This is a genomic window from Gordonia sihwensis NBRC 108236, from assembly GCF_000333035.1.
GTDB lineage: Bacteria > Actinomycetota > Actinomycetes > Mycobacteriales > Mycobacteriaceae > Gordonia > Gordonia sihwensis.
Map to the genome: position 1 here is coordinate 1 of NZ_BANU01000018.1, position 94,689 is coordinate 94,689.

At 68.1% G+C, this 94,689-nt stretch carries 90 protein-coding genes and 6 pseudogenes; 34 read left to right on the forward strand and 62 right to left on the reverse strand.

Annotation, left to right across the window (positions count from 1 at the left end; translation table 11 throughout):
- Positions 1-140: 140 nt before the first annotated feature.
- The 4 genes from GSI01S_RS12070 to GSI01S_RS12085 all read right to left on the reverse strand — a co-directional run bounded on the left by GSI01S_RS12070 (position 141) and on the right by GSI01S_RS12085 (position 3,723).
- Positions 141-1,160 carry a phosphotransferase family protein gene (locus GSI01S_RS12070; protein WP_006896843.1) on the reverse strand — a complete coding sequence of 340 codons (1,020 nt, stop codon included), beginning with the start codon at positions 1,158-1,160 and terminating at the stop codon, positions 141-143.
- Positions 1,157-2,365 (reverse strand): acyl-CoA dehydrogenase family protein, encoded by a 1,209-nt coding sequence (locus tag GSI01S_RS12075; RefSeq protein ID WP_039867641.1) that lies wholly within the window; start codon positions 2,363-2,365, stop codon positions 1,157-1,159. Before GSI01S_RS12075 ends, GSI01S_RS12070 begins: the two co-directional genes overlap by 4 nt.
- A 91-nt stretch (positions 2,366-2,456) precedes the next feature.
- Complete coding sequence (locus tag GSI01S_RS12080; protein ID WP_006896845.1) at positions 2,457-3,056, reverse strand: TetR/AcrR family transcriptional regulator; 600 nt, start codon at positions 3,054-3,056, stop codon at positions 2,457-2,459.
- Between the two features lie 4 nt (positions 3,057-3,060).
- Positions 3,061-3,723, reverse strand: coding sequence for a TetR/AcrR family transcriptional regulator (locus GSI01S_RS12085; protein ID WP_006896846.1), 663 nt, complete (start codon positions 3,721-3,723; stop codon positions 3,061-3,063).
- Positions 3,724-3,799: 76 nt separating this feature from the next.
- On the opposite strand from GSI01S_RS12085, the gene GSI01S_RS12090 reads away from it, so the two are divergent.
- Complete coding sequence (locus tag GSI01S_RS12090) at positions 3,800-4,663, forward strand: oxygenase MpaB family protein (protein ID WP_006896847.1); 864 nt, start codon at positions 3,800-3,802, stop codon at positions 4,661-4,663.
- Between the two features lie 18 nt (positions 4,664-4,681).
- Here GSI01S_RS12090 and GSI01S_RS12095 read toward each other — a convergent pair whose 3' ends face one another.
- The 4 genes from GSI01S_RS12095 to ku all read right to left on the reverse strand — a co-directional run bounded on the left by GSI01S_RS12095 (position 4,682) and on the right by ku (position 9,007).
- Positions 4,682-5,968 (reverse strand): alpha-hydroxy-acid oxidizing protein, encoded by a 1,287-nt coding sequence (locus tag GSI01S_RS12095; protein WP_006896848.1) that lies wholly within the window; start codon positions 5,966-5,968, stop codon positions 4,682-4,684.
- Positions 5,969-6,033: 65 nt separating this feature from the next.
- On the reverse strand, positions 6,034-6,510 hold the full coding sequence (locus tag GSI01S_RS12100; RefSeq protein WP_006896849.1) for a DUF4334 domain-containing protein: 477 nt from the start codon (positions 6,508-6,510) through the stop codon (positions 6,034-6,036).
- A gap of 50 nt (positions 6,511-6,560) precedes the next feature.
- Positions 6,561-8,027 carry a flavin-containing monooxygenase gene (locus GSI01S_RS12105; protein WP_006896850.1) on the reverse strand — a complete coding sequence of 489 codons (1,467 nt, stop codon included), beginning with the start codon at positions 8,025-8,027 and terminating at the stop codon, positions 6,561-6,563.
- A gap of 119 nt (positions 8,028-8,146) precedes the next feature.
- On the reverse strand, positions 8,147-9,007 hold the full coding sequence (gene ku, locus GSI01S_RS12110) for a non-homologous end joining protein Ku (RefSeq protein WP_006896851.1): 861 nt from the start codon (positions 9,005-9,007) through the stop codon (positions 8,147-8,149).
- A 62-nt stretch (positions 9,008-9,069) separates the two neighbouring features.
- On the opposite strand from ku, the gene ligD reads away from it, so the two are divergent.
- The gene (gene ligD, locus GSI01S_RS12115) at positions 9,070-11,034 is read left to right on the forward strand and encodes a non-homologous end-joining DNA ligase (protein ID WP_006896852.1); all 1,965 of its coding nucleotides are present in this window, start codon (positions 9,070-9,072) and stop codon (positions 11,032-11,034) included.
- A 6-nt stretch (positions 11,035-11,040) separates the two neighbouring features.
- Here the strand turns inward: ligD and GSI01S_RS12120 are convergent, their stop codons facing one another.
- Positions 11,041-11,634 carry a helix-turn-helix domain-containing protein gene (locus tag GSI01S_RS12120; RefSeq protein ID WP_006896853.1) on the reverse strand — a complete coding sequence of 198 codons (594 nt, stop codon included), beginning with the start codon at positions 11,632-11,634 and terminating at the stop codon, positions 11,041-11,043.
- Between the two features lie 18 nt (positions 11,635-11,652).
- Between GSI01S_RS12120 and GSI01S_RS12125 the strand changes: the two genes are divergently transcribed.
- Together GSI01S_RS12125 and GSI01S_RS12130 are read left to right on the forward strand one after the other, a co-directional pair.
- Entirely contained in the window at positions 11,653-12,366 is a 714-nt protein-coding gene (locus GSI01S_RS12125) for an AzlC family ABC transporter permease (protein WP_039867626.1), read from the forward strand.
- Complete coding sequence (locus GSI01S_RS12130; RefSeq protein ID WP_006896855.1) at positions 12,363-12,677, forward strand: AzlD domain-containing protein; 315 nt, start codon at positions 12,363-12,365, stop codon at positions 12,675-12,677. The genes GSI01S_RS12125 and GSI01S_RS12130 overlap by 4 nt, the downstream gene beginning before the upstream one ends.
- Positions 12,678-12,684: 7 nt before the next feature.
- Here the strand turns inward: GSI01S_RS12130 and GSI01S_RS12135 are convergent, their stop codons facing one another.
- Positions 12,685-13,107, reverse strand: a complete 423-nt coding sequence (locus GSI01S_RS12135) for a nitroreductase family deazaflavin-dependent oxidoreductase (RefSeq protein ID WP_006896856.1) — start codon at positions 13,105-13,107, stop codon at positions 12,685-12,687.
- Positions 13,108-13,243: 136 nt separating this feature from the next.
- Here GSI01S_RS12135 and GSI01S_RS12140 point away from each other — a divergent pair, with 136 nt between their 5' ends.
- From GSI01S_RS12140 to dps, 3 genes are all read left to right on the forward strand, one after another.
- On the forward strand, positions 13,244-13,831 hold the full coding sequence (locus GSI01S_RS12140; protein WP_006896857.1) for a type 1 glutamine amidotransferase domain-containing protein: 588 nt from the start codon (positions 13,244-13,246) through the stop codon (positions 13,829-13,831).
- A gap of 63 nt (positions 13,832-13,894) precedes the next feature.
- On the forward strand, positions 13,895-14,224 hold the full coding sequence (locus tag GSI01S_RS12145) for a hypothetical protein (RefSeq protein ID WP_006896858.1): 330 nt from the start codon (positions 13,895-13,897) through the stop codon (positions 14,222-14,224).
- A gap of 55 nt (positions 14,225-14,279) precedes the next feature.
- Positions 14,280-14,834, forward strand: coding sequence for a DNA starvation/stationary phase protection protein Dps (gene dps, locus GSI01S_RS12150; RefSeq protein WP_006896859.1), 555 nt, complete (start codon positions 14,280-14,282; stop codon positions 14,832-14,834).
- 146 nt (positions 14,835-14,980) lie between these two features.
- Here dps and GSI01S_RS12155 read toward each other — a convergent pair whose 3' ends face one another.
- The gene (locus GSI01S_RS12155; protein ID WP_006896860.1) at positions 14,981-15,211 is read right to left on the reverse strand and encodes a hypothetical protein; all 231 of its coding nucleotides are present in this window, start codon (positions 15,209-15,211) and stop codon (positions 14,981-14,983) included.
- A gap of 126 nt (positions 15,212-15,337) precedes the next feature.
- On the opposite strand from GSI01S_RS12155, the gene GSI01S_RS12160 reads away from it, so the two are divergent.
- A complete protein-coding gene (locus tag GSI01S_RS12160; protein ID WP_006896861.1) occupies positions 15,338-15,952 on the forward strand; it encodes a CHAP domain-containing protein in 615 nt (204 codons plus the stop codon).
- Positions 15,953-15,980: 28 nt separating this feature from the next.
- Here GSI01S_RS12160 and GSI01S_RS12165 read toward each other — a convergent pair whose 3' ends face one another.
- From GSI01S_RS12165 to GSI01S_RS12215, 11 genes are read right to left on the reverse strand one after another with little or no spacing between them, the layout of a single operon-like run.
- Positions 15,981-16,592, reverse strand: coding sequence for a hypothetical protein (locus tag GSI01S_RS12165; protein WP_006896862.1), 612 nt, complete (start codon positions 16,590-16,592; stop codon positions 15,981-15,983).
- Entirely contained in the window at positions 16,589-17,164 is a 576-nt protein-coding gene (locus GSI01S_RS12170; RefSeq protein WP_039867627.1) for an Rv1363c family protein, read from the reverse strand. Before GSI01S_RS12170 ends, GSI01S_RS12165 begins: the two co-directional genes overlap by 4 nt.
- Positions 17,137-18,549 (reverse strand): MlaD family protein, encoded by a 1,413-nt coding sequence (locus GSI01S_RS12175; RefSeq protein WP_006896864.1) that lies wholly within the window; start codon positions 18,547-18,549, stop codon positions 17,137-17,139. The genes GSI01S_RS12170 and GSI01S_RS12175 overlap by 28 nt, the downstream gene beginning before the upstream one ends.
- Entirely contained in the window at positions 18,546-19,646 is a 1,101-nt protein-coding gene (locus GSI01S_RS12180; protein WP_006896865.1) for an MCE family protein, read from the reverse strand. The genes GSI01S_RS12175 and GSI01S_RS12180 overlap by 4 nt, the downstream gene beginning before the upstream one ends.
- Positions 19,646-20,767 (reverse strand): MCE family protein, encoded by a 1,122-nt coding sequence (locus GSI01S_RS12185; protein ID WP_006896866.1) that lies wholly within the window; start codon positions 20,765-20,767, stop codon positions 19,646-19,648. Before GSI01S_RS12185 ends, GSI01S_RS12180 begins: the two co-directional genes overlap by 1 nt.
- Positions 20,764-21,756 (reverse strand): MCE family protein, encoded by a 993-nt coding sequence (locus GSI01S_RS12190; RefSeq protein ID WP_006896867.1) that lies wholly within the window; start codon positions 21,754-21,756, stop codon positions 20,764-20,766. Before GSI01S_RS12190 ends, GSI01S_RS12185 begins: the two co-directional genes overlap by 4 nt.
- On the reverse strand, positions 21,753-22,790 hold the full coding sequence (locus tag GSI01S_RS12195; RefSeq protein ID WP_006896868.1) for an MCE family protein: 1,038 nt from the start codon (positions 22,788-22,790) through the stop codon (positions 21,753-21,755). Before GSI01S_RS12195 ends, GSI01S_RS12190 begins: the two co-directional genes overlap by 4 nt.
- A complete protein-coding gene (locus tag GSI01S_RS12200) occupies positions 22,787-23,953 on the reverse strand; it encodes an MCE family protein (protein ID WP_006896869.1) in 1,167 nt (388 codons plus the stop codon). Before GSI01S_RS12200 ends, GSI01S_RS12195 begins: the two co-directional genes overlap by 4 nt.
- Positions 23,950-24,813 carry an MlaE family ABC transporter permease gene (locus tag GSI01S_RS12205; RefSeq protein ID WP_006896870.1) on the reverse strand — a complete coding sequence of 288 codons (864 nt, stop codon included), beginning with the start codon at positions 24,811-24,813 and terminating at the stop codon, positions 23,950-23,952. Before GSI01S_RS12205 ends, GSI01S_RS12200 begins: the two co-directional genes overlap by 4 nt.
- Before the next feature lie 33 nt (positions 24,814-24,846).
- Complete coding sequence (locus GSI01S_RS12210; protein ID WP_006896871.1) at positions 24,847-25,620, reverse strand: MlaE family ABC transporter permease; 774 nt, start codon at positions 25,618-25,620, stop codon at positions 24,847-24,849.
- Entirely contained in the window at positions 25,617-27,392 is a 1,776-nt protein-coding gene (locus tag GSI01S_RS12215) for a GMC oxidoreductase (protein ID WP_006896872.1), read from the reverse strand. Before GSI01S_RS12215 ends, GSI01S_RS12210 begins: the two co-directional genes overlap by 4 nt.
- 231 nt (positions 27,393-27,623) lie before the next feature.
- Between GSI01S_RS12215 and GSI01S_RS12220 the strand changes: the two genes are divergently transcribed.
- Entirely contained in the window at positions 27,624-28,238 is a 615-nt protein-coding gene (locus tag GSI01S_RS12220; RefSeq protein ID WP_006896873.1) for a TetR/AcrR family transcriptional regulator, read from the forward strand.
- Between the two features lie 114 nt (positions 28,239-28,352).
- Positions 28,353-29,666: pseudogene (locus GSI01S_RS12225) on the forward strand (HNH endonuclease signature motif containing protein); the annotation flags it as partial.
- Between the two features lie 28 nt (positions 29,667-29,694).
- On the opposite strand, the gene GSI01S_RS12230 reads toward GSI01S_RS12225, so the two are convergent.
- Positions 29,695-31,533: a flavin-containing monooxygenase gene (locus tag GSI01S_RS12230; RefSeq protein ID WP_006896875.1), complete on the reverse strand. Its 1,839-nt coding sequence runs from the start codon at positions 31,531-31,533 to the stop codon at positions 29,695-29,697.
- Between the two features lie 168 nt (positions 31,534-31,701).
- Between GSI01S_RS12230 and GSI01S_RS12235 the strand changes: the two genes are divergently transcribed.
- Together GSI01S_RS12235 and GSI01S_RS12240 are read left to right on the forward strand one after the other, a co-directional pair.
- Positions 31,702-32,934, forward strand: a complete 1,233-nt coding sequence (locus tag GSI01S_RS12235; RefSeq protein WP_006896876.1) for a helix-turn-helix domain-containing protein — start codon at positions 31,702-31,704, stop codon at positions 32,932-32,934.
- Between the two features lie 64 nt (positions 32,935-32,998).
- Positions 32,999-33,748, forward strand: a complete 750-nt coding sequence (locus tag GSI01S_RS12240; RefSeq protein WP_006896877.1) for a metallophosphoesterase family protein — start codon at positions 32,999-33,001, stop codon at positions 33,746-33,748.
- Positions 33,749-33,767: 19 nt separating this feature from the next.
- Here the strand turns inward: GSI01S_RS12240 and GSI01S_RS12245 are convergent, their stop codons facing one another.
- From GSI01S_RS12245 to nadB, 12 genes are all read right to left on the reverse strand, one after another.
- The gene (locus GSI01S_RS12245; protein WP_006896878.1) at positions 33,768-36,584 is read right to left on the reverse strand and encodes a hypothetical protein; all 2,817 of its coding nucleotides are present in this window, start codon (positions 36,582-36,584) and stop codon (positions 33,768-33,770) included.
- Entirely contained in the window at positions 36,581-38,344 is a 1,764-nt protein-coding gene (locus GSI01S_RS12250; protein WP_006896879.1) for an HSP90 family protein, read from the reverse strand. The genes GSI01S_RS12245 and GSI01S_RS12250 overlap by 4 nt, the downstream gene beginning before the upstream one ends.
- A 151-nt stretch (positions 38,345-38,495) precedes the next feature.
- Positions 38,496-39,944, reverse strand: coding sequence for a Re/Si-specific NAD(P)(+) transhydrogenase subunit beta (gene pntB / locus GSI01S_RS12255; RefSeq protein ID WP_006896880.1), 1,449 nt, complete (start codon positions 39,942-39,944; stop codon positions 38,496-38,498).
- Between the two features lie 6 nt (positions 39,945-39,950).
- Positions 39,951-41,483, reverse strand: a complete 1,533-nt coding sequence (locus tag GSI01S_RS12260; protein WP_006896881.1) for a Re/Si-specific NAD(P)(+) transhydrogenase subunit alpha — start codon at positions 41,481-41,483, stop codon at positions 39,951-39,953.
- A gap of 258 nt (positions 41,484-41,741) precedes the next feature.
- Positions 41,742-43,226, reverse strand: coding sequence for an FAD-binding protein (locus tag GSI01S_RS12265; RefSeq protein WP_006896882.1), 1,485 nt, complete (start codon positions 43,224-43,226; stop codon positions 41,742-41,744).
- Positions 43,227-43,351: 125 nt separating this feature from the next.
- A complete protein-coding gene (locus tag GSI01S_RS12270) occupies positions 43,352-43,840 on the reverse strand; it encodes a ferritin (protein WP_006896883.1) in 489 nt (162 codons plus the stop codon).
- Between the two features lie 157 nt (positions 43,841-43,997).
- The gene (locus GSI01S_RS12275; protein ID WP_006896884.1) at positions 43,998-46,259 is read right to left on the reverse strand and encodes a heavy metal translocating P-type ATPase; all 2,262 of its coding nucleotides are present in this window, start codon (positions 46,257-46,259) and stop codon (positions 43,998-44,000) included.
- Positions 46,256-46,402 (reverse strand): hypothetical protein, encoded by a 147-nt coding sequence (locus GSI01S_RS20320; protein WP_169317718.1) that lies wholly within the window; start codon positions 46,400-46,402, stop codon positions 46,256-46,258. Before GSI01S_RS20320 ends, GSI01S_RS12275 begins: the two co-directional genes overlap by 4 nt.
- Positions 46,403-46,422: 20 nt before the next feature.
- Complete coding sequence (locus GSI01S_RS12280) at positions 46,423-46,629, reverse strand: heavy-metal-associated domain-containing protein (protein WP_006896886.1); 207 nt, start codon at positions 46,627-46,629, stop codon at positions 46,423-46,425.
- Positions 46,630-46,693: 64 nt separating this feature from the next.
- Positions 46,694-47,029, reverse strand: coding sequence for a metal-sensitive transcriptional regulator (locus tag GSI01S_RS12285; protein ID WP_006896887.1), 336 nt, complete (start codon positions 47,027-47,029; stop codon positions 46,694-46,696).
- Positions 47,030-47,215: 186 nt separating this feature from the next.
- Positions 47,216-48,304 carry a hypothetical protein gene (locus tag GSI01S_RS12290; protein ID WP_006896888.1) on the reverse strand — a complete coding sequence of 363 codons (1,089 nt, stop codon included), beginning with the start codon at positions 48,302-48,304 and terminating at the stop codon, positions 47,216-47,218.
- Between the two features lie 35 nt (positions 48,305-48,339).
- Positions 48,340-49,965 carry an L-aspartate oxidase gene (gene nadB, locus GSI01S_RS12295; RefSeq protein WP_006896889.1) on the reverse strand — a complete coding sequence of 542 codons (1,626 nt, stop codon included), beginning with the start codon at positions 49,963-49,965 and terminating at the stop codon, positions 48,340-48,342.
- Positions 49,966-50,145: 180 nt separating this feature from the next.
- Between nadB and GSI01S_RS12300 the strand changes: the two genes are divergently transcribed.
- Both GSI01S_RS12300 and pgfA read left to right on the forward strand, forming a co-directional pair.
- Positions 50,146-51,534, forward strand: a complete 1,389-nt coding sequence (locus GSI01S_RS12300) for an ABC1 kinase family protein (protein WP_006896890.1) — start codon at positions 50,146-50,148, stop codon at positions 51,532-51,534.
- A gap of 42 nt (positions 51,535-51,576) precedes the next feature.
- Complete coding sequence (gene pgfA / locus GSI01S_RS12305) at positions 51,577-53,121, forward strand: cell envelope lipid trafficking protein PgfA (protein WP_006896891.1); 1,545 nt, start codon at positions 51,577-51,579, stop codon at positions 53,119-53,121.
- A 50-nt stretch (positions 53,122-53,171) separates the two neighbouring features.
- Here pgfA and GSI01S_RS12310 read toward each other — a convergent pair whose 3' ends face one another.
- Positions 53,172-54,848, reverse strand: coding sequence for an FAD-binding dehydrogenase (locus GSI01S_RS12310; RefSeq protein ID WP_006896892.1), 1,677 nt, complete (start codon positions 54,846-54,848; stop codon positions 53,172-53,174).
- A gap of 211 nt (positions 54,849-55,059) precedes the next feature.
- Between GSI01S_RS12310 and GSI01S_RS12315 the strand changes: the two genes are divergently transcribed.
- The 6 genes from GSI01S_RS12315 (at position 55,060) to GSI01S_RS12340 (ending at position 63,799) form a co-directional block, all read left to right on the forward strand.
- Positions 55,060-56,832: a long-chain-acyl-CoA synthetase gene (locus GSI01S_RS12315; protein WP_006896893.1), complete on the forward strand. Its 1,773-nt coding sequence runs from the start codon at positions 55,060-55,062 to the stop codon at positions 56,830-56,832.
- Between the two features lie 282 nt (positions 56,833-57,114).
- The gene (locus tag GSI01S_RS12320; protein ID WP_006896894.1) at positions 57,115-58,071 is read left to right on the forward strand and encodes an alpha/beta hydrolase; all 957 of its coding nucleotides are present in this window, start codon (positions 57,115-57,117) and stop codon (positions 58,069-58,071) included.
- Positions 58,072-58,167: 96 nt separating this feature from the next.
- Positions 58,168-59,175, forward strand: coding sequence for a Dyp-type peroxidase (locus GSI01S_RS12325; protein ID WP_006896895.1), 1,008 nt, complete (start codon positions 58,168-58,170; stop codon positions 59,173-59,175).
- A gap of 104 nt (positions 59,176-59,279) precedes the next feature.
- Positions 59,280-60,077, forward strand: coding sequence for a family 1 encapsulin nanocompartment shell protein (locus tag GSI01S_RS12330; RefSeq protein ID WP_006896896.1), 798 nt, complete (start codon positions 59,280-59,282; stop codon positions 60,075-60,077).
- Between the two features lie 63 nt (positions 60,078-60,140).
- Positions 60,141-61,874, forward strand: coding sequence for an ABC transporter ATP-binding protein (locus tag GSI01S_RS12335; RefSeq protein WP_006896897.1), 1,734 nt, complete (start codon positions 60,141-60,143; stop codon positions 61,872-61,874).
- A complete protein-coding gene (locus GSI01S_RS12340; protein WP_006896898.1) occupies positions 61,871-63,799 on the forward strand; it encodes an ABC transporter ATP-binding protein in 1,929 nt (642 codons plus the stop codon). Before GSI01S_RS12335 ends, GSI01S_RS12340 begins: the two co-directional genes overlap by 4 nt.
- A 56-nt stretch (positions 63,800-63,855) precedes the next feature.
- On the opposite strand, the gene rnhA is transcribed toward GSI01S_RS12340, so the two are convergent.
- Entirely contained in the window at positions 63,856-64,317 is a 462-nt protein-coding gene (rnhA, locus tag GSI01S_RS12345; protein ID WP_006896899.1) for a ribonuclease HI, read from the reverse strand.
- Between the two features lie 32 nt (positions 64,318-64,349).
- Between rnhA and GSI01S_RS12350 the strand changes: the two genes are divergently transcribed.
- The 3 genes from GSI01S_RS12350 (at position 64,350) to GSI01S_RS12360 (ending at position 66,297) form a co-directional block, all read left to right on the forward strand.
- Complete coding sequence (locus GSI01S_RS12350) at positions 64,350-64,895, forward strand: DUF1697 domain-containing protein (protein ID WP_006896900.1); 546 nt, start codon at positions 64,350-64,352, stop codon at positions 64,893-64,895.
- A 15-nt stretch (positions 64,896-64,910) separates the two neighbouring features.
- On the forward strand, positions 64,911-65,264 hold the full coding sequence (locus tag GSI01S_RS12355; RefSeq protein ID WP_006896901.1) for a YidH family protein: 354 nt from the start codon (positions 64,911-64,913) through the stop codon (positions 65,262-65,264).
- A 196-nt stretch (positions 65,265-65,460) separates the two neighbouring features.
- A complete protein-coding gene (locus tag GSI01S_RS12360) occupies positions 65,461-66,297 on the forward strand; it encodes an endonuclease domain-containing protein (protein WP_006896902.1) in 837 nt (278 codons plus the stop codon).
- Positions 66,298-66,353: 56 nt separating this feature from the next.
- On the opposite strand, the gene GSI01S_RS12365 is transcribed toward GSI01S_RS12360, so the two are convergent.
- Positions 66,354-68,363, reverse strand: coding sequence for a YhgE/Pip domain-containing protein (locus tag GSI01S_RS12365; RefSeq protein WP_006896903.1), 2,010 nt, complete (start codon positions 68,361-68,363; stop codon positions 66,354-66,356).
- The gene (locus tag GSI01S_RS12370) at positions 68,363-69,088 is read right to left on the reverse strand and encodes a hypothetical protein (RefSeq protein WP_006896904.1); all 726 of its coding nucleotides are present in this window, start codon (positions 69,086-69,088) and stop codon (positions 68,363-68,365) included. Before GSI01S_RS12370 ends, GSI01S_RS12365 begins: the two co-directional genes overlap by 1 nt.
- A 215-nt stretch (positions 69,089-69,303) precedes the next feature.
- Between GSI01S_RS12370 and GSI01S_RS12375 the strand changes: the two are divergent.
- Positions 69,304-70,786 (forward strand): annotated as a pseudogene (locus GSI01S_RS12375) (HNH endonuclease signature motif containing protein).
- 35 nt (positions 70,787-70,821) lie between these two features.
- Here the strand turns inward: GSI01S_RS12375 and GSI01S_RS12380 are convergent.
- On the reverse strand, positions 70,822-71,691 hold the full coding sequence (locus GSI01S_RS12380; RefSeq protein WP_006896907.1) for an SDR family NAD(P)-dependent oxidoreductase: 870 nt from the start codon (positions 71,689-71,691) through the stop codon (positions 70,822-70,824).
- A 402-nt stretch (positions 71,692-72,093) separates the two neighbouring features.
- Between GSI01S_RS12380 and GSI01S_RS12385 the strand changes: the two genes are divergently transcribed.
- Positions 72,094-72,984: a universal stress protein gene (locus tag GSI01S_RS12385; protein WP_006896908.1), complete on the forward strand. Its 891-nt coding sequence runs from the start codon at positions 72,094-72,096 to the stop codon at positions 72,982-72,984.
- Positions 72,985-73,008: 24 nt separating this feature from the next.
- Here the strand turns inward: GSI01S_RS12385 and GSI01S_RS12390 are convergent, their stop codons facing one another.
- The 3 genes from GSI01S_RS12390 to GSI01S_RS12400 are packed head-to-tail and all read right to left on the reverse strand — an operon-like array spanning position 73,009 to position 76,237.
- The gene (locus GSI01S_RS12390) at positions 73,009-74,226 is read right to left on the reverse strand and encodes a CoA transferase (RefSeq protein ID WP_006896909.1); all 1,218 of its coding nucleotides are present in this window, start codon (positions 74,224-74,226) and stop codon (positions 73,009-73,011) included.
- Positions 74,223-75,410, reverse strand: coding sequence for a CaiB/BaiF CoA transferase family protein (locus GSI01S_RS12395; protein ID WP_006896910.1), 1,188 nt, complete (start codon positions 75,408-75,410; stop codon positions 74,223-74,225). The genes GSI01S_RS12390 and GSI01S_RS12395 overlap by 4 nt, the downstream gene beginning before the upstream one ends.
- Entirely contained in the window at positions 75,407-76,237 is an 831-nt protein-coding gene (locus tag GSI01S_RS12400; RefSeq protein WP_006896911.1) for an enoyl-CoA hydratase/isomerase family protein, read from the reverse strand. The genes GSI01S_RS12395 and GSI01S_RS12400 overlap by 4 nt, the downstream gene beginning before the upstream one ends.
- 191 nt (positions 76,238-76,428) lie before the next feature.
- Between GSI01S_RS12400 and GSI01S_RS12405 the strand changes: the two genes are divergently transcribed.
- The 5 genes from GSI01S_RS12405 to GSI01S_RS12425 are packed head-to-tail and all read left to right on the forward strand — an operon-like array spanning position 76,429 to position 80,602.
- Positions 76,429-77,604: an acyl-CoA dehydrogenase family protein gene (locus GSI01S_RS12405; protein ID WP_006896912.1), complete on the forward strand. Its 1,176-nt coding sequence runs from the start codon at positions 76,429-76,431 to the stop codon at positions 77,602-77,604.
- Positions 77,601-78,422, forward strand: a complete 822-nt coding sequence (locus GSI01S_RS12410) for an HpcH/HpaI aldolase/citrate lyase family protein (protein ID WP_006896913.1) — start codon at positions 77,601-77,603, stop codon at positions 78,420-78,422. The genes GSI01S_RS12405 and GSI01S_RS12410 overlap by 4 nt, the downstream gene beginning before the upstream one ends.
- 55 nt (positions 78,423-78,477) lie before the next feature.
- Entirely contained in the window at positions 78,478-79,224 is a 747-nt protein-coding gene (gene fabG, locus GSI01S_RS12415; RefSeq protein WP_006896914.1) for a 3-oxoacyl-ACP reductase FabG, read from the forward strand.
- Between the two features lie 2 nt (positions 79,225-79,226).
- Positions 79,227-80,150 (forward strand): HTD2 family dehydratase, encoded by a 924-nt coding sequence (locus tag GSI01S_RS12420; protein ID WP_039867636.1) that lies wholly within the window; start codon positions 79,227-79,229, stop codon positions 80,148-80,150.
- The gene (locus GSI01S_RS12425; RefSeq protein ID WP_006896916.1) at positions 80,147-80,602 is read left to right on the forward strand and encodes a MaoC family dehydratase; all 456 of its coding nucleotides are present in this window, start codon (positions 80,147-80,149) and stop codon (positions 80,600-80,602) included. Before GSI01S_RS12420 ends, GSI01S_RS12425 begins: the two co-directional genes overlap by 4 nt.
- 243 nt (positions 80,603-80,845) lie before the next feature.
- On the opposite strand, the pseudogene GSI01S_RS12430 reads toward GSI01S_RS12425, so the two are convergent.
- From GSI01S_RS12430 to GSI01S_RS20520, 3 genes and pseudogenes are all read right to left on the reverse strand, one after another.
- Positions 80,846-82,071 (reverse strand): annotated as a pseudogene (locus tag GSI01S_RS12430) (acetyl-CoA C-acetyltransferase).
- A gap of 23 nt (positions 82,072-82,094) precedes the next feature.
- The gene (locus tag GSI01S_RS12435) at positions 82,095-83,243 is read right to left on the reverse strand and encodes an acyl-CoA dehydrogenase family protein (RefSeq protein ID WP_006896918.1); all 1,149 of its coding nucleotides are present in this window, start codon (positions 83,241-83,243) and stop codon (positions 82,095-82,097) included.
- Between the two features lie 294 nt (positions 83,244-83,537).
- Positions 83,538-83,849, reverse strand: a complete 312-nt coding sequence (locus GSI01S_RS20520; RefSeq protein ID WP_233500138.1) for a hypothetical protein — start codon at positions 83,847-83,849, stop codon at positions 83,538-83,540.
- A gap of 665 nt (positions 83,850-84,514) precedes the next feature.
- On the opposite strand from GSI01S_RS20520, the gene GSI01S_RS20525 reads away from it, so the two are divergent.
- Positions 84,515-84,781: a hypothetical protein gene (locus GSI01S_RS20525; protein WP_233500179.1), complete on the forward strand. Its 267-nt coding sequence runs from the start codon at positions 84,515-84,517 to the stop codon at positions 84,779-84,781.
- 22 nt (positions 84,782-84,803) lie between these two features.
- Here GSI01S_RS20525 and GSI01S_RS12445 read toward each other — a convergent pair.
- The 4 genes and pseudogenes from GSI01S_RS12445 to GSI01S_RS12455 all read right to left on the reverse strand — a co-directional run bounded on the left by GSI01S_RS12445 (position 84,804) and on the right by GSI01S_RS12455 (position 86,618).
- Positions 84,804-85,413: pseudogene (locus GSI01S_RS12445) on the reverse strand (nitroreductase).
- Positions 85,414-85,426: 13 nt separating this feature from the next.
- Positions 85,427-85,477, reverse strand: a pseudogene (locus GSI01S_RS20785) (hypothetical protein); the annotation flags it as partial.
- A 95-nt stretch (positions 85,478-85,572) separates the two neighbouring features.
- Positions 85,573-86,265, reverse strand: coding sequence for a GntR family transcriptional regulator (locus GSI01S_RS12450; RefSeq protein ID WP_372452473.1), 693 nt, complete (start codon positions 86,263-86,265; stop codon positions 85,573-85,575).
- Positions 86,266-86,390: 125 nt separating this feature from the next.
- Positions 86,391-86,618: a hypothetical protein gene (locus GSI01S_RS12455; protein ID WP_039867638.1), complete on the reverse strand. Its 228-nt coding sequence runs from the start codon at positions 86,616-86,618 to the stop codon at positions 86,391-86,393.
- Between the two features lie 113 nt (positions 86,619-86,731).
- Between GSI01S_RS12455 and GSI01S_RS12460 the strand changes: the two genes are divergently transcribed.
- Positions 86,732-87,928: an acyl-CoA dehydrogenase family protein gene (locus GSI01S_RS12460; protein WP_006896924.1), complete on the forward strand. Its 1,197-nt coding sequence runs from the start codon at positions 86,732-86,734 to the stop codon at positions 87,926-87,928.
- A gap of 70 nt (positions 87,929-87,998) precedes the next feature.
- On the opposite strand, the pseudogene GSI01S_RS20145 reads toward GSI01S_RS12460, so the two are convergent.
- From GSI01S_RS20145 to GSI01S_RS12515, 11 genes and pseudogenes are all read right to left on the reverse strand, one after another.
- Positions 87,999-88,286: pseudogene (locus GSI01S_RS20145) on the reverse strand (ester cyclase); the annotation flags it as partial.
- A gap of 226 nt (positions 88,287-88,512) precedes the next feature.
- Positions 88,513-88,824, reverse strand: a complete 312-nt coding sequence (locus GSI01S_RS12470) for a DMT family transporter (protein WP_006896926.1) — start codon at positions 88,822-88,824, stop codon at positions 88,513-88,515.
- A complete protein-coding gene (locus GSI01S_RS12475; RefSeq protein ID WP_006896927.1) occupies positions 88,821-89,168 on the reverse strand; it encodes a DMT family transporter in 348 nt (115 codons plus the stop codon). Before GSI01S_RS12475 ends, GSI01S_RS12470 begins: the two co-directional genes overlap by 4 nt.
- Positions 89,165-89,719, reverse strand: a complete 555-nt coding sequence (locus GSI01S_RS12480) for a TetR/AcrR family transcriptional regulator (RefSeq protein WP_006896928.1) — start codon at positions 89,717-89,719, stop codon at positions 89,165-89,167. The genes GSI01S_RS12475 and GSI01S_RS12480 overlap by 4 nt, the downstream gene beginning before the upstream one ends.
- Before the next feature lie 85 nt (positions 89,720-89,804).
- On the reverse strand, positions 89,805-90,005 hold the full coding sequence (locus tag GSI01S_RS12485) for a CsbD family protein (protein ID WP_006896929.1): 201 nt from the start codon (positions 90,003-90,005) through the stop codon (positions 89,805-89,807).
- 33 nt (positions 90,006-90,038) lie between these two features.
- Positions 90,039-90,593 (reverse strand): hypothetical protein, encoded by a 555-nt coding sequence (locus tag GSI01S_RS12490; RefSeq protein ID WP_006896930.1) that lies wholly within the window; start codon positions 90,591-90,593, stop codon positions 90,039-90,041.
- Positions 90,590-91,174: a DUF6286 domain-containing protein gene (locus GSI01S_RS12495; RefSeq protein WP_006896931.1), complete on the reverse strand. Its 585-nt coding sequence runs from the start codon at positions 91,172-91,174 to the stop codon at positions 90,590-90,592. The genes GSI01S_RS12490 and GSI01S_RS12495 overlap by 4 nt, the downstream gene beginning before the upstream one ends.
- Positions 91,171-91,656, reverse strand: a complete 486-nt coding sequence (locus GSI01S_RS12500; protein ID WP_006896932.1) for an Asp23/Gls24 family envelope stress response protein — start codon at positions 91,654-91,656, stop codon at positions 91,171-91,173. The genes GSI01S_RS12495 and GSI01S_RS12500 overlap by 4 nt, the downstream gene beginning before the upstream one ends.
- On the reverse strand, positions 91,649-91,831 hold the full coding sequence (locus tag GSI01S_RS12505) for a hypothetical protein (protein ID WP_006896933.1): 183 nt from the start codon (positions 91,829-91,831) through the stop codon (positions 91,649-91,651). The genes GSI01S_RS12500 and GSI01S_RS12505 overlap by 8 nt, the downstream gene beginning before the upstream one ends.
- On the reverse strand, positions 91,824-92,165 hold the full coding sequence (locus tag GSI01S_RS12510; RefSeq protein ID WP_006896934.1) for an Asp23/Gls24 family envelope stress response protein: 342 nt from the start codon (positions 92,163-92,165) through the stop codon (positions 91,824-91,826). Before GSI01S_RS12510 ends, GSI01S_RS12505 begins: the two co-directional genes overlap by 8 nt.
- Complete coding sequence (locus GSI01S_RS12515; RefSeq protein ID WP_006896935.1) at positions 92,165-92,659, reverse strand: Asp23/Gls24 family envelope stress response protein; 495 nt, start codon at positions 92,657-92,659, stop codon at positions 92,165-92,167. The genes GSI01S_RS12510 and GSI01S_RS12515 overlap by 1 nt, the downstream gene beginning before the upstream one ends.
- An 82-nt stretch (positions 92,660-92,741) precedes the next feature.
- Between GSI01S_RS12515 and GSI01S_RS12520 the strand changes: the two genes are divergently transcribed.
- On the forward strand, positions 92,742-93,416 hold the full coding sequence (locus GSI01S_RS12520) for an RNA polymerase sigma factor (protein WP_006896936.1): 675 nt from the start codon (positions 92,742-92,744) through the stop codon (positions 93,414-93,416).
- Complete coding sequence (locus GSI01S_RS12525; RefSeq protein ID WP_006896937.1) at positions 93,413-93,871, forward strand: hypothetical protein; 459 nt, start codon at positions 93,413-93,415, stop codon at positions 93,869-93,871. Before GSI01S_RS12520 ends, GSI01S_RS12525 begins: the two co-directional genes overlap by 4 nt.
- A 261-nt stretch (positions 93,872-94,132) precedes the next feature.
- On the opposite strand, the gene GSI01S_RS20535 is transcribed toward GSI01S_RS12525, so the two are convergent.
- The gene (locus tag GSI01S_RS20535) at positions 94,133-94,558 is read right to left on the reverse strand and encodes a Pycsar system effector family protein (protein ID WP_464367272.1); all 426 of its coding nucleotides are present in this window, start codon (positions 94,556-94,558) and stop codon (positions 94,133-94,135) included.
- Positions 94,559-94,689 lie beyond the last annotated feature (131 nt).

Genomic DNA, 94,689 nt, shown 5'->3' on the forward strand with positions numbered 1-94,689 from the left:
GCTCCCAGGCTCGTCGAGCGAGGCCCCCGCAGGCTCTTCGAGCAGCCCCCCAAAGGCTGGTTGAGCGAGCGCAGCGAGTCGAAACCACCCGACACCCCCACTACGTTCCGGACGGCTCAACCGGCAGGCAGGGCCGACCTCTACCTCAGCGCGCGCAGACCCGCGGCGATGAACTCGGCGGTGGCTTCGGCGGCGCGTTCGGCGCCCGCCGATCCGGACGAGCCTCCGGAGAGCGCTCGGTGCGTGATCCCCTCCGCGATGACGCCGAGTTTCAGATTCGCCAGGGCGAGGTAGAAGGCCCAGTCGCCCAGGTCGGCACCGGTCGCGGCGACGTAGCGCTCGGCCAGTCCGTCCGCATCGGGGTACCGGTCACTCGTCCACGCCGCATCGAATCCGAGAACCGACGAGAACACCGGCTCGCGGTACACGCACATCAGCGCGATGTCGGTGATCGGATCGCCGAGCGCGGACAGTTCCCAGTCGACGACCGCGGCGACGGTGCCCGGGTCACCGGGAGCCAGGATGGTGTTGTCGATCCGGAAGTCGCCGTGGACGATCGAGTTCCGGGTCCGCGCCGGCACCCGCTCGGAGAGCGCCGTCGCCAGGCGCTCCACGTCGTCGAGCTCACGCGTCTTGACCAGCGCCCATTGACGAGCCCACAGCTTGACCTGCCGGCCGGCGAATCCGTCCGGCCTGCCGAAATCGCCCAGGCCCACTGCTTCGTAGTCGACGGAATGCAGAGCCGCGAGTGTCCGCACCAGTGCGTCGGCGCTCGCGGTCACCTCGGCGTCGGAGAGTGTCGCGAGGTCGTCCACCGAGCGGATCACGGCGCCGTCGACGAACTCTACGACGGTGCACGGAGCACCGATGTACTCGCCGTCACGGTCGATCGCGACGGTCCGCGGCACCGGCACATCGGTCGCCGCCAGCGCCGAGGTCACGTTCCATTCACGATTCATGTCGTGCGCCGACGGTGTGAGCCCGCCCATCGGGGGCCGTCGAACAACCCAGTGACTGCCGTCGTCGCGGACGTCGAAGGTCAGGTTCGACCGTCCACCGCCGATCAAGTCGATCCGCAACTCACCCACGACATCGATACCGTTCGCCGCCAACAGCTTTCGCAGGCTCTCAGCGCCCAGACCGGGATGATCCGCCGTCACCTCGTCGCCTCACGAGCCCTGCGTGCGCGTCCGACCGCCCGCCTCGCGATGGCCCACCGGTGGACTTCGCTGGGGCCGTCGTAGATCCGGAACGGTCGTAGCTCCGCGGCGAGACGCGCCAGCGGAAGGTCTTCTGAGACTCCGAGGCCTCCGCACATCTGCACGGCCCGGTCGGCGACGCGCGAGAACGCCTCCGCACCGAAGGTCTTCGCGATCGACGTCGAGTCAGAGGCGTGCTCGTCGAGATCGAGTTCGTAGCAGGCCCGGACCAGCAGCGCCCGCGCCGCGGCGAGGTCGATCTCGTTATCGGCGATCATCTGCTGAATCATGCCGAGGTCGGCGAGTCGCCCGCCGAAGCCTTCGCGCTGCTCGACGTAGTCGACGGCGATCCGGTGCGCGCGCACCGCGGTGCCCATCCAGCGCATCACGTGAGTCATGCGCGCCGGGCCGAGCCGCACCTGCGCGTACCGGTAACCCTCGTGCGGGGCGCCGAGGACGTCCTCGTCGGGTACGAAGACATCGGTGAAACCGACCACGCAGTGCCCGCCGATCATCGACTTGTCAGTGGTGTGGATGTGCCGCTCCACCTCGATGCCCGCGGTGTGCGCGGGTGCGAGGAACATGGTCGCACCACCGCGGTCGCCCCGTTGCCCGACGGTGCGGGCCATGATGATGAAGAATCCGGCACCGTCGGCTCCAGTGATGAACTGCTTGCGGCCTTTGATCTTCCATCCGCCGGCGACCCTCTCCGCCGTCGTCGACAGGGCGTTCGGGTCGGAGCCTGCGCCGGGGGCGGGTTCGGTCATCGCGAACGCGCTGCGCACCTCGCCGGTGGCGAGCGGCGCCAGGTACTTGTCCTTCTGTTCCGACGTGGCGATGTGCGCGAGCATGTGCACGTTGCCCTCATCCGGTGCACCGATGTGCAGTGCGACGGGCCCGAACGTCGAAGCTCCCGCGGCCTCGAACACCGGTGCGCGGTCGCTCATGTTGAGGCCCAGTCCGCCGAACTCCACCGGCGCGTGCGGCGCGAAGACGCCCGCGGCCTTGGCTTTCGCGTTCAGTTCCCGGCGCAGGTCGTCGCCGCCGGCCGCGGCGACGTCGCCCGCGAAACGGTTCTCGATGGGGAGAACTTCCTCGGCGATGAACGCCGAGGTCCGTTCGACGAGGTCGCGCACCTGCGCGCTGTATGCGAGATCGACAGCCATCTGAGCCTCCGTGTTCATACCGAGCGAACGTTCGGTCAGGGCTAGGTTGTCATGCGGCCCCGCACGACGTCAAGCATTCGGCGATCGCCCCTCAGCCCGCCACATGTCCGACGATCGACCGGGCGAACACCAGGTTCTGAGCGATCAACTCGTCGGCGCTCATCGGCCCGTCGACTCGATACCACGTGGAGACACCGACGCACATCGTCGCGACCGCCCGGGCCGCACCCTTCGGCGCATCCGTCGTGAACGCGCCGGACACCACGCCGTCCTCGACCACCTCGTCGACCATCCGCTGCTGCCGGATCCGGTGACCGATGTAGACGCGGTGGTACTCGGGATCGAGACTGCGAAGCTCGGTGGATCCGACGAACGCCTGCTCACGCCGGTACATGTGGAATCGCAGGAGCGACTCCACCACGGCGTCGAAGCGCGCCAGCGGATCGTCGCCCGCGGCGGCCAGCGCCTCCTCCGACCGGCGAAGGAGGTCGGACATCGTCAATTCGAGCAGCCCCTGGAGCAGCGACTGCTTGGACGGATAGTGGTGGTAGAGCCCCGGGACCGACAACCCCGCACGCGCGGCGATGTCGCGGACCGAGGTGCCGTGATAGCCGTGCTCGACGAACGCGTCGAGCGCCGCGGCCAACGGCGCCGGAAGGTCGGGCTCGCCGTAGTCACGCCAGTTCGTCATGCACTCAACTTAGCCGGGCCCCAGACGCATCCGCGGCGCGACTCTCGGGAAGCAGCATCCGGACGCAGATGTCGACGAGCGCCGGGCGGTCGAGATCGATCAGCCCCTCCGTCCACGACGCGAGCAGCCGGCCGAGGCCGCCCACCTGGAAATGCGCCGCGGCGAGAGTCTGCTGACCTCCGCTGACGTTCGCGACCGCGGGCGCACTCTGGAAGGTGAGTTCGGTGAAGATCTTCAGCATCTCGAGGCGTTTGCGCACCAGCACCGGACTGCGCAGGGTGTCGGAGAAGATCACCCTCCCCTTCCGCGGGTCGCCCTCGATGACGTCGACGATCGCCTCGACGGCACCGACGACCTTCCCCCGCGCACTCGAGCCGGCATTGAAACCGGCCAGTGCGCGGTCGGCGATCTGCTCGATGATCATGTCGAACGCGGCGCCGACCAGCGTGTCCGCGTTCTCGAAGCTCTCGTAGAAGTAGCGCGGCGTGAGCGACGCGCGGGCACAGATGCCGCGGACGGTGACGGCTCCCGGCTCGGACTCGGAGAGCATGTGGAGTGCGGCGTCGATGAGGGCGGCACGACGGCGGGCCACCCGGGCGTCGCCGGATTCGCCGCCGTAATCGCGCAGCCCTCCCGGAGCGTCGTCGGATTCAGTCACGACACACATCTTGACACCTCGGCCACGCGGGCGTTGAATCAAAGGGGAAACAGTCGTTATCAGTTCATCCGCCCGGGAGGCGAACATGACCGCGGAAGCACTCGATCCTTCAGTCGCGGAACGTCATTCGAAGCGGAGTGAACTCGATGCGCAGACCGTCGACGACCTCGACATGCTCGGCCTGGCTCTGCTCGCGGGCCCGGCGAACGTCATCATGCAGTTGGCCGTCCCCGCGGTCGGATACGGCGTCTACGAGAGCAAGGTGGAGTCGGGCAACCTCTTCAAGGTCCCGGTGAAGCGAACCCGGACCACACTCACCTACCTCGCCGTCGCGGCGATGGGCACCGCGGACGACCGCCGTCGGTACCGGCAGGCGGTGAACAAGGCGCACGTCCAGGTGCGCTCCACCGACGACAGCCCGGTGAAGTACAACGCCTTCGATCCCGAATTGCAGCTGTGGGTGGCGGCATGTCTGTATCGCGGGTGGGAGGACACCCAGCGATTCTTCGGCGATCCGTCGAAGATCACCGAGGACGCCTACCGCCAGGGCGCGGTGATGGGAACCACCCTGCAGATGCCGCCGGAGATGTGGCCCGCCACCCGAGCCGACTTCGAGGCCTACTGGAACGAGACGGTCGAGGGCATCGAGATCGACGACACCATCCGCGACTACCTGTTGAAGATTGTGCGGATGGAGTTTCTTCCGCGTCCGGTTTCGCTGATGGCGGGCTGGTGGTCGGAGGCCATGACCCTCGGCTTCCTGCCGCCCGAGTTCCGCAAGAAGATGGGCGTGCGGATGTCGCGACGGCAGGAACTGCTCTTCAACACCCACAACGCGATCGCCCGGCGCGTCCTCCGGATCCTGCCCCGCCCGCTGACCGCCTTCCCGTTCAACCTGCTGCTCGCCGACGTCCGGTGGCGGATGCGGACCGGCCGGCCGCTGGTCTGACCCGCCGGCCGGTCCGCGTCAGCCGAGGTGCTTGAGAGCGCTGCGGTCCAGGTCGGCGACGTCCCGGTGGCCCGACAGTCCCAGCGTCAGATCGAGTTCGCCGATGATGTTCGCCACCGCGTCGCGGGCTCCGGCCGTGCCGTCGAGTGCGAGTCCGTACATGTGCGGCCGCCCGATGCACACCGCGTCCGCTCCCAGCGCCAGCCCCTTGAACACGTCCGACCCGGTGTAGAAGCCGGAGTCGACGAGGACCTTCGCGCGGCCGTCGACGGCGTCGACCACGTCCACCAGCGCGTCGGTCGAGGAGATGGAGCCGTCGACCTGCCGACCGCCGTGATTGGAGACGATGAGGCCGTCGATTCCGGAGTCGACCGCCTGGCGAGCGTCGTCCGGATGAAGGATCCCCTTGAGGACGATCGGCAGCGAGGTGCGGTCGCGCAGGGTCGCGATGTCGTCCCAGTTCAGTGACGGGCGGGAGTAGATGTCGAGGAAGGTCTGCACCGCCGCGCGCGGTTCGGGTGCGGTCAGGTTGGTGCGGAGGTCGCCGGGTACGTTGCGGGCGATCGAGAACAGGGTCTTGATAGCGCCCACCGAGATCTCCGGCTTCTCCGCGGTGGCAGCCTTGATCCGCTCGGCGACGATCTCCCAGAACGACGGATCCGAGGTGTACTGGCTGATGCCCTCGGCGCGGGCGAAGGGCAGCGAACCGAGGTTGAGGTCCTGGGGCCGCCATCCGAGCATCGTGGTGTCGAGGGTGACGACCAGAGCCGCGGCGCCCATCCGCTCGGCGCGGTCGATCAGGCTGGTGACCAGGCGGTCGTCGGTCGACCAGTACAGCTGAAACCACCGCGGCGCGCCGGGTCGCACCGATTCCATCGCTGCCGCGACGTCTTCCATCGGCGCGCAGCCCTGATTGGAGAAGATGTACGGGACACCGAGTTCAGCGGCGGCCTCGCCGATGTGCACGTCGGCGTTCGGGTGGGCGAGGGCGCCCGCGCCGACCGGGGAGAACAGGACCGGTGCGCTGAGCTTCTGCCCGAAGAGTTCGATCTCGAGGTTGCGCTGCGAGGTGTCGCGCAGCGTGCGCGGCACGATCGCCCAGCGGTCGAGCGCGTCCCGGTTGGCCTCCATCGTTCGGCCCTCGCCCGCACCTCCGGCGATGTACGCCCAGCCGCGCCGGCTCATCACGGCCTTGGCGCGACGCTCCAGTTCCGCGAAATCCGCTGGGACCGTGGGTTTCCGCCCGTGTACCCCCGCGGTGTAGATGTCGTTCTGCCGAGCCCTGCCGAAGCCGATCGAAACCATGCGGCCATTGTTCCCCACAGACGGCTCCCGCACACCGGGCAGGCCGGATCGGCGGCTGTGCGGCGTCACCCCCGGACGAGGAAGAAGTAGAAGTGCCGGTCGCGGACCAGCGACGTCTTCCCGTTCATGATCCCCATCAGCGTCCGCTCGTCGACGCGCTTGAAATGGTCGATGACCGGCTGACCGTCGTAGACCATCGAGGCCGTCGACTCGCCTCGGAAACCGACCATCCACGCGCTCGCCTCGCCCTTGCCGATCTCGGTGTCGGAGTACAGCGAGCCGTCGTCGGCCACGCACACCATCGGCTTCACGTCGTGCCACGAGTGGAAGGTCTTCCCGTGCCACCTCACCGCGGCCAACCGGCCGTCCATCGGGTGCCCCGAGGGCAGTTCCCCACCCCGCCACGAGCCGATCAGCTCGTCCACCTGCACCACCGGAAGAGCGGCCCAGATCCGGTCGAGGTCGGCCGGGTCGCTCACCTCCTGAGATTCGGCACGACGGAAGAAATCGGCGACGGCTTCGTCGCGCGTCAGCTGAGACATGACTGCACTGTACGTCTCAAACTCCTGCTACGGAACCCGTCGACCGTCGTTCAGGCGAAGGTCATCTCCTCGGTCACGTCGTACTTGCGCGCGTCGATCGCGTCCAGAACCAGGTTGTGGCGCACCTGCCAGGGTGCACGGTCGCCCGCCTTCGGCAGTCGGGCCCCGGCGCGCCGCACATAGCCCGAGTCGAGTTCGAGCAACGGGTGCGTCTGAGGCTTCGCGCCGTGCAGGGACGGCACCGCGCGGGTGTACCCGTGCCGGCGCATGTACGCCAGCAGTTCGGCGACCGCCTGACTGGTGAGGTCCACCCGCAGCGTCCACGAGGCGTTGGTGTACCCGACCGACCACGCGAGGTTGGGAACGTCGTTCAGCATGTATCCGCGGTAGGCGTACTTGTCGCCCGCCTCGAAGTGCTCGCCGTCCACCGACAGTGAGGCGCCGCCGAAGGTCACCAGGTCCAGGCCGGTCGCGGTGACGATGATGTCGGCCTCCAGATGACGGCCCGAGTCGAGGTCGATGCCGGTGGGAGTGATCTGCTTGATGGTGTCGGTGACGACGTCGGCGTCGCCGGCCTTGACGGCGCGGTACAGATCGCCGTCGGGGATCACACACAGTCGCTGGTCCCACGGCTCGTACTTGGGCCGGAAATGAGTGTCGACGTCGAATCCCTTGGGCAGCATCGACTTCGCGATCCGCCGCATGAGCCGCCGCGAGAGCTTGGGGAAGCTCCGGCAGAACAGGTACAGGCCGAGGGTGATGAAGGCGTTCCGCCACCGGATCACATCGTGCGCGAGCTGCGGCGTCAGCACCCGCTGCAGCAGCTTCGTCATCCCGTCCTCCCACGGGTACGGGAACATGTAGGTCGGCGAGCGTTGCAGCATGGTCACGCTGCCTGCGGTCGGCGCCATCGCCGGAATGAGCGTGACCGCGGTGGCTCCGGAACCGATGACGACCACCTTCTTGCCCGCGTAGTCCAGATCCTCGGGCCAGAACTGCGGATGCACGAAGGTCCCGGTGAACGTCTCCTCGCCGGGGAAGTCGGGCCGATACGGGGCGTCGTACTTGTAGTAACCGGTGCACATGTAGAGGAAGCGGGTGACGATCGTCTGCGGCACCCCGCCGATCAGCGCGTCCACGGTCCACAGGTCGGTCGAGGTGTCGAAGTCGGCGCCGGTCACGTCGACGTCGAAGGTGATGTGGTCGTAGATGCCGAAGTCGCGGGCGGTCTGCTCGAGGTAGTCGCGGATCTGGTCGCCTTCGGCGATCGTCCGCGAGCCTCGCCACGGGTTCCAGGGAAAGCTGAGGGTGAAGATGTCGGAGTCCGAACGCACGCCCGGGTACCGGAACAGATCCCAGGTGCCGCCGATCCGCGACCGACGCTCCACGATCCGGTAGTCCAGCCCCGGATTCCGATCCCGGAGCCGGTAGGCGGCATCGATTCCGGACAGTCCCGCTCCGACGATCAGCACGTCGAGCGGCTGGTCAGTCGACCCGCCACGCTGCGCATCAGCCATTTCCGCCATCCTCCATCACCCGAGCGACATCTATGATGTGCATCACTGTACAGATCGGTGTCCCGCAGAGATTTCGGCTCCCGGAACGGCCTGAGAGACCGTTCCGGGAGCCAAAGTTTTCAGGCCGACTTCTTCTTGGCGGCCTTCTTGGCCGGAGCCTTCTTCGCCGCCTTCTTCGCGGGCGGTTTCTCGTCCTCGACCTCCCGGCCGCGGCTCTTGACCGACGCCCGCAGCGCCGCGAGAAGGTCCGCGACCTCCGAGTCGTCGTCGGGCGCTTCCTCTTCGGTCTCCGAGAATGCCTGGCCACCGTCGGCTCGCGCCTCGATGAGCTTTCCGAGCTCCACCTGATAGGTGTCCTCGAACTGGCTGGGGTCGAAGTCCGAGGCCATCGTCTCGATGAGCGACGACGCCATGTCCAGTTCCTGATCGCGGATCTCGACGTCGGCGTTCAGGAAGTCGAAGTCCGGTACCCGGACCTCGTCCGGCCACAGCAGCGTCTGCAGGGTCATCACGCCGTCGATGACCCGCAGCGCTGCCAGCCGTGTCCGGTTCCGGAGCGTGAAATTCGCAATGGCGAGACGCTCGGTGGTCTCCAGCGCCTTCGCGAGCAGCACATACGCCTTCGGCGACTTGGACGCCGGCTCCAGGTAGTACGGCTTGTCGAAGTAGATCGGGTCCACCTGGTCGATCGGCACGAACTCGAGGATCGAGATCTCCGGGCTCTTGTTGACCGGCAGGGTCGCGAGGTCTTCCTTGGTCAGCACCACCTGCTCGCCGCTCTCGGACTCGTAGGCGTTGGCGATCTTGGAGAACTCGACCTCGGTATCGGTGCCCTCGCGCACCCGCCGATACCGGATCCGGGCCCCGTCGGCGGAATCGACCTGATGCGAACTGCGGTCGTGGCTCTCCGTGGCGGAGTACACCTTGACCGGCACGTTCACCAGACCAAAGCTCAGATCACCTCTCCAGATCGAGCGCATGTCCGTCATTGTGCCAGGAAAGAGAGCCGAGAGGCAGGTGTGCGCGTGGACAATGGTCTCCTATGACGCGATCGCATCTCGACGTGGACGGGCGCAGGATTGTGCTGACCAACCTCGAGAAGGTGTTGTATCCGGAGACCGGGACCCGCAAGTTCGACGTCGTCGACTACTACATCCGGATCGCTGACGCGATGGTGCCGCACATGGCCTCGCGCCCGGTGACCCGCAAACGCTGGCCGGGCGGAGTCGAGTCGGCGCCGTTCTTCGAGAAGACCCTCCCCGCAGGCGCACCCGACTGGGTGGCCCGCTTCACGATCGAGCACTCCGAGCGCCGGACGGTGTACCCGGTGGTCCGGTCGGCTGCCGATCTGGTGTGGCTGGCCCAGGTGGCCGCGCTGGAGCTCCACGTGCCGCAGTGGCGCATCGACCTGTCCGACGACGAGGAGCGCCGCACCGACCGCATCGTGCTCGACCTCGATCCCGGGCCCGGCGTGACACTGGACGACTGCGCCGCCGTGGCCCTCGACATCCGCGCCATGCTGACCGACGCCGGTCTCGAGTCGTTCCCGGTCACCAGCGGTTCCAAGGGGATTCACGTCTACGGGCGCCTCGCATCGCCCGTGCGGTCCGAATCGGCGCGCACCGTGGCCCGCCAGATCGCGACCGCCCTGGCGCAGGCGCACCCCCGCACCGTCACCGCGACCATGGCGAAAGCCGAGCGCGAGCGCCGGGTCTTCATCGACTGGAGCCAGAACACCGCCGCCAAGACGACACTCGCGCCGTACTCGCTGCGTGGACGCGAGCGGCCGTGGGTCGCGGCGCCGCGGTCGTGGGACGAACTGTCCGAGTCCGGACTCGCCCATCTGCTCTGCACCGAGGTCCTCGACCGCTACGAGAACGACGGCGATCTGCTCGCCGGACTGTCGGAGGCGAGCCCGCCGGTCCAGACGACCACCGTTCCCGGCGACGCGGTCGTCGACCTCGGCGAGTATCGGAAGAAACGGTCCTCACGCTCTCGGAGGGAGAGCGTCGCGCCGCCTCCGCGAGAGAGTGCGCCCGCCCGCGACAGCGAGGTCGACGATCCGCTGCCCGGTCTCGTCGGACTCCGCCCGATGCTCGCCACCGACGACCCGATCGAGTCCCTGACCGACGACTGGGCGTACGAGGGCAAGTGGGACGGTTTCCGGGCACTGATCAGGGTGGTGGGCGGCCGGGTCCGGTTGATCTCGAGGTCGGGCAACGACCTCACCGGCGACTTCCCGGAACTGTCCGTGTTCGGTGACCTCCTGGTCTCCGGCGGCCGACCGGTCGACGCCGTGCTCGACGGTGAGATCGTCGCGATCAACGACGCCGGGCTCACCGACTTCTCGCTGCTCGCATCGCGGAGGCGCAGAGCCGAGCCGCACGAGCTCCGGGTGCACCTCTTCGACGTCCTGTACCTGGACGGCGTCCGAGTGTGGGAGCAGCCGTGGGAGGTGCGGCGCGAGATCCTGGAGTCCCTCGACTACTTCGACGGCGAACCGCTGATCGATGTGCCGCCGCTGCTTCCCGGGCCGGCGGAGACCGCGATCCGCACCGCACGGGACCGGGGGTGGGAAGGGGTCATCGCGAAACGGCGGGCTTCGTCCTACGCGAGCGGACGCCGCAGCCCCGACTGGCGCAAACAGAAGAACTGGAACGACATCGAAGTGGTGATCGGCGGCTATCGGCCCGGTCGCGGCTCCGAGTCGAAGATCGGATCACTGCTGGTCGGCCTGCCCGCCGAGCGCGGCCTGCGCTACCTCGGCCGGGTGGGCACCGGTTTCAGCGACGCCGAACTCGACGCACTGCTCGAAGAACTCCGGCCCCTGCGGATCAGCATGTGCCCGTTCATCGACGACATCGACAAGCCCGTCGCGGGCAGCGCGACGTGGGTGCTGCCGAAGATCGTCGCGGACGTGCAGTTCATGGACTGGACGTCAACGGGGCACCTGCGCCATCCGAGTTGGCGCGGAATCCGCCGTGACAAGCTGCCGGGCGACCTGTGAGCGCTCTCAGGACTCGCTGAGCAGAACCGCGATCGTCCCCTCCTCGAGAGCGTCGAAGATGTGCTCGATGTCGCCGGGATAGTTCACGTAGTCGCCGGGCGACAGTTCCACGGGCGCCTCCGTCGGCCCCACCGACGCCCGGCCCGAGCAGAGCACGACGTGTTCGACGACTCCTCTGGCGTGCGGTTCGGAGACTCGGGGACGGCCGGGCTCGGCGCGGATCAGATAGGCGTCGCGGCGCGTGCCGTGCCGCGCCGCTGACAGCAGGGTGGCGCTGTAGTGATCGGCCTCGCCGGCGGAGATCGTCGCACCCTCGCCCAGCCGGATCACTTCGACGGTCGGACGAGGCGCGTCGACCAACGCCGAGAACTGGATTCCGAGTGCGACGCTGAGTGCCCACAGCGTCTCCACGCTGGGGTTTCCCTCCCCGGACTCCAGCTGTGACAGAGTCGACTTCCCGATTCCGGCACGGCGCGCGAGTTCGGCCAAGGAGATGCCCGCCCGCGCCCGCTCTCTCTTCAGTGCCGCCGCGACGAGTTTCTGCGGACTCACATCGTTCGACAGAGCGGACGAACGTTCATTTTGACGAACCTCTTCCATAGGTTCATCATAGTGGACATGCGTTCATCATGGAGAACACTCGTGCGGCGCGCGCCCCGCGAGATCATCGCCATCGCGTTCTCCCTCTGGATCGTCGGCGTCTCGTACGGCGCCGCCGCACACGGGATCGGCATGGCATGGTGGCAGGTCCTGCTGATGGCCTGCGTCGTACTCGCCGGATCGTCCGAGTTCGTCTTCGTGTCGGTGGTGGCCGGCGGCGGGCTGCCCGTGGTCGGCGCACTGGCCGGCCTGCTGGTGAACCTGCGCAATTTCTCGTACGGGCTCTCCGCCGGCCGATTCCTCCGGGACGACCGATCGGCATACGCCGCAGCCCACATGGTGAACGACGAGACCGCCGTCTACTCGGCCGGTCACCGCGATGTGACGGCCGCACGGTCGGCCTTCGTGATCTGCGGAACCGCGGTCGTCATCGCATGGCCACTCGGCGCGCTCACCGGTGCGATGGTCGGGCAGGTGATCGCCTCGCCCGAGACGCTCGGGCTGGACGCCGCCTTCCCCGCTCTGCTCATCGCCCTGGCGCTTCCCGCACTGCGCGACCGGGAGACGCGTTGGGCGGCCCTGTTCGGCGGGACCATCGCGCTGGCGACGGCGGGCTTCGTGGCCGCCGGACTGCCGATTGTGCTGGCGTTGTTCGGAATTCCGCTCGGGCTGATGGTGACCGGCCGCCCGCGCGTTGACCGGAGTCGCGAGCCGGAGAGCGTGCCGTCGTGACCGGCTGGGAGTTCGCCTGCGGCGTCGCGATCCTCGCCGGAGGGACCTATCTGATCCGGGTCGCCGGCGTGCGGCTGCGCAGCCGGATCACCGTCTCACCGGCGGTGGAGACCCTGCTGGAACGGTCGACGATGATCCTGTTGATCGCCGTCGGTCTCACCGGCGCCCTGTTCGCCGGCACCGAATTGAGCGATCCCGCCCGTCCGATCGGAGTCGCAGCCGGTGCGGTGGCGGCCCTGCTGCGCGCGCCGCTGGCCGTCGTGATCGTCGTCGCGGCAGCGACCACCGCGGCACTGCGACTGGTGCTGTGACGGCGGGTCACTCCAGGACGAAAACCGGAATCTGACGGTCGGTGTTCTGCTGGTACTCGCCGTACGGCGGGAATGCCTCGACCGCCAGCTTCCACCAGTGCTCGCGCTCCTCGCCGGAGACCTCGCGCGCAGTGAGGTGGAAGACCTCCGTGCCGTCCTGCACGGTGACCTCGGGGTGTGCCTTCACGTTGTAGTACCAGGACGGGTTCGACGGCGCGCCGCCCTTGGACGCCACCATCGCGTACTTGCCGTTCTCCTCGACCCGCATGAGCGGGACATACCGCTGCTTGCCGGACTTGGCGCCGAGCGTGGTGAACAGCACCACTCTCATGCCGTTGATGTCCGCGACGTCGGTCGTGCCCGCGGCCAGGATCTTCTCGGTCTGATCGCGCACCCAGTCGGTGGGGCTCAGTTCGGGGGAATCACTCATGGTCCCGATGGTAGGGCGATCGCCCGCGGCAGGGCGTCGACATCGGCAGGTTCGACCGACTCGACGTTTGAGAGCCGCATGGACGGGGTATCCCGGCACTGCATGTCCGCCGCAGCACAGCTGGAGGGAGTTCGCCATGACAGTGCACCATCACGACCCCGACCTGAGCGGACGGGCCGTCGCGTTCCTGGTCGCGCCGGAGGGCGCCGAGGAGCGCGAACTCACCGACCCGTGGCAGGCCGTGCGCGAGGCCGGTGGCACTCCGACTCTCGTGTCGACCGTCGGCGGAACGGTACAGACTTTCCGCCACCTGGACCGCGCCGCCTCATACCCGGTCGACGAGGTGGTCGAGAATCTCGACTCCACGGATTTCGATGCGCTGGTGCTTCCCGGCGGTGTCGCGAATCCGGATTATCTGCGGACCGTTCCCGGCGCTGTCGAGTTCGCGGCGCGGTTCCTGGAGTCGGGCCGCCCCGTCGCCGCGATCTGCCACGCGCCGTGGCTGCTCATCGAGACGGGTCTGATCGGGGGTCGCCGGCTCACCGCCTGGCCCAGCCTCCGAACCGACGTGCGCAACGCGGGCGCCACGTGGGAGGACGGGCCGGTGGTGGTGTGCGACTCGGGCCCGGGTCCGTTGATCACCAGCCGGGCGCCGGACGATCTGCCCGCCTTCGACGAGGCTCTGCTGCACCGGTTCTCGGTCGCGGCCACGGGCCGGCCCTGATGCCTTTCGTTCAAGGAGGTTCACATGAGACGCAGCGAATCCACGCCGGGAGGAGGCCCGCCCATGACCGGAGACCATCTGAGCGCCGCGACCGTTCGTCCACTGAAGGCGCTCGGGCTGATCGGCTACGGGCTGCTCCTGATCGCCCTGGTGCTGATCGCCGTGACCTTGACCACCGCGGCGGCCGACGACGCGCTCGCACCGTGGATCGTGGCGACGGTGGTCTGCGCTGTGGCCGCGGTCGGATGCCTCGGTTGGTCGCGGGTGAGGTTGCGGTCCCATCGCGCGCTCGACCGTCCCCAGCACGACCCGCTCATCCCGGAGACGACGGCCGAGGAGGCCGACGAGTACGAGCACCTGCATCATCCACGCGGCCGCCGCAGGAGGGCATGATCGCCGAGCGATCACCCGCCCGTGCGACGGCCGACCCGACAGACGAGGAGGCACCATGTCACTCATCAACACCCATCAGCCGGAGATCGGCGGTCTCTCGCACACCGAGTCCGATGCACTGATCTCGATCCTGCAGCACCGGCTCAGTTCCCTGATCGATCTGCATCTCACGCTCAAGCATGTTCACTGGAACGTGGTGGGCCCCAACTTCATCGGAGTCCACGAGATGCTCGACCCGCAGACCGCCACGGTCCGCGGATTCGCCGACGTGCTCGCTGAACGCATCGCGACGCTGGGCGGCTCGCCGAGCGGGACATCGGCGGGTATCACGAAGAATCGCGACTGGGACGATTACGATCTCGGCCGCGACACCGTCCAGGCGCATCTCGCGGCCCTCGACCTCGTCTACACCGGGGTCGTCAAGTCCCATCGCGACGCCATCGCCGAGGCGGGGATGATCGATCCGATCACCGAGGACGTCCTCATCGGCCAGACGCGCGAACTCGAGCAGTTCCAGTGGTTCCTGCGCGCCCATCTGGAAGACCGTTCCGGCGAACTGGCACACGCGGGGTCGCATACCGAACTCGGCGCCGCCGACGCAGCTCGCTGAGGAGGTCGCTCGCTCAGCAGCTCGGTAGAAACGAGACAGAGGCACATGAATCGGCGGCGCTGCTCGGGCAGCGCCGCCGATTTCGCTGGTTCATCTCGCTGGTTCCGGAAGCCGGACTGCGATCTGGCGAAACGCGTCCAGTGACCTCAGACGAGCCTCGCGCGCAGCAACTTCTTGCCCATCTCTGCGCCCTTGAGGCTGTCGCTCTGCGCCTTCGTGAACAACTCCACCGTCTCGTGGTCGCCGTCGCGCTCGGCGTCGGCGATGAAAGTGTCCATCCGAAGCGCGTTCGACAGGCACTTCTCCACGTACCAGATCAAGTTGTACGTCTTGTCGCGTGTTCCGGTCACTTCCCCGGACTCGGTGCTTGCAGACATGCCGCGTCCTCCCTTCACATAGTCGGTATTCGTCCGTCCGGAAGCGAACTCCGTTCCGGACATCGATCGGGTTCCCGATCGCCGAGGCCCCGAAACATGGGCCCGGGCGGCGGATACGCTGGCCGAATGTCACCCCGCCGCCGAAGGCTCACAATCTGGCTCGCAGTCGTCGTCGTGCTCCTGGGCGGCGCGACCGCCGTGGCCGTCCACGAAGGCGCAGTGGGTTTCGTCCGGACCTGGTGGAACAACCGCGACCGCGCCTATCCGGACCTGGACACCACTGCTCTCGGCCCCACGCAGAAGCGCATCGTCACCGTCACCCGCGCGGAGTTCGACGCCCAGCCGCCGGGCACCAAGTACTCCGAAGGGGTCGACGAGGAGTGGTGCGCCGACTTCGTCAGCTGGGTGATGCGCGAGTCGGGCGTGCCCTTCGAGAATCCGTTCTCCGGGCACTGGCGGATCCCGGGGGTGTACACCCTGACCGAGTACTTCCAGTCGCAGGGACGTTTCCGCGCCGCAGACTCGGGTTACCGTCCCGTTCTGGGCGACGTGATGCTCTACTCCACGAAGAGCTTCTTCCGTCAGCACACCAACATCGTGCTCGACTACTCCGACGGGGAGGTCACCACCGTCGGAGGCAATGAGTGGGGCGGACACGTGAAGGTGAACCGATTCCGGATCGGCGGATACGTCGGACTGGTCGGCTACGGCGTCCTGCCGTCGAAGCGCGCGGCCGAGTGACGGTGTCATCGACCACGCGCCTCGACGATCAGACCGGGACGAACTCGGAGATCTTCCAGGAGTCGCCGTCCTTCGTCAGGTCCACCCGGACGCGGCTGCCGTCCAGGCGCGGACCCTCCATCCCCTTGCTGGTGGTGGTCTGATTGACGAAGAGCAGGACGGTCACCGCATCGGCCTTCGCGGACACCACCGATGCTTCGACGACCTCGGCCTTGGTGACGATGTCATCGCGTTTGGCCGCCGGCTGGATGACCGAGGCGCCCAACTCGGTGTACTCGGTGAGGAACTTGCCGGTCAGCAGGGTCTTGGCCGCCTCGGGAAACGCCTGATCGATCGTGCGGTAGTCGTAGCTGAGCAGTTGCGGGACGTCGCGACGGGCCGACGCGAGCGCCGACTGGCCGGCCGCGACGTCGGCGTCGGCACTCGCCGCGGCCCACCACACGTAGCCGAGCGTCCCGGTGCCGGCGATCGTCACCGCGGCCAGGACGCCGACGACGATCCGGCGCATGCGCACCGTCAGGCCCGCGGGCCACAACAGCACGCGGTGCAGCAGTCGTCGGCGCGTACCCGTCTCGGCGACGTCCGGTTCCCGACCGGCCGGCTCGGTCGCCGCTTCGGTCGCCGCTTCAGTCGTCGTCATGACACGAACTCCACATTCCCGACTTTCCAGTCGTCGCCCTGCCGTTCGAGGTCCACCAGCATCCGGTAGACGCGTTGCTGCCCGTCGGGCGCCTCGGTGTTCTTCACCACCGAGCTGACCGCCGCCAGGACCTTCGCCGAGTCGTCGTCGGCTTCGACGATCCCGGCCTCCTTCACCGCGCCCGTGGAGCGGACCTCGCCGGACGCCAGCACCTGTTCGAAGGACGTGGCCAGCTGGCCGAACTGCTTCTGGAACGAGCCGGTCGCCACCGCTGAGATCCGGTCCAGATCGGCCTTGGACCGCTTGTAGTCCAGACTCACCAACCCCGCGACCACCTCGCGTGTCACATCGAGGACCTGGGCATCGCGGCTCTGGTCCCGTCTCGCGTGGTACAGATCGACGCCCTTGACTCCCAGCATCGTCAGCACGACCGCGGCGGCGATCACCAGCGACCACACCACGACCACCGCCGAACGCCGCGACTGAGCCCCGGGCGCCGGCTGCCCGCCATCGGACTGCCCGTCATCCTCCTCGTGGTCGGCGTCTACCACTTGATCAGCAACGACTGCCATGTCGCGTTCCCCTTTCCGGATGCTGTGCTGGTGGGCGTGCCGACGAAGTAGGTCACCCCGTCGGGTCCTCGGAATCCGCCCGTCTTCTCCGAGTAGGGAATCGGCCTGCTCGCCGCCGCGGACGTGCGCCGGCGCGGGCTCGGCGGGTCGCCTGCGCTCGCCGAATGCGGCCGCGCGAGCATCTCGGGCCACGTCGAGGGCAGCCCGCGCGGACAGTCGGCGACGAGTGCGGTCCGCACCGAGAGGTCGGTCGCACACGGCACGTTCCGGGCGCCGCGCGCCACCTTGGGGTTGGCGGCGAGGACGTCGCAGTACTGGTCCGGGACCACCGGGACCTCGCGCATATCCGACGGATCGCGGCGCTGCGTGCGGCCGTAGCCCTCCGTGCACGGCGGCGGGTTCAGCGTGTTGCCCAGCTTCACGTCGAGCGGTGCCTGCGGGCTCTCCCCCAGCGCGAAGTCCTTGACCGAGTACAGCGTTCCCGACGTGAACGCCGGGTACACGGTCAGGATGTGGCGCAGGCCCGGCACATTGACCCGCAGCACCTGTCCCACCGTCTGCAGGTTCGCGAGCAGGGTCGGCAGCGTCGGCGTGAGTTCGCCCAGGGTGGTCGACACCTCGTCGGCGGCTGCGGGGGCGTCTTCGAGCAGGGTCCGGATCCGGCCGTCGCTCATGGCGAGCTGGTCGGTGAACGAGGCCAGGTCGGCCACCGACGACCGCAGGTCGGCGGCCACCTTGTTGCCGGTGCGCAGCAGCGGATCCGCGTCGCCGATCAGCGTGGTCGTCGGCACGAGGTCGATCTGGGCGAGCCGCAGCAGTTGCTGCGACGAGTCGATCAGGCGGGCCAGCCGGTCCCCGGACTGCCCGAAGCCGTCGGAGACCGCGTCGATCGTGGTCTCCAGATTCTGCGGTGACAGCGCCGCCACCAGATTCATCGTCCGGCCCAGCACGTCCTTGGTCGGGGTCGGCGTCACATTGCCGGCGGCCGGCAGGACGTCGCCGTCCTCGAGCGACGGACCGTCTGCGGAGCGCGGAATGAGGTCGACGTACTGCTCGCCGACCGCCGACTGACTCCTGATGTGCGCGGAACTGTCGCGCGGGACCTTGCGGTCGGAGTCGATGCGCAAGGTGACCCGCACCGGAGCCGACGGGTTCGCCAGATCCAGGTCGACGCTGTCGACTCGTCCCACGGTGACGCCGCGATAGGTGACCAGTCCGCTCTCGTACACCCCGCCCGCGGCACCGAACTCGGCGACCACCCGATAGGTGCCGAGACCGGTGACCCGCCCGATGCCGATGTAGGTGATCGCTCCGTAGACCACGCTCACCACGGTGAGCAGAGCGAACACGATCAGCTGCCATTTGACCAGGCGCGTGAGTCTCATCGCCGGCCTCCCTTCGGCGCCGCGAACGGCGCACGCAGCGGGTCGGCCGCCTGTCGGGACAGCATCATCTTCTCCACATCGATCTTCGGCAGGCTGCCGATCACCTTGTCCCGGATGGCGCCGACCGACAGGTCGAGCGTGAGGAACAGATTCTGGAAGTCGCCCTTCATTCCCTTGTCGATCGTGGTGACCGGAAAGGGAATCGTCAGACCGACGAGCAGCGAACCGACCAGGTCGTCGCCGGACTGCTCGAGTCCGTTCAGGGCGGGCCGCAGTTCGGAGACGATCGCGGTCAGATCGTCATGGCTCCGGGAGAGCACCGAGGACACCTTCTCACCGAAGGTTCCGACGCGGCCCAGCATCGTCGTGAGGTTCTCCCGCTGGTCGGCGAGGACGGTGAGCGCCGGCTCGAGTCCGTCGATTCCCGCGGCGATCGTCGAGTTCTGATCGGCGAGCGAACCGCTGAGCCGACCGAGCGCGTCGATCGCCCGACCGATGTCGTCACGCTGCTCGTTGAGCCGGGTCACGAGCGTCTTGAGTCGGCCGATCGCCTCGTTCGCCGTGGCCGTCCGGCCGTCGGTAGCGGTGTTGAGTTCGGTCATGATCGACCTGAGTTGTTCGAGTCCGCTCCCGTTGAGGACGAGAGACAGCGCCGCGAGCACCGACTCGGTTGACGGGTAGGCCGACGACGAGTTCACGTCGATCGTGTCGCCGGGCAGCAGGTGGCCCGCGGCCGGCCGCTCCGGGCGAACGAATTCGAGGTACTGGGCACCGAGAACCGAGGTCTGGGCCAGCTTCACCGTGGCGTTCGAAGGGATCTCGACGCCTTCGGACAGATCGACCTCCACGGCGGCGACCGATCGGACCACCGAGATCGATCCGATCTGTCCGACCGTCACGTTGTCGTACTTCACCAGCGAGTTCGACACGAGGTTCTGCACATCGGCCAGGTGCACCGTGACGCGGTACGGGTCGCCGGTGATCGCGTCACCGGGCAGGGACAGCGAGTTCGCGCCGTCGAACCGGCAGCCGGTGAGTGCCGTCGACACCACCGCCAGGAGTGCGGCCAGCACTGCCGTGATCCGGGTGCGCCTCATCACCGGCCTCCCGTCTGGGTCGACGCGCGCGCGAGCTCAGAGGTGAGGACGCGAGTCAGTGTGGTGTTCACCTTCTGGCACTCCTTCTTGGGTGCGTCGACCGTGGTCAGCAGCGCACAGATCAGCGAGACGGGGTCCGGGAAGTCCGCGATCGCCAGCCCGGCGGTCAGCGAGTTCGAGTCCGGGTCGTAGATGTTGTAGAGATTCGACAGGGCAGTCGGCGCCGTGTGGAGGATCTGGGCCAGATCGTCCTCGCGGTCGACGAGCAACCGCGAGACCCGGGTCAGCTCCTTGACGTCGGAGCTCAGCGCGTCGCGGTTCTCCGACAGGTACTCGCGCAGATCCGGAACCATGCCGTTGAGCGCACCGACCGCGGCGTCGAGCTGGGTTCGATTGTCGTCCAGCAGTGCCGACGCGTCGTTGAGCTGTGCCGAGAAGGACACGATCTGATCGTCGGAGGCGCGCAGCGCGGTCACCACCTTCTGCAGGTTCCGCACCGTGCCGAACAGGTCCGGACCGCCGGCCGCGAGGGTGCTCGCCGCATCCGAGAGCGCATCGACCGCATGCCGGAGCGACTGTCCGTTGTCGCCGAGGACCGACGCGGAGGTGTCCACGAACCGGCTGAGCGTGCCCTTCTGATCGTCCGCGGTGGGGCCGAGCTGAGCGGCGAGATCGGTCACCTGCTTCTTGATCTCGTCGTACCCGACCGGCACCGCGGTCCGCGTGAGACCGACGACCGCGCCGTCGGCCAGCGCGGCCCCGCGCGAGGCCTCCGGATCGAGCGGTTCCGGATTGACGAACTGGACGTACCGTCCCGACACCAGGGTCGGCGAGACGATCGCCGCGCGGGCCGATGCCGAGACGAAGACCGAGTCGTCGTAGGAGACCTCGACGGTCACATCGCTCGGCGCGGGTGCCACCGATTCGACCGTCCCGATCGCCACGCCGCGCATCTTGACCGGATCGCCGGGGAACAGCCCGGTGGCGTCGGTGAAGTGCAGTGTGGCCCGCGCGGTGTGGGTGCGTTCCCAGACCACGGACACCGTCAAAGCCACCATCGCCGTCACGACGATGCCGATCACGATGAGCGCCGGGACGCCCAGCCTTCTGACTGCGTTCATCGTCCGCCTCCCGGGCTGCCCGGCTGCTGTCCGCGCAGGTTCGCCGGCGTGATGTTCTCGAGCAGTACGGCGAAGAACGGTCCGCTGCCGAGGACGTCGGTGAACTGCATGACGTACGGACGCATGCCGGCGATCGACTTGTCGAGGTTGGTGTAGTTCGCGTTCAACGTGTCGGTGACCTTCCGGAGCTCCTCGAGCATGGGCGGCGTCGAAGTGCGGTTCTCGACCGTGACCCGCTCGATCTCATCGGCGACGCCGCGCAGGCTGACGAGCACCCGGCGGATGACTGCGGCGCGGTCGTTCAGTGCCGCGAAGAGCGCATCGCCGTCGTCGATCAGCCGGGTCAGGTTTCCCTTCCGCTCGGCGAGGACGCCCGAGAGCGAATCGGTGTGCTGCAGCAGGGTGCGGATCCCCGCGTCGCGGCGCGAGACGGTCCGAGCGGCGTCGGCGACGTTCTCCAGCGAACCGCCGAGATCGTCCGGGAGCCCCTTCAGCACCTGGCTCAGGCTCTGCACCGCATCGGTCACCTGCTTCTTGTCGGTGTCGCCTACCTGCTCGGTGAGCTGGTTCAGCGAATCGGTCAGGTCGAATCCCGAGGTGGTGCGCGAACGCGGGATGCGGTCGCCGAGTTCACCGCTCCCGCCGGTCGTCAGTTCCACGTAGCGACGGCCGAGCGCGGTCTCCACCTTGATCGCGGCACGCGTCTGCGAGCCGAGATCCCGCCACCCCTGTGTGAGCCGGAGCCCGACGTCGACGTGGTCGTCCGCCAGGGAGATCGACGTGACGCTGCCTGCGGCGACGCCGGCCACGTGCACCTCGTCGTCGACGTTGAGGCCGCTGGCGTCGGCGAATTCGGCGACGACGGTGGTGGTGCCCGGCCAGAACGGCAGCGACCGATAGTTGAAGGCCAGCGCGAGGACCACCAGGATCGCCGCGGTGCCGATGATCCCGGCCCGGACGGCACGGGAGGAGTCGTCAGGTCTCATCATTTACACCTCTGAGCGGGGACTTGGATCATCGGAGTGTCCTGGTGCCCGCCGTCGAGCGTCGGGTACCGGATGGCCAGACCGCACACGAAGAAGTTGACGAAGCTGCCGTAGCCGGAGGACCGGCCGAGCAATCGGTAGGCCTCGGGCAGCTTGTTCAGGAGCATGTTGATCGTCGTGGTGTTCTTGTTGAGGTTCGCCGCCAGCCCGCGCAGGTGCGCGATGTCCGCGGTCAGATCCGGCCGGACCTGCGACAGCAGGCTGTCGAGCTGCGAGGTCGCCGAGTCGATGTGCGTGAGACCGTCCATGATGGTCGTGCGGTCCGCGGCGAGCCCCGAGACCAGTCGCTGCATCTGGCCGATCATCGAGCTGAACGCGGCCTTCCGTTCGTCGACCGTGCCGAGCACGGTGTTGAGGTCGGTCACCACCGAACCGATGGTCGCGTCGCGGTCGGCGATGGTCTTGCCGAGTTGCCCGAGCTGGGTGATGACCTCGCCGATGTCGTCGGTGCGGCCGTTGAGGACCGACACCAGGGCCGCCGAGAGGCGATTGGTCTGGTCCGGGTCCACGCCGGTGAGCAGCGGCTTGAAGCCGTTGACCAGGGCGTCCATGTCCAGGGCCGGTCGCGTGTGCGCCACCGGGATGACCGACCCCTCCGGCCGCTCCGGCGCCACGGGCGTCGACGGCGTCTTCAGCTCCACATAGCGATCGCCGATCAAGTTCTTGTACTTGATGCTCACGTCGGTCGCCTCGGTGACGGCGATGTCGGAGTCGACGTCCATGGCGATCTCGGCGCCGAGGCCCGGTCCGGTGCTCTCCTCGCGCACCACCGTCACATCGGTCACCTTGCCGACGACGACTCCCGCGAGCTTCACATCGTCTCCGGTGCGCAGTCCGGAGGCTGAGGTGAACACCGCCCGGTACGACTTCGTCGGACCGAACCGGAGGTCGCCGACGATGACGAACAGCACTCCGGTGATCAGTGCGCTGACGAGCAGGAAGATGCCCAGCTTGATCGCGGGCCCGGTCACGTTCATCGAGTCATTCCGTAGATCATGGAGGCGAACGGGTTGCCGATGACGTCCTCCGGGGTCTTCACATCGCGGTAGGCGTGACTGCCGTCGTCGAAGTCCACATGTCCCGGGGCCTTTGCTCCGGGCCCGCGCGGATACCCGTAACAACTGGGGCCCGAGGCACCGGCGTTGGTGCGCGGGGCGTCGACTCCCGGACGGTAGGGCGGATCGCCCATGATGAGCGTGCCCACGATGTCCAGGCCCGCGCGGGCCCCGCCGAAGGCGCGCTCCAAGTACTTGCGCCCGAGGTTGAGTCCGGAGAGGAAGCACGGGAGGATCGGGCCGTAATCGCCGAGGACCTGCGTCGGCGGCGCGAGCGCTTCGGCCGCCTTCACCAGCGGCGTCCCCGCACCGGTCAGGAACCGGTCGCCGGTGTTCCCGAACCGCGTGAAGCTCAGCAGGAACGCGGTCAGCTCGGTCTGCTCGTCGACGACGGTCTTCGAGGTGACGGTCAGATTCCGCACCGTCGTCATCAGGTCGGGTGTCATCGCGGCGAACGTCTCGAGATTGTCGGCGCCGAGTCGGAGGTCGCGCTGCAGGGTCGGCAGCGATCCGTTGAACGTGGCCAGGTAGCGGTTCACATCATCGATGACGGCGCCGAGTTTTCCGCCGCGGTCGACGGTACCCGTCTGCACCGCGGCCAGCGTCGCGTTCACTCGGGCCGGATCGACTCGGTTGAGGATCTTGACCAGCAGGTCGAAGGTGTCGAAGACCTCGACCGGAGTCTTCGACGTGTCGATCGTCGAGCCCTCGGTCAACCTGCCGGCAGCCGGAGCGGACGGGATCGACAGCGCGACGTACTTGCGCCCGAAGAGGGTCGTCGGCTCCATTTCGGCCAGCACGTTGGTCGGCAGCTCGCCGGTCACGCCGGAGTCGATCTCCATGCGGATCCGCGCCTTCTCGTCGGCGACGGTGACTTCGGACACTCGCCCGACGACCACGCCGTGGAGTTTCACGTCCGATCCGGGGAGCAGCAGGAGTCCGGCCCGCGGGGCATTGAGGTAGACGGTCTTGGTGTTCTGGAAGTCGCCGCGGTACGACATCAGCGCGAGGACGACGAGAGCGACGACGACGGCCGCCGCGGTGAAGGCGTACAGCAGGTGGCGGACGCGGGAGTGTTCGATCATCCGGACACCCGCACCGTCGCGTGAACGCCGCCGTAGAGCGCGATGCCGACGACGAAGTCGACGACCATGATGATGATCAGCGAGGTCCGTACGGCGTGGCCGACCGCCACCCCGACCCCGGCCGGTCCGCCGCTCGCGTTGTAGCCGTAGTAGCAGTGCACGGCCATCACCGCCACCGCCATCACGATGACCTTCAGCAGCGAGATCGCCACGTCACTGGGCTGCAGGAACAACTGGAAGTAGTGGTCGTAGGTGCCGGGCGACTGATCGGAGAGGAAGACGCTGACGAACTTGGTCGCCGCGTATCCGGTGAACAGTGCGATGGCGTAGAGCGGAATGATCGCGACCAGACCGGCGGCGATTCGCGTCGAGACCAGGTACGGCAGGGACTGGACCGACATGACCTCGAGGGCGTCGATCTCCTCGCTCACCCGCATGGCCCCGAGCTGCGCGGTGAAACCCGAGCCGACCGTGGCCGTCAACGCGACTCCGGCGATCACCGGGATCGCTTCGCGGGTGTTGAAGAAGGCCGAGATGAAGCCGGACATCGCCTCGACACCGACGCGTCCGAGTGAACTCGAGCCCTGTTGGCCCACCTCGTAGCCCGCGGCCGCGGTCAGGAAGCCGATGATGACGACGGTGCCGCCGATCACCGCGAGGGCGCCCGCGCCGAGCGAGACCTCCGCCAGCAGACGAATCGTCTCCCGGCGGTAGTGGGTGAAGGCGCGCGGTACCGCGCGCAACGACGCGCCGTAGAACGCCAGTTGACGTCCCAAGCGGTCGGCGGGCGTCAGGAGCCGCCCCGGCGCCAGCCGTTCGAACCGTGCGCGAGAGGGTTCCCGCGTTGGTGCACTCGTCATGATGATGTGGTCCTCCGATTCACCGGTGCCCGCCTAGTGCAGAGACAGGGTCGTGATGACGGCGTTCGCCAGGAACAGCAGCACGAAGCTGAGCACGACCGTTTGATTGACGGCGTCTCCGACGCCCTTGGGTCCGCCGCCCGCTTTGAAACCGAGGTGGCATGCGACGACGGCCGCGAGGAGTCCGAAGATCCCCGCCTTCAGTTCGCTGATGAGCAGATCCGAGGTGCCGGTCAGGATGGGAATGGCGGTGATGTACTGACCGGGCGTCGCCCCCTGCAGAAAGACTCCGTACAGATATCCGCCGGTCAGACCGATGGCAGTGACCAACCCGTTGAGGAACACCGCCACCACGCAGGAGGCGATGACGCGGGGCACGGCCAGACGCTGGATCGGGTCGATGCCGAGAACCCGCATGGCGTCGATCTCCTCCCGGATCGTTCGGGAGCCGAGATCGGCGCAGATGGCGGTGGCACCCGCTCCCGCGACGACCAGCACGGTCACGATCGGGCCGATCTCGCGGATGACCGCGATGCCTGCGCCCGCTCCGCTCAGATCGATGGCGCCGATCTCGTTGAGCAGCACGTTGATCTGGAAGACCACCATGACGCAGAACGGAATCGACATCAGCATCGTCGGGACGATCGAGACGCTGGCGATGAACCATGCCTGGGCGACGAGTTCGCGCCACTGGAACGGTCTGCGCGGCAGGGCCTTGAGAATCTCCCAGAAGGTGAGGAAGAAGGAACCGACCGTCTGAACGCCGTTGCGCGCCTTCCCGATTGCGGGAGCGAAAGCCGTCGTCATCGATTCACCGGACGCCCGACGGGCGTGATGGGCAGACGCAGCGCACCCGGTGCCGACTCCGGTACCGCCGGTGCGGCCGGCTGTACCGGTTCCACCCGCCGGTAGCCGAGGTACTGAGCCGGGCGGCTGTCGGTCTCGCCCTTGTTCGGCCACAGCGCCGCCGCGCGCTCGGCTTGCGCGGAGATCGTCAGCGAGGGATTGACGCCGAGGTTGGCCGAGACGGCCGAACCGTCGACCACACTGAGCGTCGGATACCCGTGCACGCGGTGATAGGGATCGATCACCCCGGTCGACGCATTCTCGCCGATCACGCAACCACCGAGGAAGTGCGCGGTCATCGGCACATTGAAAACCTCACCCCAGGTGCCGGCCGGAACGCCGCCGATCTTCTCCGCGATGCGCCGGGTGGCCTCGTTACCCGCCGGGATCCACGTCGGGTTCGGTCGGCCGTGGCCCTGGCGGCTCGACAGCCGCCGGCCGAACAGTCCGCGCCGGGTGAACGTGGTGATCGAGTTGTCGAGGTTCTGCATCACGAGCGCGATGATCGTGCGCTCGCTCCACCCCTTGACCGCGAGAATCCGGGCCGTGGCGATCGGGTGCCGCAGCATGATGCCGAGAAAACGCAGCCAGCGCGGCAGCCGCTGGTCGCCGTCGGTCATCGGCGACTGGAGCATGCCCATCGCATTCGATCCCTTTCCGTAGCGGACGGGTTCGATGTGAGTGTCCGCGGCAGGGTAGAACGACGAGGTAATCGCGACCCCGCGCGTCAGGTCGAGCGATTCGTCGACGCTGTAGCGAATGGCGCCGAGGATGGATTCGGAGTTGGTCCGGGTCAGTTCCCCCAGCCGCGACGACAACTCGGGCAGGCGCCCGGAGTCCTTCAGGTCGTGGAGCAGCCGTTGCGTGCCCCACGTGCCCGCTGCGAGGACGACGTTGCGCGCGGTGAACACCCGGCGGCGCTTGCGCATCCACGCACCGGTCCGGACGGTGTGCACCTCCCACGTACCGTCCCCGGCCAGCCGAAGGTCGGTGACGGTGGTGAGCGGATGGACCACCGCACCGATCTTCTCCGCGAGCCCCAGATAGTTCTTGAGAAGGGTGTTCTTCGCACCGTGCCGGCACCCGGTCATGCACTCACCGCACTCGATGCATCCAGTGCGGTCCGGACCGACGCCTCCGAAGTAGGGATCGGCCACGGTGCGGCCCGGCTCACCGAAGTACACGCCGACCGGTGTCTGGATGAAGGTGTCGCCGGCGCCCATATCGTCGGCCACCGACTTGACGATCGCATCGGCCGGAGTCATGTGCGGATTGGTGACCACGCCGAGCATCCGCCGCGCCTGGTCGTAGTACGGGCTGAGCTCGTCCTCCCAATCGGTGATGTGAGCCCACTGGGGATCTTCGAAGAAGGCGCCCGAGGGCTTGTAGAGAGTGTTCGCGTAGTTCAGCGAGCCACCGCCGACGCCCGCACCGGCGAGGATGACGCAGTCGCGGAGCAGGTGAATCCGCTGGATGCCGTATGCACCCAGCTTCGGCGCCCAGAGGAACCGCCGCAGATCCCAGCTCGTCTTCGCGAAGTCGGAGTCTTCGAATCGCCGTCCGGCCTCGAGCACGCCGACCCGGTAGCCCTTCTCCGACAGCCGCAGAGCGGTCACGCTTCCGCCGAAGCCGGAGCCGATGACGAGCACGTCGTATTCGGTCCGACTGGCGTGATCGGTCCGGTCGACGGCGGCGGTCGGTTCGGACTGAGCGGACTGTCGCGGTTCAGGCATGGGCGTCTCCGTCTGGGGTGATCGAAGCCGGGGCTGGCGGCCTCATCGGATGAGGTGATCTGCGCTATCGGTCATAGACACTGTGATTTGTACTGCACATTGTTTATACATGCGAGCGTCATATGTCAATCACATCGCCAGTTGTTCGATAGTTGTCAACGGCATTGGGTCATCGAGAATCGGGCCGTTCGCCCGAATCGTGGGAGGCGCGTCCGCACGTACACTGACGCCATGGGCGAGAGTCGGACCTTTCACAGCGAGGTCCGCACCCTGCTTCGGAACCGGATACTCGACACCGTCGGAGATCTCGTGATCGACCAGGGATGGTCCTCGGTCAACATGTCCCGGGTGGCGCGCGAGGTCGGGATCAGCCGGGCCGGCCTCTACAACGAGATGGGCACTCGCCGGGACCTCGCGGCGGCACTGGTCGCCCGCGAAGCCGATCGGTTCCTCACCGGCGTCACCGATGCGATCTCGGCGCACGCCCCGGACCTGGTGGAGGGGCTCGCGGCCGCCGCAGCCGCGACACTCACGACCGGCGAACAGAATCGCCTGCTGCTGTCCGTAGTCAGCGAGGGCTCCCGCGCTCGCGAGAACGAACTCCTGTCGTTGGTAGCGGTCGACTCCGAGACGGTGCTGGGGCGAGCGATGGAAGCGGTGGCGGAGCAGTCGCGGGCAGTGGCTCCCGGACTGCGCGACGAGGATCGGGCGACACTCGTCGAGGTGTACGTTCGTCTCACCGTGAGCCACCTGCTGCAGCCCCGCGGCGACCACGGCGCCGCCGTCGATCAGATCCGCTCCACCGTCTGCGGTCTGATGTCCACCTTCGATGTCAGAGGCGCCTGATACCTTTCAGACAATCAACAAAACAAGGTGTGAACAGCTGAAACACTCGGGGGAGGTGGCAGTGATGGACCACTCGCTGACGCTGCCGGATTCCCCCGCCGAACTGTTGGCCGACGCTGGGACGGCATCTCCACCGGACTGCTGGTCGAGGTCTCCGACCGCAATGCGCATCGCACCGCCGGTTACTTGAATCCGCACCAGTATCTGTCGCAGGGCCTGCGGTTGGGGACGCGGGAAGCCGGACGTCGGGTGCGCCTGACCGAGAACATCGGCAGCCTCTCGAACTTTCAGGGTGAAACGCTGCCGCCACGCAAACCCGCGACCGCCGCGGCGGTCGCCGATGGTTGCATCGGTGCCGAGCATGCCCTGGTGATCTCGGCGGTGCTGGCGAAGGTGCCGGGCTGTATCTCGCCGGAGGTCAAAGCGCGGGCTGAGGCGGAGTTGGCCGCGGCCGCCAGTGGGTTGAACCCGGATGATCTGGGGAAGGTCGGTGACCGGCTGCTGGCGCATTTGGATCCGGACGGGCAGGAGTCCGATCACGTCGACCGGCAACGCCAGCGCGGGTTGACGATCCTTCCGCAGGATCGGCAGTTGATGAGCCGGGTTCGCGGTGCGATGACTCCGGAGTTGCGGGCCAAGTTCGAAGTGATCTTGACCGCGTGGGCGGCGCCCGGGATGAACAATCCCGCCGATCCGGAGTCACCCACCGGAGCCATCGACAGCAACCACATCGACGCTGATGCTCTGGCTGGCGCACGAAGCCGGGACCTGCGCAGCGCCGCACAGCGCACCCACGATGCATTGCTGGCGTTGTGCGACTGGGTACTCGGTCACGTGGGGTTAGGTCGGCCGGACCGGATTCCGGCGGAGTTGGTCATCACCGTCACCGATCAAGAACTCGCCGCACACGCCGGGATCTCCCTGACCGCGACCGGTACCCGCGTTCCGATCGGTGAACTCGTGAGCCTCGCCGCCGACGCGGTGCCGCACCTGGCCGTGTTCCGGAATCACACCAGCGAGGTGCTCTACCAAGGCCGCGGAGCACGCTTCGCCGCCAAGGCGCAACGACTGGCCCTGTTCGCGCGTGATCGGGGCTGCACGGCGCCGGGTTGCGACCGCCCGTTCGCGCAGACTCAGGCTCATCATTCGCCGGACTGGATCACCGCGGGTGGTCGTACCGACATCGATGCTCTCGGTGCCGCGTGCGGACGCCACAATCGGGCCGTCGGCACCAGCCGCGGACAGTGGGAGACCACCGTCCTCACCGACGGACCCGACACCGGACGCATGGCCTGGCGACCGGCCACAGGCAGCGAGCCGTGGCGCCTGAACCCCACCCACCACGCCGGACAGGCACACCACCTGCACCCACCGCCCGCATCACGGGCAGCACCCGGTCGCCGCGCCCCGCCGCATCGTGCGGCCTGACCCGGAGCCGCCGGCGCCGTCGTTCCGCTCAACTCAGGTGATGCACTTCCTGCAGTCCGTACACCGGTGTGTCCAGCCCCTCGAACCGTGCCTTCAACTGCAGCGCCAGATACAACGAGTAGTGGCGCGACTGATGCAGGTTGCCTCCGTGGAACCAGAGTCCCGGCTGCTGCGTCGGCTTCCACATGTTCCGCTGCTCGCCCTCCCAAGGGCCGGGGTCCTTGGTGGTGTCCGAGCCCAGACCCCACACCTTGCCGACGCGATCGGCCACTTCCTGGCCCATCAGATCCGCCGCCCAGCCGTTCATCGAACCGTATCCGGTGGCGTAGACCACGACGTCGGCCGGAAGTTCGGTCCCATCCTCCAGAATCACCGAGTTCTCCGTGAGACCCTGCACTCCGCCCTTGGCGAGTTTGATGGTCCCGTCGGCCACCAGCTCGCACGCCCCGACGTCGATGTAGTAACCCGAACCGCGGCGCAGGTACTTCATGAACAGACCCGAGCCGTCGTCGCCGAAGTCCAGGTCGAATCCCGCGGCCTCAAGCCGCGCATAGAAGTCCTTGTCACGCTCCCGGATCTGGTCGTACAACGGGATCTGGAACTGATGCATGATCCGGTACGGCAACGATGCGAAGGTCATATCGGCCTTCTTGGTCGTCATCCCGTCGGCCACTGCCTGCTCGCTGTAGAGCGCCCCGAGACCGATCTCCATCAACGAGTCCGATTTCACGATGTGCGTCGACGACCGCTGGACCATCGTGGTGTCGACTCCCGCTTCCACGAGCGCCTTGCAGATGTCGTGGGCGGAATTGTTCGCGCCGATCACCACCACCTTCTTGCCCACATACTCATCGGGTCCCGGATGTCTGCTGGAGTGGTGCTGCTCGCCGGCGAACACGTCCTGTCCCGGGAACTCGGGGACGTTGGGCTTGCCCGACATTCCGGTCGCGAGCACCAACTGCGTCGGGTGCAGTGTCATCGGCTCACCGTCGCGGACGAGTTCGACGGTCCAGCGTCCGGCCGCCTCGTCGTAGGCGGCGGATGTGCACTCGGTCCTGCTCCAGTACGGCACCTCCATCACCTTGGTGTAGAACTCCAGCCAGTCGCCGATCTTGTCCTTGGGCGCGAACACCGGCCAGTTGGGCGGGAACGGCAGATACGGCAGGTGGTCGTACCAGACCGGATCGTGCAGGCACAGCGTCTTGTACCGGCCACGCCACTGGTCGCCGGGCCGATCGTGCTTGTCGACGACGATCGACGGAACGCCGAGCTGCCGCAACCTCGCACCGAGCGCGATTCCGCCCTGACCGCCGCCGATCACGAGGACATAGGGCTGGACGGCTCGGCCGAGTTCGGCCTCCTCGTCCTCCTTCTTCTCCGCCCACGACCGGCGGTCCGGGTCACTGCCGTGCACCGCGCCCCTCGGCCGGCGCACGCCGCTGGGCTCTTCGAAGCCCTTCAACTCCTGCAGGGTGGTGAGCAGGGTCCACGCTCGGTCGACGCCGTCGTCGTCCTGCTTGATGCGCAAGTGACCGTCACCGCGACCCACCCGGGTCTCGAACTCGATGAACGCCTCGACAACCCCGTCGGCCTCATTCGCCTCGTCCGTGCGCGCGAAGCCGCCGGCCGCTGCATCCGTTTGACGCGCGGCGAGCATCGCGACGATCTCGTCGTGTCCTTCGACCGTCTTCAGGTTCCAGGTGAACGCCACCAGATCACGCCAGAACGAGTCCGTCACGAACAACGAGGCGACCTGCTCCGGATCCCCCGAGGCCAGGGCTCTATCGAACTTCTCGAGCCAGGCGTCGATGCGTTCGGACGGGGTGCGCCGCCCGGTGTCCACCGGCCGATCCATGGTCTGCGTCATGACTGTGTCCTCTCACTGCGGTCATTCCAAGTTGTGATGCACAGCACACTCCTTCCCGTTGGGGCCGACAAGCGTTGCAGGGGGTTGCAACCGGCTTGACGACCGCGCGGGTGGGGGCGAAGCTGAATCCGTCATGTGACGACCACCACAGCGGCATGAGGGAGTCCGATGTCGAACGCGACGACCCGGCCGGTGCCGGAACCGGCGATCTCCTCCGGCGACGATCCCCGCGAGTTCGCGGCCGTGCTCCGCGCGGTGTACGACGCCGCACGATCGGGCGACAGACTGCCCGCCCGGCCGAGGTCGGTGATCGGGCAGTCGTGGGACCGGGTCACCACCGCGGGCGTCGATCCCGATCGCGGAGCCGGACACGACCCGCTCGATCCGGGTGAGGTGGAATGCCGTCGCGCCGAATCCGGACTGGCCGACGTCCTCGAATCGGTCACCGGCAACCTCGACGTCCTGATCTCCGGCGGGGAGAATCTCCTCGTGGTCGCGGACGCCTCCGGCCACGTTCTCTGGCGGTCGGGCGGGCCGCAGGTCCTGCGCCGCGCCGACCGACTCGGGTTCACCGAAGGAGCGTCGTGGTCGGAGCGGAATGTGGGGACCAACGCGATCGGAACGGCGCTGGTCTCACGCCAAGCCGTCCAGGTGTTCTCCGCCGAACACTTCGTCCGCACCCACCACACCTGGACGTGCACCGGTGCGCCGATCCGCGATCCGCGGACCGGCGACGTGATCGGCGTCGTCGACGTCAGCGGCCCTGCTCCGTCGATTCATCCCGCGACCCTCGCATTGGTCGACTCGGTGGCACGACTCGCGCAAGCGCAACTGCGTGATGCCCACCGCACCCGCCTCGACCTGCTCCGCAGCGTCGCCGCACCGATTCTGGCCCGCGCCGGAGCACCGGCCCTCGCGGTGGACCCCCACGGGTGGGTCGCCGCCGTCGACCGACTGCCTCCCCGCACCCGCGTCTGGCTTCCGCGGGACTTCAGCGCCGGGCGCGCACACGTCGGTGATCTGGGACCGTGCGACGTCGAGCCCCTTCCCGGCGGCTGGCTCCTGCGCGTAACCGATCCGGACGAAACGGCCACTACCACGCATGTCGTGCTCGTCGAAAGCACCGACGGGCCCGCGACAGTACATGTCGACTCTTCGGGTGCGGCATGGGTCCTCCATCCGTCACCGCGGCATCTTCAGATCCTCCGGCTCCTCGCCGCTCATCCCGATGGACTCAGCGCGGCCGAACTGTCGGCGCACCTGTTCGGAACCGCGGATCGAACCGTCACGGTCCGCGCCGAGATGTCCCGGTTGCGGCGCAAGCTCGGCGGGCTGCTGGTGGCCTCGCCCTACCGTTTCGCCGACATCGTGAGTGTGGAAGTGTCACCGGCGCCGACGTGATCTGACTCAGGTGCATCGGTCGTCTAGCCTGGATCAGGTATCGGCCGATGCCCAAAGGAGACGCATGTTCGTCATCGCACAGATAAGCGATCTCCACTTCGACGGCGGCCCCGACCACCGCAGGCGGGTGGCCGCGCTGATGGATTATCTCAACGGTCGCTGCGGCGGCCCTCGGAACGTGGATGCACTGCTGGTGACCGGCGATATCGCCGACGAGGGGCTCCCCGAGGAATACCGCGAGGCCCTCGACGCGCTCGTCACCGACATTCCGACTCTGATGACCCTCGGCAACCACGACGAACGCGCCGCGTACAACTCGGTGGTGACCGGGACCGAGTGCAGTGAACCGGTGAACTCGGCACTCCGTCTGTCCGGACTCCTGGTGCTCGCGCTCGACTCGTCGATCCCCGGCCGCTCCGACGGCTACATCTCCCGCGGCACCCTCGACTGGGCGCGCGCGCAGATAGCCGAAGCGGGCCCGGACACCGATGTGCTGGTGGCCTTCCACCACCCGGCGGTCCCGGTCGGGATCCCGTTCATCGACGACCGCAGACAGCTCGATCCCGGACTGCTCGCGGAGTTCGTCGGCGAGCACCCGAACATCGTCGGCTGCGTGGCGGGGCACGCGCACACACCGGCCGTGACCACCTTCGCCGGGCGGCCGCACGTCATCGCCCCCGGCGTCGCCTCGACCCTGAACCTTCCGTTCGAGGGCACCGACGTCCTCAACATCGCTCAGCGTCCCGGCGTCGCCTTCCACCTGATCGACGACGACCACCGGCTCACGACCCATTTCCGCGGAGTGCCGGTGTAGCTCGTCGGCCCACCGCGGATCACTCGTCGTTCAACTCGAACGCCAGCTGGTTGAGCCCTGGATGCTCGGGGTCGAGCCGTAGTCCTTCGAGCACCAGGTCCCACGCCCGTGCGCGCCCGTCGTCGCCGCCCGCCTCCACGGCCATGAGCGCCTGCAGATTCAGTCCGCTCAACGCCAGCGGAAGCCAGTTGGCCGCCGACGATCGCTCCACCACCGACTGCAGCAGCGCCTCGGCGCGCTCGGGGTCCGTGGACCGGAGGATGTCGGCGCGAGCGAGATCGAGCCGGGTTCGCTCGAAATCGACCGGACCGTCGACGCTCAGCTCGTCGTAGACGCGCTCGGCGCGCTCCAGCAGGCTCACGGCGGTGGCGTCGTCGCCCCCGAAGTGAGCGGCCAGAGCGGCGGATCGGAGCACCTCGCCGAGATCGTGCTGCGCGCCGAACTCGGCGAACAGCTCCGCCGCATGGTCGAAGTCGGCCATCGCCTCGGGGTGCCGTCCGAGATCCATCAGTTCGCTCGCACGCGCCTGATACAGCTGCGCGAGGTACCCGGGATGTTCGTCGCCCACCACCGTGTCGAGCACCCGGGAGAACGAGATCACCGCGTCGTCCGGGAGCCGAGCCGACGATTGCGCACGGCCGAGCACCGCGAGACCGGCAGCGACGGCATCCTCGTCGCCGCGCTCGGACATCCGGTCGATCACCGGCCGTACCGCCTCGATCACCCGCCGCGCGTCGTCGCCTCGCGAGAGCTGCATCCGGGCCAAGTCGATCAACGCGGCATCGGCTTGATGATCGAGGCCTTCCACCATCCAGACGGCGATCGCCTGCTCCTGATCGGTCACCGCACCGTCGAAGTCCTCGGCCGCCGTGATCCGGAGTTCGGCCCGCTGAGCGAGCAGAGGCGCACGCTGCGCGTACCGGGAGTTCTCGACGGCCTCGTCCAGCAGACGCAACGCCGCCTGCTCATCGCTCATCGACTGCAGTTGCGCGGCGAATCCCAGGACGCCGGCCAGCTGGGCGTGGGCTTCGAGGCGTTGGTCGGGCGTCGAGGCGGCCGCGACCATCCGGCGGGCTGAGACGAGCGCCGCGTCGATCTCGGCGTCGGGAGAGTATCCGGCGGCGGCCCGCATCGACGCCGCCATGATGTGCAGCGCCGCCGCGATCGAGTAGGCATCGGCCTCCGCCGAGCCCGGGCGCGACGCCATCTCGTCCTCCACGAGGCGGATCTCGCCCGCCAAGCCGCGTCGCAGCGTCTCGATCCCCGCGTCCACCGCACGGCCGGCTCGCTCACCGTCCACGGGTTCGCTCGCCACGGCGACGAAACGCCAGTAGTTCGCCTGAGACAGCGCGGCCCACGCCGGATCCGGGTCCGGCGCCGACAGGAGCCGCTGCGGATCGAGGACGCCCTGTGCCGCCGCCTCCACATCGGCCATGAGTTCGGCCTGCGCCGCCATGGCCGGATACTCCGCGCGCGCCGCCGCAGCGGCTTCCCGCAGTGCCGCCTCGGCGGCGTGACGATCGCTACGGCGCAGGTCGGAGGCCAGCATGATCCGGGCCCGCGCCAGGCTGCGGCCGGTGAGTTCGCCGATCCGGCCCGCGAGCGCCTCGGCGCACGCCTCGGCCCTGCGACTCGAGACCATGGAGAACACGGCCATGCCGCTCATCAACTCCTGGGCCGTCCGTTCGGCGACCGGCTTCACCCGGTCATCGGGCCGACCCGCGGCGCGGAGCGCCAGGGTCTGCTCGACCCACGTCGAGACCGCGCCGCTGCCGTTGCGGATGTCGAACCCCCGGGCGATGTCGCGCGCCACGTCGGCGAGTTCGGCCGCCAGATCGGCCGCCCGTCGGGTCCGGGCCGGACGACCCGGATCGGTGTGATGGGAGATCACAGCGTCCCCGTCCACCGCCGCGGCCGAAGCGAACGCCGCCGACAGCGCCGCGGCCAGCCGCGCCCGGTCGAGCGGCGTGAAGCAGTCGTCCAGATGGGGCAGGCGGCTCACCGCCAGATCCCGTGCCCGCCCGAGCTCACCGACGCGCAACAGCGCGGGAATGGCTTCGGCGTGGCCGGTGGAGCCCGGGAACTCACCGTAGATCCGGTCGATGTGCTCGGCCGCCAGTACGACGTCGTCGCGCCGGCCGGCCGCGGCGTAAGCACCGATCAGCGCGACATGCGTCTCGGCGGGGAAGAACCCGCATCGCTCGCCGTCGTCCACTAGATCCGGCTCCGACAACTCGAGCGCTCGCGCGTGATCGCCGCACCGGCTGTAGAGCGCCGCGACCATCGCTCGCGCACCCTCCCGGCAGGTGCCGGCCGGCGGAGCGAAGTCCCGGCACTCGTCGAGGAACCGGCGGGCCGCGTCGGGGTCGCCGCGGTGCAGTGCGATCTTCGCGCGCACCACCGCGACCAGCGCATCCGACTCGTAGCCCGTCCCGCGGGTCCGCCGGATCCAGTCGTCGAGCAGATCTCGCACTTGGTCGAGCGACAGTTCGGGGACGTCGGGCACCGATTCGAGGAAGTCGACGAGCGTGGTGTTGAGCTGTTCGAGCTGTGTCGGCTCCAAATCGAGCGTCGCCGCCTGGCGGTCGTGGGCCCGGAGCATCCACGCCAGCAGAGTCAGCACGTCGGCCGCGGTCCCGGACCACAGCGCCGCGTAGGAGGCCTCGAGCCGGACGACGAACCGCCAGTAGTCGTCGCCCAGTTCGTCGGCCCGGGCGATCAGCGCGGGAAACGCCCCGAAATCCTCGTGGCCGAACCGCGGATCCCCGTACCGCGCGTGCCAGAGGTCGTTGACGAAACTCTCCAGACGCGGATCGTGCGTCGGCTGGTCGGTCACCTGGCGCCCGCCCGAGTAGCGAGATCCGCCAGCAGCATCACGGCTTCGTCCACGTCCCTGGCCGCGTCCGACGACAACGATCGGTGCGCTCGCACCAACGCCTGGCTGTAGACCGTCCGGACCAGGGCGCCCGCCACCGTCGGATCGGTGATCGACGGCAACCGTCCCACGAGCGTGTTCGCCACGTTCAGCAGCAGCACCGGCCGGCTCGGCACCTGATGGTCGTGCGCGTCGACCGCGGCGACCGCGGCCAACCACGCGTCGGGGTCCCCGGCGACCTCCGACAGCATCTCGCGACGGTCGCCCGCGAGTTTCGCCGAGTCATCGGTCAGCAGCACACCCGAGAGTTCGCCGGGCTCGATGGCCGTCAGATCCACGTCGCAGCCGTACGGCGCCAGCGCGGTTCCCGCCAGGGCGAGGGCACCGGCGAACCGCGTCCGCACATCGTCACCGACGTCTCCCAGCGCGGTCAGCAGCATCTCCTGCGTCACGTACTCGCCGGTGATGTCGGGGTCGGCGGCGATCAACGCGCGGACCACACCTGTCTCGAAGGCGTAGCCGGCGTTGACCAGGCCGAAACCCCGGCTGCCCAGGATGTCGCCGAGGACGCGGAAGTCGTCGACGCTGCCGGTGTACCGCAGGTCGCCGAATCTCGCTCGGAAGGTCGCGAGCGGCATCGGCCCGTAATTGGTCTCGAAGACGCAGTGCCGGTCGACGAAACCCAGCAGTTCCGGCCGGTGGGCCGCGAGCGCCTTTATCCCCTGCTCGTGGACGCTGAGGAACTTCGCTCGTGTGGCGGGCCGCTGCTCGAGCCCGGCGAGCCAGGCCAGAACCTGCGCGCCGAGCGACTCGACGACGTCGTGGAACAGATCGTCGCGCACCACGCTCTCCCTCGATGCGGTCGGAGTCAGTCCGGTGGCGTCTACGACGACCCGCACGAAGAACGCCCACTCCGGGAGCAGCTCCGCGAGGTCGCCGACCAGGAGTCCCTTGACGTGGACGCGGTGCTCCGACCGTGCCACGAGGTCTCCGCCGCTGGGCGGAACGAACGCGACGCCGCGCAGACCCGCTTCGGGGATGTCGACCTGAAAGGTGTCGAGCGGAGTGAATCCGAACTCGTCCTGGCAGTAGGCGACCTGCGCGGCGACCCGGCGGCCCGCCTCGGCCGCGAAGACCTCGACCGGTGGATTGACTCGGCGTCCGTTCACCGTGACCGGGGTCGGGTGCAGGGCGGTGTATCGGGCAGCCAGCGAGGCCACGCGGTCGGGATCGAGCCACTGCTCGAATCCCGGACGTGCGCAGATCCGCACGGTGGTGCCGGTCTCGCTCCGGTCTCCCGGTCCGGTCTCGACGGTTCCGGACGCATCGCCCACCCACCGGACCGGGTCGTGTCCTTCGGCCTTCGACGAGACCTCGATCCGGTCCCCGGCCAGGAATCCGCTGAGCAGCCCGACGCCGAACTGGCCGATCGTCGCCTGCTCGGAGAATCCGAGCTCGTCCCGTTTCGAGCTGCGGCCGATGGTCCCCAGCAGCTCGGCGATCTGGTCCGCCCGCATCCCGACGCCGGTGTCGGAGATGACGAACTCGGCCCCGTCGGCCGTGATGACGATGGGTTGATCGACGCTCGGGCGCTCGGTCTGGGCGTCGATCGCGTTCTGAAGCAGCTCCCGGACGAATACGCCCGGGTTGGTGTACAGATTGTTCCCCAGTACATCGATGAGTCCGCGCAGGTCCACATCGAAGACCCCAGTTTGCTCCATGTCTGTCGATGGTAGGGGTCGCCGGTGACACTCCCGGGCCCCGGGATCGGCGAATCCAGTCGTCCGGCGAACCGAGGCCGCACCGCCCCCGGGACGACGAGCACCCCGCCGATCCGGACGGATCGACGGGGTACTCGAGTTCGGTGCCCGGTTACAGAGCAGCGATGATGTCTTCGACGCGGTCCTTCGCGTCACCGAAGAGCATCTGGGTGTTCTCGCGGAAGAACAGCGGGTTCTGGACGCCCGCGTAGCCGGCCGCCATCGAACGCTTGAAGACGATCACGTCCTTGGCGTTCCAGACCTCCAGCACCGGCATGCCCGCGATCGGCGAGCCCGGATCCTCCGCGGCAGCCGGGTTCACGGTGTCGTTGGCGCCGATGACCAGCACGACGTCGGTCTCGGGGAAATCGTCGTTGATCTCGTCGAGCTCGAGCACGATGTCGTACGGCAGCTTCGCCTCGGCCAGCAGCACATTCATATGGCCGGGGAGACGACCGGCCACCGGATGGATGCCGAACCGGACATCGATGCCCTTCGCGCGCAGCCGGGACGTCAGATCCGCGACCGGGTACTGCGCCTGGGCCACCGCCATGCCGTAGCCCGGGGTGATGATCACCGACTTGGCGCCGGACAGGAGCTCGGCGGCAGCCTCCGCGTTGATCTCGCGGTGTTCGCCGTAGTCGGTGTCGTCGGCCGGTCCGGCCTCGATGCCGAAACCGCCGGCGATGACCGAGATGAACGACCGGTTCATCGCTTTGCACATGATGTAGCTCAGGTACGCACCCGACGAGCCGACCAGCGCACCGGTGACGATCAGCAGATCGTTGCCGAGCAGGAAGCCCGAGGCCGCGGCGGCCCAACCGGAGTACGAGTTCAGCATCGAGATGACCACCGGCATGTCGCCGCCGCCGATGGAGGCGACCAGATGCCATCCGAGGAACAGCGCCAGAGCGGTGATGACCGCGAGCAGGATCATCGACGTGGTGTTGTCGTGGGTGTCGGACGCGACGTACACGCCCGTCAGAACCGCGAACACCACCAGCGAACCGACGTTGATGAAGTTCTTGCCCGGAAGCATCAGCGGCGCCGACTTCATCTTCGCCGAGAGCTTCAGGTTGGCGACGATCGAACCGGTGAGGGTGACCGCACCGATGAAGATGCCGATCGCGATCTCCGCCTCGTGGATGTTGGTCAGCGACCGAACGTTTCCGGGATCGACGCCTGTGACGTCGAAGCCTTCGATCGCCCCGTTCCAGCCGATGAGCACGGCGGCCAGACCGACGAACGAGTGCAGCAGCGCGATGAGCTCGGGCATGCCGGTCATCTCGACGATCTTGGCGCGCCACAGACCGATCAGCGCGCCGACGACCACGGCGCCGAACATCAGGACGATCGGCACCCACTTCATGTCGAGCGAGTCGAGGTCGACGATGTTCTTCAGGACCAGGACGATGGTGGCGACCAGCGCGATCGCCATGCCGACGATGCCGTAGGTCAGACCGCTCTTGGCCGACTCATGCTTCGACAGTCCGGCGAGCGAAAGGATGAACAGCAGCGATGCGATGACATACGCCGCAACGGTGATTGCAGTGATTCCCATGAGTGATCACGCCCCCTTGCTGAACATGGCGAGCATGCGACGGGTGACCGCGAAGCCACCGAAGATGTTGATCGATGCGACCAGAATCGCGATCGTCGACAGGATCTGAACGGTCACATTGTCGGACGCGATCTGCAACAGCGCACCGACCACGACGACACCGGAGATGGCGTTGGTCACCGACATCAGCGGCGTGTGCAGCGCGTGCGCCACATTGCCGATGACGTAGTAGCCGATCACGATCGCCAGCATGAGCACCGTGAAGTGCTGCGGGATCGGCGGCGGCGCAAAGGCCACCACCAGACCGAAGATCACGATCCCGACCAGCGAGAGCGCGACCTTCTTGGCGGGCGACATCGGCTCCTTGGGCGGGGCGACCTCGGCCGGTTCCGCGGCGGCGGCCTTCGGTGCCGCCGACACCTGTACCGGGGGCGGCGGCCACATGCCCTCGCCGTCGCGCGTCACCGTGATGCCGCGCTGGACGACGTCGTCCATGTCCAGCGTCAGCTCACCGTTCTTCTCCGGCGTCAGGAGCTTCAGCAGGTTGACGATGTTGGTGCCGTACAGCTGCGAGGTCTGCGCGGCCAGCCGGCCCGCGAGATCGGTGTAGCCGAGGATCGTGACACCGCCGGGGGTGACGACCTTCTCGTCGGCCACGGTGCCCTCGGCGTTGCCGCCGTTGGCCGCCGCCATGTCGACGATCACCGAACCGTTCTTCATTCCGGCGACGGTGTCGGCGCTCAGCAGTTTCGGTGCCGGACGGCCCGGGATCAGCGCGGTGGTGATGACGATGTCGGCGGCGCGGGCCTCCTCGTCGTACATCGAGGCGGTCGCGGCCTCCTGCTCGGCCGTCATCTCCTTGGCGTAGCCGTCTTCGGACTTCTCCGCCTCGAAGTCGACCTTGACGAACTCGGCGCCCATCGACTCGACCTGCTCGGCCACCTCGGGACGCACGTCGAAGGCACGCACCACGGCGCCCATCGCCGAAGCGGCACCGATCGCCGCCAGACCGGCCACGCCGGCACCGACCACGAACACACGCGCGGGCGGAATCTTGCCCGCCGCGGTCACCTGACCGGTGAACATCCGGCCGAACTCATGTGCGGCCTCGACCACTGCGCGGTAACCCGCGACATTGGCCATCGACGAGAGAACGTCCATGGACTGTGCACGCGAGATACGCGGTACCGCGTCCATCGCCAGCGCGGTGATGCCCGCACTGCGCAGCTTCTCCAGCAGTTCCGGATTACGGGCTGGAGCCATCATCGAGATGAGGACCGCACCGCGCCGCATACGGGCGATCTCGTCGTCCGTCGGGGCGTTGACCTTGACCACGACGTCAGCGGCCCACACCTCGTCGGCCGAACCCAGACGCGTGCCCGCCTCAGCGAACGCCCCGTCCGGCTGCTCGGCGCGATCACCGGCGCCGGCCTCGACGATCACCTCGTAGCCGAGCTGCTGCAGCTGCGCCACCGTCTTAGCGGTCGCGGCGACGAGAGTCTCGCCCGCCTTTGATTCCCGGGGGATACCGATCAGCATTTCACTGCCTCTCCCACACTCATATTCAGCTTCACCTTGTCTTACAGAACATGGCGCACGATGATTCGACGCCAACGCTGTAGACGACAGGCGGGAGCCCCACGGGATGTACGGGCGTCTAAGCCTGCGTCGGCCAGTGCTTCATCGAACTCGCGCGACACGCCGCAGGTGGCCACGTGACCGACCCTGCTGATGGAAAACGTGGCATGACGTTAGCACGCCCTGCCACGCGGACCAGGGGCCGGTTAGATACGTCACTTACCGGACAGTAACCCGATTTCGCACGGTCGCTGCATGTGCCGCGTGACGCCCCGCCCGGCGACCGAAGTACGAGCCCTCCCCCAGTTGGGTGCCGCTGGCGTAGCCCTTTCCGTCCTGCGCGAGGTTCGCCGCACAGGCTCCGGCGGCGTACAGTCCGTCGATCACGGAGCCCTCCTCGGTCAGCACCTGGCCGTCCAGCGAAGTGGCCATGCCGCCGACGGTGAACCCGGCGTACAGCGCCTTCCCGAGACTCATGTCGAACGCCGCCCACGGCCCGGTGTCCTGCGGCGCCAGGAACTCGGGGCTCTTGTGGAAGTCCGGATCCTCGCCCTTGGCGGCGTACTCGTTGTACCGATCGAGGGTCGCGTGCAGCGTGGCCCGATCGAGGCCGAGGCCGTCGGCCATCTCGTCGACCGTCTCCCAGCCGTCGATGAAGGGCGCCAGCGGGAACTCGGGCCGCTGCATGTGCGCCTCGTCGACGATGAGGAAGGCGGCGCGGTCGGTCTGGTCCATCACGAATCCGGACGTCCGCGAGTGATAGGAGTCCTCCGCGACGAACCGCTTGCCCTCCTTATTCACGACCAGGCCGGTGAGGAGGATCGACGGCGGGTACACCGGCGCGGTGATGAACGCCTGGTCCATGTGCTTGAGTCCGGCGCCCACCGAGGCGCCCATTCGGATTCCGAGACCGTCGTCGTAGGTGCTGCCGAGCGTGAACGGCTTCTCCGCCAACTGCGGGACGTACTCGGCGACCATGTCGGGGTTCATGACGAATCCGCCCGCGGCGATCACCACGGCGGAGGCGCGAATGAAACCGTCCTCGCCGCCGGCCTTCCAGTAGGCGCCGACCACGGCACCGGAGTCGTCGACGACGAGCCTGCGCGCCCCGACCTCGTAGCGGATCGGCACGCCCCGCTCGCCGAGACGCTTCACCAGGAGCTCGATCACCATGCCCGCGCCGCCGGTGTCGCCGGGCACGGGCACCTTGTGACCGCGCGGCGCCGGGACGGCCTGTTCGCAGAACGGCCACACCTTCTCGTTGCCGGTGTACATCAGTCCCTGGGTCTGCGGTTGGATGACCGCCTTCTCCGGGTAGTACGAACGCTCGAACTGGAAGCCGAGCGACTCGAGCCAGCCGAAGTGCTCCACGCTGTCGTCGCAGTAGGCCTTGATCTTGTCCGGCTCCGGGTCGCGCGAGACGGCGGTGATGTACTTGGCCATCTCCTCCGCGCTGTCCTGGTGTCCGGTGGCCGTCTGCACCGCGGTGCCACCGCCGAGGTAGAAGTGTCCTCCCGCCATGCAGGTGGTGCCGCCGGCCGCGGCCGATCGCTCGAGCACCAGCACCGACGCCCCGGCCTCCGCCGCTTCGAGCGCCGCGCAGCAGCCGCCGATGCCTGCGCCGATCACCAGCACGTCGACGGTGTCGCTGTACTCGGCGACGTCAGAGGCATTCACGATTTCAGGGAGGTCCAGTCCACTCATGGGAGACAGCCTAGACCAGAAATAGAACGTGTTCTAGAGACTTGGGCCGGCCGGTTCCGGGCCCCTATATAAGAGGAATGGCCCGGCACCCCGTTGGGGCGCCGGGCCATCGGCTCGTTGATCTGTCAGACGTTCGACGACGCCAGCTCCGCATCCATCCGAAGGAGGCCGGAGCCGTCCTCGTTCACCAGTTGCAGGCGACCGACGATCTCGCCGACCGTCGCCTCCTCTTCGACCTGCTCGGAGACGAACCAGTCGATGGTCGGCCGCGAGTCGATGTCGCCCTGCTCCTGTGCGAGCCGGTACAGCGCGCGGATCGCTTCCGAGACGTCGCGCTCGGCGTCGAGCGCCACCTCGAAGATCTCGGTGACCGTGTCGGCCTTGACCGACGGAATCGTGATGTCGCCGATGAGCGGGCGGTTGTCGCGGTTGGTCATGTGCTCGATGAGGCGGTCGGCGTGGCTGAGTTCTTCCGTGGAATGGCTGCGCATCCACGAGGCCATTCCGGGAAGGTCGCGCAGTTCCAACTCGATTGCCAACTGCCGGTAGAGCATCGCCGATTCGAATTCCCGGGTGATCTGCTTGCTGAACTCGACTTCGAGTTCCTCATTCATTTTCATATCCGCTCCCCTGCATATGAATTCCTCGACGAGACCTTCGCCGCGATGATTTCACAATAGGCCCGTAAACCGTCTCTGACCAGCGAGGAAAGGTTTACCGAAATGATCTGAGGTTTGGTAATCCTAAGACTTCGCCGCCATCCGCTACGGCTTACGCGGAGACGCGACGAGACCGGAATCCGCGCAGCCGCAGACTGTTGGCGACGACGAATACGGAGGAGAAGGCCATCGCCAGACCCGCCATCATCGGATTGAGCAGAGCCGCGGCGGCCAACGGCAGCGCCGCCACGTTGTAGGCGAACGCCCAGAACAGATTCCCCTTGATGGTGCTGAGTGTCTTGCGCGACAACGCGATCGCGTCGACCACGGCCCACAGGTCGCCGCTCACCAACGTGAGATCGCCCGCCTCGATAGCGACGTCGGTGCCGGTTCCCATCGCCAACCCCAAGTCGGCCGAGGCCAGTGCCGCGGCGTCGTTGACACCGTCGCCGACCATCGCGACCACGCGGCCGGACTCCTGCAGGCGGCGGACCGCGTCCACCTTCCCGTCCGGCGTCACATCGGCGATCACCTCGTCGATGCCGACCTGCGCCGCGACATGCCGCGCGGCACCGTCGTTGTCGCCGGTCAGGAGTACCGGACGCAGCCCCATCCGCTTGAGTTCGGCGATCGCCGCCGCCGACGTGGGCTTGACGGTGTCCGCCACCACGATCACGCCGGCCACCGCGTCGAGATAGGTGACCACGACGGGCGTCGCCCCCTCCGCCGAGGCCGTGGCGATCTGTTCACGCATCCGCTCACCGAGCTGAACGGGGACGTCACGGGGACCGGTCACGGTGACGCGCAGTCCGTCGATGAACGCGGTCACGCCCGCACCGGCGAGATTGCGGAAGTCCGCCGTCTCGGGAACGTCGAGCCCGAGTTCGGCGACGTGCTTGCAGACCGCGCGGCCGATCGGGTGCTCCGACCCGGACTCCACCGCCGCGGCCCGCGCCAGCAGGTCGTCCGCATCCACGCCGTCGGCGGTGATCACGTCGCGGACGGCCATCTCGCCGGTCGTCACGGTGCCGGTCTTGTCCAGCGCCACGGTATCGACTCGGCGAGTCGACTCGAGCACCTCGGGCCCCTTCAGCAGGATGCCGAGTTGGGCTCCCCGGCCGGTCCCGACCATCAGCGCGGTGGGGGTCGCGAGACCGAGCGCGCACGGGCAGGCGATGACCAGGACCGACACCGCGGCCGTCAGCGCCAGCGTCACACCGCCGCCGACACCGAGCCAGAAACCGAGCACGCCCGCCGCGATCGCGATCACGACCGGGACGAAGTACGCCGAGATCCGGTCGGCCAATCGTTGCACCTGCGCCTTTCCCGCCTGCGCGTCAGCGACCATCTTCGCCATGTGGGCGAGTGCGGTATCGGCGCCGACCGCCGACGCCTCCACTTCGAGGCGGCCGTGCGCGTTCACCGTGCCGCCGACGACCTTGTCTCCCACCGCCACCTCGACGGGGATCGACTCGCCGGTGAGCATCGACTGATCGACAGCTGAAGCTCCCGAGACCACCCGGCCGTCGGTCGCGATCTTCTCACCCGGCCGGACCACGAATCGCTCTCCGACCTGCAAGTCACCGATCGGAACCGTGACCTCCCGACCGTCGCGCAGCACGGTCACGTCCTTGGCGCCGACTTCGGCGAGCGCGCGCAGCGCGTCACCCGCGCGGAGCTTGGCGCGCTTCTCGAAATAGCGGCCCGCCAGCAGGAAGGTGGTGACTCCCGCCGCGGCCTCCAGGTAGATGTTCGACGATCCGTCGCCGCGGGAGGCGATCAAGTCGAAGCCGTGGGTCATGCCGGGCACGCCGGCGTCACCCCAGAACAGGGCGTAGATCGACCACCCGAAAGCGGCGAGGGTGCCGACCGAGACCAGGGTGTCCATGGTGGTGGTGCCGTGCCGGGCTCCGGCGAGCGCCGCCCGATGGAAGGGCAGCGCACCCCACACGACCACGGGTGCCGCGAGGGTCAGCGACAGCCACTGCCAGTAGGTGAACTGCCATGCGGGGACCATCGCCAGCGCGATCACCGGAACCGTCAGCACCGCCGATACGACCAGCCGCTGGCGCAGAGCGGTCAGCTCGGCCTCGGCCCGCGACGGCGCCGGATCCTCGTCGGCCTGCTCGGCGTCCGTGGCCACCGGACGCACCGGTTCGGCGTCGTATCCGGCTGCCCGGACCGCCTCGATGAGGTCGTCGGAGGTCACGTCGCCGTCGTATTCCACGTGCGCCTGCTCGGTGGCGTAGTTGACGGTGGCGGTGACTCCGTCGAGTTTGTTGAGTTTGCGTTCGATCCGGTTGGCACACGAGGCGCACGTCATCCCGATCAGTTCCAGATCGAGTTCCCGGTCGGCGGCGATCGGCTGCGTCATCTGTGCGTTCCCTCCTGGTCGTGCTGCATCTGGGTGCCGTGGGACGGCTGCGGCGCGGTGTCCCAGGGGCCGACGGCCCGGCCGACGCCGAACATCGCCCCGAAGACCACCGCGAGACCGGCGGCGAATGCGGCGATCCGCACGCCCGGTCTCGCCGACGCGGTCACTGGACCCGGTAGCCGGCCTCGGCGACAGCAGCGCCGACGGCGGCCGGATCGAGCGGGGCGGCGCTGGTGATGTCGACGCGACCGCTGGCCACATCGACGTCGACCTTCTCCACTCCTGCGATCTCGGAGATCTCCTCCCGGACCGAAGCTGCGCAGTGGCCGCAGGTCATGCCAGTGACGGTGACAGTGGTGGTGGTGCTCATGGATTCTCTCCTCATTCGTGTGATCTGGTTGATGTCGTCTGTCGGGAAACGGACTCGCCCGCGGTCAGGACTTGACCAGGCGGGTGATGGCCTTCATGGCCTCATCGACCTTGGCCGCGGCGGCCTCGTCGCTTTCGCGTGCGGCTTCGACCACACAGTGGTTCATGTGGTCGTGCAGCAGCCCGAGCCCCACGGACTCGAGCGCCTTGGTCATCGCCGACACCTGCGTGAGGATGTCGATGCAGTACGCCTCCTGCTCGACCATTCGCTGCAGACCTCGGGCCTGACCCTCGATCAGCTTGAGTCGACGGATGAACTTGTCCTTCTCGGGCAGGTATCCGTGACCGGTGTGCCCGCCGCCTGCATGGTCGCGGGCGGTCGCCGTCTCGTCGGTGGTCATCCCGCCTCCCTTCGATACCCCCTGTGGGTATCTCAGCCACAGTTCTACTCCGAATTTCGGCGTACGTCTACCCCCTAGGGGTATCGAATTTCAGGAGGGCGCGCGGTACACGAAAACTTTGGCTTCCGGACCGGGCTGACAGAACGGTGCGGGAGCCAAAAAATCCGGCGACGGGCCGGATTCGATTCAGCAGGAGGGTTTGAGCGCGTCCGCGAGACGGCCCAGCGATTCGGCGACATCGAGGAGCGCCGCCGACACCTCGCCGTCTTGAGCGGCCTCGGGAAGCGACCGCACGTGCGCGGCCGCGTCTTCGACGACTTCCGCCACCGACCACACGTCGGAGTCGCCCGGCAGTGGTCGGCGCGCGACCGGGATGCCCATCCGCACGGGATCCCAACTAGAGGAGATCACCTCGACCATCGGGGTGGTGAGCACCGAGGCCGCGCCGGGCCGGACCTCGAGCATGTTCGGGTCCACAGTGGCCGCACCGGCGGAGTCCTCCGCATCGTGCGCCGCCCGATGCCTGCTGCGGCCGGCCTCGGCCGGCCGAAGTGCCGGATCCGCGTCCTCACGCAGCCGCCGCCGACGCCCTCGCTTCGGTTCGGCGTCCGGCGCCTCCACCACCTCCGCATCGATCACCTGCTCCGCCGGTTCGAAGCGCGCGGGACCGGAGACCACCGCCTCCGGCGCGCGCGGACCGTCCGGACGGTGCTCGGCGACGTAGTCACCGCGCGACTGCGGCCAGGCGGGTGCGGCCGGGTGGAAACTGCTCTCGGGAAAGACCAGCAGATCCGTGGTCGGCAGATCCCGGAGGCTGGGCATCCCCGCGAAGAGATCGTCGAGCGCCGAGACGCTGAACGACTCGTCCTCGGGCGGCAGCGGCGGCGGTGATGCCGGGGCGGACCGAGGCTCCGGCACAGGCGCCGGTGCGGGCGCGCTGTCCACGACCGGCTCGGCCGGGAAGTCGCGGCCCACCGGCGCGGCGTACCGGTGCGGACCGCCGTGACCGGCGAAGAACAGACACGGCGCACCGTCGAGAGCCTGCGAGGGACACTCGAACTCCTCGGCGAGGGTCTGCGCACCGCGCGCGTAGTCGTCCCACATCAGCCAGCGACGGCGACCGGAATGGCTCTGCGCGCCGTCGGATCCGTGGGCGCCGTCATGACCGGCGGGCAGCACGCAGGCCACGAGCCAATCGTGGGAGGGCGTCAGATGCAGTGCGGAGCGCTCATCGGGAGTGGCGACGATCGACGACCAGCAACCACCACCGCGCATTGCACATCACCTTCCCGTGAGTTCCCCGATCGAGTCTACGGAGCCCCTCCGACACTGGCCATAGGCTCGGCAGATCCGGCACAGGTCACCGGCCGGAGGCGCGGGACGCTGCGCATCCGGCCTTCGACGAGGGCGAAGTACCGCGGCTGCGGCGCCTCCTCGCTCCCGGGGAAGTCCGAACGGTAGTGACAGCCGCGCGACTCCCGGCGCTCGAGCGCGGCTGCGACCACCGCACGCGCCGCCAGGGTGAGGTTGGCGTCCTCGATGTCGGCCACGGTCGCGAGGCCGCGAAGGGGTGCGGCCTCGAGCAGCGCACCGACCGACGCCAGGCCCTCGGCGTTCCGGTCGAGCGCGGCCGCCTCCGACATCGCGTCCTGCAACTCGATCCTGTCGCATGCGGGCAGGACAGGCGGCGCGCAGGCCGGCACTCGCGGCGGCTCGACCGCCGCGAGTTCGACCGCCGCCAGTGCCGCCGACCGGCCCATGACCAGCCCTTCGAGAAGGCTGTTGGACGCCAGCCGGTTGGCGCCGTGCAACCCTGTGCGCGCCACCTCCCCGGCCGCGAGCAGACCCGGCACGCTGGTACGACCGTGGCTGTCGGTCACCACACCTCCGCAGAGGTAGTGCGCGCCGGGGACCACCGGCAGCCGCCCGCCCGCGAGGTCGAGCCCCGAGGCCCGCACACCGGCCGTGACAGTCGGGAACCGGCGCTCGAAGTCCTCCACTCCCGAGATGTCGAGCCAGACGTGCGGCCGACCGGTCCGCCGCATCGCCGCGGTGACCGCCCGTGCGACAACGTCCCGCGGGGCGAGATCGCCCTGCGGGTGCACGCCGGCGGTCACCGGGGCGCCGTGGTCGTCCACCAGCACGCCGCCCTCCCCGCGCACGGCCTCGCTGACCAGCGTGCGCCTGCCCCGCGCCCCGGGCACGTACAGCATGGTGGGATGGAACTGGACGAATTCGAGGTCGGCGACCTGTGCTCCGGCCCGAAGCGCCAGCGCCACACCGTCACCGGTCGACGCAGCGGGGTTCGTGGTGGCCGAGTACACGTGACCGAGACCGCCGGTCGCGAGCAGCACCGCCGGCGCCCGGACCACCCCGCGACCGCCGGCGGTGACGAACTCCAGCCCCGCGGCGCGACCGTCGCCGGTGAGGATCGCGGTGGCCGAGGCGTGATCGATGACTCGGATCGGCGCCGCGGCGACCGCGGAGGCGAGCGCCTGCTGCACCCGCGCGCCGGTGGCGTCGCCGCCTGCGTGGATGATGCGACGGACGCTGTGGCCGCCCTCCCTGGTCCGCAGGAACCGGCCGTCGGCCCCCAAGTCGAACTCCGCGCCCCAGCCGACCAACTGGGTCACCGCCGGCCAGCCCCCGGCCAGGATCGGCTCCGTCGCCACCGGATCGGTGAGTCCGGCACCGGCGGCCAGTGTGTCGGCCAGATGCAGGGCCACCGAGTCGCCGGGGTTCCCGGGCTCCACCACCGCGATGCCGCCCTGCGCGTAGAAGGTGGACGCGGAGTGCTCCGCGCCCGGCTGCGCCCAGGTACGCCCCTTGGTCAGCACCGTCACCGTCAGCCCGCGGGCCGCAGCCGTCAGCGCAGCCGTCAGCCCCGCCACACCCGCGCCGACCACCACGAGGTCGGCGCGACTCTCCTCGACCATGCTGAGCTCCCAACGAGAGGCGATCGACAGGTTATCGACTGTCGATCGAAAACATGCGGTCGAGACTACGCCGCCGTGAGCCGGAGCACTAGTGGCCCCCCTGCCTCGACCCCGACACGACGACCGCCGCGTCGGCCCGGCGGTCGGCGCCCATTCGCCCACTACACTTGGGCAACTGTGATGACCAATCAGGAATCCCCCAGCGCGCAGGCACGCCCCGGCCTGCCCAGCGTCTCGGCGGTCACCGAGGTCACCCGCTTCACCACCACCGCCGGCCACGCCGCGGCCGGCGCCGGGCGGCTGGCGCTCGGCGCGGTGACCGGACTGCTGCGCGGGCGCCCGCCGGGCACCTCCGACGTCGCCCATGAGGTGCGCCGGACGTTCGAGCACCTCGGTCCCACCTACGTGAAGCTCGGTCAGCTGATCGCGTCCAGCCCGGGAGTGTTCGGCAACACCATGGCCGACGAATTCGAGACCCTGCTCGACCGAGTCCGACCGGCCGACCCCGCGCTGGTGCGGCAGGTCTTCGTCGAAGAACTCGGCGCCGAGCCCGAAGCGGTCTTCGCGCAGTTCGATCCGGTACCGATCGCGTCGGCCTCGATCGCCCAGGTCCACACCGCGACGCTGGCATCGGGCGAAGAGGTGGTCGTCAAGATCCAGCGACCGGGCATCGCCGACCGGCTGGCGCCCGACGTCGCGATTCTGGAACGTCTGGCCGGGCTCGTGGAGATGTCCGAGTACGGCCGTATGCTCAGCGCGCGCCACGTGGTCGAGGACTTCGCCGACGGACTCGGTTCCGAGCTCGACTTCCGCAACGAGGCCGCCACCATGGCCGAGTGGTTCGAATGTCTGCAGCCCGGTCCCTTCGGCGACCGAGTCCGGGTCCCGCGCGTGTACGGCGAGCTCACCACCGCTCGGGTGCTGACCATGGAGCGGATCCACGCCACCCGGATCGACGACGTCCGCGCCGTCCGGGCCGCGGGGCACGACGGTGTGGCACTGTGCCGCAATCTGCTCCTCTCACTTCTCGATTCGGCATTCCACGGCGGACTGTTCCACGGCGATCTGCACGCGGGGAACGTCCTCGTCGACGACCAGGGGAAGCTGGTGATGCTCGATTTCGGCATCGTCGGCCGGTTCGACGCGCGCACCCGCCGCATCCTCCGGCAACTGGTCGTCGACCTCATCGTCAAACAGGACTACGATGCCGCCGGACGCGCGATCTTCCTGTTGGGCGCGGTGCACAATCCGGGGTCGACGGCCCAGGGCGGCGCCGACATCGAGAAGGTGGCCGCACCGTTGTCTGCCACCGACATGGCCTCGATGTCGTACACCGATCTGGGGCGCCGGCTCGCCGCAGTCGCGAAAGCCCACGACGCGCGGCTTCCGCGGGAGTTGGTGCTCGTCGGCAAACAACTGTTGTATGTAGAGAAATACATGAAGCTGCTGGCTCCGCGCTGGAAGGCGATCTCCGATCGCGAGATCTACGGCTACATGGCGGGAATCATGAAGGAAGCCGAACGCGACCGACGTGGTCGCCGGCCGGCGTCCGACACGACGAAGAGCTGACCGAAGCACGCAGATCGACCGATACAGAGGAGACGACCCGATATGAAACGTGCCGCGCTGGCATTGCTTGCCTTCCTCGGCGTCGCGTGCATCGTCGCGGCCATCGCCGTCCCCACCTACCTGGTGCCGAGGCTGAAGGTGGTGCCCCTCGACCTCGACATCACGTCGGTCGCGACCACCGTTCCCACCGACGGTGACTCGGCGAACCGCTTCCCGGCCACCATCTTCGACCGTTGCTCGGTCACCAAGTCCAAGGCTGCGACTCTCGAGGCTCATCTGACGCAGCAGCGGCGGTCGGTCATCGTCGAGCCGTCGAACAAGGACCAGGCGACGGTGCAGTCCGGCCAGACGGTCCAGATCGACCGCGTCCGCGACGCCGCGGGCAAGGAGAGCGACCCGACGATGGCGTCGAGCGACGCCGACCGCAAGTGCAACGACGGCCTGCTGAACGCGACGGTCGACCGAGTGTCAGTGAATCGCAAGACATCCGCGCCCAACGGTGCAGTGAGCGAACTGCAGCTGGAGGCGGTCCCGGAGGGCGGCAACGTCGAGGAGGCCTCGGTGAAGCTGGAGGACCGCAAGGGCTTCCAGTACAAGTTCGGATTCGACGTCGGCAAGCGCGAGTACTACTACTACGACACCACCACCCGTCAGGACGCGATCGCCAAGTACGTCGGCGAGAAGACCATCGACGGCGTCAAGACCTACCATTTCGTCGCTGACGTTCCCGAGACCGACCTCTCGAATCTCCCGAATCCGCAGGGCGACGCACCGCTCGGCACCATCCTGGACATGCCTGCCAAGTGGTGGGGCATCAAGGGCAAGGGCGTCAAGCCGAACGACATCGTCACGATGCACCGCTACGCCAAGGCCACGCGCAATGTGTACGTGGAGCCCGTCACCGGCACCATCGTCTACGGCGAAGAGGACCAGGAGCAGTACTTCAAGTCGCCGGACGACAGCGACGACTCGCCGCGCGCCGTCCGCGACTTCCGCATGGATGCGCTGAAGGGCACGTTCAAGTGGAACGACGAGACGGTCTCGCACCAGGCGCAGCGGGCCCAGAGCTACCTCGACCAGCTCAAGTGGGGTGGCACGATCACGCCGATCATACTCGGTGTGCTCGGTGCGCTGTTCCTGATCGCCTGGGCCGTGCTGGTGTGGCTGGGGCGCCGACGCGGCGACGGGCCGGACGACGCCGACCAGACCCGCGGCGACGAGCCGACGCCGGATGACGGTGGTGCGGGCGAAGCCGCGAGCCCGGAGGCCCAGACCACGGTGATTCCGACGCCGCAGGGCGGGCCGTACGAGCAGTACTCCGCCGGTGAGACGACGACGGTGCTGCCGCAGACTCCGCAGGAGCCGTCCACCCAGGCCATCGGCGGCTACGGTGCGATCTCGTCACCGATGGATGAGGCCCAGACCCAGTCGTTCGGGGCCCCCGCCGACGGATTCGCCCCGATCCCGGGATCTGAGGGCGCGCAGTCCGGTTCGCCTTATCCGTTCGCCGATCCGACGCGCCCGATGCCCGACGTGGAGCGCTACCGCACCCCCGACCAGGATCAGCCGGGCCGGCACGAGCGCTGACCGACGGCCCCGTCCCGGCCGGATGCGTGATCCGGCCGGGACGGCGGCGATCAGAGGCGCGACTGTCGGGCCACCGCCCGTCCCGCGGCGCGCCCGGAGAAGATGCAGCCGCCGAGGAAGGTTCCTTCGAGCGCGTTGTAGCCGTGAACGCCGCCCCCGCCGAAGCCGGCGACCTCGCCCGCGGCGTACAGACCGTCGAAGGCGCTGCCGTCGGGACGCATCACCTGCGAGTCGAGATTGGTCTCGAGACCGCCCAGCGTCTTCCTGGTGAGGATGTTGAGGCGCACCGCGATCAGCGGGCCGTGTGCGGGATCGAGTAGACGGTGCGGCTTGGCGACGCGGACCACCTTGTCGCCCAGGTAGTTCCGCGCATTGTGCACCGCCATCATCTGCGCGTCTTTGCTGTAGGAGTTCTCTACCTGTGAATCTCGCGCGGAGATGAGCCGTTCGAGGGACTGGAGATCGACGTGGCCACCGCGGCCGATCTCGTTCATCCCGGCCACCAGATCCGAGAGATTGTCGCGGACCACGAAGTCGACTCCGTGCCGAGTGAAAGCCTCCACCGGCCCCGGCATCCCCTTGGCCAGGCGGCTCCTCGCCGCGGTCTTCAGCGACTTCTCCGTGATGTCGGGGTTCTGTTCGGATCCCGACAGCGCGAACTCCTTCTCGATGATCGACTTGGTGAGGACGAACCACGAGTAGTCGTAGCCGGTGTCCAGAATCGCCTTCATGGTGGCGTTGGTGTCGAAACCGGGGAAGTTGGGCGCGGGGAGACGATTTCCGTTCGCGTCGAGCCACAGCGACGACGGGCCGGGAATGATGCGGATGGCGTGGTCGGACCAGATCGGGTTCCAGTTCATGATGCCCTCGGTGTAATGCCACATCCGGTCGCGATTGACGATGTTTCCGCCCGCGGCCTCGGTGATCCCGAGCATGCGTCCGTCCACGTAGTCGGGAACGCCCGCGATCATGAACTCCGGCGCGGGGCCGAGCCGCTCGGTGGGCCAGTTCTCGCGGACGAGGTCGTGGTTGTGACCGATGCCGCCGGAGGTGACGATCACTGCCCCCGCCCGCAGCTCGAAGTCTTTGACCTCGGTGCGAGAGCTCGGTACGCCGCGCTCGGCGTCGGTGGGCTCGAGGACCCGCCCACGCACCCCGACCGCCGCACGGTCCTCAACGATCAGTTCATCGACCCGGTGCCGGAACGCGAAGGTGACCAGTCCCCGCTTCTCCGCCTCGAGTACCGGCTCGGCGAAGATGCGGACCACCTCGGGCCCGGTGCCCCAGGTGAGGTGGAACCGCGGCACGGAGTTGCCGTGGCCGTCGGCGAATCCGCCCCCGCGCTCGGCCCATCCGACCACCGGTGTGAAACGGAGACCGAGATCGTGCAGGTACTGCCGCTTGATCGTCGACGCGAACTCGACGTAGGCCCGCGCCCACTGCCGCGGCCAGTAGTCCTCGTCGTCGCGGTCGAAGCCGGCCGATCCCATCCAGTCCTGGAGAGCGAGGTCGGGCGAGTCCTTGATGCCGAGCCGACGCTGTTCGGGACTGTCGACGAGGAAGAGTCCACCCAGTGACCAGAACGCCTGGCCGCCGAGATTCTGTCGATTCTCCTGATCGACGACGACCACCGTGCGCCCCGCCTTGGTCAGTTCGTAGGTGGCGACCAGTCCCGCCAACCCCGCGCCCACCACAATGGCGTCCGCCGCTTGCGTCTGCTTCAACACCCGACTCGTCCTCTCCGCGAAGATGTGTGGCCCATCGCACAGGCCGTCGGGACTGACACTACCCGCGCCGGCCGGGGCCGCCGACGGGCGGAAGTCCCACGCGCACCGGGCGAGAGCGGGGACGTCCCGCGGCGACCGAACTCGCCACGCCGCGGCGCGCACGGCCCGATACTGAGACGACACGCACGATTCGTCTGACGAGGAGGCACCCGTGGCCGCACCGACCCCGACCGTTCATTCCGCGGCAGCCGATCCCGTCACCTGGGCGTCGATGGCGCGGGGCGTCCTGGGGCTGCTGCGCGACGTTCCGGTCCTGGCCCGGCAACGGCCGTCGCTCATTCATTTCGACGAACACCGGAGATGGAGTGTGGGCCGGGCCTTCGCCGCGGCGGCGGCACGCCATCCCGATCGTCCCTTCCTCCGCACCGGCGGCACCGTCCACACGTACGGCGAGTGCAACCGCCGCGCCAACCGGTGGTCGGCCGTGCTGGCCGAGCACGGGGTCCGCCGCGGCGACGTGGTCGCGGTGATGGCGCACAACAGTCCGGAATGCGTGATCGCGATGCTCGCGATCGTCAAGCTCGGCGCGGTGACGGGAATGGTGAACCACACGCAGCCGGGCGACGCCCTGGATCACAGCTTCGGTGTGCTCGACGACGCGAACCGCCGCGGCGCCCGGCTCGTCGTACTCCACGACGACGAATGCGGCGAGCAACTCGGCGCCCTCACCGGCGTCGACACCGATCCGATCGCCCTGGCCGAGATGGACGCGCGGGGCTCCGCGCTCGCGGCCCGGAATCCCGCGGTGCAAGCGGACCCGCGTGCGACCGCGGATGTGCGAGCCGACGACCCCGCGTATTACATCTTCACCTCGGGTACCACCGGCTGGCCCAAGGCCAGCGTGATGAGCCACGGGCGCTGGCAGACCGCGATGAACGGATTCTCGATGGGCCTGCGGCTGCGGTCCGACGACGTCCTGTTCGTCACGCTGCCCTTTTATCACAACAACGCGCTGACGGTCTGTGTCGCGACGGCGCTCGCGGCCGGCGCCTGCCTGGCCATCAGTCCGAAGTTCTCGGCGAGCCGCTTCTGGGACGAGGCCATCGAGAACGAGGCGACGGCCTTCTGCTACATCGGCGAACTCTGCCGCTACCTGCTGGCTCAGCCGCCCCGGCCCACCGACCGCGCGCATTCGATCCGGCTGGCCGCGGGCAACGGCCTGCGCCCGGAGATCTGGGACGAATTCGCCGACCGGTTCGGGATCGACCGGATCGTCGAGTTCTACGCCGCGAGCGAATCGAACATCGGGTTCGTCAACATCCTCGATCAGCGCAAGACCGTCGGCTTCTGTCCCCTGCCGTACATCGTGGTCGAAGCGGACGAAGCGACCGGACTGCCGGTCCGCGGCCCCGACGGCCGCGTGATCGAGGTCCCGAAGGGCACACCCGGACTGCTGCTCGGGAAGATTACCCGGCTGGCCCGGATCGACGGATACACCGATCCCGCCGCCACCGAGAAGAAGATCGTCCGCGACGCCCTCAAGGACGGCGACTCCTACTTCAACACCGGCGATCTGGTGGCCGACGTCGGGTTCCGGCACGTCGCCTTCGTCGACCGCCTCGGCGACACCTTCCGCTGGAAGGGCGAGAACGTGGCGACCACCCAGGTGGAGGCCGCACTGAACGCGGTGCCCGGCGTCGCCGAGTCGGTGGTCTACGGGGTGGCGGTGCCGGGTGCCGACGGTCGCGCCGGGATGGCCGCGGTGGTCGTCGAGGACGACTTCGACCCCCGGCTGGTCGCAGCCGAGCTGCGCGCCCGGCTACCGCACTACGCGGTGCCGCTGTACCTCCGGGTGGTGCCGGCGCTGGCCCGCACGTCGACCTTCAAGAATCAGCGCGTTGCGCTCCGCGAGGAGGGCTACGCGAATACCGGCGCGGACCCCGTGTACGAGCTCGGCGATGACGGCTACGTCCGGATGGCCTGAATCCGGCGCCGTCGCCGACAAATCCCGCGGGGTTTATCGATTTGTGACCTGACCGCCGCAAACGGGTCCCGAAACGGCTACGACCAGCACCGAATCGCCCTCTTGCCTTTGCAGCAGCGTCGGGAGTCCGTTAATCTCACCACTCGTGCGGGGGTGCTGCGGGTCGATCGACCCGCAGCGACTCGGGCCGATCGGCTCACGGATCGAGATCGGGGCACCGCTCCGGCCCCGATCCGGTGACACGACAGTCGCTCCCGCGACCGAACAGACCGAAGGATTCATATGCGAAAGAGCGTCGGCAAGCGCTTGACGATCGCGGTCGCCGCCCTGGCGACCCTCGTCGGCACCGCAGTCTCCGTCACGCCGCAGGCACAGGCCGCAGGCACCACCGAGTACGTGTACTCGAACGCGATGCACCGCAAAGTCCCGGTCCGCATCGTCGACGGCGGCGGGAGCGGCCCGAAGCCGACGCTCTACCTGCTCGACGGCCTGCGCGCCCCGAACAACACCAGCGGCTGGCTGCAGAACACCAGGGTCGACAGCTGGATGGTCGGCAAGGGCACCAACGTCGCGATCCCGTTCGGCGGCGGCGGCAGCTTCTACACCGACTGGGAGCAGCGCGACCCGAAGCTCGGCGTCAACAAGTGGGAGACCTTCCTGACGCGTGAGCTGCCCGCGTACATGAAGAAGCACCACAACAGCGACAACCGACGCAACGGCATCGCCGGCCTGTCGATGTCGGGGACCGCGGCCCTGAACCTGGCCTCGCGGCACCCCAGCTTCTACAAGGCGGTCGCGTCCTACAGCGGCTACCCGACCGTCACCATGCCCGGCTTCACCCAGGGCATCCAGGCCTCGGTGGCCGAGATGGGCGGCAACCCGACCAACATGTGGGGCTTCTACCCCGCAGGCGAGTGGTTCGCCAACGACCCGTTCCTGTCGGCGGGCAACCTGGCCGGGCACTACGTGTACGTCTCCTCCGGGACCGGCGTCGGCAGCAAGTACGACTCGAGCCTGACTCCGGGCAGCGGCAGCTTCAACCCCGTCAAGTTCGCCCAGATGGTTCCGCTGGAGGTCGCGGCGTCGACCAGCTCCCAGCTGTACATCGCCCGCGTCGCCACCGTCCCCGGCGTGCACCTCACCACGCACATCACTCCGGACGGCGCGCACTGGTGGGACTACTGGCAGGACCGCTTCAAGCAGTCGTGGGCCACCACGTTCCGCCCCGCGTTCTTCTGATCGGACACACCGCTCACGATGGCCGGCACCCGCCAGGGTGCCGGCCATCGTGAGTCTGCGCCGGAAACTGTCCGATCGCCGCGTTAGGCTGGTTCCGTGCCCACGCCTCAGACGATCCTCACCCGTAAGACCGGCGCCGCCGCCTTTCTCGTGTTCACCGTCAACGACGGCGGCGAGGCCGCGGTGCGCGACGCGCTGGCCGAGTTGCCCGGACTGTCGACGGCGGTCGGCTCCCGCGCCCCCGAGTCGGCGCTGACGGCGATCGTCGGAATCGGATCGCAGGCATGGGATCGGCTGTTCGCCGGCCCGCGCCCGAAGTCGCTGCGGCCGTTCACCGCGCTGGCCGGTTCCGTGCACTCGGCGCCCGCCACCCCGGGCGACCTATTGCTGCACGTGAAGGCCGACCGCATGGACCTGTGCTTCGAAGTGGGCCAGCGCTGGACCGAACGCCTCGGCGACGCCGTGACCACCGTCGAGGAGGTTCACGGCTTCCGCTACTTCGACATGCGCGACCTCATCGGTTTCGTCGACGGCACCGAGAACCCGGTCGGGCAGGAGGCGATCGACGCCATCACCGTCGGCGACGAGGATCCGGATTTCGCCGGCGGCAGCTACGTCGTCACGCAGCGGTACGTCACCGATTTCGAGTCGTGGAACGGTCTCCCGGTGCCCGAGCAGGAGAACGCGATCGGCCGCACCAAACTCGAGAACATCGAGATGGACGACGATGTGAAGCCGGCCAATTCGCACATCGCGCTCAACGTCGTGACCGACGACGAGGGCAACGAGATCGACGTGGTGCGCGACAACATGCCGTACGGCGACATCTCCGGAAGCGGAGAGAAGGGCACGTTCTACATCGCGTACTCGAGCGCGCCTGATGTGAGCGAGGAGATGCTCCGCCGGATGTTCATCGGCGAGCCCGAGGGCAACTACGATCGTCTGCTCGACTTCACCACCGCGGTCAGCGGAGCGCAGTTCTTCGTGCCCACCCGCGACTTCCTCGAGGAACAGCCGCCCGCCCCCGGCCCGGTCCCCGAGACCGCCCCGGAACAGCCCGACGCCCGGTCGGACGGCTCGCTCGGAATCGGCTCCCTCCGATAGCCGGCGATCACCGGCCGCTCGGGCCGGTCAGCGTTCCCAGTCACAGTTCCCACAGTCCCAGTTCCCTCCGACCACCGCACGACCACACCGAGTTAGGAAACACGATGAACAATCTGCACCGCGAACTCGCTCCCATCTCCGCCGCTGCGTGGGCCGAGATCGAGGAGGAGGCGTCCCGTTCGTTCAAGCGGAACATCGCCGGTCGTCGTCTCGTCGACGTGAAGGGTCCGCTGGGACTGGACGTCGACTCCGTCACCCGCGGGCACCGCACCAAGATCGACTCGCCGGCCGACGGGATCACCGCCTTCCTGCGCCACACTCAGCCGCTGGTGGAGTTCAAGGTGCCGTTCACTGTCACCCGGGAGGCGATCGACAACGTCGACCGCGGCGCCTCCGATTCCGATTGGGACCCCGTGGTTCGCGCCGCGCGCGAACTGGCTCTGGCCGAGGACCGCGCGATCTTCGAGGGTTACGCGGCCGCCAAGATCAACGGCATCGCCCACGAGTCCGGCGTGAACTCGATCGCGCTGCCCGACGACGTCCGCGATTACCCGGAGGCCATCAGCCAGGCGATCAGCAAGCTGCGTCTGGAGTCGGTCGACGGACCGTACTCGCTCGCGCTCTCGGCGGAGCACTACACGCAGGTGAACGAGACCTCCGATCACGGCAACCCGGTGCGCGACCACTTGCGCCGGATCCTGGTCGACGGCGAGATCGTCTGGGCGCCGGCCATCTCCAGCGGCTTCCTGCTGAGCACCCGGGGTGGCGACTTCGAACTGTCGATCGGTCAGGACGTGTCGATCGGCTACGACTCGCACGACGCCGACACGGTGAACCTCTATTTCTTCGAGTCCTTCACGTACCTGACATACACCCCGGAGGCTGCGGTCGCGCTCACGTAGCGCCGCACGGGCGGCGCGCGAATCCCGATCGCGCGTGTCACACACCGCACGTAATGTGGACCCGTGCTCATTCGCCTACTGCGGACGTATGTCCTCCGTTATCGTGGCGCGGTCGTCGCGGTGGTCTGCCTCCAGCTGGTGGCGACCGCCGCGATGCTGTATCTGCCCACCCTGAACGCCGACATCATCGACATCGGCGTCGCCAACGGCGACACCGGCTACATCCTCTCCACCGGAGGCTGGATGCTGCTGGTGTCGCTCGCGCAGATCGCGGGTTCGGTGGCCGCGATGTACTTCGGCTCGCGGGCCGCGCTCGGCGGCGGCCGCGACATCCGGCACGATCTGCTCCACCGGGTGAACGGATTCTCCACCCGAGAAGTCGGCAGGTTCGGTGCCCCCTCGCTCATCACCCGCACCACCAACGATGTGCAGCAGGTACAGCTGCTGGCGGTCATGGCGATGTCGATCCTGGTGACGGCTCCGATCATGGGCATCGGCGGCATCGTGATGGGCGTACGGGTGGCAGCGCCCATCTCATGGGTGCTGGTGGTGGCCGTCCCGGTTCTCGGGATCACGATGGGCCTCATCATCTCGCGCATGATCCCCGGGTTCCGCGCGATGCAGACGCGCATCGACAACGTCAACCGCATCATGCGCGAGCAGGTCACCGGCATTCGCGTGGTGCGTGCCTTCGTCCGTGAACAGCACGAGACCGAACGCTTCGGCAGCGCGAACGACGACCTCGCCGAGGCGTCCCTCCGCGTCGGCCGCATGATGGCGCTGATGTTCCCGTCCGTCATGCTCATCACCAACCTGACGCTGGTCGCGGTGCTCTGGTTCGGCGCGCACGCGGTCAACGACGGATCGGTGGAGATCGGCGCGCTCACCGCCATGATCAGCTACGTCATGCAGATCATGATGTCGGTGATGATGGCCTCGTTCCTCGCGATGATGGCGCCTCGGGCGGGCGTCTGCGCCGACCGCATCTGCGAGGTCCTCGACACCGAGACCACCGTGACCGCGCCGGCCGCCCCGCAACCGATCGTCGGCGATCCGGCCGTCCTGCGCCTCGACGACGTCGAATTCCGTTACCCGGGCGCCGACGAGCCCGTGCTCAGCGGGATCAGCTTCCAGACCGCGCCCGGCACCACCACCGCCGTCGTCGGATCGACGGGATCGGGCAAGACCACCTTGATCAACCTCCTGCCGCGGATGCTGGACGTGACCGGCGGATCCATCACGATCGGCGGCACCGACCTGCGCGACGCCGACCCCGACGCACTGCGCAGGCACTTCGGTCTCGTCCCCCAGCGCCCCTACCTCTTCTCCGGCACCATCGCGAGCAACCTCCGGAACGGCAAACCGGATGCCACCGAGGACGAGATGTGGGAGGCCCTGACGATCGCGCAGGCCGCCGATTTCGTCCGCGCCATGCCCGACGGTCTCGACACTCCGGTCGCACAGGGCGGTACCACGGTCTCCGGCGGTCAGCGTCAGCGGCTGGCGATCGCGCGAGCACTCATCCGGAAGCCGTCGATCTACCTGTTCGACGACTCGTTCTCGGCGCTCGATCTCACCACCGACTCGCGTCTGCGCGAGGCCCTGGTGCCCGCCACCCGCGATGCGGCGCTGGTCGTCGTCGCACAGCGCATCTCGACGATCACCGCCGCCGACCAGATCGTGGTCCTCGACCGCGGAACGATCGTCGGTCTGGGCACCCACACCGAGTTGCTGCAGTCGTGTCCCACCTACGCTGAGATCGCGGAGTCTCAGCTGTCGATCGGAGCAGGCGCATGACCCGCGGCGGACCTCCCGGAGCCGCTCCCACGCTGGAGAAGGCCAAGTCGTTCAAACCGTCGCTGAAGCGCCTCGTTCGTCGTCTCGGTGATCATCGAGGAAAGATGCTCGTGGTCCTGGGCTCCATCGTGGGATCCGTCGCATTGACCGCGTACGCCCCGCGGGTGCTCGGCGACGCCACCGACGAACTCTTCGCCGGTGTGGTGGGGGCGCGGCTGCCGTCGGGCATCTCGAAGGAGCAGGCTGTCGAAGGCCTGCGCGCCAAGGGCCAGAACACCTTCGCCGACATGGTCTCGTCGATGGACGTGATCCCCGGCCACGGAGTCGATTTCACCGCCGTCGGCCGGATTCTGGCGACCGTGCTGGCCCTGTACGCGGCCTCGGCGGTGCTCGGCTGGCTCGGTGCCTACCTTCTGAACAAGGTCGTCGTCGGAACCGTGACGAAACTGCGAGCCGAGGTGGAGAGCAAGATCCACCGACTCCCGCTGTCGTTCTACGATGCCTCGGCGCGCGGTGATCTGCTCAGCCGCGTCACCAACGACCTCGACAACCTGTCGCAGTCGTTGCAGCAGACCATCAGCCAGCTGCTCAACTCACTGCTGATGGTGGTCGCGATTCTGATCATGATGCTGACGATCTCGCCGCTGCTGTCGCTGATCGCGATCGCGACCGTTCCGGTCGCGGCGATCGCCACCGCACTGATCGCCAAGCGGTCCAAGCCGCACTTCGTGGGTCAATGGACCAGTACCGGCGCCCTCAACGCGCAGATCGAAGAGGCCTTCACCGGCCACGAACTGGTCACCGCCTTCGGCAGGCGAGCCGAGGTCGAACGCGTCTTCGACGACCGGAACGAGAAGCTCTTCGCCTCGTCGTGGCGGGCTCAGTTCATCTCCGGCATCGTCATGCCGACGATCATGTTCCTCGGGAACCTGAACTACGTGGCGGTGGCGGTGGTCGGCGGTCTGCGCGTCGCTTCCGGACAGCTCAGCCTGGGCGAGGTGCAGGCGTTCATCCAGTACTCGCGCCAGTTCACCCAGCCGCTCACCCAGATCGGCTCGATGTTCAACCTCATGCAGAGCGGCGTCGCCTCCGCCGAACGCATCTTCGACGTTCTCGACGAGGACGAGGAGCAGCCGGATCCGGCAGCGCCCAAGACGCCCGCGGTGGACGAGGGACACATCGTCTTCGACGACGTCTCGTTCCGCTACCGCGCGGACCAGCCGCTGATCGAGAACCTCTCACTCGAGGCCAAGCCGGGCGACATGATCGCGATCGTCGGACCGACCGGTGCCGGCAAGACGACCCTGGTGAACCTCATCATGCGGTTCTACGAGATAGACGGCGGAACCATCTTCGTCGACGGTGTGGACTCGTCCGAGATGACCCGCGACGACCTGCGGGAGCGCACCGGCATGGTGCTGCAGGACTCGTGGCTGTTCGGCGGCACGATCTACGACAACATCGCCTACGGCGATCCCGCCGCCAGCCGTGAGGACGTCATGGAGGCGGCCTGGATCAGCCACGTCGATCACTTCGTCCGCACCCTGCCGGACGGGTACGACACCGTGATCGACGACGAGGGCGGCGGAGTGAGCGCGGGTGAGCGTCAGCTGATCACCATCGCGCGCGCCTTCCTCGCCAAGCCGACGATCCTCATTCTCGACGAGGCCACCAGTTCGGTCGACACCCGCACCGAACTGCTCATCGGCAAGGCGATGGCGAATCTCCGCAAGGACCGCACGAGCTTCGTGATCGCGCATCGGCTCTCGACGATCCGCAACGCGGACCTGATCGTGGTGATGGAGAACGGGCGGATCGTCGAACAGGGCGACCACGAGTCGCTGCTGGAGCGTCGTGGCGCGTACTTCCGGCTGTACAACGCCCAGTTCTCGGCGCCGATCGAGGATGTGGACGCTCCCGTGTGAGCGCTCTCGTCGTTCTTCGTTCCCTCGCGTGGTGCAGTGAGGTGCGGGGTCCTGTCCTAGCCGTCCCGCAGCCTTCGGGCCGCACTCGTGGCCAGGGTGTCGGCGATCTCGTTGTACTTGTCGCCGGCGTGGCCCTTCACCCAGCGCCACTCGACGGTGTGCACGTCCTCGGCGGCGATGAGCTCCTGCCACAGGTCGGCGTTCTTGACCGGTTGTTTGCTCGCCGTCTTCCAGCCATTGCGCTGCCAGCCCGCGACCCACTTCGTGATCCCGTTCCGGACGTAGCTGGAGTCGGTGTAAAGGATCACGGTCGACGGTCGCTTCAGCGCACGGAGCGCCTCGATCGCCGCGGTCAGCTCCATCCGGTTGTTGGTGGTGTCGGCCACGCCGCCGGAGATCTCCTTCTCGATGTCGCCGTAGCGCAGGATCGCCCCCCAGCCCCCGGGGCCCGGGTTTCCGAGGCACGCACCATCAGTCGAGATCTCCACTACCTTCGAAGTGGTTCCGGCGTCGCTCATGACGTCCAACGCTACCGGGTGAGGAGATCCGAATGGCCGCTGGCCGCATCGTTCTGATCCGCGCCGTGAACGTCGGCGGCGCCAAGCTGCCGATGGCGCGCCTACGCGAGATCGCCACCGCACTCGGTGCCGACGACGTCAGCACGTACATCGCCTCCGGCAATCTCCTGTGCACACCGCCGGGAGATCCCGACGACTTCGATCGCGCCCTCGAGCAGGCGATCTCCGACGAATTCGGGTACTTCCGGGAAGTCATCGGCCGCACGCCCGACGAATTGTCCCGAGCACTGGCCGACTATCCGTTCGGCGACCCGCCGCACGGACACATCTACTTCCTCACCGGAGTACCCGATCCGGACGCCGCCGTCGAGTTCTGCGCCCGCGACTTCGGGAACGGCGAACGCCTGCGAGTGATCGGCAGGGATCTTCACATCGACTATCCGGCGCCCACCGGCGTGGGCAGATCGAAGCTGACGCCCGCGGGCATCGCCAAAGGGCTCGGAGTCACCGGCACCGGACGTAATCTTCGGACGACCGCGAAGCTCATCGCACTCGCCCGCGAGGGCTCAGCACAGTGAGGAGCCCGCAACATCATGACTGAGCACGATCCTGCATCGACCCCGCCGCCTCCGGGGGCCACCGACGCCCGCTTCACGCTCGCCGCGGAGCGGACCATGCTGGCCTGGCTTCGCACCGCCCTCGGTCTCATCGCCGCCGGCGTCGCGGTGCTCCACATCGTGGACGACTTCGGCGTCACCGGGTCCAAGACCGCTCTCGGCGTGTCCCTCGTGGTCCTCGGCGCGCTGGCCGCGCTGACCGGGGCATGGCGGTGGCAGCGGGTGAACCACGTCCTCGAGCACGGTGGCCGGATGCCCGGCCCCGCCGCGGTGTGGGCGCTCACCGTGGCGATGGTCGTGATCGCTGCGGGCTTCGTGGTCTTCGTCTGAACCTGCGCGGTTCGGGGCTGGCTCGGACCGATTTCCCCGCTCAGCGCTACCACCTCCCCCACAGGGCGTGGTGCCGCTGAGCGGGGAACCTGATCCGTCCGGCACGATGCTGTGGGGAATCCCCGATCGGTCCACAATCTGCATTTGAACCGCCGAAAGCCATGTGCTGCATCCGTATTCGGACGATCGTGGCGGCATGGAACGCATTCCGGACGGGGTGTATCCGCACCGCGAACTCCTCGCGACGCTCGGCCGCGGCGACCTCGACATCCTCATCCGCGAGAAGACCGCGCGGCGAGTACGGCACGGCTGGTACGCGGTCGGCGAGCCCGCTGCCGCCGATATCGCCGCAGTGCGGCGAGGCGGCGTCATCAGTTGCGTCACCGCACTGAATCGGCACGGGGTCTGGACGCCCGAGGACCATCGGTTCCATGTCCGCGGGAACAGCTCGGCGGTCCGGAACCGAAAGGGACCGTTCTGCCGCCAGTTCGGTCGGCCCGAGCCCGAGTGCGGACTCGTCGACGACGTCCCCACTGCCCTCCGGCATGCCGCGCGATGCCTCGACGACGAGGGCTTCGTCGTGGTCTGCGATTCGATTCTCAACAAGCGTCTCATGACCGCCGAACAGATCGAGTATCAGTTCCGCGCCGCGCCCCGGCACATCACGAAACTCATCGACCGCTGCGACGGCCGGGCCGAGTCAGGACCGGAGACGATGACGAGATTCCGGCTGCACAGCCAGAACGTCAAGGTCCGGATACAGGTGACGATCGACGGTCTGGGGCGCGTGGACCTCTTAGTGGGCCGCTGGATGAGCATCGAGATCGACGGATGGGAGTTCCACAGCGACCGAAGGCACTTCCAGAACGACCGAACCCGCGATGCCATTGCTCTCGAACTGGGTTACTACCCACTGCGATTCACCTATGACGATGTGGTCTTCCGCTGGCCGGAGACCAACGCCCGGATCATGACGGCAATCCGCCGCGGCGCGCACCTTCGCAGCCACTTCACGGATCAGATTCCCCGATGAGGACCGGCGACCTCGACACGAGCTACGCCGCGTCTCACCGGGGAATCTGGCCCGGCTCACACTTCGATGGGCGGATACAACTGCGTCATGGTGTACTGCCGGTTGCGTCTGGCCGCCCAGGAACTGATCGCGAGCGACACCACCGTCACCCCGGCCAGGACCGCCACGGACACCCACAGCCGGTGATCCATGCCGCCGCTGACGACCTGGCGGAGACCGGTGACGGCGTAGCCCATGGGGTCGTAGGGGTGGAACCATTGAGCCGGTGTCGCTGTGGTCTCAACCGGATAGATGCCGCCCGACGCGACGATCTGCACCATCAGGAACGCCAGCGACACCACCCGGCCGACGGCCGCTCCCAGGACCGCGTTGAACATCTGGATCATCGCCAGGAAGGTGACCGACACCAAAAGCATGAAACCGACCATGCCCAGCGGATGGAAGGCGTCGAGTCCGACCGCGAAGTGCGCGACCACGAACATGACCACGACCTGCGCGACGGCGATCAGCACTGCCGGCCAGTACGACGCGAGGACCGATCGCAGACCGCCGAGGCCGCCGATCACCGGCCGCGACTGCAGCGGCTTCAGCATCATCCAGATGATGATGGCGCCGATGAACATCGCCAACGACAGGAAGAAGGGCGCGAAGCCGGTGCCGAAGGTGGGCGCGCGATTCTCGGTGAACGTGCTCAGCGCGACCGGCTGCGACAGATTCGACGCGGTCTTGAGCCGCTGCTCGGTGCCGCCGAAGTTCGGGATCTGCTTCACCCCGTCGGCGAGCCCGCTCGACAGTTCGTCGGCACCCGAGGACAGTTCGGTGGTGCCGTCGGCCAGTCGACCGGCCCCGGTCGCCAGGCGTTCACTGCCGTCGGTGAGCTGGATGAGTCCGCTGTGCAGTTGCGCCGCACCGGTTTTCAGCTGTCCGGCACCGTCACGCAGTTCGCCCACCTTGCTCGCCAGACCGCCGTTCTCGAGCATCGCCAAGGTGCTGCGCAACGGTGAGTTCGCGTCCCCGAGCTGGGCCGACAGGGCGTCGGACTGTTTCGCCAACCGATTCACGGTCGCGGTGGTCGACGGCGTCACACCCTGGGTTCGGAGGAAGTCCTGAACCGGCGCGAGCCCGTTCGCGAGGGCGCGCATGTTGGGGTCGGAACTGTTGCGGAGAGCGGTGGCGACCTGTGAGACGGCTTTCTCCGCCTGCGATTGTCCGGCACCGGCAGCGCTGATCAGGTCGAGCACGCCGGAGAGGTCCGACGACAGTTTCGCGGCGTCGTTCGCGTACGCAGAGGGCTTCACCCCCGACGACTGCACGCTGTTGAGCAATCCGAGCAGTGGTGTGGTGGCCGCGTCGATCCCGTTCGCGAGTTGTGCCGTCCCCGCGGCGAGTTCGGCGGAGCCGTCCCGGGCGGTGACCATGTTGGTCGCGAGTTCGCGTGATCCCGAGGCCAGTTCGTGTGCGCCGGAGTTCGCCGTGTGCAGTCCGTCGGCGAGTTGCGCCGATCCGTCCGCCGCCTTCTCGATGCCCTTGCCCGCCGTGGTGAGTCCGACCAGCACCTGGTCCACCGCCTGCTGGCCGACCTTGTCGTTGATCGCCTGGGTCACCTGCGCCGCGGCGTTCTGCCCGATGATGCCCGCCAGGTAGTTGTTGGCGTCGTTGAAGGTGAACTCGATCTTCGCCTTGTGCGGATTCGGTGTGGTCGCCGACGTGATCGCCGACGTGAAATCGTGCGGGATGGTGATGGTGAAGTAGTAGTCTCCGTGGGCCAGGCCCGTGGCCGCCTCATCGGCGTTCACTTCGTGCAGGTCGAGCTGTCCGGAGGTCAGCAGCTGGTCTGCGACCTGATCGCCCGCGTTGATCTCGAACGCGCCCGATTTCACGCCCTGGTCCTCGTTCACCAGTGCCACCGGGACCTTCGAGACCTCGTCGAACGGATTCCAGAACACCCACAGGTACATCGCACCGTAGAGCAGCGGCATGAGGATGATCGTGACGATGGCGATGCGCGGCATCGCCCCCTTCGAGTAGCGCTTCAGCTCGGTGCCCAGCGACATTCCCGCCAGCATCAGATCTCCCCCTCGGAGTCGGCGCCTGCGGGCGCGTGGAAAGTCTCTCTCGGCAGCATCGACGGAACGTCGATCAACGCCCGGTACCCGAGTGCGGGATCGATGCGGTTCACCGTGGTCGTGACGACCGTCTGTCCGGTTCCCAGCTCGGCCAGACGGGAGATCAGGATGCGCTGATCGTCGTCGCTGGACACCTGGTCGATGTTGCCGACCACCAGCAACGGGAGCCGCCGGGTGTTGGCCAGGGCGACGCGCAGCAGCAGGCCGTCGAGTTCGGAGAGCTCCTCGACGTATGCGGTGAGATCCGGCAACGGCAGGTCGCCGAACACCGGACGGCAGATCCGCTCCAGATCCTGTTCGGTCGATCTCCGGATCAGCCGGTACCACGGCGCGTCCCACCGCATCTTCTCGGTCAGCAGGTCGACCACTCGGACCGAGGCGTACACGTCGTCGAGGGCGGCGACCCCCGCGAGCGAGGCGACCTTGAAGATCGCTCGCGCGGACGTGCGGCCGAGCACGTCGAGCCGCCCGGTCTTGGCTTTCATCCGGCCGGCGATCGTCATCTGCAGCGCCGTGCGTCCGGGACCCGGCTCGGCGCGCAATACGGTGAGCCCGCCCATCGGGATGTCGAGGTCGAGGGGACCGTACACCTGTCCCCACGGGCCCTTCTGGGCGATTCCGCGCGCGACGACGGCCATGGCGGCCGTCTCGGGGTAGTCAGTCATGAACCAGGAGCGTAGTCGGATGGCAGCACTTCGCAGGTCTCCACACTCACGCGAGTGTGCAAACACACGTTATCAGATGGTGCTGTGGCGAGGGCCACGCGATGCAGTGGTCCGTGCATACGCAGGTCAGGCCGTTTTGTCGTAGGGCCGGGATAGTGTTCACCCATACCGACGATCACACAGTCGTCGAGCACCACGGGGAGGCGGTGAGCAGGATGGATGCACAGTCGTCGCTGGTGTTGCCGGAGGACCCGGCCGCGCTAGCCGCGGTCATCGAAGCCGCTACGACCCGGCTCGCCGCCGCTCGCTTCGCCGCCGTGACTGAACGCGAGTTGCTGGAGACCGCCGAAGCCCTCGAGCACGTGCATCGCCGGCTGGACGGGGTAGACGCGGCCCTGCTGGTGGAAGTCTCCGACCGCGGCGCCTACCGCAAAGACGGCTTCCTGTCACTGCATCAATACCTGTCGTCGGGGCTTCACCTCGGCGACGGTGAAGCCCGTCGTCGGCGGACCTCTGTCGCGGCGATCGGCCGATTCACCGGCATGCAAGGCCAAACTCTCACGCCGGCGTGTCCGGCCACGGCCGAGGCGGTCAATGCCGGAGCCATCGGTACCGCGCATGTGCTGGAGATCGACGCGATCATGGACAAGATCCCCGCCGCCGTCGACACTCAGACCCGCAAACTCGCCGAAGTCCAGTTGGCTTCGGTGGCCCGGGAGCTGACCCCGGAAGGAGTCCGCACCGCCGGACACCGACTCCTGGCCCATCTCGACCCGGACGGGTCACTCACTGACGAGCGGGACCGCAAACGCCGGCGGAAGTTCGCGCTCATGCCGCAGGACCGGCAGCTGATGAGCAAAGTCACCGCCTCCCTGACCCCGGCTCTGCGGGCCAAGTTGGAGGTAACGCTCGAGTCTTGGGCCGCGCCCGGCATGAACAACCCCGCCGACCCCGACTCCCCATGCGGCGCACGCGAGGCAGCCGACCCAGCAGCGCTCGCCGCGGCCGCCGAGCGCGATGATCGCACCGCCGGGCAACGCGGCCACGACGCGCTCGTCGCCCTGCTGGATGCTGAGCGGGCGTTCACCGCCGCAGGCACCACCGGCGGTGGGCGGCTGTCGTCGCAGCTGGTCATCACCGTCACCGACAAAGAACTCCGCGAACACGCCGGAATCGCACTCACCGCGACCGGAACAAGGTTGCCGGTGGCCGAGCTGGTCGAGGCGGCATCCGGCGCGACGCCGCATCTGGCGGTGTTCTCCCCGCCAGGGTCAGCCGCTCTACCTGGGTCGGGGACGGCGCCTCGCCTCGAAGGCTCAACGTCTGATGCTGTTCGCCCGCGACCGCGGCTGCACCGCACCCGGCTGCACGGCGCCGTTCGCGCGAACAGAAGCCCATCATTTCCCGGATTCCGCCGACGGCGGCCCGACGAACATCGATCACCTCGGCGCCGCGTGCGGACGGCATAATCGGTCGGTCGGCAAGATGCTCGGCGACTGGGAGACCATGATCCTGAACGACGGCCCGCACGCCGGACGCGTCGCCTGGCGTCCGATCACGACTGGCCACGGGCGGAAAGCGTGGCGGGTCAACCACATTCACCACGCGGAGCTGCTCCCCGATCAGGGTCCACACGCCCCGCCCGGACCGGAGGACTCCCGCATCGAGGGCTACCTGGCCCGCCTCACCGCCGCCTGACGCTACTGCCCCGCCGACGTCGTGACGGGGACAGCTCACTCGAACAGATCGAGCAGCGAGGTCTCGCTCTCGGACCCCACCACACCGAGCGGCTTCGCCGAGCTGTCGTCGAGGATCTCCTCGAGATGATCCTTCACGTCCTCCGGAGTGATCTCCGTGTTCGTGTAGCCGTCGTTCATCGCGAGCGAGAAGCGCTGGATCAGTCCGCCCTGCGCAAGGATCGTCTCTCCGCTGATGCTGCACTCCTCGTACGCGAGGTAGGCGACTATCGGCGACACCATCGCTGTCGTGTAGTTGGCTTTGAGGTTCTCTTTCAGCGCATCCGGCAGATCCGCCTCGGACGCCATCCGGGTGTACGCGGTCGGGGCGATCGCGTTGACGCGGACTCCGGACTTGAGCGCCGCGATCGACACCGTCCGGGTGAAGACGTACACGGCCCCCTTCGACGCCACGTAGGCGCTCTCGCCCTCCCAGCCCGACAGCGTCGGCGAGCAGGTGTTGACCACCCGACCGCTGTTCGCCACCAGGTGCGGCCATGCCGCCGCGGTGACGGCGACGGTTCCGAGGAAGTTGATCTCCATGTGCCGCCTGATCGAGTCGACCGCCGTGGGGCCGAACGGGGACGGGCTGTCCACGCCTGCGTTGTTCACCACGATGTCGAGCCGCCCGAAGGCGTCGACCGCCGCGTTCACGACCGCCTCCGCGTCCTTGGTGATGTCGCCCGTCGCCACTGCCGCGCGTCCGCCCGCCGCGGTGATCGCGGAGACGGCCTCCTGCGCCGCAGCCGAATCGAGGTCGTTGATCACCACAGCGGCTCCCCGCTCGGCGAGCAGTTCTGCGTGCGACCGTCCGAGGCCGCGACCGGCACCCGTGATCAGTGCGACTTTGCCGTCGAATCTCAGCATTGGTAATCCTCCCAATCGGATGAGATCTTCGCCGGAACGCCGCTGGTCGTGCGTCCGCGCATACGGCACCATTCTTCAAGAGACCGACCGCACCGGATTGTCCAAGAAATTGGACACTTCTCGGACACTCGAAGCCCGGCCGGTCGGCTCACCTCGAGTTCGACAGACCTCGGAAGACCTTCATCGTGTCGCCGGCCGGCGCCTGCGCGGTCACCGCGTAGAACACCAGGACGATCTGTCTCCACGCGCCAGCTGATTCCTGACCCGACGTTCGCTGCGACGGCACCGCCCCAGCCAATCGGCCGTCAGTAGAGTCGAAGCGAGACGACGTCAAGCTGCTGAGTCGTCCGAGCACCGCCGCAGCCCCCGGCGGAGGTGGAGAATAGAGGAGAGGATGTCGAGATGTCGTCAGCCGATGCCCCCGTCGTAGTCGCCGTCGACGGTTCCGTCGAGGCCCTGAACGCCGCACGTTGGGCCGCACTGGCCGCCGCTCGCCTGCACCGCGACCTGCACATCGTCAGTGCCGTCCACCCGTTCAGCCCACAGTTCAGCTTCGCCGGCCTCTCCGCGGAAGACGCCGCCATCCGTGCCGCCCGGGCATTCGCCGAGACCGCGACGCAGACCGCGACCGACCTCGCGGCGGAGGTCGCGCCTGACGTCACCGCTCATCGGCACATCGTCGAGGGCAGGGCCGCGCTGGTCCTGCGCGATGCTTCGACGCGGGCGCACCTGCTGGTCGTCGGACGCCGCGGCCTCGGCGGAGTCCAAGGGCTGCTGATGGGCTCGGTGAGCACCGACATCACCGCGCACGCGAACTGCCCGGTGGTCGTCGTGCCCGGCAGGGACGACGCGGTGGACGACCGCCCCGGCACCGGGCCCGTCGTGGTCGGCGTCGACGACTCCCCACTGTCGGAGGCGGTCATCGCGCACGGTTTCGATCAAGCCGCGTCGCTGGGCACCTCGCTGACCGCAGTGCATGCCTACGGCGGACTGACCGGCGAGGAGTTCTACGACGACCCCAGCGTCTTGGAGCGCGCCCGTACGGAAGCCGACGAGACGCTGGCAGAGCATCTGGCCGCCTACGCCGACGATTTCCCCGGCGTCGAGACCACCACCGTGATCACCGCCGGCACCCCCGCCGATGAGATCAACCGGATTGCAGCGGATGCTCAGCTGGTGGTGATCGGCAGCCGCGGTCACGGAGGCTTCCGCGGTCTCCTCCTCGGCTCGACGAGTCAGGCGGTCCTGCAGGTGGCGGGATGCCCGGTGATGGTCGTTCACGAAGACCGCTGACCGCACACTGATCTCGGGCCAGGGCTACGCGATGACGCCGTCCTCCCTCAGACGGGCGAGTGCGGGCGCGTCGAGACCGAGGACCTCGGAGAGGACCGCGTCGGTGTCGTGTCCGAGGTCGGTCGCCGGCGCGGTGCCCGAGTACTCGGAGTCCCAGCGGGCCGGGGCGTTCGCCGAGATGACCTCACCGATCCCCGGCTGGTCGATCGCCGTGAGGACCGGCTCGGCCGAGGGGTCCTCGGCGAATTCGGCGGCGACGTCGGCGGTGGTCTTGTACGGGCCCCACAGGACGCCGGCGGCCGAGAGGCCGGCGTGCACCTGCTCGGTGGTGTGCGCCGCGAACCACGGCCGCAGGACGGCTTCGATCAGCTCACGATGGGCGTAGCGGCCCTCGTCGGTGTTGAAGTCGGCGCCGAGCGACTTCTCCAGGGCGGCCAGCACTTCGGTGGTGCCGGTCGCCGCCCCGATGGCGCTCCACTGGCGCGGGGTGAGCGCGACGATCATCACCCGGTCGCCTTCGGACGAGGCGAAGTCGGTGCCGAAACTGCCGTACAGGTGATTGCCGTGGCGGGCGCGCGGGCCGCGCTCGGCCGCTTCGGAGAACCAGCCGAGGTTGGCGACCGCCGCCATCGCGACATCCGAGAGTGCGATCTGCACGTGCGCGCCCTGACCGGTGCGGTCACGACGGCGCAGCGAGGCGAGTACCGCGGTCACCACTTCCTGCCCGCACAGCAGATCCCACGCGGGAAGGATGTGGTTGACCGGCCGATCGGTGTCGGCCGGACCGGTCAGTGAGGCCACGCCCGAACCGCCGTTGACCGTGTAATCGACCGCGGCCGAGCCGTCGGCCCGGCCCTCCACCCGCACCGCGATCACGTCGGCGCGACGCGCGGCGAGCGCCTCGTACGAGAACCAGCTGCGTCCGACGGCGTTGTCGACGACGATGCCCGCGTCCGGACCGGGGGCCGTGGCGAGCGCCAGGAGCAGGTCCCGGCCCGCATCGGCGCGCAGGTTCAGTGAGACCGATTTCTTGCCGCGGTTGAGCGAGTTCCAGTACAGGCTCTCGTCCGACCGCACCGACAGCGGCCAGCGCTTGAAGTCCGCGTTTCCGCCGATCGGATCGACGCGGATCACCTCGGCGCCGAGCTGCGCCAGTGCCATGCCGGCGCTGGGGCCGGCGACGAAGCTCGCGAATTCGACGACTCGAATACCGTCGAGCGGACGTGCGAGAGCGGTGCTCATGCTTCCTCCCCAGAAGTGGTCGCGGACGCGGCGGCCTGGCTGAACTCGCCGCGGACGGCGTCGGTGTGCTCGCCGAGCGCGGGCACCGACCCGGACAGTCGCGGCCAGGAGCGGGCGGCGGCCGGCGGCAGCAGCGCCGGAACCTCGCCGCCCGGCGTCCCGATGGTGCGCCAGCGTCCGCGTTCGGACAATTGGGGATGCTTCGCCAGATCGCCGACGGTGTTGAACCGCGCGTTGCCGATGCCTGCGGCATCGCCCGCGGCGGCGATCTCGTCCAGCGTGTGCTCCCGCGTCCACGCGGCCACGGCCTCGTCGAGCTCGGCCCGGTGCACCACGCGGTCGTCGTTGTGCGCGTAGGTCTCGTTCGCCGCCAGATCCGGCCGATCGATCATCTCGCACAGCCGCTGCCATTCGCGATCACTCGTGGTGCCGAGCACCGCGGTCTGACCGTCGGAGGTGGGGTACGCGCCGTAGGGCGCGATCATCGGCGATCCCATGCCGACCGGGATCGGTTCGACGCCGGTGTGGATCACCTGATTGAGCGCGAATCCCATGAACTCCGAGACCACGTCCAGCATCGAGACCTCGATGACCGCCCCGGCGCCGGTGCGGTCGCGATCGTAGAGCGCCGCCAGGACCGTCGAGTAGACGTACACCGCGGTGCCGATGTCGGCGATCGGGATGCCGGGCTTGGCCGGGGCGCCTTCGGTGCCGGTGATGGCGCACGATCCGGTCTCCGCCTGGATCAGCAGATCGTAGGCGCGTTTGTGATCGGCGGGACCGCCCTTGCCGTAACCGGAGACGTCGGCGATGATGAGCCGCGGAAACCGCTCCGCGAGACTGTCGATGCCCAGGCCGAGCCGGTCGAGGGCCCCCGGCGCCATGTTGCTGACGAGCACGTCCGCCCGGCCCAGCATGGCGACGAGGATCTCCACGTCGGCGGGATCCTTGAGGTTGAGCGCCGCCGACTCCTTGCCGTAGTTCAGCCAGGTGAAGTGCGCCGAGGTGCCCTTGACGACGCTGTCGTAGTGCCGGGTGCTGTCGCCGTAGCCGGGGTTCTCGACCTTGATGACGCGCGCGCCCAGGTCGGCCAGGTGACGGGTGGCGAGCGGCGCGGAGATGGCCTGCTCCATCGTCACCACGGTGATCCCGGCGAGCGGCCCCTCCGAGCGAGTCGCGGTCATCGACGCTCCACCTTGCCGGTGAACAGCGGACCGGGGGCGTTGAAGTCGGGATCGCGCTTGGCGCGGTGCGATGCCACGCCCTCCTGCACGTCGGGTCCGCCGAATCCGTAGAACTCGTAGCCGAGCGAAGCGTCGAAGATCGCCCAGTTCTGTCGATACCAGTTGTTCAGCGCGTGCTTGCTGAACTGGATCGACGATGCCGAGCCGCCGGCCAGCCGCTCGGCGATCTCCATCGCCTTGTCCTGCACCTGGTCGTCGTCGACGCACAGCGAGACCATGCCGAGTCGCTCGGCCTCCTCGCCCGTCATCACCTCGTTGAGGAGCAGGTGGTACTTGGCCTTCGGCATGCCCGCGAATAGCGGCCAGGTGATCGCCGCGTGGTCGCCCGCAGCGACCCCGAGGCGGACGTGACCGTCGATGATCTTGGCTCGACGGCCCGCCACCGAGATGTCCGACAGCATGGCGGTCACGAGGCCGGCGCCGACCGCGGGACCGTTGATCGCCGAGACCAACGGTTGCGGCAGGTCGATGAGATTGCGGACGAGGTCGCGGGCTTCGCGGAGCACGCGGGTGCGGTCGTGCCAGTCGCCGACCATGTCCTCGACGAGGTCGAAGCTGCCGCCGGCGGAGAAGACCCGGTCGCCCTCGCCGCGGATCAGCACGGCCTTGACCGACTCGTCGCGGGCGATACGCGTCCAGATGTCGGCGAGGTCGCTGTGCCGCTGCGGGCCGACCGCGTGCATGTCCGGCCCGTCGAGCACGATGCGGAGCACGCCCTCCGACGGGCGGTCGATGGTCAGGGATTCGAAATCGTCATACGTCTGCATGGGCCGACGACCTTCCAGCTATAGGTGAGGGGTCCGGGAACTGCGCTCGGAGCCATGATTATGGATTATGCATTATGCGTTGACGCGGGACCATCGAGCGGCGACTGCGCCGCGTCGGCCCTACCACTCAGATCATCAATAATATATTATGCGTAGGTGGCAGTCGCCACGAACGAGCGCGAGGAGATTTCATGTCACAGGTCAGTCCCGAGGACTTCGCCCAGATCAAGGACGCTGTTCACGAGTTCATCCGGACCAGGGTGGTACCGCGGGAACGGGAGATCGCCGACAACGACGCGATTCCCGCTGATCTGGTCGCGACCGCCAAGGAGATCGGACTGTTCGGCTACGCGATTCCTCAGGAGTGGGGCGGCCTCGGCCTCGACCTGACGCAGGACGTCGAACTGGCGCAGGAGTTCGGGTACACCGCACTCTCGCTCCGGTCGATGTTCGGCACCAACAACGGCATCGCCGGACAGGTACTGGTGAACTTCGGCACCGACGAGCAGAAGGCCGCGTGGCTCGAGCGCATCGCCTCGGGCGAGGTGGTCGCCTCGTTCGCACTCACCGAGCCCGGCGCCGGGTCGAACCCCGCGGGTCTGCGCGCCAAGGCCGTCGAGCAGGAGAACGGCGACTGGGTCATCGACGGCGCCAAGTGCTTCATCACCAACGCACCGCTGGCGAATCTGTTCGTCACCTTCGCGCGGGTCCGTCCCGCCGACGAGAACGGTCCCGGCATCGCCGTGTTCCTGGTGCCCGCCGAGACGGCAGGCGTCTCGGTCGCCGAGCACGACCGCAAGATGGGCCAGGAGGGCGCCTGGACCGCCGACGTCCACTTCGACGGTGTCCGCGTCCCTGCGTCGGCACTCGTCGGCGGCAACGTCGACGTCGGCTACAAGGCCGCGATGACCTCCCTCGCCCGCGGGCGCGTGCACATCGCTGCCCTCGCCGTCGGCTCGGCGCAGCGCGCGCTGGACGAGTCCCTGCGCCATGTCGCCGTGACCACCCAGGGCGGCACCCCGATCGGCGACTTCCAGCTGGTGCAGGCCCACATCGCCGATATGCAGGTCGGCATCTCCGCCGGTCGTGCGCTGGTGCGCGACGCCGCCGCGAAGTACGTCAGCGGCGAGGACCGCCGCATCTCGCCGTCGGTCGCCAAGGTGTTCTGCACCGAGATGGTCGGCCAGGTGGCCGACAAGGCCGTCCAGGTCCACGGCGGCAGCGGCTATATGCGGGAGATGCCGGTGGAGCGGATCTACCGTGACGTCCGACTGCTGCGCCTGTACGAGGGCACCAGCGAGATCCAGCGCCTCATCATCGGCGGCGGGCTGGTCCGCCAGGCCAAGAAGGATGCGACGAAGCAGTGACGACAGCTGCGCACCACGCCGCCGGCGACCTCGCCCGCGGCGCTCACACCCTCCTGTTCGTCCCCGGCGACCGCCCGGAGCGGTTCGAGAAGGCCGCCGCCGCGGGTGCCGATCTCGTGGTCGTCGACCTCGAAGACGCCGTGCCCGCGGCCAATAAGGCGAAGGCTCGTGCCGACGCCGCGGCGTGGATCGCCGCCGGTCACACGTGCGCGGTGCGGATCAATGCCGCCGACACCGAGCACTTCGACGCGGACGTGTCCGCCCTCGCGGGCAGCGGTGCCGCGATCATGCTGCCCAAGGCCGAGGATCCCGCGGCGGCCGCGCGGCTCACCGAGACCACCGGCAGCGCGGTGATCGCCCTGATCGAGACAGCGCGCGGCGTCTTGGCGGCCGCGTCGATCGCATCGGCTCCCGGCGTGGTCCGTCTCGCGATCGGTACCTTCGACCTCGCCGCGCAACTCGGCGTCGACCCGACCGACACCGAAGCCCTCGCGGCCTCCCGTGGCGCGCTGGTCCTGGCCTCGGCGGCCGCCGGTCTCACCGGTCCCGTCGACGGCGTCACCGGATCGGTGGACGATCCCGACCGGGTCCGCGCCGACGTCGCGTACGCGCGACGTCTCGGCTTCGCGGGCAAGCTCGTCATTCATCCGAAGCAGCTCGACCCCACTTCGTCGGCGTTCGCCCCCAGCGCAGACGACATCGCGTGGGCGCGGCGGATCATCGAAGCGCTGGGAACCGACGGCGTAGCCGTGGTCGACGGCCAGATGGTCGACAAACCCGTCGTCGATCGCGCGCGCAGCATCCTCGACCGCGCGTAGCGCCCGACCTCGAACTCGAAACTCGACAAACCTCAACCCACAGGAGCACCGCAAAATGTCCGGACCACTTCTCGAAGGCAAGACCGCCGTCATCACCGGTGCCGCGCAGGGCATCGGCTACTCGATCGCTCAGCGCTTCATCGCCGAAGGCGCCCGCGTGGTGCTCGGTGACATCAACCCCGAGCAGGTCGCCAAGGCCGCCGAGGCGCTCGGCGGTCCCGAGGTCGCCGTGGGCGTCGCGGGCGACGTCACCTCCTCCGACGACGTCCAGACGCTCGTGCGCACGGCCGTCGACACCTTCGGCTCCCTCGACGTCATGGTCAACAACGCGGGCATCACCCGCGATGCGACCATGCGCAAGATGACCGAGGAGATGTTCGACCAGGTCATCAACGTGCATCTCAAGGGCACCTGGAACGGCACCCGCCTGGCCGCCACCATCATGCGCGAGCAGGGCAGCGGAGCGATCGTGAACATGTCCTCGCTGTCGGGCAAGATCGGTCTGGCCGGCCAGACCAACTACTCGGCCGCCAAGGCCGGCATCGTCGGTCTGTCGAAGGCCGCCGCCAAGGAACTCGCCCACGTGGGGATCCGCGTCAACGCGATTCAGCCGGGCCTCATCCGCACGGCGATGACCGAGGCCATGCCGCAGAAGGTCTGGGATCAGAAGATGGTCGAGATCCCTATGGGCCGCGCCGGCGAGGTCGACGAGATCGCCAAGGTGGCGCTGTTCCTCGCCTCCGACCTGTCCTCGTACATGACCGGAACGGTCATGGAGGTCACCGGCGGGCGGTTCATGTGACCATGACCGGCACCGCCGACACTCCCGTCTTCGAGGGCTGGACCGCTCACACCGTCACCACCGAGGAAGTGGTCGACGCCGGCCGGGTCCGCGCCCTGGCGCATCTGTTCGACGACGGTCTGCCCGTACCGCAGATCGGCGATCCGCTGCCCCCGCTGTGGCATTGGGTCGCGCTCCCGGAGTGGTCCGTCTCGAGCAGCCTCGGTCTCGACGGACACCCGCGGCTCGGTTCGTTCCTGCCGCCGGTCGGTCTGCCCCGGCGCATGTTCGCCGGCGGCACGGTCTCGTTCCCCGGAACCATCCGGGTCGGCGACACCATCACCCGCGAGTCGACCGTCGAGTCGGTGACCGACAAGACCGGTCGCAGCGGCCGGCTGGTGATCGTGGTGGTCGCCACCACGCTGTACGCGCCGGACGGCACCGCCGCGGTGCGCGAGAAGCAGAACCTCATCTACCGGGAAGCGGCACCCGTCTCCGCGCAGCCGGCGGCCGACCCCGCTCCGGCCTCGGCCTTCGTCCCGATCGGCAGCCCGATCGTGCCGTCGGAGACCCGCCGGTGGGATTTCCTGACCGACCCGACGCTCCTGATGCGGTTCTCCGCCGCCACCGCGAACGCCCATCGCATCCACTACGACTGGCCGTACGCCACCCGTGTGGAGGGCTATCCGGGACTGGTGGTGCACGGACCGTTGATGACGCTGTCGCTGGCGGAGACTCATCGCCTGCTGGCCGACGGCACCGTGGTCGACACCGTCTCGCATCGCAACTCCAAGCCGCTGTTCTGCGGAGACGACGCCGCGCTGGTGTACTCGGGCACGGGCATCGACGCCCGCGTGGAACTCGTCGGCGCCGGTGGCGACGTCCACACCGCGATCGACCTCGCCTTCGCCACCGGAACCACCACCGACCAGGGAGCCTGGTCATGACCCGCGTGTTCTCGTCGCTCGATCAGCTCCGCGACGCCCTCGGCGAGGAGATCGGCCCGAGCGCGCCGCTCGTCGTGGAACAGGAGCGCATCGACGCCTTCGCCGATGCGACCGGCGATCACCAGTGGATCCACGTCGACACCGAGCGCGCCGCCGACGGCCCGTACGGCACGACCATCGCTCACGGATTCCTGACGCTCTCGCTGATCCCGCTCTTCGGGCGGGATCTGTATTCGATCGAGTTCGGCTCGGCCCGACTCAACTACGGCCTGAACAAGGTCCGGTTTCCGGCGCCGGTCCCGGTCGGCAGCTCGCTGACCGCCACGGTGACGTTCACCGACATCGCCGAGGGACCGGCCGGTGCGACGGTGACCGCGAAGTACGTGATCACCGCGGAGGGCGCCGCCAAACCCTCGTGCATCGCCGAGTTCCTGGTGGTCGTCACCGGCTGATCGGCGAATCCGCTCAGCGGCAGCCGACGTGCCGCCTCCGATCCCGCCGCCGCCGTGAAGCCGACCATCTTGAGTCCGTGGGCGGCTCGGACGTCGAAGAGGCTGGAGTCTTGTATCCGCCGATCTCCAGGATCCGGATGCCTTCGAGGGGCGGGTGTTGCATGGCGATCCCCAATGACAGCTTGCTAATACTATATACAATAAGGAACGGAACCCGGGACCGAAATCCCGGGAACCGCTCTGTCAGACCGCTTCGAACGTGGCCGCCATACCCTGGCCGCCGCCGATGCACATGGTCGCGAGGCCCTTGCCTCCGCCGCGGCGATGCAACTCGTGCAGCATCGTCGTGACCATCCGGACGCCCGTCGCACCGATCGGGTGCCCCAGCGAGATGCCCGAGCCGTTGACGTTGACGCGCTCCTCGTCCCGCCAGTCCCAGCCCTCCAGGACCGCCAGGACCTGGACCGCGAACGCCTCGTTGAGCTCCACCACATCGAGCGCGTCGAGCAGTTCGTGCACGGACACGCCCGTCCGGGCGGCGAGCCGCTGGACCGCGGGTACCGGACCGATGCCCATGCGCGCCGGATCGCAGCCCGCGGCGGCCCAGCCGGTGAGGAAGCCGAGCGGTTCCAGACCCAGCTCGTCGAGCTTGTCCTCGGCCACGATGATGCAGGCCGCCGCCGCGTCGTTCTGCTGGCTGGCGTTGCCCGCGGTGACGGTGCCGCCCGGGCTCACGGTGCGCAGCTTGCTCAGCGTCTCGACGGTGGAACCGGGACGGATGCCCTCGTCGCGGGCGAAGACGATCGGATCGCCCTTGCGCTGCGGGACGGTCACCGGGACCACCTCGTCGTCGAACTTCCCGGCCTCCCACGCCGCGTGCGCACGCTGATGACTGCGGGCCGCGTAGGCGTCGGCGGCCTCGCGGGAGACGCCGTAGTCCTTCGCGAGGTTCTCGGCCGTCTCGATCATTCCGGAGATCTTGCCGAAGCGATGCTCGGGCTGGCTGCGCTCGCGGCCGCGGTCGAGGCGGTCGTAGAGCACCGAGTTGCCCGCGCGCGAACCCCAGCGATTGCTGGTGGAGTAGTACTCGATCCGGCTCATCGACTCGATGCCGCCGGTGAGCACGGCATCGGCGGCACCGGTCTGCACCATCATCGCCGCGGTGACGATGGCCTGCAGTCCGCCGCCGCATCGACGGTCCAGCTGCATTCCGGGCAGGGCGATCGGCAGGCCGGCGTTCAGCGCCAGCCATCGGCCGACGCACGGCACCTCGGAGTTGGCGTACGACTGCGCGAACACCACGTCGTCGAGGCGCTCCGGGTCGATGCCCGAACGCTCGACGACCGCGTTGATGATGCCGGCGCCGAGATCCTCGACCGGCACATCCTTGAGGGAACCGCCGAACGTGCCGACGGGGGGGTGCGCAGCGGACTCACGATGGCCGCGCGGCGAAGGGTCTGCTGAGTCATGGTGAAGTCCAGTTCCTTCTCGATCAGATCTTGTTGCGCGCGATGTGCTGCGCGGCGATGACGTTGCGCTGGATCTCGTTGGTGCCCTCACCGACGATCATCAGCGGTGCGTCGCGGAAGTAGCGCTCCACGTCGTACTCCTTGGAGTAGCCGTAGCCGCCGTGGACGCGGATCGAGTCGAGAGCCAGCTGCATCGCCGTCTCCGACGCGAACAGCTTGGCCATTCCGGCCTCGAGGTCCGCGCGCTCGCCGCGGTCGAGCTTCTCAGCGGCGTCGACGGTGAGCAGGCGGGCGGCCTGCTGCTTGGTCGCCATGTCGGCGATCATGTTGCCGACGCTCTGGTGCTTCCAGATCGGCTTGCCGAACGACTCGCGCTCCTGCGCATACTTGGTGGCCGCCTCGAGCGACGCCTGACCGACGCCGAGCGCACGGGAGGCCACCTGGATGCGCCCGACCTCGAGGCCGCGCATCATGTGGCCCCAGCCCTTGTTCGGCTCTCCGCCGAGGACGGCGTCGGCGGGCACCTTCATGCCGTCGAAGACCAGCTCGCAGGCCTCGACGCCGCGGTAGCCGAGCTTCGGGAGCTTCTTGGAGACGGTGAAGCCGTCGCCCGGCTCCACGAGGATGACGCTCATGCCCTTGTGGGCCGGGCTGGCGTCACGGTCGGTGATGCACAGCAGGCCGAACAGTCCGGAGTGCGCCGCATTGGAGATCCAGGTCTTGGATCCATTGATGGTGAAGCCGTCCTCGCCGGGCGCCGCGTAGGTGCGCATGGCCTGCAGATCGCTGCCGCCGCCGGGCTCGGTGAGAGCCATCGTCGCGCGGATCTTGCCCTCGGCCATCTCCGCCAGGTACTTGTCCTTCTGCTCCTGGGTGCCGAAGGTCTTGATCAGATACGTGATCACCGAGTGTCCGCCGATCGCGCCGGCGAGGCTCATCCACCCGCGCGCCAGTTCCTCGCAGACCCGGGCGAAACACGCCATGCTGACGTCGACGCCGCCGTACTCGGCGGGCGCGAGCAGACCGAAGAAGCCGAGTTCCTTCATCTCTTCGATGAATTCCTCGGGATAGATGTCGTCGGCTTCGAACTCCCGAACACGCGAGGCCACCCGCTGGTCGATGAAGTCGCGGACCAACGACACCATCTCTTGTTCGTCCTTGGTCAGTGCCATGAGCTGAAAGCCTTTCTAGCCGGGATCGTCGTCTGGATCACGTCCATCATCGGTAGCATAATATATTATGCTACCGATGACCCAGTGGCCCGGGACACAGCAGCAGCCCCGGTGCGCCGGCCGGATCGCATCGACCCGGATCGCGTTGAAGAGGAGCCGAGACAGCATGAGCACCCGACCGTTCTCCGCCGACTACTGGAGCGCCGTCGAGGTGATCGGCCCCGACCAGGCGCGGGCGATGCAGGAGTCGCGGCTGGCCGAGCAGCTCGCGTACCTCGCCGCCAACAGCGAGTTCTACCGGGCGAAATTCGCCGAGCACTCGGTGAACATCGACCGAGTGACGACGCTCGACCACCTGGCCGATCTCCCCTTCACCGAGAAGCAGGAGCTCCGGGACAGTCTGGCGGAGCATCCTCCGCTCGGCTCGCACGTGGCGGCGCCGATGTCGGAGATCGTCCAGATCCAGGCGTCGTCGGGCACCACCGGCAGCCCGTCGTACGTCGGCCTCACCGAATCGGACATCACGATCTGGAGCGAACTCGGCGCCCGGGCCCTGTACGCCAACGGCTTCCGGCCGGGCGACCGCATGTTGCACGGATTCGGCATGAGCAAAGGCTTCGTGGGCGGGCTCCCGGTGGTCCAGATCGCCAGGCACATGGGCATCGTCGACATCCCTATCGGCGCGGAGGCCGGTGCCGAGCGTCTGCTGCGCGTACAGGCCGACCAGCGTCCGGAGGCGCTCATCGGCACGCCCAACTTCCTCGCCTACCTCGCCGAACAGGCGCCGGACATCGTCGGTGTGCCCGCCGCCGAATTGGGCGTCCGCAGCATCAGCGTCGGCGGCGAGCCGGGCGGCGGACTGCCCGCGATCCGCGACAAGCTGCAGTCGCTGTGGGGCGCCACCTCGCGCGAGATGCTCGGCGGCACCGACCTCGGCTGCATCTACTGGGGCGAATGCGAAGCCGGGGAGGGCATGCACTTCCACTCGCCGGATCTGATCATCGCCGAGATCATCGATCCCGCCGACGGGCAGGTGCTCGCCCCCGCGGCCGGCGTCGAGGGGGAAGTGGTGTACACCGCCCTCGGGCGTCGGGCGTCGGGCGTCGCCGCTGCTGCGCTTCCGCACCCGCGATCACGTCGTCGTCACCGCCACCGACTGCGCCTGCGGTCGGACCGGATACAAGGTTCGGTGTGTCGGGCGCACCGACGACATGCTCATCGTCCGCGGCATCAACGTGTTCCCGTCAGCGGTGAAGCAACTCGTGGAGGAGATGGCGCCGCTCACCACCGGGCACATCCGTATCCGCCCCGACTTCGAGGGTCATTCCACCCAGCGTCCACTGCCTGTGGTGGCCGAAGTCGCCGACGCCGTCGACCCCGCACGCCACCCCGAGGTGAAGGCCGCCATCGAGGACCGGATCCGCTCGGCCCTCAACATCAAGGCCGATGTGGAGCTGATCGGCGAGGGCACGCTGAAGCGGCCGGATCACGTCAAGGTCGCACCGGTCGAGCGCGACGCAGGCGCGGCCGCGCAGTGAGCGGGCCGCATCCGGGCCTCTCTCAGGCGTCGACCCAGCGCACCACGTCCGACAGCTCCGCACGCGAGGTGCGGTAGGTGTTGGTCGGGGTCGGCGTAGCCGAACGAGATGCCGAGCAGGACCTTGCGATCGTCGGCGATCGCGAAATGCGACCGGATCAGCGGAGACGCCATCGCGAGGGCCGCCTGCGGAATGGCGCCGAGACCGAGTGCCCGCGCCGCCAGCAGGAAGTTGCTCACGTAGAGCCCGGAATCGACGGCACCGTACACATCGTGCACCGCGTCGGTCGTCACGATCGCGACGTGCGGCGCACCGAAGAGCCGGAAGTTCTCCATCGCCTGCTTCGCCGATCCCACTCGGTCAGAGCCGCGCGGGATCGCTCCGTTCCCTCGCCCTCGGGTGACGATGACCTGCCACGGCTGCGTGTTGCACCACGACGGCGACCGCTGAGCGATCGACAGCAGCCGCTCGATGTCCGCACGCGGAACCTGCCGGCCCTCCTGATAGCCGCGGCAGCTCCAGCGGCTGTCGAGCAGCGCCTCGAGGACGCGACCGTCCTCGTCCGGCGACTCGAGCGTCGCGGTGCCGGGTTTCGTAATGATCGATCTGTGCAGGCAGAAGCACACCTGCATCAGCGTAGAAACGCAACGCACTCGCCGTCAGACCGCTCCGCCGCGCGAACGATCCGATCGACATCAACCTGGAATCTGCCACCCGGACATCATCCGGCTTCGACCTACTTGAATGTCAACCGGCGCGGACGCCTCGACGGACGTCGTGACCGGCAACGCCTACTCCGCGTCCTTCCACAGTCCGCGCTCCTCGAGCATCTGGACCACGTAGTCGGCGCTGTTGACGATGTGCTTCTCGGTGATCTCGCGTGCGCGCTGGGCGTCGTGCGCGGTCAGCGCGTCGAGCATCTGATGGTGTTCGGGCGTCACCGTGCGCACATGCGACTCGATCGACGCGTAGAACGAGTTGGGCAGGTGCTTGACGATGGACGCCAGCAGTCGAGCGAGCCGGTCGGAGTCGGCCGCGAGATTGATCAGCCGGTGGAACTGGTGTCCGAGGTCCCCGATGGCCTCGGTATTGCCCGAACTCACCGCGGCATCGCACTGCGCCATCACTTCTTCGAGCTGCTGGAGCTGGACATCGGTGATCCGCTCGGCCGCACGCGCGGCGAGTTCCCCCGACAACTGTGCCTGCGCCCAGAACAGATCGCGCACGTCCTGCCGCGTGAACTCGGCGACCACGAAACCACGGCGGGGCACGGCCGTGACGAATCCTTCGTTCGACAGGCGCAGCAGACCCTCGCGCACCGGAGTGATCGAGACGCCGACCGTCTCCGCGATCGGCTCCATCCGCAAGAACTCGCCCGGCTTGAGGTTGCCCGACATGATCTGTTCACGGACGTAGCTCGTGACCGCGTCCGGCAACTGCTTATGCCGTCCACGGCCGCTCGACACGGGTGCACTCACGATGATCTGCCGCCTCACTGGTGTCGGTTCTGTCACCTGGATAATATCTTTCACACAATGCGTACGACGCGCCGGGCACTCGAGTGTCCGGCGCGTCGTGCGTTGCAATTTGATTGACCCGTGCGCGGGGTTCAGCTGATGGCACCCGATGCGTGCAGTGCGGCGAGGCGCTCGGCGTCGAAGCCCCAGTCGGTCAGTACCTCGTCGGTGTGCTCACCCGGTTCGGCCGGAGGCCGCGAGATGGAGCCCGGCGTCCGACTGAACCGCGGCGCGGGCGCCGGCTGCGGTACGCCCTCCACTTCTACGAAGGTCTCACGTGCCACGAGATGCGGGTGCACCGGCGCTTCTGCCAGTGACATCACGGCAGGTCGAAGAGCTTCCGGGGCGGCGTACGTCACCAGATCCGCCTCACCCCGAGGCAGAACCGCATATTATGCACGATGGTTGGGGCAGCGAACAGAGACGAGGACCCATGGGCAAGTTGTGTGCGACCGAGAACCTCAGCACCGAACAGCGAGACATCCTCGCGACGGTCCGGGATTTCGTCGACCAGCAGATTCTGCCCATGGCCACCCATCTGGAACACGCGGACGAGTACCCGACGGAGATCGTCGCGCAGATGAAGCAGATGGGGCTCTTCGGCCTCACCATCGACGAGGAGTACGGCGGACTCGGCGAGTCGCTGCTCACCTATGCGCTGGTCGTGGAAGAGATCGCCCGTGGCTGGATGAGCGTCTCCGGCATCATCAACACGCATTTCATCGTCGCCTACCTGCTGCAGCAGCACGGCACACCGGAACAGAGGGCGAAGTACCTTCCCCGCCTCGCAGCCGGCGACCTCACCGGCGCCTTCTCCATGTCCGAGCCCGGTCTGGGGTCCGACGTCGCCGCCGTCACGACGTCCGCCACCCCCGACGGCCGAGGACGGTACACCGTCAACGGCCAGAAGATGTGGGTCACCAACGGCGCGAGCTCGTCACTCGTGGCCGTCCTGGTCCGCACTCCCGAGGGGCGCGACCGTCCGCATCAGAACCTGACGACCTTCCTCATCGAGAAGACGCCCGGATTCGGCGAGGCGGCACCTGGCCTCACGATCCCCGGAAAGATCGAGAAGATGGGGTACAAGGGCGTCGACACCACCGAACTGCTCTTCGACGACTATTCGATCGACGCCGCCGAGATCCTCGGCGGCGAGCCGGGCCGGGGCTTCTACCAGATGATGGACGGCGTCGAAGTCGGCCGCGTCAACGTCGCCGCACGCGCCGTCGGCGTCGCCCACCGCGCCTTCGAGCTCGGCACCTCGTACGCCCAGCAGCGCGAGACCTTCGGCAAGCCGATCGCCGAGCACCAGGCCGTCCTCTTCCGCATCGCGGAGATGGGGACGAAGGTCGAAGCCGCGCATCAGATGGTGGTCCGCGCCGCCCGCGTCAAGGACGCGGGCGAACGGAACGACCTCGAAGCCGGAATGGCGAAGTACCTGGCCTCCGAGTACTGCCGCGACGTGGTCGAGGACGCCTTCCGGATCCACGGCGGATACGGTTTCGCCAAGGAGTACGAGATCGAACGCCTCTACCGCGAGGCCCCCATGCTCCTGATCGGCGAGGGAACCGCCGACATCCAGCGGATGATCATCGGCCGGCGGCTGCTGGAGAACTACTCCGAACGGTGACGGGCTCCGGAACACGCGGAAGGCGGACCCGGCACACCGCCGTGATCCGCCCCGCCGTCGTGTCTGTCCGTCAGGCCAGCCCGAGCTGTCCCAGGAGTGCGAGATTGTCGTAGTAGACGCGGTGCGCGCTCACCTTTCCGTCGGTGACGAGAAAGGTGTCGATGAGTCCGAACTCCACCTTCTTTCCGGTCAGCGGCACCTCCCCGTTCGGCGTGGCCAGCGGGCCGGTGTGCGTCCCCGTGAAGACCTGCTCCACCACGACGCCGTTGTCGTCGGCCCAGATCTGGCGCGGCGTGAGCCGGATGTCGGAAAGGCGGTGTAGAACGCGACGGCTGTCTGCACGATCCCGTCGCGGCCCTCGAAACTCGTCCCGCCCGGCAGTTCCACGGCGACGTCATCGGCGAAGATGCTGCCGAACAATTCCATATCCTTCTCTGCAAGTCCTCGGTTGTGGGCATCGACGATATGGTCGGATAACGCGGTCATAGGAGTCCTCCTCGATTGGCTGATTGAGAGTGAACCCACTATGCGCGCGTAGTCCGCACGCGAAATGTCCAAGATTCTGGACGTCGACGAAACGAGCGTCAGCCGAGTTCCACCAGCAGCACGCCGGCGATGATGAGGGCCATGCCCAGCAGCATCCGGCCGGTCAACGGGTCCTTCCAGATCACGCGGGCGAGCGTCGCTATCGCCACGATGCCGACGGCGGTCCAGATTCCGTACGCGACACTGACCGGCACGCCGGCGTCGAGGGCGAAGCCGAGGAAGACGAAGGCACAGGTGTATCCGATCCCCACCAGGATCAGCCAGCGACGGCGACCGGCACCGGCCGCACGCAAGCCCAAGGTGCCGGTGACCTCCGAGGCGATCGACAGCAGCAGCCACACCCAGCTCACAGCACCTGCTCCTCGCTCGCGGCGCCGACGGTCTTCGCCCCCGTCTCCACCACGACCACACCGAGGATGATCAGCGCGATTCCGATGATCGCCCGCGCCCCGAGCGTCTCACCGAAGATCACCACGCCGAGCACTGCGACGAGTGCGACGCCGGAAGCACCCCAGATCCCGTAGGCGACGCCGATGTGCATACCGGCGCGCAGGGTCTGCGCGAGCAGAGCGAAAGCCGCGCAGTAGGCGACGATCACCACGGGAATCCAGCCGGGATGGTCGACGGTGGCGCGCAGGGTGAGCGTCCCGGTCACCTCGGCGGCGATGGCGCCGCCCAGCAGCAGCCACTTCACCGCTCCGCCCCCTCGGCGGCGTCGATCAGCGCGAGCGCGTGGCGTCGGACGGCGGGAAGATCGTCGGCGGGGAACACGCCGGTGGCCTCCGACATCCACGCCCCGTCGGCGCAGAAACGCGCGGCCGTCAGCCGTGCCCGCGCCGGTACGGGCACGTCCTCGAGTGCGAACCACGGTCCGAGGACACGAGCCCAGGGTTCGGTCAGTTCGGGGTGGTAGAGCGCATCGGTGAAGATCCAGTAGTCGGCCCGGGATACGTCGGCGGTGGTGGCGACGGTGACGTACGCGCGGTAGCGGTCGAAGACGGCCAGGTCGGCGGGACCGGCTCCGGCGTGCGCGCGCAACAGCGAGTCCCAGTGGCGCGCAGCGTATTCCACCAGACCGAGCATGAGTTCCCGTTTGGTCGGGAAGTGGTACATCAGGCCGGGTTTGGTGATCCCGGCACGAGCGGCGACCGACTCCAGGGAGATCGTCACCCCCTGCACCGATTCGCTCTCTTGGGCCAGTTCCTTGGCCGCCTGCAGGATGCGCACCCGCGTCTCGGACTCCATCCGGCCACTTTACCTTCCAGAAGGTAAAGTGCGGACACAAAGAAGCGCCGGCCCGCCGGGGAGTTCCCGACGGGCCGGCGTGCGATCACTTGTCGCCGGTGAGCTTGTCCTTCACCTTGGCGGCCGCGTCCTTGACCTCTTCGACGCCCTTCTTCACCGCGGCCGCGGCCTGATCGGCCTTGCCCTCGTTCTTGAGGTCGTCATCGCCGGTCAGCGAGCCGCCGGCCTCCTTGGCCTTGCCCTTGAGCTCGTCGGCCTTGTTGCTCATCTTGTCTTCCATCGCCATTGCGGCAACTCCTCTTCTCGGATTTCACTTCGGTTATTGCAGCGCGTCCAGGTGAATGAAGACCTGGACGTGCACATCCGAATCCCCCAGCGCGATTCGGAGGTCTTCGATCGTCGGCGTCACAATGCCGACGATCTCGTCGTACGAGCGCTCGGGTGCGACGTCGACCGTGATGCGGATGATCGCCTCGCCGCGGTCGTCGATCGCCTGCACGCGCACCTGGCGCAGGACAGTCTGTGTGGCGAGTTGTTCTTCGACGGCCGAGGCCACCTGCTTGAGCGAGACCGTCATCGTCCCCTCGGGCCCGCTGCCGTTCAGCACCAGGAGTTCGGGTCGGCGCGGCGCGATCGTGGTCCGGATCAGCCTCCAGCCCCAATACAACGCGAGCAGTGCGACGGCGACCAGGACGGCGGCGAACCAACCGGCGGCGGTCGCGTCACGGATGCCTCCGGTGTCGATTCGGTCCACCCACCCCTCGACCGGGTGCACCGACAGTTGGTGCAGGATCACCCCTGCGGCCAGTACCAGACACAGAAGCCCGATCACACCGATCGACAGTCGGTGCAGGGCTGCGGCTCCGCGGTTCATTCGACGAACTCTTTCCTCGGCCCCCGGACCTTCACCACCACGTGCTTGCCGGAACTCACCGCCCCGACCGCGTCATCGGCCACTTGCGCGATGCGATCGCGGTCGACGGGCCCGGACGTGCGGACGGTCACCCTGATGCGGCGGCGTCCCACCGTCGTCAGCGCATGCCGGACGTTGGGCACCTCGGAGACCGCCGCGCTCGCGCGGCGCGCGACGTCGACCGGGCGGGTCCACACCACGCGGACGCCGTCGACGTTGAGGTGCGTTCGCCGGCGGGGCTTCACCGCGAGCCAGAGCAGGACGAGGCCGACCACGGCGCAGACGGCGGGGATCGCCCACATCCAACCGCTCCAGGTGGACGACCCGAGATTGTCGGCGGCACGGTGAGTCCAGGTCTCCCCGGAGACGGCGCCGGTGGTCACCAGTAGGTCCCGGATCATCGCCCCGCACAGCACGAGCAGCGCCACCCCGAGCAGCCCGCCGGCGATGGCGGCTCCGGGGAACCCCGCCGGATCGCGAATCGGTTCATCGCTGATGTCCCGCAACTCGTCGTCACGGTCTTCGGCGGCCGACGGTGTCATGGTCTTCCCCCTTCGTCAACGGCTTCGCCTGCAGCGGGCCCGTCGTCGGGATCGGGCAGTTGCACGAAGCCGTTCTTCCTGAATCTCGCGGCGGCTCCGGGCACCACCGCCTCCACCGCGACGTTCACGCGCACCGGGCGGTTCCCGGTGAGCCGGTCGAGTTCGTCGCCGACCTTCTGCCGCACCCGTGAGCAGGTGGCGGAGATCGGTGAGGGCCACGCGAGCGCCAACGTGAGGTCCACGACGTGGGCGGCGCCGCCCGCGCTCTCCACCCGCACCCGGGGATAGTCGGAGCCCGCGGTCGCCTCACCGCCGACGAACGCGCCCAGCCGACCCGCCATCGATCCGTCGTGACGGACCACGCCGTCGACGCTCAACGCGGCGGCCAACGCGATCTTCTCGAAGACGCTGTCCGCCATCGTCAGCCGACCGGGCGCGGTGGTGTCCGGCACGTTGGCCGACGGGGCCGAGACGTCAGCCACGGCTGCGTCCGCGCGCGATCGCGCGCACATCGATGGTGCCGTCGACCTGCAGGCCCACGATCAGCCCGACGGCTCCGAGGATCAGCGCCAGGATCAGACCGCCGAATCCGCCGGTGGTGGCCGCCAACGCCAGCAGCAGGCCCGCGAACAGGCCGATCGTCGCAGCTTTAGTCATCGAGTTCTCCTTCAGATTCGGTCGTCGCGGTCCCGGCGGCGGCGGGTTCTCCGGTGGTGACGTCCTCGATGGTCACCGAGAACCGGCGGCCGCTGATCTCACTGGCCGTGTCCGCCACCTGCGCCGCCACCTCGCGCAGGTCGTGGCGCAGATCGACCACGATGTGCACCGAGCCCTCCTCGTCGGAGAGCCGGATGCCGCTGACCCGTTCGCCCGGGAGATACGTGGCGACCTCGCCGAACATTCCGCCGTCGAGTTCCACCACTCCGGGTACCGCGAGCACGGCGGCGGCGATGTCCTTCACCAGCGCGTCGTCGGCCGAAGGCGGCGCCATCACTGGACCCGCGGTTCGCCGAAGTCCTGGTCCTCGTCGTCGAAGTGGATGTCGTGCACGGTCACGTTCACTTCGGTCACTTCCAGGCCGGTCATCTGCTCGATCGCGTTGATCACGTTGCGGCGGATGGCCCCGGCGAGTTGGTGGATGGCCACGCCGAATTCGGCGACGATCGAGATGTCGATGGCGGCCTGCCGCTCCCCGACCTCGACGTCGATTCCCTGAGTCACGCTGGTGCTGGTACCCGGCAGCACGTCGCGGACCTTGCCGACAGCGCGTTCCGTGGTACCGCCGAGGTCGTACACACCGTCGATCTCGCGGGTGGCGATTCCCGCGATCTTGGCGACGACGACGTCCGCGATCGACGTGGTGCCGAGGCTGCCGTTGAGCGCGGTCGTCGAGTTCCGGGCCAGTTGGACGTCGCGCCCGGTGGTGCGCGGACCGTCGGTGTCGGTGCCTGCGTCGGTCGACTTCGCGGTGGTCTGTTCGCTCATGCTGGTCCTTTCCAAGGGACCCCGTCGGTTCCGGGGTTGTATATAGTCAGTCGCAGCCGAACAGAAAGTTGCACGCGAATCGGTGAATGATCTGAATCACACCAACGGTCACCGGGCGAGCCCTGGTCTGGACGACTTCTCCGACGAGGAGTTGGCCGCCGCCGCAGGTGCCGGTGATCCGGAGGCCTTCGACGTCCTGATCGGCCGAACGGCGCCGCTCCTGCTGCGATTCGTCCGGCGCATGATCGACGATCCGCAGGTCGCCGAGGACGTCGCGCAGGAGACGATGATCGCGGTGTGGCGCGCACTGCCGGACTTCGAGTTCCGCAGCGCGGTCCGCACCTGGGTGCTCGGCATCGCTCATCGCAAGGTGATCGACCACTATCGCCGCCGCCGGGAACTGCCCACTGAGAACGAGCAATTCGCCGACCTCGAGTCGGCCCAGCCGCTGCCGAGCGAGGCCGCCGAGCGAGCCGAATTGGTCGAAGCACTCCGCACCGAACTGACGCACCTGCCGCCCGTACCGCGGGCGGTGTGGTGGCTTCGGGAGGTCGAGGGCCTCTCTCTCGGCGAGATCGAGTCGGTACTGAAGATCAGCAACGGTTCGGTGCGTGGGCACCTCCAGCGCAGTCGGACCTTCCTCACCACTCGCCTCGCGCCGTGGAAGCCTGGGAGTAGCGGGATGCCGAGCCCGGAGGAACGCATCGGCGAACCCGAAGCACAGCGACAGAGTCGAGAGAGGAGGACGCGGACATGAATTCAGAGGCTGTAGGCGGAGATCCGACCGACGCCTGGCTGGTGGACGCGAGCCGCCGCCTCGATGAGCCGACCGGCGACGTCGCACGCCTGGTCTCGGCGATCGCGTCCGGACTGCCCCGGCTCCGTCGGCCCGGCCGCGACCTCGCCACCGACGACCCGAGGGTCCGCGTCAACGACCGCGTCCTCAAGCAACTCTTGGCCACGCGGGTGCGGAACGCCGTCGGCCGCCTGGTGGTCCACGTCCGGCTGGACGGCGACGACGATGAACTCACCGGCCTCACGATCGGGCTCGTCGCCCGCTACCGCGACGACCTCCACGCCGAGGCCGACCGAGTCCGCGACGCCGTCGAACAGGTTCTGGGCCAGACCCTCGGCCCGGACCGCGCACGGCGGGCCGGCGCCCAGGTGCATGTCCGTTGGCAGGACGTGTACAGCCGGGAGTGGCTGAACTGAGAAGGGGGTTGGGGCGAGGCTCAAGCCCGACAACCCGCGTCGCGCCGCGCCGCTCATGTCGAGATGCAGCGGAGATTAGCAGCGCTACCCCCGGAAGTCTGACAGAACATGCGTGCCTCGATGAGTCGTGTCAATTTTGATTCTCCATGTGGTCGGCCATCCAAGTCACTTTCGGCGAACATTTGGCGTAGATCGATCTCTTGCGGCGCCCATGCAGCGGCAACCCCTCTGCTCTGACGACCGAGCATCGCCTCACACAAGTCAGCATGTCGCACATATGCCAAGTGCCATAACGCCAATCGGAGAAAGACTCATAGACAACTGCACAAGCCGGTGCTTTGTCCACGCTATCTTGCTCATCTCCACGAGCTGTTTCGACAGTACCGGAAGAAGAGTCGGGCCCTCGAGCCGATCCTGAACGGCTTCGGGCGTCAGGTGCCGCAGGTGTCCGAAATAGACAAAGTTGTCCGGCGCCTCAACCTCGAGGTTGGAGGCCCGTAGCCGGGGACGCACAACCCAGGCCGCACATAGGACGCTAGCTACTAAGAGGAGGATGCCAACGACGTACCAGACTACGGCCCAGCCCCCAAGGTCATGGAGCACCCGCCCCTCGCCCGACAGCGTGATAACTCCCACGAGGAGCGCGGTCTCAATTGTCAGTGCAAATGGCGCCTTCGTATCGGAGATATTGTCAAGACCTGTGGATGAGGTTGTTTCAGGCGGCCTCCTCTTGCGATGTTGATGGGGTGTCGGATTCGACGAGTTTGCCTTTCTCGAAGGTCTTGCCGGCTCGGACGAGGGCGACGACGTGGGGTGCG

Coding starts and splice junctions, on each gene's coding strand:
- GSI01S_RS12075 (WP_039867641.1), bottom strand. CDS start 2,365: ATGGCTGTCGATCTCGCATACAGCGCGCAGGTGCGCGACCTCGTCGAA.
- GSI01S_RS12080 (WP_006896845.1), bottom strand. CDS start 3,056: ATGACGAACTGGCGTGACTACGGCGAGCCCGACCTTCCGGCGCCGTTG.
- GSI01S_RS12085 (WP_006896846.1), bottom strand. CDS start 3,723: ATGTGTGTCGTGACTGAATCCGACGACGCTCCGGGAGGGCTGCGCGAT.
- GSI01S_RS12090 (WP_006896847.1), top strand. CDS start 3,800: ATGACCGCGGAAGCACTCGATCCTTCAGTCGCGGAACGTCATTCGAAG.
- GSI01S_RS12095 (WP_006896848.1), bottom strand. CDS start 5,968: ATGGTTTCGATCGGCTTCGGCAGGGCTCGGCAGAACGACATCTACACC.
- GSI01S_RS12100 (WP_006896849.1), bottom strand. CDS start 6,510: ATGTCTCAGCTGACGCGCGACGAAGCCGTCGCCGATTTCTTCCGTCGT.
- GSI01S_RS12105 (WP_006896850.1), bottom strand. CDS start 8,027: ATGGCTGATGCGCAGCGTGGCGGGTCGACTGACCAGCCGCTCGACGTG.
- ku (WP_006896851.1), bottom strand. CDS start 9,007: ATGCGCTCGATCTGGAGAGGTGATCTGAGCTTTGGTCTGGTGAACGTG.
- ligD (WP_006896852.1), top strand. CDS start 9,070: ATGACGCGATCGCATCTCGACGTGGACGGGCGCAGGATTGTGCTGACC.
- GSI01S_RS12120 (WP_006896853.1), bottom strand. CDS start 11,634: ATGGAAGAGGTTCGTCAAAATGAACGTTCGTCCGCTCTGTCGAACGAT.
- GSI01S_RS12125 (WP_039867626.1), top strand. CDS start 11,653: ATGCGTTCATCATGGAGAACACTCGTGCGGCGCGCGCCCCGCGAGATC.
- GSI01S_RS12135 (WP_006896856.1), bottom strand. CDS start 13,107: ATGAGTGATTCCCCCGAACTGAGCCCCACCGACTGGGTGCGCGATCAG.
- GSI01S_RS12140 (WP_006896857.1), top strand. CDS start 13,244: ATGACAGTGCACCATCACGACCCCGACCTGAGCGGACGGGCCGTCGCG.
- GSI01S_RS12145 (WP_006896858.1), top strand. CDS start 13,895: ATGACCGGAGACCATCTGAGCGCCGCGACCGTTCGTCCACTGAAGGCG.
- dps (WP_006896859.1), top strand. CDS start 14,280: ATGTCACTCATCAACACCCATCAGCCGGAGATCGGCGGTCTCTCGCAC.
- GSI01S_RS12155 (WP_006896860.1), bottom strand. CDS start 15,211: ATGTCTGCAAGCACCGAGTCCGGGGAAGTGACCGGAACACGCGACAAG.
- GSI01S_RS12160 (WP_006896861.1), top strand. CDS start 15,338: ATGTCACCCCGCCGCCGAAGGCTCACAATCTGGCTCGCAGTCGTCGTC.
- GSI01S_RS12165 (WP_006896862.1), bottom strand. CDS start 16,592: ATGACGACGACTGAAGCGGCGACCGAAGCGGCGACCGAGCCGGCCGGT.
- GSI01S_RS12170 (WP_039867627.1), bottom strand. CDS start 17,164: ATGGCAGTCGTTGCTGATCAAGTGGTAGACGCCGACCACGAGGAGGAT.
- GSI01S_RS12175 (WP_006896864.1), bottom strand. CDS start 18,549: ATGAGACTCACGCGCCTGGTCAAATGGCAGCTGATCGTGTTCGCTCTG.
- GSI01S_RS12180 (WP_006896865.1), bottom strand. CDS start 19,646: ATGAGGCGCACCCGGATCACGGCAGTGCTGGCCGCACTCCTGGCGGTG.
- GSI01S_RS12185 (WP_006896866.1), bottom strand. CDS start 20,767: ATGAACGCAGTCAGAAGGCTGGGCGTCCCGGCGCTCATCGTGATCGGC.
- GSI01S_RS12190 (WP_006896867.1), bottom strand. CDS start 21,756: ATGATGAGACCTGACGACTCCTCCCGTGCCGTCCGGGCCGGGATCATC.
- GSI01S_RS12195 (WP_006896868.1), bottom strand. CDS start 22,790: ATGAACGTGACCGGGCCCGCGATCAAGCTGGGCATCTTCCTGCTCGTC.
- GSI01S_RS12200 (WP_006896869.1), bottom strand. CDS start 23,953: ATGATCGAACACTCCCGCGTCCGCCACCTGCTGTACGCCTTCACCGCG.
- GSI01S_RS12205 (WP_006896870.1), bottom strand. CDS start 24,813: ATGACGAGTGCACCAACGCGGGAACCCTCTCGCGCACGGTTCGAACGG.
- GSI01S_RS12210 (WP_006896871.1), bottom strand. CDS start 25,620: ATGACGACGGCTTTCGCTCCCGCAATCGGGAAGGCGCGCAACGGCGTT.
- GSI01S_RS12215 (WP_006896872.1), bottom strand. CDS start 27,392: ATGCCTGAACCGCGACAGTCCGCTCAGTCCGAACCGACCGCCGCCGTC.
- GSI01S_RS12220 (WP_006896873.1), top strand. CDS start 27,624: ATGGGCGAGAGTCGGACCTTTCACAGCGAGGTCCGCACCCTGCTTCGG.
- GSI01S_RS12230 (WP_006896875.1), bottom strand. CDS start 31,533: ATGACGCAGACCATGGATCGGCCGGTGGACACCGGGCGGCGCACCCCG.
- GSI01S_RS12235 (WP_006896876.1), top strand. CDS start 31,702: ATGTCGAACGCGACGACCCGGCCGGTGCCGGAACCGGCGATCTCCTCC.
- GSI01S_RS12240 (WP_006896877.1), top strand. CDS start 32,999: ATGTTCGTCATCGCACAGATAAGCGATCTCCACTTCGACGGCGGCCCC.
- GSI01S_RS12250 (WP_006896879.1), bottom strand. CDS start 38,344: ATGGAGCAAACTGGGGTCTTCGATGTGGACCTGCGCGGACTCATCGAT.
- pntB (WP_006896880.1), bottom strand. CDS start 39,944: ATGGGAATCACTGCAATCACCGTTGCGGCGTATGTCATCGCATCGCTG.
- GSI01S_RS12260 (WP_006896881.1), bottom strand. CDS start 41,483: ATGCTGATCGGTATCCCCCGGGAATCAAAGGCGGGCGAGACTCTCGTC.
- GSI01S_RS12265 (WP_006896882.1), bottom strand. CDS start 43,226: ATGAGTGGACTGGACCTCCCTGAAATCGTGAATGCCTCTGACGTCGCC.
- GSI01S_RS12270 (WP_006896883.1), bottom strand. CDS start 43,840: ATGAATGAGGAACTCGAAGTCGAGTTCAGCAAGCAGATCACCCGGGAA.
- GSI01S_RS12275 (WP_006896884.1), bottom strand. CDS start 46,259: ATGACGCAGCCGATCGCCGCCGACCGGGAACTCGATCTGGAACTGATC.
- GSI01S_RS12280 (WP_006896886.1), bottom strand. CDS start 46,629: ATGAGCACCACCACCACTGTCACCGTCACTGGCATGACCTGCGGCCAC.
- GSI01S_RS12285 (WP_006896887.1), bottom strand. CDS start 47,029: ATGACCACCGACGAGACGGCGACCGCCCGCGACCATGCAGGCGGCGGG.
- GSI01S_RS12290 (WP_006896888.1), bottom strand. CDS start 48,304: ATGCGCGGTGGTGGTTGCTGGTCGTCGATCGTCGCCACTCCCGATGAG.
- nadB (WP_006896889.1), bottom strand. CDS start 49,965: ATGGTCGAGGAGAGTCGCGCCGACCTCGTGGTGGTCGGCGCGGGTGTG.
- GSI01S_RS12300 (WP_006896890.1), top strand. CDS start 50,146: ATGACCAATCAGGAATCCCCCAGCGCGCAGGCACGCCCCGGCCTGCCC.
- pgfA (WP_006896891.1), top strand. CDS start 51,577: ATGAAACGTGCCGCGCTGGCATTGCTTGCCTTCCTCGGCGTCGCGTGC.
- GSI01S_RS12320 (WP_006896894.1), top strand. CDS start 57,115: ATGCGAAAGAGCGTCGGCAAGCGCTTGACGATCGCGGTCGCCGCCCTG.
- GSI01S_RS12330 (WP_006896896.1), top strand. CDS start 59,280: ATGAACAATCTGCACCGCGAACTCGCTCCCATCTCCGCCGCTGCGTGG.
- GSI01S_RS12340 (WP_006896898.1), top strand. CDS start 61,871: ATGACCCGCGGCGGACCTCCCGGAGCCGCTCCCACGCTGGAGAAGGCC.
- rnhA (WP_006896899.1), bottom strand. CDS start 64,317: ATGAGCGACGCCGGAACCACTTCGAAGGTAGTGGAGATCTCGACTGAT.
- GSI01S_RS12350 (WP_006896900.1), top strand. CDS start 64,350: ATGGCCGCTGGCCGCATCGTTCTGATCCGCGCCGTGAACGTCGGCGGC.
- GSI01S_RS12355 (WP_006896901.1), top strand. CDS start 64,911: ATGACTGAGCACGATCCTGCATCGACCCCGCCGCCTCCGGGGGCCACC.
- GSI01S_RS12360 (WP_006896902.1), top strand. CDS start 65,461: ATGGAACGCATTCCGGACGGGGTGTATCCGCACCGCGAACTCCTCGCG.
- GSI01S_RS12365 (WP_006896903.1), bottom strand. CDS start 68,363: ATGCTGGCGGGAATGTCGCTGGGCACCGAGCTGAAGCGCTACTCGAAG.
- GSI01S_RS12370 (WP_006896904.1), bottom strand. CDS start 69,088: ATGACTGACTACCCCGAGACGGCCGCCATGGCCGTCGTCGCGCGCGGA.
- GSI01S_RS12380 (WP_006896907.1), bottom strand. CDS start 71,691: ATGCTGAGATTCGACGGCAAAGTCGCACTGATCACGGGTGCCGGTCGC.
- GSI01S_RS12385 (WP_006896908.1), top strand. CDS start 72,094: ATGTCGTCAGCCGATGCCCCCGTCGTAGTCGCCGTCGACGGTTCCGTC.
- GSI01S_RS12390 (WP_006896909.1), bottom strand. CDS start 74,226: ATGAGCACCGCTCTCGCACGTCCGCTCGACGGTATTCGAGTCGTCGAA.
- GSI01S_RS12395 (WP_006896910.1), bottom strand. CDS start 75,410: ATGACCGCGACTCGCTCGGAGGGGCCGCTCGCCGGGATCACCGTGGTG.
- GSI01S_RS12400 (WP_006896911.1), bottom strand. CDS start 76,237: ATGCAGACGTATGACGATTTCGAATCCCTGACCATCGACCGCCCGTCG.
- GSI01S_RS12405 (WP_006896912.1), top strand. CDS start 76,429: ATGTCACAGGTCAGTCCCGAGGACTTCGCCCAGATCAAGGACGCTGTT.
- fabG (WP_006896914.1), top strand. CDS start 78,478: ATGTCCGGACCACTTCTCGAAGGCAAGACCGCCGTCATCACCGGTGCC.
- GSI01S_RS12420 (WP_039867636.1), top strand. CDS start 79,227: ATGACCGGCACCGCCGACACTCCCGTCTTCGAGGGCTGGACCGCTCAC.
- GSI01S_RS12425 (WP_006896916.1), top strand. CDS start 80,147: ATGACCCGCGTGTTCTCGTCGCTCGATCAGCTCCGCGACGCCCTCGGC.
- GSI01S_RS12435 (WP_006896918.1), bottom strand. CDS start 83,243: ATGGCACTGACCAAGGACGAACAAGAGATGGTGTCGTTGGTCCGCGAC.
- GSI01S_RS20520 (WP_233500138.1), bottom strand. CDS start 83,849: ATGCCGAATCCGTGCAACATGCGGTCGCCCGGCCGGAAGCCGTTGGCG.
- GSI01S_RS20525 (WP_233500179.1), top strand. CDS start 84,515: ATGGCGCCGCTCACCACCGGGCACATCCGTATCCGCCCCGACTTCGAG.
- GSI01S_RS12455 (WP_039867638.1), bottom strand. CDS start 86,618: ATGTCACTGGCAGAAGCGCCGGTGCACCCGCATCTCGTGGCACGTGAG.
- GSI01S_RS12460 (WP_006896924.1), top strand. CDS start 86,732: ATGGGCAAGTTGTGTGCGACCGAGAACCTCAGCACCGAACAGCGAGAC.
- GSI01S_RS12480 (WP_006896928.1), bottom strand. CDS start 89,719: ATGGAGTCCGAGACGCGGGTGCGCATCCTGCAGGCGGCCAAGGAACTG.
- GSI01S_RS12485 (WP_006896929.1), bottom strand. CDS start 90,005: ATGGCGATGGAAGACAAGATGAGCAACAAGGCCGACGAGCTCAAGGGC.
- GSI01S_RS12490 (WP_006896930.1), bottom strand. CDS start 90,593: ATGAACCGCGGAGCCGCAGCCCTGCACCGACTGTCGATCGGTGTGATC.
- GSI01S_RS12495 (WP_006896931.1), bottom strand. CDS start 91,174: ATGACACCGTCGGCCGCCGAAGACCGTGACGACGAGTTGCGGGACATC.
- GSI01S_RS12505 (WP_006896933.1), bottom strand. CDS start 91,831: ATGACTAAAGCTGCGACGATCGGCCTGTTCGCGGGCCTGCTGCTGGCG.
- GSI01S_RS12510 (WP_006896934.1), bottom strand. CDS start 92,165: ATGGCGCCGCCTTCGGCCGACGACGCGCTGGTGAAGGACATCGCCGCC.
- GSI01S_RS12515 (WP_006896935.1), bottom strand. CDS start 92,659: ATGAGCGAACAGACCACCGCGAAGTCGACCGACGCAGGCACCGACACC.
- GSI01S_RS12525 (WP_006896937.1), top strand. CDS start 93,413: ATGAATTCAGAGGCTGTAGGCGGAGATCCGACCGACGCCTGGCTGGTG.